113 protein-coding genes, 4 pseudogenes and 2 riboswitches (1 of these 119 running past the window's edge) are annotated in these 115,343 nt (G+C 38.7%); of the genes and pseudogenes, 88 read left to right on the top strand and 29 right to left on the bottom strand.

All coding sequences use genetic code 11. The features are described from left to right. The 4 genes in view from LM917_RS10965 to LM917_RS10950 are tightly spaced (at most 56 nt apart) and all read left to right on the top strand, a layout consistent with a single transcriptional unit that may run on beyond the window. Positions 1-1,283, top strand: the 3' portion of a protein-coding gene (locus LM917_RS10965; RefSeq protein ID WP_232697549.1) for a BglG family transcription antiterminator. Its footprint begins 787 nt before the window's first position; only the last 1,283 of its 2,070 coding nucleotides appear in the window; its start codon lies off the left edge, out of view; the stop codon is at positions 1,281-1,283. Positions 1,284-1,308: 25 nt separating this feature from the next. Beyond that, positions 1,309-1,590 (top strand): PTS sugar transporter subunit IIB, encoded by a 282-nt coding sequence (locus LM917_RS10960; RefSeq protein WP_232697548.1) that lies wholly within the window; start codon positions 1,309-1,311, stop codon positions 1,588-1,590. Positions 1,591-1,646: 56 nt separating this feature from the next. Then, positions 1,647-3,005, top strand: coding sequence for a PTS ascorbate transporter subunit IIC (ulaA, locus tag LM917_RS10955; protein WP_232697622.1), 1,359 nt, complete (start codon positions 1,647-1,649; stop codon positions 3,003-3,005). Positions 3,006-3,035: 30 nt separating this feature from the next. Then, positions 3,036-3,746, top strand: a complete 711-nt coding sequence (locus tag LM917_RS10950) for a transaldolase (RefSeq protein WP_232697547.1) — start codon at positions 3,036-3,038, stop codon at positions 3,744-3,746. Positions 3,747-3,949: 203 nt separating this feature from the next. On the opposite strand, the gene LM917_RS10945 is transcribed toward LM917_RS10950, so the two are convergent. Continuing rightward, on the bottom strand, positions 3,950-4,498 hold the full coding sequence (locus LM917_RS10945; RefSeq protein ID WP_232697621.1) for a pyridoxamine 5'-phosphate oxidase family protein: 549 nt from the start codon (positions 4,496-4,498) through the stop codon (positions 3,950-3,952). Positions 4,499-4,719: 221 nt separating this feature from the next. Between LM917_RS10945 and pdxR the strand changes: the two genes are divergently transcribed. The 3 genes and pseudogenes from pdxR to LM917_RS10925 all read left to right on the top strand — a co-directional run bounded on the left by pdxR (position 4,720) and on the right by LM917_RS10925 (position 7,315). Continuing rightward, the gene (gene pdxR / locus LM917_RS10940) at positions 4,720-6,150 is read left to right on the top strand and encodes a MocR-like pyridoxine biosynthesis transcription factor PdxR (RefSeq protein ID WP_232697546.1); all 1,431 of its coding nucleotides are present in this window, start codon (positions 4,720-4,722) and stop codon (positions 6,148-6,150) included. A 226-nt stretch (positions 6,151-6,376) separates the two neighbouring features. Further along, positions 6,377-6,574, top strand: a pseudogene (locus LM917_RS10930) (hypothetical protein); the annotation flags it as partial. A gap of 192 nt (positions 6,575-6,766) precedes the next feature. Then, entirely contained in the window at positions 6,767-7,315 is a 549-nt protein-coding gene (locus LM917_RS10925; RefSeq protein WP_232697544.1) for a GNAT family N-acetyltransferase, read from the top strand. A gap of 255 nt (positions 7,316-7,570) precedes the next feature. On the opposite strand, the gene LM917_RS24780 is transcribed toward LM917_RS10925, so the two are convergent. Then, a complete protein-coding gene (locus tag LM917_RS24780) occupies positions 7,571-7,741 on the bottom strand; it encodes a recombinase zinc beta ribbon domain-containing protein (RefSeq protein WP_373688782.1) in 171 nt (56 codons plus the stop codon). Positions 7,742-8,149: 408 nt separating this feature from the next. After that, positions 8,150-8,791, bottom strand: a complete 642-nt coding sequence (locus LM917_RS10915; RefSeq protein WP_232697542.1) for an FMN-dependent NADH-azoreductase — start codon at positions 8,789-8,791, stop codon at positions 8,150-8,152. A gap of 216 nt (positions 8,792-9,007) precedes the next feature. Between LM917_RS10915 and LM917_RS10910 the strand changes: the two genes are divergently transcribed. Further along, on the top strand, positions 9,008-9,514 hold the full coding sequence (locus LM917_RS10910) for an RrF2 family transcriptional regulator (protein WP_232697541.1): 507 nt from the start codon (positions 9,008-9,010) through the stop codon (positions 9,512-9,514). 506 nt (positions 9,515-10,020) lie between these two features. Here LM917_RS10910 and LM917_RS10905 read toward each other — a convergent pair. Together LM917_RS10905 and LM917_RS10900 are read right to left on the bottom strand one after the other, a co-directional pair. Then, complete coding sequence (locus LM917_RS10905) at positions 10,021-10,575, bottom strand: LysR substrate-binding domain-containing protein (RefSeq protein WP_255668217.1); 555 nt, start codon at positions 10,573-10,575, stop codon at positions 10,021-10,023. Between the two features lie 730 nt (positions 10,576-11,305). Beyond that, positions 11,306-12,244 (bottom strand): helix-turn-helix transcriptional regulator, encoded by a 939-nt coding sequence (locus LM917_RS10900; protein ID WP_232697539.1) that lies wholly within the window; start codon positions 12,242-12,244, stop codon positions 11,306-11,308. Between the two features lie 87 nt (positions 12,245-12,331). On the opposite strand from LM917_RS10900, the gene LM917_RS10895 reads away from it, so the two are divergent. The 4 genes from LM917_RS10895 (at position 12,332) to LM917_RS10880 (ending at position 15,591) form a co-directional block, all read left to right on the top strand. Beyond that, on the top strand, positions 12,332-12,781 hold the full coding sequence (locus LM917_RS10895; RefSeq protein WP_232697538.1) for a VOC family protein: 450 nt from the start codon (positions 12,332-12,334) through the stop codon (positions 12,779-12,781). A 503-nt stretch (positions 12,782-13,284) separates the two neighbouring features. Continuing rightward, positions 13,285-13,920 (top strand): copper amine oxidase N-terminal domain-containing protein, encoded by a 636-nt coding sequence (locus LM917_RS10890; RefSeq protein ID WP_232697537.1) that lies wholly within the window; start codon positions 13,285-13,287, stop codon positions 13,918-13,920. A gap of 356 nt (positions 13,921-14,276) precedes the next feature. Beyond that, on the top strand, positions 14,277-15,104 hold the full coding sequence (locus tag LM917_RS10885; protein ID WP_232697536.1) for a GNAT family N-acetyltransferase: 828 nt from the start codon (positions 14,277-14,279) through the stop codon (positions 15,102-15,104). Positions 15,105-15,201: 97 nt separating this feature from the next. After that, on the top strand, positions 15,202-15,591 hold the full coding sequence (locus LM917_RS10880) for an iron chaperone (RefSeq protein WP_232697535.1): 390 nt from the start codon (positions 15,202-15,204) through the stop codon (positions 15,589-15,591). Between the two features lie 140 nt (positions 15,592-15,731). Here LM917_RS10880 and LM917_RS10875 read toward each other — a convergent pair whose 3' ends face one another. Further along, positions 15,732-17,057: an MFS transporter gene (locus tag LM917_RS10875; protein WP_232697534.1), complete on the bottom strand. Its 1,326-nt coding sequence runs from the start codon at positions 17,055-17,057 to the stop codon at positions 15,732-15,734. A 277-nt stretch (positions 17,058-17,334) separates the two neighbouring features. Here LM917_RS10875 and LM917_RS10870 point away from each other — a divergent pair, with 277 nt between their 5' ends. The 9 genes from LM917_RS10870 to LM917_RS10830 all read left to right on the top strand — a co-directional run bounded on the left by LM917_RS10870 (position 17,335) and on the right by LM917_RS10830 (position 25,700). Continuing rightward, positions 17,335-17,868, top strand: coding sequence for an RNA polymerase sigma factor (locus LM917_RS10870; RefSeq protein ID WP_232697533.1), 534 nt, complete (start codon positions 17,335-17,337; stop codon positions 17,866-17,868). Then, positions 17,852-18,952 (top strand): hypothetical protein, encoded by a 1,101-nt coding sequence (locus LM917_RS10865; protein WP_232697532.1) that lies wholly within the window; start codon positions 17,852-17,854, stop codon positions 18,950-18,952. Before LM917_RS10870 ends, LM917_RS10865 begins: the two co-directional genes overlap by 17 nt. A 352-nt stretch (positions 18,953-19,304) precedes the next feature. Then, positions 19,305-19,952, top strand: a complete 648-nt coding sequence (locus LM917_RS10860; RefSeq protein WP_232697531.1) for a response regulator transcription factor — start codon at positions 19,305-19,307, stop codon at positions 19,950-19,952. Between the two features lie 190 nt (positions 19,953-20,142). Beyond that, positions 20,143-21,012, top strand: coding sequence for a hypothetical protein (locus LM917_RS10855; protein ID WP_232697530.1), 870 nt, complete (start codon positions 20,143-20,145; stop codon positions 21,010-21,012). A gap of 211 nt (positions 21,013-21,223) precedes the next feature. Beyond that, positions 21,224-22,621 (top strand): sensor histidine kinase, encoded by a 1,398-nt coding sequence (locus tag LM917_RS10850; protein ID WP_232697529.1) that lies wholly within the window; start codon positions 21,224-21,226, stop codon positions 22,619-22,621. Positions 22,622-22,717: 96 nt separating this feature from the next. Further along, positions 22,718-23,599: an aminoglycoside 6-adenylyltransferase gene (locus tag LM917_RS10845; protein ID WP_232697528.1), complete on the top strand. Its 882-nt coding sequence runs from the start codon at positions 22,718-22,720 to the stop codon at positions 23,597-23,599. 280 nt (positions 23,600-23,879) lie between these two features. Next, complete coding sequence (locus LM917_RS10840) at positions 23,880-24,416, top strand: RNA polymerase sigma factor (RefSeq protein WP_232697527.1); 537 nt, start codon at positions 23,880-23,882, stop codon at positions 24,414-24,416. Next, on the top strand, positions 24,417-25,166 hold the full coding sequence (locus LM917_RS10835) for a hypothetical protein (protein WP_232697526.1): 750 nt from the start codon (positions 24,417-24,419) through the stop codon (positions 25,164-25,166). 105 nt (positions 25,167-25,271) lie between these two features. Further along, the gene (locus LM917_RS10830) at positions 25,272-25,700 is read left to right on the top strand and encodes an NUDIX domain-containing protein (RefSeq protein ID WP_232697525.1); all 429 of its coding nucleotides are present in this window, start codon (positions 25,272-25,274) and stop codon (positions 25,698-25,700) included. A gap of 199 nt (positions 25,701-25,899) precedes the next feature. Here LM917_RS10830 and LM917_RS10825 read toward each other — a convergent pair whose 3' ends face one another. Next, a complete protein-coding gene (locus LM917_RS10825; RefSeq protein ID WP_232697524.1) occupies positions 25,900-26,643 on the bottom strand; it encodes a suppressor of fused domain protein in 744 nt (247 codons plus the stop codon). Between the two features lie 376 nt (positions 26,644-27,019). Between LM917_RS10825 and LM917_RS10820 the strand changes: the two genes are divergently transcribed. The 3 genes from LM917_RS10820 to LM917_RS10810 all read left to right on the top strand — a co-directional run bounded on the left by LM917_RS10820 (position 27,020) and on the right by LM917_RS10810 (position 28,307). Beyond that, entirely contained in the window at positions 27,020-27,346 is a 327-nt protein-coding gene (locus LM917_RS10820; RefSeq protein WP_232697523.1) for a DMT family transporter, read from the top strand. Beyond that, complete coding sequence (locus tag LM917_RS10815; protein ID WP_232697522.1) at positions 27,346-27,660, top strand: DMT family transporter; 315 nt, start codon at positions 27,346-27,348, stop codon at positions 27,658-27,660. Before LM917_RS10820 ends, LM917_RS10815 begins: the two co-directional genes overlap by 1 nt. 302 nt (positions 27,661-27,962) lie before the next feature. Further along, a complete protein-coding gene (locus tag LM917_RS10810) occupies positions 27,963-28,307 on the top strand; it encodes a DUF898 family protein (protein WP_232697521.1) in 345 nt (114 codons plus the stop codon). Positions 28,308-28,673: 366 nt separating this feature from the next. Here LM917_RS10810 and LM917_RS10805 read toward each other — a convergent pair whose 3' ends face one another. From LM917_RS10805 to LM917_RS10795, 3 genes are all read right to left on the bottom strand, one after another. Beyond that, the gene (locus tag LM917_RS10805) at positions 28,674-29,132 is read right to left on the bottom strand and encodes a hypothetical protein (protein WP_232697520.1); all 459 of its coding nucleotides are present in this window, start codon (positions 29,130-29,132) and stop codon (positions 28,674-28,676) included. 237 nt (positions 29,133-29,369) lie between these two features. Next, positions 29,370-30,212 carry an aldo/keto reductase gene (locus LM917_RS10800; RefSeq protein ID WP_232697519.1) on the bottom strand — a complete coding sequence of 281 codons (843 nt, stop codon included), beginning with the start codon at positions 30,210-30,212 and terminating at the stop codon, positions 29,370-29,372. Positions 30,213-30,293: 81 nt separating this feature from the next. Beyond that, the gene (locus tag LM917_RS10795; protein WP_232697518.1) at positions 30,294-31,469 is read right to left on the bottom strand and encodes an MFS transporter; all 1,176 of its coding nucleotides are present in this window, start codon (positions 31,467-31,469) and stop codon (positions 30,294-30,296) included. A 206-nt stretch (positions 31,470-31,675) separates the two neighbouring features. Between LM917_RS10795 and LM917_RS10790 the strand changes: the two genes are divergently transcribed. Continuing rightward, a complete protein-coding gene (locus LM917_RS10790; RefSeq protein WP_232697517.1) occupies positions 31,676-32,047 on the top strand; it encodes a winged helix-turn-helix transcriptional regulator in 372 nt (123 codons plus the stop codon). A gap of 245 nt (positions 32,048-32,292) precedes the next feature. Here LM917_RS10790 and LM917_RS10785 read toward each other — a convergent pair whose 3' ends face one another. Then, positions 32,293-33,483, bottom strand: coding sequence for a coenzyme F420-0:L-glutamate ligase (locus LM917_RS10785; protein WP_232697516.1), 1,191 nt, complete (start codon positions 33,481-33,483; stop codon positions 32,293-32,295). Between the two features lie 120 nt (positions 33,484-33,603). Here LM917_RS10785 and LM917_RS10780 point away from each other — a divergent pair, with 120 nt between their 5' ends. Beyond that, a complete protein-coding gene (locus LM917_RS10780; protein WP_232697515.1) occupies positions 33,604-34,494 on the top strand; it encodes a LysR family transcriptional regulator in 891 nt (296 codons plus the stop codon). Between the two features lie 10 nt (positions 34,495-34,504). Beyond that, on the top strand, positions 34,505-34,681 hold the full coding sequence (locus tag LM917_RS10775) for a hypothetical protein (RefSeq protein ID WP_232697514.1): 177 nt from the start codon (positions 34,505-34,507) through the stop codon (positions 34,679-34,681). A gap of 73 nt (positions 34,682-34,754) precedes the next feature. Here the strand turns inward: LM917_RS10775 and LM917_RS10770 are convergent, their stop codons facing one another. The 4 genes from LM917_RS10770 to LM917_RS10755 all read right to left on the bottom strand — a co-directional run bounded on the left by LM917_RS10770 (position 34,755) and on the right by LM917_RS10755 (position 39,108). Then, positions 34,755-35,852, bottom strand: coding sequence for a C45 family autoproteolytic acyltransferase/hydrolase (locus tag LM917_RS10770; protein WP_232697513.1), 1,098 nt, complete (start codon positions 35,850-35,852; stop codon positions 34,755-34,757). 31 nt (positions 35,853-35,883) lie between these two features. Beyond that, positions 35,884-37,353 (bottom strand): sodium:solute symporter family protein, encoded by a 1,470-nt coding sequence (locus LM917_RS10765; RefSeq protein ID WP_232697512.1) that lies wholly within the window; start codon positions 37,351-37,353, stop codon positions 35,884-35,886. Next, complete coding sequence (locus LM917_RS10760) at positions 37,350-37,550, bottom strand: DUF3311 domain-containing protein (RefSeq protein ID WP_232697511.1); 201 nt, start codon at positions 37,548-37,550, stop codon at positions 37,350-37,352. The genes LM917_RS10765 and LM917_RS10760 overlap by 4 nt, the downstream gene beginning before the upstream one ends. Positions 37,551-37,689: 139 nt before the next feature. Beyond that, positions 37,690-39,108: a sigma-54 interaction domain-containing protein gene (locus LM917_RS10755; protein ID WP_232697510.1), complete on the bottom strand. Its 1,419-nt coding sequence runs from the start codon at positions 39,106-39,108 to the stop codon at positions 37,690-37,692. Between the two features lie 717 nt (positions 39,109-39,825). Here LM917_RS10755 and LM917_RS10750 point away from each other — a divergent pair. The 12 genes and pseudogenes from LM917_RS10750 (at position 39,826) to LM917_RS10695 (ending at position 50,545) form a co-directional block, all read left to right on the top strand. Then, a complete protein-coding gene (locus LM917_RS10750; RefSeq protein WP_232697509.1) occupies positions 39,826-41,328 on the top strand; it encodes a malate:quinone oxidoreductase in 1,503 nt (500 codons plus the stop codon). A 717-nt stretch (positions 41,329-42,045) separates the two neighbouring features. After that, a complete protein-coding gene (locus tag LM917_RS10745; RefSeq protein WP_232697508.1) occupies positions 42,046-42,708 on the top strand; it encodes a TetR/AcrR family transcriptional regulator in 663 nt (220 codons plus the stop codon). After that, entirely contained in the window at positions 42,701-43,999 is a 1,299-nt protein-coding gene (locus LM917_RS10740) for an MFS transporter (RefSeq protein WP_232697620.1), read from the top strand. The genes LM917_RS10745 and LM917_RS10740 overlap by 8 nt, the downstream gene beginning before the upstream one ends. Then, positions 43,984-46,302: an ABC transporter permease gene (locus tag LM917_RS10735; RefSeq protein ID WP_232697507.1), complete on the top strand. Its 2,319-nt coding sequence runs from the start codon at positions 43,984-43,986 to the stop codon at positions 46,300-46,302. Before LM917_RS10740 ends, LM917_RS10735 begins: the two co-directional genes overlap by 16 nt. Positions 46,303-46,305: 3 nt before the next feature. Further along, a complete protein-coding gene (locus LM917_RS10730; RefSeq protein WP_232697506.1) occupies positions 46,306-47,064 on the top strand; it encodes an ABC transporter ATP-binding protein in 759 nt (252 codons plus the stop codon). 151 nt (positions 47,065-47,215) lie between these two features. After that, positions 47,216-47,383, top strand: coding sequence for a hypothetical protein (locus tag LM917_RS10725; RefSeq protein WP_232697505.1), 168 nt, complete (start codon positions 47,216-47,218; stop codon positions 47,381-47,383). Between the two features lie 187 nt (positions 47,384-47,570). After that, positions 47,571-47,813, top strand: a pseudogene (locus LM917_RS10720) (serine hydrolase domain-containing protein); the annotation flags it as partial. Beyond that, positions 47,809-47,910 (top strand): annotated as a pseudogene (locus LM917_RS10715) (Crp/Fnr family transcriptional regulator); the annotation flags it as partial. The pseudogenes LM917_RS10720 and LM917_RS10715, both read left to right, overlap by 5 nt. Positions 47,911-48,277: 367 nt before the next feature. Next, complete coding sequence (locus tag LM917_RS10710) at positions 48,278-48,658, top strand: GntR family transcriptional regulator (protein WP_232697504.1); 381 nt, start codon at positions 48,278-48,280, stop codon at positions 48,656-48,658. Next, entirely contained in the window at positions 48,655-49,506 is an 852-nt protein-coding gene (locus LM917_RS10705) for an ABC transporter ATP-binding protein (protein ID WP_232697503.1), read from the top strand. The genes LM917_RS10710 and LM917_RS10705 overlap by 4 nt, the downstream gene beginning before the upstream one ends. 8 nt (positions 49,507-49,514) lie before the next feature. Then, complete coding sequence (locus LM917_RS10700; RefSeq protein ID WP_232697619.1) at positions 49,515-50,159, top strand: ABC-2 transporter permease; 645 nt, start codon at positions 49,515-49,517, stop codon at positions 50,157-50,159. 224 nt (positions 50,160-50,383) lie between these two features. Then, positions 50,384-50,545: a hypothetical protein gene (locus LM917_RS10695; RefSeq protein ID WP_232697502.1), complete on the top strand. Its 162-nt coding sequence runs from the start codon at positions 50,384-50,386 to the stop codon at positions 50,543-50,545. 206 nt (positions 50,546-50,751) lie between these two features. Here the strand turns inward: LM917_RS10695 and hcp are convergent, their stop codons facing one another. Continuing rightward, positions 50,752-52,347, bottom strand: a complete 1,596-nt coding sequence (gene hcp / locus LM917_RS10690) for a hydroxylamine reductase (protein WP_232697501.1) — start codon at positions 52,345-52,347, stop codon at positions 50,752-50,754. 181 nt (positions 52,348-52,528) lie between these two features. Between hcp and LM917_RS10685 the strand changes: the two genes are divergently transcribed. The 13 genes from LM917_RS10685 to LM917_RS10625 all read left to right on the top strand — a co-directional run bounded on the left by LM917_RS10685 (position 52,529) and on the right by LM917_RS10625 (position 64,473). Then, positions 52,529-53,188: a Crp/Fnr family transcriptional regulator gene (locus tag LM917_RS10685; RefSeq protein WP_232697500.1), complete on the top strand. Its 660-nt coding sequence runs from the start codon at positions 52,529-52,531 to the stop codon at positions 53,186-53,188. A gap of 95 nt (positions 53,189-53,283) precedes the next feature. Continuing rightward, positions 53,284-53,490 carry a hypothetical protein gene (locus LM917_RS10680; protein ID WP_232697499.1) on the top strand — a complete coding sequence of 69 codons (207 nt, stop codon included), beginning with the start codon at positions 53,284-53,286 and terminating at the stop codon, positions 53,488-53,490. Between the two features lie 267 nt (positions 53,491-53,757). Beyond that, on the top strand, positions 53,758-55,434 hold the full coding sequence (locus LM917_RS10675; protein ID WP_232697498.1) for an SWIM zinc finger family protein: 1,677 nt from the start codon (positions 53,758-53,760) through the stop codon (positions 55,432-55,434). Positions 55,435-55,934: 500 nt separating this feature from the next. Beyond that, positions 55,935-56,492 carry a nucleotidyltransferase domain-containing protein gene (locus LM917_RS10670; RefSeq protein ID WP_232697497.1) on the top strand — a complete coding sequence of 186 codons (558 nt, stop codon included), beginning with the start codon at positions 55,935-55,937 and terminating at the stop codon, positions 56,490-56,492. 92 nt (positions 56,493-56,584) lie between these two features. After that, positions 56,585-57,292: a TetR/AcrR family transcriptional regulator gene (locus LM917_RS10665; RefSeq protein WP_232697496.1), complete on the top strand. Its 708-nt coding sequence runs from the start codon at positions 56,585-56,587 to the stop codon at positions 57,290-57,292. Between the two features lie 194 nt (positions 57,293-57,486). After that, the gene (locus LM917_RS10660; RefSeq protein WP_232697495.1) at positions 57,487-57,777 is read left to right on the top strand and encodes a hypothetical protein; all 291 of its coding nucleotides are present in this window, start codon (positions 57,487-57,489) and stop codon (positions 57,775-57,777) included. A 24-nt stretch (positions 57,778-57,801) separates the two neighbouring features. Beyond that, positions 57,802-58,101, top strand: a complete 300-nt coding sequence (locus LM917_RS10655; RefSeq protein ID WP_232697494.1) for a hypothetical protein — start codon at positions 57,802-57,804, stop codon at positions 58,099-58,101. Positions 58,102-58,442: 341 nt separating this feature from the next. Next, a complete protein-coding gene (gene pfkB / locus LM917_RS10650; protein ID WP_232697493.1) occupies positions 58,443-59,357 on the top strand; it encodes a 1-phosphofructokinase in 915 nt (304 codons plus the stop codon). A gap of 26 nt (positions 59,358-59,383) precedes the next feature. Next, on the top strand, positions 59,384-60,814 hold the full coding sequence (locus LM917_RS10645; protein ID WP_232697492.1) for a PTS fructose transporter subunit IIC: 1,431 nt from the start codon (positions 59,384-59,386) through the stop codon (positions 60,812-60,814). Between the two features lie 30 nt (positions 60,815-60,844). Continuing rightward, positions 60,845-61,294: a PTS sugar transporter subunit IIA gene (locus LM917_RS10640; RefSeq protein WP_232697491.1), complete on the top strand. Its 450-nt coding sequence runs from the start codon at positions 60,845-60,847 to the stop codon at positions 61,292-61,294. Between the two features lie 51 nt (positions 61,295-61,345). Continuing rightward, the gene (locus LM917_RS10635; RefSeq protein WP_232697490.1) at positions 61,346-62,197 is read left to right on the top strand and encodes a tagatose bisphosphate family class II aldolase; all 852 of its coding nucleotides are present in this window, start codon (positions 61,346-61,348) and stop codon (positions 62,195-62,197) included. A gap of 329 nt (positions 62,198-62,526) precedes the next feature. After that, positions 62,527-64,140 carry a hypothetical protein gene (locus LM917_RS10630; RefSeq protein ID WP_232697489.1) on the top strand — a complete coding sequence of 538 codons (1,614 nt, stop codon included), beginning with the start codon at positions 62,527-62,529 and terminating at the stop codon, positions 64,138-64,140. 3 nt (positions 64,141-64,143) lie between these two features. Next, positions 64,144-64,473 carry a hypothetical protein gene (locus LM917_RS10625; protein ID WP_232697488.1) on the top strand — a complete coding sequence of 110 codons (330 nt, stop codon included), beginning with the start codon at positions 64,144-64,146 and terminating at the stop codon, positions 64,471-64,473. A 626-nt stretch (positions 64,474-65,099) separates the two neighbouring features. Here LM917_RS10625 and LM917_RS10620 read toward each other — a convergent pair. Further along, the gene (locus tag LM917_RS10620; protein ID WP_232697487.1) at positions 65,100-65,876 is read right to left on the bottom strand and encodes a MurR/RpiR family transcriptional regulator; all 777 of its coding nucleotides are present in this window, start codon (positions 65,874-65,876) and stop codon (positions 65,100-65,102) included. Between the two features lie 231 nt (positions 65,877-66,107). Here LM917_RS10620 and LM917_RS10615 point away from each other — a divergent pair, with 231 nt between their 5' ends. Then, on the top strand, positions 66,108-66,536 hold the full coding sequence (locus LM917_RS10615) for an NUDIX hydrolase (RefSeq protein WP_232697486.1): 429 nt from the start codon (positions 66,108-66,110) through the stop codon (positions 66,534-66,536). Positions 66,537-66,706: 170 nt separating this feature from the next. Here the strand turns inward: LM917_RS10615 and LM917_RS10610 are convergent, their stop codons facing one another. The 3 genes from LM917_RS10610 to LM917_RS10600 are packed head-to-tail and all read right to left on the bottom strand — an operon-like array spanning position 66,707 to position 69,463. Continuing rightward, positions 66,707-67,618 (bottom strand): ABC transporter substrate-binding protein, encoded by a 912-nt coding sequence (locus LM917_RS10610; RefSeq protein WP_232697485.1) that lies wholly within the window; start codon positions 67,616-67,618, stop codon positions 66,707-66,709. 53 nt (positions 67,619-67,671) lie between these two features. Beyond that, positions 67,672-68,331 (bottom strand): ABC transporter permease, encoded by a 660-nt coding sequence (locus LM917_RS10605; RefSeq protein ID WP_232697484.1) that lies wholly within the window; start codon positions 68,329-68,331, stop codon positions 67,672-67,674. Continuing rightward, positions 68,324-69,463: an ABC transporter ATP-binding protein gene (locus tag LM917_RS10600; protein ID WP_232697483.1), complete on the bottom strand. Its 1,140-nt coding sequence runs from the start codon at positions 69,461-69,463 to the stop codon at positions 68,324-68,326. Before LM917_RS10600 ends, LM917_RS10605 begins: the two co-directional genes overlap by 8 nt. A gap of 130 nt (positions 69,464-69,593) precedes the next feature. Further along, positions 69,594-69,736: riboswitch (cyclic di-AMP (ydaO/yuaA leader) on the bottom strand. Between the two features lie 359 nt (positions 69,737-70,095). Between LM917_RS10600 and LM917_RS24405 the strand changes: the two genes are divergently transcribed. The 16 genes and pseudogenes from LM917_RS24405 to LM917_RS10525 all read left to right on the top strand — a co-directional run bounded on the left by LM917_RS24405 (position 70,096) and on the right by LM917_RS10525 (position 87,718). Beyond that, positions 70,096-70,221, top strand: a complete 126-nt coding sequence (locus LM917_RS24405; protein WP_255668196.1) for a hypothetical protein — start codon at positions 70,096-70,098, stop codon at positions 70,219-70,221. A 237-nt stretch (positions 70,222-70,458) separates the two neighbouring features. After that, positions 70,459-70,575 (top strand): annotated as a pseudogene (locus LM917_RS10595) (iron-containing alcohol dehydrogenase); the annotation flags it as partial. 109 nt (positions 70,576-70,684) lie between these two features. Continuing rightward, complete coding sequence (gene dhaK, locus LM917_RS10590; RefSeq protein ID WP_232697482.1) at positions 70,685-72,445, top strand: dihydroxyacetone kinase subunit DhaK; 1,761 nt, start codon at positions 70,685-70,687, stop codon at positions 72,443-72,445. A 179-nt stretch (positions 72,446-72,624) separates the two neighbouring features. Next, positions 72,625-73,335 carry an AAA family ATPase gene (locus LM917_RS10585; RefSeq protein ID WP_232697481.1) on the top strand — a complete coding sequence of 237 codons (711 nt, stop codon included), beginning with the start codon at positions 72,625-72,627 and terminating at the stop codon, positions 73,333-73,335. Positions 73,336-73,458: 123 nt separating this feature from the next. Beyond that, positions 73,459-73,632, top strand: a complete 174-nt coding sequence (locus LM917_RS10580; RefSeq protein ID WP_232697480.1) for a hypothetical protein — start codon at positions 73,459-73,461, stop codon at positions 73,630-73,632. Between the two features lie 76 nt (positions 73,633-73,708). Then, positions 73,709-74,278 (top strand): GNAT family N-acetyltransferase, encoded by a 570-nt coding sequence (locus LM917_RS10575; protein WP_232697479.1) that lies wholly within the window; start codon positions 73,709-73,711, stop codon positions 74,276-74,278. Positions 74,279-74,615: 337 nt separating this feature from the next. Further along, positions 74,616-75,758, top strand: a complete 1,143-nt coding sequence (locus tag LM917_RS10570; RefSeq protein WP_232697478.1) for a response regulator — start codon at positions 74,616-74,618, stop codon at positions 75,756-75,758. A gap of 33 nt (positions 75,759-75,791) precedes the next feature. Further along, complete coding sequence (locus LM917_RS10565; protein WP_232697477.1) at positions 75,792-76,481, top strand: class D sortase; 690 nt, start codon at positions 75,792-75,794, stop codon at positions 76,479-76,481. Positions 76,482-76,701: 220 nt separating this feature from the next. Then, complete coding sequence (locus tag LM917_RS10560) at positions 76,702-81,336, top strand: LPXTG cell wall anchor domain-containing protein (RefSeq protein ID WP_232697476.1); 4,635 nt, start codon at positions 76,702-76,704, stop codon at positions 81,334-81,336. Positions 81,337-81,574: 238 nt separating this feature from the next. Further along, entirely contained in the window at positions 81,575-82,666 is a 1,092-nt protein-coding gene (locus LM917_RS10555) for a threonine aldolase family protein (RefSeq protein WP_232697475.1), read from the top strand. A gap of 278 nt (positions 82,667-82,944) precedes the next feature. Beyond that, the gene (locus LM917_RS10550) at positions 82,945-84,429 is read left to right on the top strand and encodes a GGDEF domain-containing protein (RefSeq protein ID WP_232697474.1); all 1,485 of its coding nucleotides are present in this window, start codon (positions 82,945-82,947) and stop codon (positions 84,427-84,429) included. A 338-nt stretch (positions 84,430-84,767) separates the two neighbouring features. Beyond that, positions 84,768-85,046, top strand: a complete 279-nt coding sequence (locus tag LM917_RS10545; protein WP_232697473.1) for a hypothetical protein — start codon at positions 84,768-84,770, stop codon at positions 85,044-85,046. Between the two features lie 28 nt (positions 85,047-85,074). Beyond that, on the top strand, positions 85,075-85,275 hold the full coding sequence (locus LM917_RS10540; RefSeq protein WP_232697472.1) for a DUF4926 domain-containing protein: 201 nt from the start codon (positions 85,075-85,077) through the stop codon (positions 85,273-85,275). Positions 85,276-85,649: 374 nt separating this feature from the next. After that, the gene (locus LM917_RS10535) at positions 85,650-86,102 is read left to right on the top strand and encodes a DUF6884 domain-containing protein (protein WP_232697471.1); all 453 of its coding nucleotides are present in this window, start codon (positions 85,650-85,652) and stop codon (positions 86,100-86,102) included. Positions 86,103-86,201: 99 nt separating this feature from the next. Then, positions 86,202-87,092: an AraC family transcriptional regulator gene (locus tag LM917_RS10530; RefSeq protein WP_232697470.1), complete on the top strand. Its 891-nt coding sequence runs from the start codon at positions 86,202-86,204 to the stop codon at positions 87,090-87,092. A gap of 140 nt (positions 87,093-87,232) precedes the next feature. Continuing rightward, positions 87,233-87,718, top strand: coding sequence for a DinB family protein (locus LM917_RS10525; protein ID WP_232697469.1), 486 nt, complete (start codon positions 87,233-87,235; stop codon positions 87,716-87,718). Between the two features lie 107 nt (positions 87,719-87,825). On the opposite strand, the gene LM917_RS10520 is transcribed toward LM917_RS10525, so the two are convergent. Together LM917_RS10520 and LM917_RS10515 are read right to left on the bottom strand one after the other, a co-directional pair. Further along, a complete protein-coding gene (locus LM917_RS10520; RefSeq protein ID WP_232697468.1) occupies positions 87,826-88,662 on the bottom strand; it encodes a patatin-like phospholipase family protein in 837 nt (278 codons plus the stop codon). A 181-nt stretch (positions 88,663-88,843) separates the two neighbouring features. Next, positions 88,844-89,059 (bottom strand): hypothetical protein, encoded by a 216-nt coding sequence (locus LM917_RS10515; protein ID WP_232697467.1) that lies wholly within the window; start codon positions 89,057-89,059, stop codon positions 88,844-88,846. A gap of 224 nt (positions 89,060-89,283) precedes the next feature. On the opposite strand from LM917_RS10515, the gene LM917_RS10510 reads away from it, so the two are divergent. Next, positions 89,284-90,159: a radical SAM/SPASM domain-containing protein gene (locus LM917_RS10510; RefSeq protein WP_232697466.1), complete on the top strand. Its 876-nt coding sequence runs from the start codon at positions 89,284-89,286 to the stop codon at positions 90,157-90,159. 137 nt (positions 90,160-90,296) lie between these two features. Here LM917_RS10510 and LM917_RS10505 read toward each other — a convergent pair whose 3' ends face one another. Then, positions 90,297-92,051, bottom strand: coding sequence for a flavocytochrome c (locus LM917_RS10505; RefSeq protein ID WP_232697465.1), 1,755 nt, complete (start codon positions 92,049-92,051; stop codon positions 90,297-90,299). 352 nt (positions 92,052-92,403) lie between these two features. Between LM917_RS10505 and LM917_RS10500 the strand changes: the two genes are divergently transcribed. Then, positions 92,404-92,913, top strand: coding sequence for an ankyrin repeat domain-containing protein (locus tag LM917_RS10500; protein ID WP_232697464.1), 510 nt, complete (start codon positions 92,404-92,406; stop codon positions 92,911-92,913). Between the two features lie 340 nt (positions 92,914-93,253). Continuing rightward, the gene (locus tag LM917_RS10495; protein WP_232697463.1) at positions 93,254-93,676 is read left to right on the top strand and encodes a type II toxin-antitoxin system HicB family antitoxin; all 423 of its coding nucleotides are present in this window, start codon (positions 93,254-93,256) and stop codon (positions 93,674-93,676) included. Between the two features lie 121 nt (positions 93,677-93,797). Here the strand turns inward: LM917_RS10495 and LM917_RS10490 are convergent, their stop codons facing one another. Next, complete coding sequence (locus tag LM917_RS10490) at positions 93,798-94,133, bottom strand: GNAT family N-acetyltransferase (RefSeq protein ID WP_309241946.1); 336 nt, start codon at positions 94,131-94,133, stop codon at positions 93,798-93,800. Positions 94,134-94,559: 426 nt separating this feature from the next. On the opposite strand from LM917_RS10490, the gene LM917_RS10485 reads away from it, so the two are divergent. The 10 genes from LM917_RS10485 to LM917_RS10440 all read left to right on the top strand — a co-directional run bounded on the left by LM917_RS10485 (position 94,560) and on the right by LM917_RS10440 (position 104,754). Further along, positions 94,560-96,929: a diguanylate cyclase domain-containing protein gene (locus LM917_RS10485; protein WP_232697462.1), complete on the top strand. Its 2,370-nt coding sequence runs from the start codon at positions 94,560-94,562 to the stop codon at positions 96,927-96,929. Positions 96,930-97,026: 97 nt separating this feature from the next. Further along, positions 97,027-97,482 carry a GNAT family N-acetyltransferase gene (locus LM917_RS10480; protein WP_232697461.1) on the top strand — a complete coding sequence of 152 codons (456 nt, stop codon included), beginning with the start codon at positions 97,027-97,029 and terminating at the stop codon, positions 97,480-97,482. A 32-nt stretch (positions 97,483-97,514) separates the two neighbouring features. Next, positions 97,515-98,057: a histidine phosphatase family protein gene (locus LM917_RS10475; RefSeq protein WP_232697460.1), complete on the top strand. Its 543-nt coding sequence runs from the start codon at positions 97,515-97,517 to the stop codon at positions 98,055-98,057. Between the two features lie 164 nt (positions 98,058-98,221). After that, positions 98,222-99,379, top strand: coding sequence for a cation:proton antiporter (locus tag LM917_RS10470; protein ID WP_232697459.1), 1,158 nt, complete (start codon positions 98,222-98,224; stop codon positions 99,377-99,379). A 681-nt stretch (positions 99,380-100,060) separates the two neighbouring features. Then, a riboswitch (SAM riboswitch) is annotated at positions 100,061-100,170 on the top strand. Positions 100,171-100,308: 138 nt separating this feature from the next. Continuing rightward, positions 100,309-101,322: a methionine ABC transporter ATP-binding protein gene (locus LM917_RS10465; RefSeq protein WP_232697458.1), complete on the top strand. Its 1,014-nt coding sequence runs from the start codon at positions 100,309-100,311 to the stop codon at positions 101,320-101,322. A 70-nt stretch (positions 101,323-101,392) separates the two neighbouring features. Beyond that, positions 101,393-101,992, top strand: a complete 600-nt coding sequence (locus LM917_RS10460; protein WP_232697618.1) for a methionine ABC transporter permease — start codon at positions 101,393-101,395, stop codon at positions 101,990-101,992. Positions 101,993-102,127: 135 nt separating this feature from the next. After that, positions 102,128-102,976 carry a MetQ/NlpA family ABC transporter substrate-binding protein gene (locus tag LM917_RS10455; RefSeq protein WP_232697457.1) on the top strand — a complete coding sequence of 283 codons (849 nt, stop codon included), beginning with the start codon at positions 102,128-102,130 and terminating at the stop codon, positions 102,974-102,976. Between the two features lie 18 nt (positions 102,977-102,994). Then, positions 102,995-104,107, top strand: coding sequence for an iron-containing alcohol dehydrogenase family protein (locus LM917_RS10450; protein ID WP_232697456.1), 1,113 nt, complete (start codon positions 102,995-102,997; stop codon positions 104,105-104,107). 213 nt (positions 104,108-104,320) lie between these two features. After that, positions 104,321-104,527, top strand: a complete 207-nt coding sequence (locus tag LM917_RS10445) for a helix-turn-helix domain-containing protein (RefSeq protein ID WP_232697455.1) — start codon at positions 104,321-104,323, stop codon at positions 104,525-104,527. 86 nt (positions 104,528-104,613) lie between these two features. Beyond that, on the top strand, positions 104,614-104,754 hold the full coding sequence (locus LM917_RS10440) for a hypothetical protein (protein ID WP_232697454.1): 141 nt from the start codon (positions 104,614-104,616) through the stop codon (positions 104,752-104,754). A gap of 109 nt (positions 104,755-104,863) precedes the next feature. Here the strand turns inward: LM917_RS10440 and LM917_RS10435 are convergent, their stop codons facing one another. The 5 genes from LM917_RS10435 to LM917_RS10415 all read right to left on the bottom strand — a co-directional run bounded on the left by LM917_RS10435 (position 104,864) and on the right by LM917_RS10415 (position 109,350). Further along, complete coding sequence (locus tag LM917_RS10435) at positions 104,864-105,655, bottom strand: ABC transporter permease (protein WP_232697453.1); 792 nt, start codon at positions 105,653-105,655, stop codon at positions 104,864-104,866. A gap of 4 nt (positions 105,656-105,659) precedes the next feature. Then, positions 105,660-106,439, bottom strand: a complete 780-nt coding sequence (locus tag LM917_RS10430; protein WP_232697452.1) for an ABC transporter ATP-binding protein — start codon at positions 106,437-106,439, stop codon at positions 105,660-105,662. Positions 106,440-106,444: 5 nt separating this feature from the next. Continuing rightward, positions 106,445-107,512, bottom strand: a complete 1,068-nt coding sequence (locus LM917_RS10425; protein WP_232697451.1) for an ABC transporter substrate-binding protein — start codon at positions 107,510-107,512, stop codon at positions 106,445-106,447. An 85-nt stretch (positions 107,513-107,597) separates the two neighbouring features. Beyond that, positions 107,598-108,098, bottom strand: coding sequence for a DinB family protein (locus tag LM917_RS10420; protein WP_232697450.1), 501 nt, complete (start codon positions 108,096-108,098; stop codon positions 107,598-107,600). Between the two features lie 70 nt (positions 108,099-108,168). Further along, positions 108,169-109,350, bottom strand: a complete 1,182-nt coding sequence (locus tag LM917_RS10415; protein WP_232697449.1) for a M20 family metallopeptidase — start codon at positions 109,348-109,350, stop codon at positions 108,169-108,171. 311 nt (positions 109,351-109,661) lie between these two features. On the opposite strand from LM917_RS10415, the gene LM917_RS10410 reads away from it, so the two are divergent. From LM917_RS10410 to LM917_RS10385, 6 genes are read left to right on the top strand one after another with little or no spacing between them, the layout of a single operon-like run. Then, positions 109,662-110,987, top strand: a complete 1,326-nt coding sequence (locus tag LM917_RS10410) for an LLM class flavin-dependent oxidoreductase (protein WP_232697448.1) — start codon at positions 109,662-109,664, stop codon at positions 110,985-110,987. 25 nt (positions 110,988-111,012) lie between these two features. Further along, on the top strand, positions 111,013-111,510 hold the full coding sequence (locus tag LM917_RS10405) for a GNAT family N-acetyltransferase (RefSeq protein WP_232697447.1): 498 nt from the start codon (positions 111,013-111,015) through the stop codon (positions 111,508-111,510). Between the two features lie 46 nt (positions 111,511-111,556). Then, positions 111,557-112,375 (top strand): amino acid ABC transporter substrate-binding protein, encoded by an 819-nt coding sequence (locus LM917_RS10400; RefSeq protein WP_232697446.1) that lies wholly within the window; start codon positions 111,557-111,559, stop codon positions 112,373-112,375. Positions 112,376-112,395: 20 nt separating this feature from the next. Further along, a complete protein-coding gene (locus LM917_RS10395; RefSeq protein WP_232697445.1) occupies positions 112,396-113,067 on the top strand; it encodes an amino acid ABC transporter permease in 672 nt (223 codons plus the stop codon). 12 nt (positions 113,068-113,079) lie between these two features. Continuing rightward, entirely contained in the window at positions 113,080-113,832 is a 753-nt protein-coding gene (locus LM917_RS10390) for an amino acid ABC transporter ATP-binding protein (RefSeq protein WP_232697444.1), read from the top strand. 36 nt (positions 113,833-113,868) lie between these two features. Further along, positions 113,869-115,227: an MmgE/PrpD family protein gene (locus tag LM917_RS10385; RefSeq protein ID WP_373688781.1), complete on the top strand. Its 1,359-nt coding sequence runs from the start codon at positions 113,869-113,871 to the stop codon at positions 115,225-115,227. Positions 115,228-115,343 lie beyond the last annotated feature (116 nt).

The raw sequence follows: 115,343 nt of genomic DNA, 5'->3' as shown, positions 1-115,343 counted from the left end.
TTATTGATATGGCCGTACCAGAGGATGAGATTGCATATATAACGATGCAATTATTAGGGCTTAATGTTCGCTATTATGATGACGCAGATTACAACAATAAAGTATTACTTAACTTAACTAATGAGATTATTACAGACTTTGAACAATTGGCTTGTGTCATATTTGTCAATCATAAAAAGGTTAAGGAAGCATTATATGCCCATCTTAAGCCTGCATATTATCGTATGCTATTCAAAATTCCAATCTCTAATCCTTATTTGCACAAAATAAAAGAAGAACATTTTGATCTCTTCATTTTAGTAAGAAAATCATTAGAGAAATTAGAAGAGCTGGTAAAGCATCCTATATCTGAGGATGAAGTGGCGTATATCACGTTGCATTTTGGATCATTTCTTAAGGAGCAAGGTTCGAAAACGATTAAAAGAAAACGTGGCATTATTGTTTGTCCAAATGGTGTTGGAACTTCGTATATGTTGCAGAAACAAATTGAAAAGCTAGTTCCTGAAATAGATCTTATTAAACTCATTTCCTTAAGAGAATATGACTATAGTAAGGAACATGAATTTGATGTAGTGTTTTCAACTGTATTAATCCACACAAATAAGCCATTAATTGTTGTAAATCCGATCCTTTCTGCATTGGATAAAGCCCAAATTATACAAGAAGTAGCATGTGTAATGCACGGAAATAAACAAAAAAATCCAAACATAAATAACCTGTTTCAAGTAATTAAGCTGTTTGCAACTGTTCATGATGAATCCGGTCTATATGAGGCTATCTCTGACGCTCTAACTGGAACAATTGCACATAATATAAGGGGATGTAAGCCGGTGCTTAAAGAGTTACTAACAAAAGAGATGATCCAATTTCATAAGCAAGTAAATCATTGGGAAGAAGCAATAAAATTAGCAGCAAAACCGTTGTTAGAATCACAGGCAATAGAAGAGCAATATATTGATGCAATGATTACTAATGTAAATGAATTAGGACCATACATTGTATTAGCTCCAAAAGTTGCTATTCCGCATGCTCGCCCTGAGCAAGGAGTAAAAAAAGTAGGAATGAGTTTTTTGAGATTAGAAGAAGCTGTTTCTTTCTCTGAAAATGATCCAGATAAATTAGTGAATGTAATTATTGTTTTAGCCGCTATTGATAGTGAAACGCATCTACGTGCGTTAAGTCAATTAACGGAGTTACTTGAAGAAGAAGAGAATATTGAAAAAATGATTGCAACTACAAAAGTGGAGGGGATTTTGCCACTAATTGAAGAGTACAGTAAATAAAAAATCATCTTTGGAGGAAATGAACATGATTACTATCGTAACTGTTTGTGGAAATGGAATCGGGAGCAGCTTAATGTGTAGTTTAAAAGTAAAAGAAATTTGTGATGAAAATGGAATTGTTGCTTCTGTAGAATCTAGCGACTTTAACTCAGCTAAAGGTCGTGGAGTAGATTTGATTGTTACAGTAGATGAACTTGCGAAACAATTTGATAGCAGTCAAAGAGTTGCCGTTATTCGCAGCTATATTAATAAGAAAAAAATTAAAGAAGATGTTCTAGACATTATCAAGGAAATTGCAGCAAAATAATCATTTTTTAAACCTTTCATCTTTAGGAGGCACTCATAGTGGAAATCTTAAATAGTATTTTGGAGTTTCTAAAAGATGTCCTATCGCAACCTGCTTTATTAATTGGTCTAATGTCTTGTTTAGGTTTAGTTTGTTTGAAGAGTCCAGCACATAAGGTTTTAACGGGGACGCTAGGTCCAATTCTTGGATATTTAATGCTTGGTGCTGGAGCGGATTTTATCGTTGCAAACCTTGAACCATTAGGAAAAATGATTGAAGAAGGCTTCAATATTACCGGGGTAGTTCCAAATAATGAAGCTGTTACAGCAACAGCTCAACAAATCCTTGGCGTTGAAACAATGTCGATCTTAGTCCTTGGTTTAGTACTGAATCTAGTAATTGCACGTTTTACTAAGTATAAATACGTATTTTTAACTGGGCATCATAGTTTCTTCATGGCATGTTTATTATCAGCGGTATTAGGTGCATCAGGATTATCAGGTACTGAAATGGTTATCGTAGGTGGTTTCATACTAGGAGCATGGAGTGCCATTTCACCAGCAATTGGTCAAAAATACACATTGAAAGTTACAGATGGTGACGAAGTGGCAATGGGTCACTTTGGAAGCTTAGGTTACTATTTATCAGCTTGGGTTGGAGGAAAAGTTGGTAAGCCTGAAGATAGTACTGAAAAAATCAATATTCCAGAAAAATGGGGATTCTTACGTAATACTACGATTTCAACAGCTATAACCATGATGTTCTTCTACCTAGTGGCAGCCATTGCTGCTGGTTCAGAGTATGTTTCTACATTATCTGGTGGTATGAGTCCATACTTATTTGCTATCATGGCAGCTTTAAAATTTGCAATTGGCGTAGCAATCGTATATTCAGGTGTTCGTATGATTTTAGCAGATTTAATTCCTGCATTCCAAGGTATTGCAACTAAAGTTATTCCATCTGCAGTTCCAGCAGTAGATTGTGCAGTGTTCTTCCCATATGCACAAACAGCTGTAATTATCGGTTTCGTTTCTAGCTTTGTCGGTGGCGTAATCGGCATGTTAATTCTTGGTATTGCTGGAGGAGTATTAATCATTCCTGGTCTAGTCCCTCACTTCTTCTGTGGAGCAACAGCTGGAATATACGGTAATGCAACAGGTGGTCGAAAAGGTGCAATTATTGGTGCATTTGTGAATGGTTTAGCACTAGCTTTCTTACCAGCACTATTACTACCAGTACTAGGATCTTTAGGATTTGCTAATACGACTTTCGGAGATGTCGACTTTGCTGTATTAGGTATTCTATTAGGACAAGCTGGTAACTTTTTCAGCTCAATTGGAATTTATGCAATTGTAGTATTGCTAGTGGTAACTTTAATTATTCCGAATTTCGTGAAAACAAAATCGGTAGCTATTAATAATTACGAAAACGAATAAAACTTAAATATGATAACGAGGTGCTAACGAATGAATAATTTAAATATCAAGATTTACTCAGACGGTGCTGTAATTGAAGATATGATTTATGCATATAATTCTGGTGTAATTAAAGGATTTACAACAAATCCATCTTTAATGAAAAAAGCTGGAATTACAGACTACGAAGCTTTTGCAAAAGAAGCTGTTAAACAAATTCCAGATATGTCCATTTCATTTGAAGTATTTTCAGATGATTTTGAGGTAATGGAGCAAGAAGCACGTAAAATTGCTAGCTGGGGAGAAAATGTTTATATTAAAATTCCAATTACAAATTCACGAGGCGAATCTTCTATTCCATTAATTCAAAAGTTATCTAGTTTAGGATTTTCATTGAATATTACTGCTATATTAACAATGAAACAAGTTCGTGAAACGGTTGATGCTCTATCTCCTGGTACGAAAAATATTGTTTCTGTATTCGCTGGTAGAATGGCAGATACAGGTGTTGATCCAATTCCTTATATGAAAGAATCAGCAGCAATTTGTCATGAAAAAGAGGGAACAGAGCTACTTTGGGCAAGTTCAAGAGAATTGTTTAATATCTTCCAGGCAGATGAGTGCGGATGTGATATTATTACATGTACACCAGCGATCTTATCTAAACTTCCGAATGTAGGAAAAGATTTAGAAGAAATCTCACTAGACACAGTTCAAATGTTTAATAGAGATATTCAATCATTAGGCTACTCAATTTTGTAAATTGATAAAAAAGAGGGAGCAGGATAAAAGCATAGCTTTTGTCTTGCTCCCTTTATTGCTTTTATTAATTTACATATAAGTAAGCATCAAATACTTCCCACCTATGCACCTATGGCTGCCATATCATACGATTGGAGCACAGTCACCACATTTCGGATGCTCTTTCGGCGTGGCTAGGTAAGCCGAGTAACGGTATCTTGTCGTTAAATTTCTCGTCCGCAATTCATGCCCGTTCTATACATTTTTTCTGCTTCAATAGGACTTTCTTTTGCCGTCACATGGTACGGAATTACTCGGTACACTTGAACCGGCCCGCCAAATACAGCCGACCTATACTTGTCCACATGCTGCTTGGGCAAGGGACGGTTATAATAGCCGGGCACATATTTATTGATCATTTCCTGAAGCACATGGGTGGCTTCATCCAAATCTGTGATCGGCTCTGCTTGTCCAAATATCATTACGCTCATATAAGCCGTATCCGTTTTGGCAGGTACCGGATCTGTGATGGTTCCGTATTCCTCACATACCGTAAAACATACTTCTGGATTTTCACTCATGACCTGATTACGTCTTCCATCTCCAGCTCCGTGAAAATAGAGCTTCCCTTCAGTCCATACATAATTAAGCGGTACAACATAGGGCAGGTTCCCATCAACCAACCCAAGATACCCAATTCTCGCTTGGTGAAGGAAACTTTCGATTTTCTCTTGATCCTGGCATTCCCGGATCTTGTAACGAACCGAATCCATTTCAAAATCACTTCTTTCACTCATAAGATATTAATCCCCCCACTCGAAGTGTCTTAACTCCGATACTCTACTAGAGTGCGGCAACGACCATATTGCAAATCTCAGCGTTATTACGGTAGTATAGCAGTGAATGGAGTGTTCATAAACATCCAAAGAAAACGGTTATAAGCAATCCATAATTAATATTTTATGGTTTGAGCTTCTATTTGGGGGTGTGCACGATGTTGAAAGTAAACCGGAATGATAACAGACCGATCTGGAAGCAATTGCTTGATCAAGCGATTCATAATATTACAAGCGGAATCTGGCCCCCAGGAGAATTGCTGATTCCTTCCCGCGAACTTGCTCACCTGGTAGGTGTCTCTCGCTCAACGATACAGATCGTCTATGAGGAATTGCTAAGTCGTGGCTATACGGTTACATCTCGCCGAGGAGGAACGCGAGTTAGTAAATGGAATCAAGTCACTGGTTCAACGAAGGAAATAATAACATATGGCCCCATCCCCCCCTCACTTCCCTTGTTGAACTCGGCGGTCGATCAATTACATGACTGGTTCAGAGGCAAAGAACATCGAGAAGTGGATATTGATTTTAGTCCCCATGAACCTTATTTGGATGGCCAATTTCAAAAGAACTGGCGACAATCGTTTCTCCACGCATCCGCTGCAATGGATTTATCAAGCTGGGCTTACGGTAATCCCTATGGTTTCACACCATTACGTGAGCAAATTCAGCGTTATTTATCACTAGAACGAGGAATCCATATCCAAACAAATCAGATTCTGTTGACTTCAGGAGCTCAGCATAGCATTGACTTAATCGCACAATCGCTTTTATCTGATGGGGACACTGTCTCTGTAGAAGATCCCGGTTTTCCAGCTGCCTGGATGTCGATGAAATATCGGCGTATGAATGTGGTGCCCGTTCCCGTTGATGAGTATGGTCTTGTGGTTGAGCGTATTCATCCACAATCCAAACTGATCTTTGTGACCCCTTCGCACCAGTGCGCGACAGGGGGCGTTATGTCGGAGCCGCGAAGGCAACAATTGCTACATAAGGCCGTTCAAGAACAATTTTGGATCATTGAGGACGATTATGATAGTGAATTTCGATATCGTGGGGAGCCGCTTCCAACACTGATTAGCCAGGAACCTAATAATACCTTGTACCTCATGAGTTTTTCTAAAATGATTGCTCCAGGCATTCGTATTTCGGCAATCGTTGGCTCTGTCGAGGCAATTGCTCAACTAGCCAGGGTACAGGAGCTGACTTACCGTCATCTTCCGATTATGGATCAGCTAACACTAACTCACTTCATCAAGAATGGGCATTTTATGCGCCATATGAGAAGAGTCAGAAATGTGTACAGACGAAGACACGAAGCCATGACAAAGGCTATTATGGCTAGCGGTTTAGGGGAGCGTTTCACACTAAGTGGAGTAGAAACGGGATTGCATATGTTACTTGAAGCTGAAGAGTCATACGACGAAGAAACCGTGACAAAGTTAGCCCTTCAAAAGGGAATACGAGTGTACCCTCTTGGACCCTATTGTTTGGAAAGCAAACGAAAGGGATGGGTGTTGGGTTTTGCAAAAGTAGATGAAGCATCGATTGAGCAGGGGATTCATCGTCTTGCGGAGTTGATCTTATAGGGTCATCTCTGTAAGCAAATTAGTATGATATAATTTGCGGAATTGTGCCGCAAAATGATTGTAGTTTTGAAAACCGACATCAAGCGCTGCTTCCGTGGCATTACGATCCGTATGTTCGAGCAATGGGGGCTTAAATTGCCCCATTCCATTTTGTCAAAAATAAGCATACGACACATGTGGAGAGTGTTGTGTTGATTACAGTGAAATAGATAGCGAAAACCCTTGGTATAGTCTGATTAAAACGAAAAAGTGTCGACGTATTCTTTTTCTAGTTGACCGTAATTCACTCGGTAAACAAACAGAAGATGCATTAATAGATACTAAGATAGAAGGATTATCTTTTGCAGATATATATGATGTGAAGTTATTAGATGATATGACTCCAGAAGTAGCAACTAAAGTTCATATTGCAACCGTACAAGGATGAGTTCCATTACAGAGCGTATTGAACGATTTCATTTGTTATGTTCAGTCTTAAATCCTAGATGGAGCAAACTTATTAATTCCCACAAACTGTTGATTGAAGCAGTCAGATGGAGACTTGGAAATATGACGAGTAATAGTTAGACAGTAAATTTATGCTATAGAGATCATTCAATTTTAAGGAGAAAATCATATGTCAACCATTTATGAAAACCATCTCATTCGTCTTCGTCAAGCAAAAACTGAAGATGCAGCAGAACTCTTTCAATTAACTCAGGATGAAGAAGTTATGAGATATTATGGTACGGGAGCGTATCATTCCATGGATGAAGCTATAGAGGAGATTAATTGGTTTAAGAATCTTTCGACAGAAGGTACGGGATTTAGGTGGGTAATTGCAGATATCAACACGAATCAATATATAGGAGATATCGGTCTATTCCATCTAAATGTCAAACATCGCAGAGTAGAAATCGGTTTTAAGCTAAATAAGGCTTATTGGAACAAAGGCATCATGAGGGAATGTATCAAGGTGACGTTAAATGCTGGCTTTCAGGATCAGGAATATAACCGAATTGAGGCTCTAGTCGATCCTAGAAATATAGGATGTCAAAAGACATTATTAAGCAATGGATTTCAACAGGACGGATTACTAAGAGAATATGAATGGGAGCATGGTCAGTTTGTTGATTTAGGAATGTATTCTATGTTGAAAAAAGATTGGACCAAAGTCAGTTTATAAGACAAGCATCATATCAAGGCTCTCCCGACACGATTGAGATAAGGGAGGGGGATAGATAGATATGAAGCTACGAGTAGCCACTCCTGTTGATGCGAGTGTCCTCACTGATCTCGCCTTCAAGTGAAGCGATTTGCTTTTCAACTCGAAGGCTTATTTTTTTTAAACTCATTTTCAAGTTTTTTAGAGACCTTTTCATTGCTGAGATTGTAGGAAAGTGTCCGAAAGTCTTCCAAGATAGTATTGATCAGGTCAACTTCACGAACGATGGTCAATGCATTTCTTTCTTCCGTTTCTTCCGTTTTTCCCAGGTTTGTTATAGTTACCGCACACATAACCTTTGCTGTTCTTTTTGAAGTGCATTCCACGCCCACAGTCAGCACAGAAAGCGGTGTTGGTAAATAAGTGAACCTCTTGCTGTTGACGGATTCACCGAATTTACTTTTGGCAAGCGTAAGACAGACATCCTGTTGATGTTGTAATGAGTTTTCACCATTTTGTTCCAGTCCTTTTTATGCCACCGGAATATATACTACTTTATTTTTGTTCATTTCAATAACTTCAATATCAATTGTTGATGTGATTTCGAACTTATGTTCCTGATTATACAAAGTGGAGTGTTTTTGTCTACGGGTTATGTGTTCGAGGTTTCGTGATTTAATGCATTAAAGCCTATGGCGTGTATATCGTCAAAAAACAATCAGAAATTTTCAGACTGTCGAGAAAACCCTATTTTCAAAAAATGAAACTGTATAAGGATGTATAAAAAATGAAAGCCGATATTCTTTTTAAGAAAGAATTATCGGCTTTTGTTGTTAAACTAAATTTTCCGTTAGCTTATTTCACTGCTAATTTTGAAGCGGCTTCTTCAGCTTCTTTATATGCTTTTTGTAATACTTCATCTCTGTCCAGTATATCAGTACCTTGCACTCGAAGAATTTGATAATCTTCAATACCAAAAAAATTGAACATCGACTTCAAGTATTTATGCGAATATTCAATTTCGGTATACCAGTCATTATTGGTATAGATTGCCCCACTTCCTTGTATCACAAGCATACTTCTTCCATCTTTAAGAAGACCAACTGATCCCGTTTCTGTATATTTAAAGGTTTCCCTAGGAATCATAATATTATCCATATAATCCTTTAACTTTGATGGCACATTAAAGTTATGCACCGGATAAACAATTACATACTTGTTTGCACTTTTAAATTGTTTTAATATTTCATTCATACGCACTGTTACTTCTTGTTCTTGACTTGTTAGTTCTTGACCTGTTCTTAATTTTCCCCATGCACTTAAAAAAGTTTGATCTAACGTAGGTACTACAACCTCGTGCAAGTTAATTTGTTCAATGACTTCATCATTAGAATGCTTCTCCTTATAAATTTTCATAAAGTAATTAAATACATTTAGACTAGCTGAAGAGGTGGAATCGACTTCTGGATGTGCATTAATGACAAGTAGTTTGCTCATTGGATGTTTTCTCCTTTAAATTTAATTTATTTAATCTTAATTGTCGACAAGATTAATCATCGATTGATATAATAGACAATATAAAGGTTTCATAGCCTTTTGTCAAATTCTATAGACAATATTCTAAAGTTAGTTTTTTGTAATTTACAAAAAAACATTTAATGCTTATAATAATTGTTTTGATAGCCTTTTTATAATGAAAGCAGGTGAGTCTATATGCAGTATAGTGTTATGGTTGAATATGCGTTGCATAGCCTTGTTTATTTAATAGATGTACCCGAAGAGGAAAGTATAGGAATAAAAGACCTTTCAGAATTTCAAGGGCTTTCAGAGACATATCTCTCAAAAGTTTTTGGTAAATTATCAAAGGCTGGTATCGTGAGTTCTACACCTGGTGTAAAGGGTGGTTATAAATTAGCTAAGTCCCCCGAAGAAATCTCTTTTTGGGATGTAATAGAAGCAGTTGAAGGAGTAAAACCTATTTTTCAATGTAAAAATGTATTGAAAAATAATCTTATGTATTTAGATAAAGAATGCTCTTCCTGTACTTCCACCAATTCTTCTTGTATGATTAACTTAACTATGCTTGAGGCAGAAGAATATATGCGTGAGTTTCTTCGTAATAAGACCCTTGCATGGTTAAATGATGAACTTAATCACGTCTTACCTGAAAAATTACGGACAGATAGCCGAGAATACTTTATAAGAAAAAACTCAAACTAACTCATTTTAAAAACGTAATTATTAATATAAACAAAGCCCTGAAAATCCTCTGCAAATTTTCAGGGCTTTATATGTTTATTATCAGTTACCAACCTCGACAGCCTGAAATTTTCAGATTATCGGATAGGAAACATGAATAATTTTATGATTAAAAAAGGGTGGCTGGAGAAGCATCCACAATCAGTAGATCACGAAGCATTAGTAAAAACTTGAAGCCGTAATAATTTTCCAACAATGGGGGAAGAAGCTCGTATGCCTTGCGCATCGAGCTTTTTTCATTTGTTTGGACAAATGTAGTAATGTTGCCGACTTAGGAATCTATAATACATCAAAACGGTACGCAACTTCTAACTTCGTAAGGTGTGTACCACCTTGCTCTGCTTGCCAATATTATCTTGAGTTTCTGATAGCTGTTTTTGTTTTCCACATGTTATTACTGTAAAGAAAGATTATTTTCTATTAGTATCTGCAATTAGGAAGGCTGTAATTGAAAAATATATCATAATTTATAAGCCTTCCTTTTTTACTAAATCTGCAAAAGCTTTGTAAGCATAATTCACGTATTTTTCTTTTCTTCTTATAATGACTGTTTCAATAAATCTATACCGCTCGGGGATAGGGTAAACATGTAAATCTTCATATGAACCTTTTAATACTGATTTAGGTAAAATAGTGGATGTTAATCCGGCTTTTACACTGCTCAAAAGTGTTTCTAAGGAACTAATTTCAATAAAATGGTGGAGAGTTTTCCCTTTATCTATTAACCACTGCTCTAATATCTTTCTGAAAGGACAGCCACGTGGAGAAACTGCCCACCTTTGCTGCATGAAATTTGATGCATCTATTGTCTTACCTGATAATAAAACAATTTCATCCGTAAACAAATGATCCACAACAAAATTATCCGAAGCTGGTAAACCAGTAACAAAGGCAGCATCTAATTCAAAATTTTTCGTTTTTTCCATTAATTCTAAAGGATTACCAGTTTCTAAACTAAGCACTACTTGTTCATATTGTGATTGATAAGTAGCAATAAGATTCATAAAATTTCCACAGGTCATCGTTTCCACAAGACGAGGGATTGACACTCTTACAGATGGGGGGCGTTCTGCTAGTAATTGGGGGGTTAACTGCCTTACAATTAGGAGGAAAACCTAAATCCACCGAATAATCGCTTAGTGTGGAATCGAGTATTAGGAGCATGAAAGCAATTGCAAAGTAATCACAATATCTATATTTTGATATGGTATTGGCCAATAGTTATATAAGTTATAAGATTTACTGCCAAACCTGCAAAGGTATTGGTAGGTAACTAAATGCGCGCTTTTAAGGGACTTCCAATGGTAGTCATGCGATTGGAGGGTCTTTTATGTGCAAAAAAATCTGTACTCGGCTGATGGAGGGGTCGCCACTATACTGTGACGACTGGATATAGCAGCAGAAGTTTTCATCCAACATAATTACAAAAAATTACATAATTTAATGGGTGCCAAGTGTGCCCGTTTTTTATTTGACATCTTTCGGGGAATTTCCCCTTTAGGTGTCTTTTTTATTTTAATTTTCTGCAATTCGTTTTACACCATTCTATTTTGTAGGTCTGCAACAAGTAGTACAGGTTGCCGTTCTCCACCATGTTCTTTCGATTTTATCAACTTACAAAAATCGAAAGGACGGATAGTTTATAAAAGACTACCTCTTAATCTCGATGCTATAGGAATTACAAAAGCTATCAAATCACACAGTACAATAAGTCATCGGCATACACTACAGTATTGTGATCTGCATGCTGATTTATAATTTTTGATAGTGATTTAAGAGATTCTCTACTCTATCTTGGATAATTTGTTTTAATGATTCAGGCTTCACTGATATAACATAATTACCATATCTTATAAAATAATCAGCTATAAAATCTTCTTCTCCTTGATTATAGAATCCTTTAATAACTGTTCTATTACCATTTTCTATTTTCATAGAAGGATAATGTTCTTTATAATAAAGATCCTTTGCTTGTTCGAAAATCTCTACTTCAAAGTCAATACTCTTCTCAGATTGATAAATTTCTAATGAACGACTAACGAGTTCATCTATAGAAAAGTGAGATTTGATTTCCTCTTCTTCTATAAAGGTTATTCTATCGCATCTGAAAACTCTATATTTATTCGTATTTAACTCTATTCCTGTAGCATACCATTGACCAAACTTAGCGGAAATTTTGAAAAATTGAACATGGTAACTTTTTGTCTGATTATTTTTTACAAATTGAATCTTACAGTTGCTCTCATTAAGAATGCTTTTTAGAATTTTATCTAAAAAACGACTAACATTTTGATGCTGATATATTTCAAACTGTAGGACTTTTTTCATTTTGTGAATCTGCTCTATTTGTTTTTTAGAAAGACAGTTTTCAAACTTTTCATTTAGCTTAGTAACACTTAAATGAAATGGTGTTGATTGATAAGATTCTAACGTCAACATTGCAAAGTACAGAGCATACACTTCATCAATCGTAAAAGTAATGGGGGATAACAATCTATTTTTTAAGATGCCATATCGTCCATGTCTGCCATGTTCCGAAAAAATAGGCATACCTAATTGTTCTAATGAACGAATATCACGTAGAGCTGTACTTTTTGAAATATTGTATTTATTCATTAGGTCATTTAAATTAAAGAACTCTCGACTGTTTAAGTATCTTATCATGTCATTTAATCTTTCTGATTTATTCATATTAAATCTCCTCATAAGGGTGTCGTATTTTGATACCTTTATATATTATGATGAGTTCAAGGTCATATATCAAAGGAGATTGATACCATGAGTGCAACATTAGAAATAGCTATTTTCTTATCCATGAACGGAAACGCACAAGAAGCTATAAATTTTTACAAAAACCATTTTAAAGCAGAGGAATTGTTACTTGTTACCTATCAAGACATGGCAAAACGTGACAGTTCTATGCAGCTTACGGATGAAAATAAGAATTATATTTCTCACTCCGTCTTATCCATCGGAAGAGCAAAAGTAATGATAGCGGAAGATACAATGGATATCAGTGAAGAATATACAGTTGGTAATAACACTTCATTATGTATTCAAAGTGCTGACTTAGAAGAAATTGAACATTTTTATAATAGCTTAATTACAGATGATAGAGTGAAAATCATTGTTCCTTTATCTAATAATGTGTTTAGCAAAGCATACGGTATTGTTGAAGACCCGTTCGGTATTCAAATACAATTAATGTTTGATAATAGATTACAATGATGGACAAATAATGCTACTAGAAATAAGACAGGGTAGCTAATAGTAGCTGCCTCTTCAAGCGAGCAGATGCCATTCCTTTAATTTTAGATTTGTACTTCCTGTCATCTCAACACATGTGGAGAGTGCTGCGTTGATTGAAAGGTAAATTAAAAAAGAAGAAATAATTGTATTGCGATAGCTTAAGTCACACATGTGGAGTGCTGTGTGATATTGTACTGAAATATTGAACAAATATTGACCATATTTCAAGTGGTTATTTGTCCTGCTATACGTATTCCGTTCCAAGCATTTTATGAAAATGGGGCTCATAATACTGATTTTCGTGCTGGCTTGAGTAACGATCTGTGTACCCATGCTGAGTAGATCAGGTTTCGTGAAATGCAGGATATCAGGAAAATACAGCCATATTTGCTGATTGCTTTTTCTCATGAATATTCCGTATGCTTTAGGTCAGGCACGTTGTCAATAAACAGATATTCACACTATAAGGAGACAGAAACAATATGAAGAAGATGGGGAAAAAGAGTTTCTTATGCGGCGTATTAGCTACAGCACTGTTTGTATCGGGCATGGCTTATGCTGCCCCAGCCATCAAAGTGATGGTAGACGGGAAAGAAGTAAAAACAGACGCGCAAGCCCAATTAATCAATGGTCGTGTGCTCGTACCAGCACGTGCTTTGGCAGAATCTCTCGGAGGAGAAGTACAGTGGGATCAAAAAAACAAGATCGTGAAAGTAAATAGCAAAGCATCCCCGCAGAATGGAGCAATTACCAGCAAGGATGCCTATGTGATTGAAGATCAAAAGGCTCTGATCAGCCTCCCTTCTGAATGGAAAGATAAGATCAAGGTAGAAAAAAAGGCGAATGAAGTTATTTTTCAATATGTACCGAAAAATAAGGCAGTAAAACCGGAATTTTTCTTCCGCGTGCTCATCCTCGACAAAACTGTGTGGGACAAAGATGAGTATGCAGATACAGGACTCTTTACCGTTTTAGGAATGCAGGATGGAAAGGTGTATGCGTTGCAAACACCAAGTGAAGCACCTTATTTGGAGAAGCCGGAAAGTCCAGAATTTAAAGAAAGCGTCGACATGCTGAATCATCTTAGACAATCCATGCAGTTTATGTTCATCAGATAAATGGAAGAAAAGCGAAAGAATCCTTGAAGATTATCTTCAAGGATTCTTTTGTACAGCGTGTAGACAAAGTACCGTAAAGACGAAGGTCTGCACGCTGGGGATTTAGGGCTTCCTAACGACCCTCAATTACATATTTAGTCTTTGGGAGCAATGCTTGTACTTTGGAACAACGAAGTATGGCTTAATAAGAGTAGAAGACTTTAATGAAGATACAAATAGTCTATGATCCTTTTTATATGATACTAAGCCAATATCCTATATGGTAAAATAAGTATGCTCGTTGTGGTACGGCAAAATTTCAAGAAATTTAGGGGGAGTTTATAAGAGATAGCCTCCCGAAATAGGACGTGATATACATGATACTTATTAACGAAAGAAACGAATGGTTGGCAAATAAAATAGTTAATGTAGACAGTGATATGATGTTTGCAGGAGTTGTTGTCGGTAATAATCCCGGGGAAGTGTGGGTAGATAACAATTTGAATCCGTCATCCGCTATAGTATGGTCTAGTGGATTGGGAAGTTTCAATTTCATGGGGAGTGCTAGAAACACATACTTTAATCAATCAATCGAAATGCTCATTGATAATGAAATTATTCCTTTCTTAAAAAGTAAAGATACAAACAGTTTTGAGTTCTCGGTCGATTCGAAGGACTGGTATCCTACAATATATCAAGTCTTCGGTAACAGAAAGATAGATGAAAGTTTTCAGTATGTTTATAAATCTAATATTAATACAAATGAAATTCTCTTCACAGATATTTTAGAACCCTTTAGGGCTCTGGAGATTGATGAAATATTATTTCTTGAACTGAATAATGGTGAAATAAAAAATGCAGACTTTTTGATAAACTACATTGAACAATATTGGGGGACTTTCAAAAATTATTTAGGAAAGGGCTATGGTTACGTTGCACTCACTGAAAAAAAAGAAATCGTAAGTATAGCAACTTCCTCATTCATGTTTAGTTCCACACACGCAATTGGGGTGGAAACACTTGAAGATTACAAAAGACAAGGATTGTCTAGTTCACTTATGAAATTATTAGTAAAAAAATATAATGAAAACAATATTGCTGCTTGGTGGGATTGCATGGAGAGTAATATCGCTTCTCAAAAAACAGCTGAGAAGGCAGGTTTATTTAAAGCACACAGTTACAAAATAAATTGGTTCAATTTTTAATATATAACAATCAGTTAGAACAAATGTCATTCCAGTATGTTTGAAATATATGGATGAGATACTAAGACTACTAATAAGGTGTATGAAAGGAGAAATCATGGAAGGAAATAAAATCGCGTATGAGTCAATCGATGATTATATTTCACAATTTCCTCCTGAGGTTCAGGCAATACTTGAAACATTAAGAAAAGTTATTAAAGAGTCGGCACCAGACGCAAAGGAGAAGATAAGCTATCAAATGCCTACTTTTGTGCTGTATGGAAATCTAGTGCATTTTGCCGCTTATAAAAATCATATTGGATTTTATCCAGCTCCAAGTGGAATTAATGCATGTAAAGATGAATTAGCTGAATATAAAGGGGCAAAAGGGTCCATACAATTTCCTATAGACAAGCCACTGCCTTATGAATTAATAAACAAAATCGTTCAATTTAGAGTTGCTGAGAATATTGAAAAAGCGAAAGGTAAATTAAAAAAGAAGAAATAATTGTATTGCGTCCTATATTAGAAATGAAGAGTTAACAAGAAAACCTCGTTTTATTGCGAGGTTTTCTTGTTAACTCATGAAATTAACCTTCTAAACGATAGCTGTTTGCCAGAGGGAACGAAGTGTGATCTCCAAAAATCTTATTGCGTCCGTAACGAATCCACATGTACTTCCGCATTTCTACGAGCATAATAATACCAAATGATTCCTAAGCAAACGATATAGTAGAGAATAAATAAGTATAAAGCTGGACTTATACCTCCCAAGTTCTCAATTGTCCAACCAAAAACTTTTGGGATAAAAAACCCACCGAATGCTCCGATGGCAGAGGCAAATCCAATAGCCGCTGGTGATTCAATCGGCCCAAAAATAATCGGAAACATTGTAAAGATGGAACCGTTGGCAATCCCGCCAGTAGCAAATAACACTAAGAAGGAGATAAAAAATCCAAGAAAGCTTTTGGTTCCTTCACTAATGAACAAAATAACACTACATACACCGATAATCATAATACCTACATCTATAAGAGAAACCCGTGCTCCCCCAAATCTATCTGCTAAATATCCGCCGAGGGGTCGCGTTAATGCTCCAAGCAATGGTCCAAGAAACACTAGTTGAAGAGCGTTCATCTCTGGAAATTCTCCCTTTAACAATAAAGGAAAAGCAGCTGAGTAGCCAATAAATGACCCAAACGACATTATATATAAAATCGTAATAAGATACATATGTTTTCGTTGGAATACTTTTAACTGCTCAGACAATTTTGGCTTCTTAAGAGGTAGGTTGTTCATCCCAAATAAGGCTAAAAGCGCAAAGATTACAATTGGAATTACCCATATAAAAGCTCCATTTTGCAACCAAAGTCTAGTCGTTCCGTTCTCATTTACTACAGTTAAAGGACTCCCTCCTAAAGACCCAAACAACGGTATCGTAATAACAAAAGGAATAATAAATTGGGCTACACTTACACCAAGATTTCCTAATCCACCGTTAATACCCAGAGCAGATCCTTGCTTTGCTTTCGGATAAAAAGGGCCAATAGCCGCCATCGATGAAGCAAAGTTTCCTCCTCCAAGTCCGCATAAAGCAGCAAAAATAGCCATTAAAGTATAGGGGGTATCTGGATTTTTTAATGCCCATCCAACTCCAAGCACAGGTACTAGCAGGATAATAGTAGATAAAAAAGTCCAAGCTTTTCCCCCTATATACGTAATGCCGATAGAATAAAAAGGTCTGACCACTGCACCTGTTAATGCAGGAATAGCAGTCAAAGTAAATATTTGATCAGTTGTATATGTAAATCCCGCATCAATTAGGCTTAATGATAATATGGACCATATTTGCCACACACCAAAGGCAATTAATAAATTGGGGATAGAGATCCATAAATTCCGATTAGCAATCTTTTTCCCTTTGCTTTCCCAAAATTCAGGATTGTCAGGATTCCAATAGTTTGTTTCTTTCAAATGACATACCTCCCATTTTTGGTTAGCACAAATATTTTTTGTAGAATGAATGCAATTTATGCATAAAGCAAAGAGATAGAAAAAAAGGCCCCTATACTAGGGGTCCAGCACCCTACACTCTAGACATATTGAGAGTGTGGCATTGCTTACTAAAAAAGAAGTAGGTGGTAACCTGGAAACACCAGCAATAGAAGAGAAGTTGAAAAATTTTTATAATATAAGTGAAAGATTTTCAGAAGCTTCTCCGTCTATACAGTGACAAGGAGGTGGAACACAATTGGATGATTACGCTGGCGCACGTATTGAAGAATGGTTTCTAGCTTACAGTAATGATGTTTATCGCTTTCTCGTCTATTACACGGGACGAACGGATATAGATGATCTTGTACAAGAGACCTTTATTCGTGCTCTAAAGGCCATCCAGCAAACAGAGATTGTAAACCCGAAAACATGGCTGTTTACCATTGCTAGAAATGTAGCCATTGATGAAAAACGTAAAACAAAACTAATAAGCTGGTTGCCAGATATATTCTTGCAGCATCTCGTTTCGCACGACAAAACACCAGAAGAGTCTCTAGAATTAAGTGAGAACAAACGGCTGCTTTATGACATGATCAATCAGTTGAAACGATCTTATAGGGATGTGTTGATATTGCGTGGAATCAAGGGATTATCTAGCAAGGAGACGGCGGAGGTATTGGGATGGAGCGAAGACAAAGTAAATCTCACTTTACATAGGGCGATGAAAGCTGTTCAAAACAAGAGGAATGTTCCTGTTTCGGAGGTGATAAAAGATGCCGTCACAAGATGAACAGATAATCTTGGAAGACTTAAATCGGTTCCCGGAGCAGATCCTTTCTAGGGAACGAAACCAAGTGATAGTAGAGAACATAAGAAAAGAGCGAAGACTGATGCAAAAACTGAAAAAGCGGAGACAATATTTTGGATGGATGGCAAAAGGAATTATCACATGTGTAGCTTTATTTGCTATTATCTGGATAAAGACATTTACCACTTCAGTAGAAACAACAGGAAGTAAACCAGTAGAAACAGGAAGTAAACCTGTATTAGAACAAGACCAAAAGTATTTTACAGCTGCCCAAAAGGAAATAAAAGCGATGGGCATTAACAAGGATTTTCACTTTGAAGAGATTGAGAAAGACCCAGATTACTTTATTGTACGGACAAAAAATCAAGAGTCAGTTGTGACTTTTAAACCTAATACAACAGAGGTTCGTACTGTCTCGGCAACGGTTTCTATCAATGAGTTACCGAATAATTATCAAAAATATATAGAGACTGCACGAGATGCATTTAAAGAAGCTAATCAACATGTGTTTTTTCAAAAAGTCCATTTCTTTAAAGGCTATGAAGAAACAACCTTGTCCTTTTGGTTAGGAGATGATCAGCACGTTAGTATCGATCTGAAAACAAATAAGGTGTCAAATTTCTCTTTATATTACAAGCTGGGTGATGTGGATAAAAAGTATGTATCCATAGCGCAAAGAGCGTTGATGTTACTATCAAATGTATCAAACAATAACAGTTTCTCATTTACCCAAGCAAAGAAATCATCAACCAGCGGAGAAGACATGTGGAGGCTCACCAATGAGCAAGAGAAATATTATGTTGAAATTGGAGCAAAAACAGGTCAAGTATATCGTGTACATTATGTAACGGACCATTATAAAATAAAATCAAAAGATGAAGCCATTTCAGTGACAAAACCGCTTATTAAAAACATATTTGGAATTGATATCACTGGATATAAGGCTGATGGCGGTGAGCATTGGGGAGGCTATGTGCTTACGAGTCAGGGGAAACCAAACATAAGAGTATTTCTTGCTGATTTGGATATTGGTACTATTAGTGGGATCCAGATTGATCGGGATTAAATTAATGAAAGCTACTGACTTGAAATGCAATGTCAGTAGCTTTTTTGTGCTTTTGGTAGTATCCATATTTGAAAGTAACCTTACTTCTCATTGCTTCGTCCGAATTGATGTAATGATTTATGCCAAACAAGAAGCTGGATTGCCACTGTAGTACCAGTAGGAAGGAGCAGGAATGTAACTTACTAAACGAGTGAATATTTTTGATCCGTCATACAGAGAGAGCTGCTGGACTGATTAATAATAGGATATTACAAAACAACCTGCCTCCTCTAATTATCATTGTCACTACCTAAATTGCAGTTTTTACAACTCTATTACAACGACATGCTATGCTATGCAAGAGGTGGTCCTAGTGGCAACAATTTTAATTGTCGAGGATGAAATTCCAATCAATGAATTAATCAAAAGAAACCTACAATCAGTGGGACATACATGTATTTCTGTTTTTGATGGAAGAGCAGCAATTCATGAGTTGGTACAGCATGAAGTAGATCTCGTACTACTAGATGTTATGCTTCCGGAGATTGACGGGTATGAGGTTTTCCAGCAAATTCGAGAGACTCCTACTATTTTTCTGACCGCGCGAAGTAGTTTATCGGATAAGGTGAAGGGCTTGACCCTCGGTGCTGATGATTATCTGGTCAAACCATTTGAGATGCTGGAGTTGCTGGCGCGGGTGGATGCGGTGTTAAGGCGTACCAAGAAGGAAAGCAAGAAGTTTGAGCTGGATGGGGTTAAAATTGATTTTGAGAGCAGACAAGTATTTCTGAATGAATATCTGGTTGAATGTACCCCAAAAGAATTCGATTTGCTAGAGGTGTTGGTCAACAATCGTAATATTGCTCTATCTCGGGACAAGTTGCTAGAGCTTGCTTGGGGCTATGACTATGTGGGGGATACAAGGACAGTAGATGTTCATATTCAAAAACTAAGAAAGAAGCTAGATATGGAATGTAGAATTAAAACGGTCTATAAAATGGGATATCGTTTGGAGGTGTAGAGATGAAATCGTGAACCTTTCTGTTCACGCTCATGCTATTCCTCTTGTTTATTTTCGGTTACATTTTGTTAGCCTAAATAACATCAAGAATAAATTTTACAACTTCATAATCACTTGATGATCATTCTATAATCTGCCAATTTTATACTGCGTAGTGTGATCACAAATAAACTATGAAGGAGAGATTCAGATGAAGGCAAATAGATTGGAAAGGAAAGGCTTTAAGAAAACCATATTGGCGGCTGTAGTGGTCATTGGGGCAAGCACGTTACTGTTCCAGGGATTCATACATGCAGTGACGGCGTCGGAATTCAAAAAAACGGAAACGATCCCTACAAGCTATGCTAATTATACAACCACTTCATCCCAAGCTACACAAAACAGCTTGCCGGGAGGCTACAAAAAAGCAAATTATACGGTCAAAGCAATTGGCTCACAAAAGCTAACTAGCAAGGATATGACAAAAGAAGATGCAGCGGAAATCGGCGCGCAGGCTCTTTGGGAAATATTTGGCCAGAGCATGGAGGGTCAAGTGATTGAAATGGGCTACCAAAAGCCAATCGACGCCCTTCCCCGATCGAAATGGTACGCTGATGTTCACATCAACGACAAGCTTAGTTATTACTTCACAGTGGACTCTGTAACAGGAGAAATATTTTGCATAAACCGTAAAAGATGGTTCGATGAAAAAGCTCCTGACTTTGATGAGGCGCTTAATAAAAACCCGCAAGAATATGTTGCGGTAGCAAAAAAACTGGCAGAGAAATATAATGTTGTTCACAGCCCAGTCAAGTCGGTTGAATACCAAGCCCAGGGTAATGGCCCCAATAATGATCCGAATATGGGCATTCAGATCATGGGCGAAAATGGGGAGATTGCTAATATGTATCTTTCCCGAAAGGATAAGGCGCTGATCGAAATAACATATAATTCGGAAATGAAGTACATCCAAGAATACGGTGCAAAGCTCATGCAGGAGCATCCAGCCCTTAAAACGAACCAAACTAAGGATCTAAAGAGCCCTCAAGCCGCCACAATTTTGGCGGCTTTCCACGATTGAATACGGTCTACGTGATCAAATAAACGCGAATCCGCTTCATTTGCGACAACACCCATTTTACAACTCTATAACAAAACAATTGTAATATGGTTATAAAAAAGAGGTGAATCATTTTGGCAGCCATACACTTGCAAAAGCTGCGGAAAAAATTTTGCGGGAAGTATAGGATAAAAACTTCCTGCGAGTTGGGTTACCGCTTGAAGGCAAGCCTATGAAATACCGCACCTTTTTAACAACCCTTGTGCTTTTTCTGTTCTCCTTCAATCTTGGAATAGTAATCATTTCTGTCACGACGTTTAAAGATACCGTTCATCGTGCAGAAGAAAGAAGCTTGGGCGAACACTATTTCATCACATCTGCGCTACTAAAGGATTTTCATGCAGTGGAAAGCCGAGGAATTGATATTGAGGACTCTTTAGGCTCTCTGCTCCAGCCATACAGTCATCTGTCCGGAGATAAGAAGGTTAGCTTGATGCTTTACAAGGGCAATCAGCTTGTCTATTCCAATCGGAAGGAAATCGTATTGCCGAGCAGTTTTTCGGAACCGCCGGAGGACGGAAATCGTCTGGTTTCAATACAAAAATCAGATGGCCGCACCTATATAATGGTTTCGGGGAAGTTTCCTGCGCCCTATGATTATTATACAATGGCCTATCTTTATGATACGACAGATGCCATCATCGCATGGGAACAAATGAAAAATATGCTGTTATTCGCAGGATTGATTCTTTCCAGTTTGCTTGCTTTCGGTCTTCTTTTATTGCTTAATCGAATATTCAAGCCCCTAGCGCAGATTTCTCAAACCTCCCGCAATATCGCGGCTGGTGCATATGAAACCAGGCTTCCGGTATCCGGTCATGATGAGCTTTCCGAAATGGCACAAAGCTTCAATCATATGGCGGAGGAAATTCAGAGCCAGATACAGCAGCTGGCTACAGCTGCGGAACAGAAACAGCAATTTGTAGATAATTTGGCCCATGAGCTCCGAACACCTCTAACCACCATTTACGGATATGCGGAATATATTCAGAAGGTCGTTCGCACAGAAGAGGATAAGCTATTTGCGACCAATTACATTATGTCTGAGAGCCGTAGACTTCAGAATATCGCTTATCGTTTGCTGGATATGGCAACTCTTCGGGGAAATAAGCTTGAGATGAGCGAGGTTAGTATGGGGGAGCTGGTTCGTGAGGTCGAGCAATCTCTATCCATGAAGGCAGCAGAACAAAATATTCAGATTACCTATGAGTATCGCTTTGACACGTTGTTTTGCGATGCTGACCTTATGCACATACTGCTCATTAATTTGATCGATAATGCGATGAAAGCATGTGATCGGGACGGAGTCATCAAGCTGATCGCTAGTCTAGAGAATGGACATAAGGTGATATTTGTTCAGGATAACGGTAAGGGAATGACGCAGGATCATCTCGTTCGGATTACAGAGGCATTCTATCGAGTAGATTCTTCTCGCAGTCGCTCTGGTGGCGGAGCGGGATTAGGCTTAACGCTTTGCAAGCAGATTGCAGTTAATCATGGGGCAGAGCTGAGCTTTTCATCTGAGCTGGGTAGAGGTACAACAGCCAAACTAACTTTTTCAAGTTACTAACTAGGTATACCCATCAAAGGAGAATCTGCAAGTAAAAATATCCTAATTGTGCTATGTTATGTTTGGCATATTTGAAGTTATTGGGGGGAACTGAATGTGAGAAGCGAGAAAGAAATGTTTGATTTGATAGTAGGAGTAGCTAAACAGGATGAGCGAATTCGTGCGGTGTATATGAACGGCTCGCGTACCAATCCTCATGCTCCCACGGACATTTTTCAGGATTATGATATTGTTTATGTGGTAACAGAAACAACCTCATTTATTACTGATGAAAAATGGACAAACATTTTTGGTGAACTGCTTATGATACAAGAACCTGATAAAAATGACCAATCCATAGGTATAGATATGGATTTTACTCGGTCTTACGGATATTTAATGCTATTTACAGATGGAAATCGTATTGACCTTCACATTGAAACAAAAGAATCAATGATTGAAGGGTACATTAGCGATAAATTGACACTTCCATTATTGGATAAGGACAACTGCTTACCAAGCATTCCTGGCCCTACAGATATTGACTATCATGTAAAAAAGCCTACCGAACCATTATTCATGAGTTGTTGCAATGAATTTTGGTGGTGTTTGCAAAATGTCGCAAAAGGAATTTGGCGTGATGAATTGCCGTATGCCAAGCAAATGTTTGAATACGTTGTTAGAGAGCAATTGGATGAGATGATTTCTTGGTGGGTCGGCATAAAATATGATTTTCAAATCTCCACAGGAAAAATGGGCAAATATTTTAAAAGGTATCTTCCTGAGTCTTATTGGGATATGTACAAGGCAACCTATTCGGACAGCAATTATGATAATATGTGGAATTCAGTATTCACAGCCTGTGAATTATTTAGGGCTCTAGCCAAAGATGTCGCTGAGTATTTTCGGTATACATATGAAGTCAAGGATGACACTAACATGACTAATTATCTTAAGGATGTTAGGGAATTGCCTGTTGATGCAAAAGGAATATATTGAATGTTATTGAGCAAAAAATGCCATTCCTTCGGTTAAAGTTTTATACTCCCTGTCACCTTATCACATGTGGAGAGTGTGGCTTTTCTGGTGAGGAATATTTGAAAAATAGCCTTTTACCAATATTACGAAACTAAGAAGCATAAACGCGAAAGCGCTTATGCTTCTTAGTTTTTGATAGTAGAAAAGTGATAGAGTTTTATGGTGGAGAATTTGAAAAACCGAACTGTTTTTCATTCTCAAGTGTATATAGGGTGAAACAAAAAAGAGAGGAGGTACTCGAGTGAATGAGAATACTGTAAATAGAAGTATTGAGGGAATATTCAATAAACATTCTTCCTTAGTGTATAGAACTGCTTACTTCCTAACAAAATCAAAATCTATGGCTGATGACATAACACAAGAAACATTTATTCGTATGATAAAAAAGTTTCATTTGTATGATCCCACAAAGCCAATTGAACCGTGGATTTATAGAATAACAATAAACATAACTAGAAATATGATACGTAAACAAAAATTATTAAATCTTGTTGGCTTTACTTCAAATTTCTCTGAAGAAGAGGTTGAAACTAAGATATTGAAGAATGAGCGGAAAGATGAACTGTGGAGCGTAATAAATCTGTTACCACACAAAAGCAAAGAAGTCATCATCCTTCATTTTTATTCGGAATTAACGCTTGAGGAAGTCGCCAATTCTTTAGAAATTCCTCTAGGTACTTGTAAATCTAGGCTTAATTACGCATTAACAAAATTAAGAAAAAGTATTTCTGAAAAAGATTTTTTTCAAATTGAACAAAAATTAAAGGAGGACGTTTAAATGAAAGAAAACTCAAATGGCTCAGAAATAAAGCGTACGTTTCAAAGGAATTTAGATGGATTACATCCATCTGTTACTTTTCAAGATATTTCGGATAAAGCAAATAATAAAAAGCATAGAACAAGTTATAAAAAGCCACTTGTTTCAATGGCACTCGTTTCTGTACTAGCATTTGTATTATTACTGTCTCCTCCGGTTAATGCATTATTTGAGGGATTATTTGAATACACTAAATTTGAAAAAACTAAAAATAATGAAGAGATTAATGTAGGTTGGTCATGGGGAGTAGCCGGGTACGGTACGGAAAACTATAGTTCACTAGAAACAATGGAAAGAACTTATAATATGAAAATCCCTTTCCCTCAACAATTACTAATAGAGGAAAAGAGTACAGAAGAGAAAGAATATAGAGTAAATATAGATGAAGAAGGTAAATTCTATGCTTATAATTATAACCTTCAAACTAAAGAAAGAAATTATACAGTAATCGCAACTAATACTGTTGAAGAAAAGCCAAAATTTACGGCAGAGACAAGAGATGGTACTGCAATAGATAAAGAAGTTATTATTAATGGTGAACCTGCAAGGTTGTTAGGTATACACGATATGAACGGCTACTATGTTTACATTGAGAAGAATAATTGGAAAATGATTGTTTCTACATTTAATCGTACTAGTGATGAGGAAAGCAAGTTTAGTGAAGTTTTAGAAGAAGAGGTTATTAAGATTGTTGAAACGATTAATTGGTAGCTACAGCCTATATTGAGAAAGGTAACCTTTGCAACTTTTATCCATTATCGATAAATAGTTCAAGAAGTGTATGCCTTTGCTGATAAGAAAGGAAATGGATGAATCATGATAACTCAAAATACTGTACTCCCCCGTTTGGGCATAGGGGCAGTTATTTTTAACGAGCAAAATGAAATTTTATTGGTACTGAGAAACAGGAATCCAGAAAGAGATACGTGGAGCATTCCCGGGGGCAAGATTGACCCCTACGAAAATCTCGAGGATTGTGTCATTAGAGAAATTAAAGAAGAGGTGAATCTCGAGGTTGAGGTAAAGGGTTTACTTTGCATGGCGGAAACGATTCGACCTGAGAGTGAGGAACACTGGGTCTCAGCCATATATGAAGTGAACGTAAAGAGTGGAGAAGCTTGCAATATGGAGCCAGACGGGGCAATTGCAGATATGAAATGGTTTAGCCTTGATCAACTGCCTACGAACCTAGCGTGTTTCACTTTGCCTGCTATCGATCATTTGCTGAACCGAAGCAACCGCTAACTAACAGCCCTTTCATGTGGAGAGTGTGACTTTGCTTACATTGAAGTAAATGGAAAAAGGGGCTGTCCCAATAGCCAAGAAAATGTTTGAAGGACAGCCTCTTTTTGTTTTGTGGATTATATGGAATCAGGGAATTGACTACATTATGACCACTACAATATTAAATAATAGAATCTCCTATTCCTGATAGTTAACGTAACTACTTGCAAGTATTTCTTCTATTCGGATTTAAAACCAGCACATCATTTCCTAACTCTGATAATTTCTCCATCAGTGCATCCATTCCATGCTCTAATTTATAATCCATTTCCTCTTTATACAAAGGGAGTAAGAAATAGGCATTTATCTTATTACCATCCTTTGTTGTAATTTCACTGAGCTCCTCTTTTAACTGGAATATTACCACTCCATTTAAACCAGTTCCGTTTGCATATGGTTCATAGTCCTGGTAATTGGGAACGGTATGTCCATATCCCAACCAGGTATTATACTGGTGAGGAAAACGAGCCATCTGCTTCATCAGCCCGATAGGCCAATAATTATTTTCATCCTTTACCGATTCTTGTGTCAATTCCCAAGAAGCCGGAAGAAACATCATAACTTCCGCTCTATCGAATTTTTCGTCAAGATTCTCTAGCACCTCATCTGGTATAGTCATTGGTAAGTCACTCATACCGTTTGTATATAAGACCCAAAATGGCTCTTCTTCTGTAGGTTCCATAATATTCACATCAATATGTATGGTATCTGATACAATCTCATGAAAAACACTGCTTTCTCTTCCTGGAAATACTGTTTCAAAATGTTCAACGATTTCTTCTACATATTCCATTGGAGCTGGCGGTGCATAACTAGCTGTTTCTTCATATTTGTAAATTGTAGTGCCGTCTTTTGACTTTTCTCCGTTGTTATTACCACCGAATATCTTTTTAAAAAAACTCATCTAAAATCCTCTCCTTGGTCATTATTTGTTTTTTTACAAAATTACTCTGTTATCTTCCTGCGTTTTTTCATCCTGCATTGAAGGCTATAGAAGCGATTTTTGTTCCATTCTTTCTTTAACCTATGTATTTCATTTGTATATATTAATATGAAGATTATGAAACTATTGTAAGGGATTGTTAAATGGATTTATATGACCATATTTTGACCACACACTTATATTTAATTAAATATTTCATAAGATAGCAAGTAAAATCAGGAATCCCAAATAAGATACGTGAAGCATTCCTGTGAGAAAAGTAGACACCACTACGAAACACTATAGATTGGCACCTCCTAAAAATAGAAGAGGAAAATAAAGAAAAGGGGAGCGAGTCATGAGTGAAACGAAGGCTTGGATATATGTGATTATAGCAGGATTACTAGAAGTGGTGTGGGCAAGCGGATTTAAATATGAAGAGGTTCCTACCTTTCTTGTCATCATTTCATTGCTGACCAGCTTTGATTTAATTATTAAAGCAACTAAAGTTTTACCGATAGGCACGGTGTACGCAGTCTTTGCCGGAATGGGGACAATTGGAACAACTGTGGTAGAAATCATTTTTTCCGGTGGTATTGTCAGTCCATTAAGAATCGCATTCATTTTGTTACTGCTAGCTTGTATCGTTGGATTGAAGTTGTCGGCTAAAGGAAGTGAAAACTAATGGATTGGATGTTTCTTATATTAGCTGGGTTATTTGAAGTCATAGGTGTTATTGGAATTAAGAGAACCGCTGAAAAAAATAACTGGATAAATAATATTATTTTATTAGCAGGTTTTATGATTAGCTTCCAGCTACTCATACGTGCAATGGAAACAATTCCTCTATCTACTGCTTATGCTGTTTGGACAGGAATTGGAACTATCGGTGCTGCGCTTGTAGGGATGGTTTTCTTTAAAGAATCAAGGAGCTGGATTCGAATTTTGTGCATACTAGGCGTTATTTTTTCTGTCGTGGGGTTAAAGTTGGTTAATTAAGTAAGGAGATGATATATCAAATGTCAGACCGCAAATACCATACTGAAGATCAACTAGATGTCGTGTAATCTAATTTCATACTTTTGTTTTACAACGAAAAGGCGCTATCCTCGTAAAGGGATTAGCGTTTTATTTTATTAAAGACCTGTGAATTGCACGTGGCAAGTGGACAGGAACCTGTAAATAGTAATAAAAGCCCCTTATAGGTATAATGGACTGTATTATTGATAAATGTTTTAATAATTGGAAGGAACATAGTACCACTATCAGGAAAATATAACTATATAGAAGGGGGTGATAAAATGCAGCAAGTAGTAAATGTAAACTATAATGTAGAGACTTCAAAAGGACAATCTTATTTTGATGGTGGTTTACTGCAATACATAGGATGGAATATATTAGGTTTTATTGTAACTGTTTGTACTTTTGGAATATGCTTCCCATGGGCACTTTGCATGGTTTTTAAATGGAAGGTAGAGCATACTGTAATTGAAGGGAAAAGACTTCAATTTTCAGGAACAGCAATGGGACTGTTTGGTAATTGGATTAAGTGGTGGCTATTATGTATTGTTACTTTTGGTATTTATTCGTTCTGGTTATTTATTGCACTTGAGAAATGGAAAACAAAACATACATCTTTTCAATAAATGAAGAAAAGCCTTCTAATTAGTTAAAGTGCACCCCTTATAGTAGACATTGGAAAAATCTCTTGAGAATTCGGATTCTATTGAAGGGGTGCATTTTGAAAAATTAATCATTGTTTTACCATGAATTCGAAGGATTTGTTGAGAATGTAAAATAACCACATAATGAATGTTTATTGTAATTCCATTGCCTTCATTTCTATGATTAATTTCATTTGCAATCTCTACCATTCCTATAATCTTGATAGTAGCGTTTGGTAATGAACTTTGTGCAAAAGAAAGATCGCCGTTTCAAAAAAGGAACTATCGATTCCTGATAGTTTAAATATGAAAAAGATGACTAAATGATGTGTTTGTTATCTTCCTTTTTTATATCGGTAAGACAATCAGCAACAGCGAAAAAATAAGAATCGCCTTTGATAAAAACTCCACCTGACGATGACCGTCATTTTGTTCCTTACTTCCTACTACGGTAGCCCCACTAATGTTCAGACGATTTTTTAATTGTTTATCGATCGCAAACTTTCTAATGAATGCCAACACTATCAATATGTTTAAACAGATGTGCCAATATTCAAAGGAAAGACCGCTGATTAGTCGAACCAGGTCAACAATCGTTACTAGTAAGGCTGCGATAAAAGCAAAACGATTATATCTATTCCAAGCGTTGATTGAAATCTCCTCAATCGCGGAAACCAATTTGGGGTCGGAACGCATCGACAATTTTTCGATCAACAGTGGGCGAACTCCCGCAGCCATGATAATACCTCCTCCAAAAATGATAGTTAAAGCAAGGTTCTCAATAGCAAGTAAGAATAGGTTTAACATGATTATCGTCTCCTTTAGTAGTTTCGGGTTGGTTGACCAACCAAATTTCATTTAAAAGAAATACTCCTCATTCAGGAGTATTCAAAAATGACCTAACCATTTCCCAAAGAACGGCATATGTACGATCTAAATCAAAGTCTGGATTCGTTGGAAAAACCTTCTTAAAATATTCTGTTAGAACATTAAAAAGAGACGCTGTCTTATAAAAGGGAAGCGTCTCTTTTGATGGTCTAAATTCTAAAAATCAAAGTTGTCAGGATCAGGTCCTACTCGATGGTTTTGATTTAGTTGTTCAATTCGCTGCATTTCTTCTTTAGTTAGCTCAAAATCAAATACATTGGAGTTCTCAACAATTCGATGTTCTTTCGTAGATTTTGGAATAGTTACAACACCATTTTGTAAATCCCATCGAATAATTATTTGAGCAATAGTTTTGTTATACGTATTAGCTATTTCTTGTAGAATTGGGTTATCTAATAGCTGACCGTGCATTAGAGGTGACCAAGCTTCTAACTGAATTTCATGTTTATGACAAAAGGCTTGAACTTCTTTCTGAGTTAAACGTGGATGGTATTCTACCTGATTTATCATTGGTTTGATTTCTGCATCTTTCATTAAGTCTACAAGATGATGAACTTGGAAGTTACTTACCCCAATAGCTTTTACTTTTCCTTCTTTATAAAGAGTTTCTAATGCTCGCCATGCATCTTTGTATTTACCCTCAACAGGCCAGTGAATTAGATATGAATCTAAGTAATCAAGACCAAGTTTCTTTAAGCTAGTTTCATAAGCTGCAATCGTTGATTCGTAACCTAAATCAGAATTCCAAACTTTTGATGTGACAAATAGTTCTTCTCTAGAAATGCCAACTTCATCTAATCCTTCGCGGATAGCTTGGCCAACTCCTTCTTCATTTTCATAAATTGCAGCTGTATCAATACTGCGATACCCATGTTTAATTGCAAATTTTACAGCGTTAACTAATTCAGGGCCTTCTTCAACTTTAAATACTCCAATACCAAGCCAAGGCATTTTGACTCCATTATGCAAAGTGGTAGTATTTTTTAAGTTTCTAATCATTATAAATAAACCTCCAATTGTTGTAATAAATATAAAGTCATTCTAAATTTGTTTGTTTTTTAGTCATTCACCTCCTTTAATTTATCTTTTTTCAAGAATTCTACTCCAACCTGTAAGCATTGCGGCTATAAGGACCATAAGCGCTCCTACCCAAGTGGTATGAATTAGTCCAATAGATTCTGTGATAACACCACCTAAATAGGATCCAATTGCAATTCCAGCGTTAAACGCAGCAATATTAATTGCTGAAGCCACATCTACCGCCGTTGGTACAAAACGCTCCGCTAACATGACTACATATACTTGTAACCCTGGCACATTCATAAAAGCCATTAGCCCCATCAAGAAAATTGTAATTAATCCTGCTATTTTAAATGGTGCTGTGAACATTAAGATAAATAGTACAACTGCTTGTACGAAAAACATATAAAATAATGCCTTAATTGGATTTTGATTAGATAGTTTTCCACCTACCATGTTACCAATCGCAATGGCGATACCGTAAATAAGCAGAATCACTGCAACGGTTCCTTCAGTAAATCCTGTTACATTCTGCAGTAGTGGTAATAAATAAGTAAAGACAACGAATGTTCCTCCATAGCCAAAAGCTGTAATGATAAATATTAGCAATAAGCGGCCATTTGTGACTAATTTGAACTGATCTCGCAGCGTTGTACGATTCCCTTTTTGAAGATCAGATGGAACGAGGATACTATTTGCAATTAGTGCAATGACGCCGACAGCCACAATGACGATAAAAGCAAATCTCCAGCCGAACTGTTGACCAATGAATGTTCCGAATGGGACACCTGTAACCGTAGCTATCGTAAGTCCTGTAAACATAATTGATATCGCACTAGCACGTCGATTTTCGGGCACTAAATTAGTCGCAATGGTAGACCCTATTGACATGAAAATTCCATGTGAAAAGGCAGAAATCACACGGGCCGCAAGTAAAACACCGATACTTGTAGCACAAGCAGAAATACTATTTCCTATAATAAAAATAACCATGATCCAAAGTAATAACGTTTTACGCGACATCCTGGAAGTAATAGAAGTTAGGATTGGTGCCCCAAATGTTACTCCTAAAGCATATAATGAAACAGTTAAGCCGGCTGTTGTAACAGATATTTGTAAATCTTCAGCTATTAGAGGTAATAGCCCTACACTAATAAATTCTGTAGTTCCAATAGCAAATGCACTCACCGCTAATGCAAACAGCGCTAATGTGCTTCTATTTTTATTTAAATACATTTTTTTCCTCCTATAATTATTGTGGGTTTGTAATATTTAACTTGATTAAAATAAACTGTATAAAATAAATAAATATGATAAATTTCAACCGGCAAATGTTATTATGATATATATATAACTTAAAAAGAAGTACGCACTTCAAAGTGATATAGGTACTTGTAGGTACTATAGGAACTTTTTTGTACCTATTAAAGGAGGAAAATAAAATGAAGAAGAAAAAATACAATATATCAGTAGAGGCAACTCTAGAAGTTATTGGAGGAAAATGGAAATGTGTTATTCTATGCCATCTAACGTACGGAAAGAAAAGAACAAGTGAATTGAAACGACTTATGCCAGAAATTACCCAGAAGATGTTAACTCAACAATTACGTGAATTAGAGGCTGATGGAGTAATTAGTAGAATTGTTTATAATCAAATTCCTCCTAAAGTGGAATATGAGTTAAGTGAATATGGATGGAGCTTACAAAGTATATTAGATTCTCTTTGTGCTTGGGGAGAAAAACATATTACCAAAGTATATGGTAATAAATTTGATGTTCTAGAAGAAAATATTTTAAATGAACGTCTAAAATAGAGTAAGATCCCGATTATACCTCATTTAAATACGATACGCAGAATCGTATTACAAATAGTGGTAAAGTAAAAATTTGAAATTACGGTGAATCGAGATCAGTTAGTAAATAATTTTTATTATGAAAGATGCGGCAAAGAAGGTCCAAACGATTTTGGCGTAACCTGAACGTATAGCAAAAAAATAAGCAATGCTAGTAAAAGCTAGCATTGCTTATTTTTTATATATACTCATCTAATCAATCAATATTATTTTGTATAGTTATCAAAATAACCTTGTATAAAGATAACAGGCGTACCTTTATCTCCGCTTCCTGAAGTTAAATCGGATAGAGAACCTATAAGATCAGTAAGTTTTCTAGGTGTAGTACCTTGTGCTTCCATCGATCCTACAAGATCAGAATCTTTATTGTTAATGTACTGAGATATCGCTTGTTTAAGTTCTTCGCCTCTTAAATCTGCAAAGTTATTATCAGCAAGATATTTTAATTTTACTTCATTAGGTGTACCATCAAGTCCTGATGTGTAAGCTGGTGATACAACTGGATCAGCAAGTTCCCATATTTTACCTACTGGATCTTTGAATGCTCCATCTCCATAAATCATGACTTCAACATCTTTGCCAGTTTTTTCTTTGAGCAAATGTTGTATTTTATCAACGATAGGTTGGCAATTACGTGGGAAAAGTTTAACACTGTTTTCTGTTGATTTATTTGATCCCAATAGGCCGTAAGCTTCATTACATCCACTGCCATCAATAGACTCTGATAATATGTTATCGAGGCTATAGATTTTAACTCCACCATTTGCTTTTAATATTCTCTTCGTTCTGAATCTTGTATGTATATCACAAGTCAGAACATTTTTTGTATAATCTAAAATGGTCTTTGGATTATTTGAGAATATAACTTCGCATTCAACACCGTATTCTTCAACTAACGATTTATAATAATCAATATAATCAACACCAGTAAAAGTATGTTTATTATATCCAAAATGATCACGGAATTGTTGTTCTGTTAAAACATCTGTCCAAGGATTAACTCCTTTTTCATCAAGCATATCTAGATCCACTAAGTGATTACCAACTTCGTCAGATGGATAGCTAAGCATTAGAACAATTTTTTTAGCGCCTTTTGCAATACCGCGGAGACAGATTGCAAAACGATTACGACTTAAGATAGGGAATATTACTCCAACAGTATCTTCTCCAAATTTTGAACTAACATCTTTAGCGATATGATCGATCGTAGCATAATTACCTTGAGCACGAGCAACTATAGACTCTGTTACAGTAACGATGTCTTTATCATTAATTGTAAAGCCTTCAATTTCTGAAGCTTTTAGCACACTATCTACAACGATTTCCTCTATGTTGTCCCCTTGATTTATGATTGGACAACGAAGACCTCTAACAACGGTTCCAACTACTCTTTCCAATATAATCGCTCCTTATAAGGACTAAAGTTTATACAAATTACTTACCTACTTGTAATATACATCGGTTGAATGATATAAGTAAAATTAATATATCAAATGGTAGGTATAAGGGGTGCTTATGTGATAAGTAAATTAGATTTATATAAAGTATTTTGTAAGGTAGGAAAAAGTGAAAGTTTTTCTAAGGCAGCCAAAGATCTTTATATGACACAACCAGCTGTTAGTCAGGCGATCATGCAATTAGAAAGAGAATTAGATGTACGTCTTTTTAATAGAACACCTAAAGGGGTATCTTTAACAGATGAAGGCAGTCTTCTATTTGAATATGTAAATTCGGCAATTAATTTAATTGATGTTGGGGAAGAAAAGATTTTAGAATTTAAGAATTTAACCACAGGGGAATTAAAGATAGGTGTAGGAGATACGATTTCTAGATATTTTCTACTTCCATATCTGGAGATTTTCCATAATAAATATCCGAATATCAAGTTTAAGATTGTTAATGGTACAACATTAGAGCTCTGTTCTATATTAAAATCAGGAGAGGTTGATATTGCTATTTGTAATTTACCTCTTGATGATTCTACATTAGAACTAAGACCATGTATTGATATCCATGATATTTTTGTTTGTGGGGAGAAATATAAGAATATATTATCTAAACCATTAAGCCTTGATGAAGTAGTAAAACTGCCATTAATATTACTTGAAACGAATTCAAATTCCAGAAGGTATGTAGAGGATTATATGATATCTAGAGGTATACAGATTTCGCCAGAATTTGAATTAGGCTCACATGACTTATTATTGGAGTTTGCTAAAATAAATTTAGGAATAGCATGTGTGACTAAAGAATTTTCCCAAGAGTATTTAAATAAAGGATTATTATATGAAGTACAATTAAATGAAGAAATACCAAAGAGAAATGTAGGAGTATGTTTTTTAAAAAGTGTGTCTCTATCACCAGCTTCAACAAAATTTGTTGAGATATTAGAAAATAAACAGGTGTAATAGATGTAAAATGCATAAGCTGGCTTATGTCACATCAGCCGAAAGCAAAACTGGTATGGTAGATACCTTGCATCTATATGATGCGGATCTGAGAAAAGAAAAGACCATTCGCTTGCAATCCTATGATTCCACTGTGATTGGCGTAACAGCAGATGGGAAATGGTTATTTGTACAAGGCAGGGAGTAAGCAAACCCCCTCTTCGCGGAACGTTTCTCCGAGGGGGTTCTATTAGTAGCCAACTGTTCTGTTCAAATGCGTGTTAGTCGCCCTCTGTAAACCCGTACAATTTGTAGGGATTTTCACACGGCTGGCCGGCTGCCAATTCAAACGTACCTTGGGACAGATTCATAATAATCGAGAAAACTGTACTGGAGATGAGTGGTCGGCCAAGATCAGGCGCAAGCGTTTCCCCATGCCTGCATATACCGTCCGGACTTCCTCCGTGATCGCGGAAAATCTGCTTGAAGGCATCTGTATCAATAGTATTCCCATATCGAGCCAATTGTTTGCTGGCACGCCCCTGGCGCAGATGCGTATCGGGTGAGAGGATTCGTGCCGTATCCTGAATCGTTATCGTACGTGGCCCGATAAAGTGATTGGCGTGAACAAGCCAACCATCATTAGGGTAGAGGATATCGTAATTTGTAGGTGTCGATTCGACATCCAGTACTTCTCCTTCCCTATGGGCGATCAGGTAATTGGCAGAAGTCCCTCGCTGCAGGCGGGCAACCTGACCAACCGCTTGTGGCAGCGTGTTGCTGTTGAGAATTCCCCGCAAGACGATGTGAATCGGTACGCCGATAACCCGCTCTGTCGTTCCAAGGAAATTCAGGCAGACGCCGATCCCGGCACTGTTCATGCCGATTTTCCCCACGATTCCTGCTTCCGTGACCATCAGGATGGTCGGACGTGGAGCTTGGTCGATTTCCAGAACGATCATCCCCGGTTTCACCTGATTGTTCCAGTCCCAGTTTTGGCCGAGCAGCATTTCCTGGTTTTTCGTCATTTCAGGTACGGCAGCCATACTGGTGCATCCGTCTGACGGCACGTCGGTTTCGGCTAGATTGGTGATGATTTCGCTGCGGGCATTGAGTGTGATTAGATCGAGCAGGTCTTGCCCTGAACCTTCACTAATCCCTTTGATTTCCTCCAGAATTTCGGCGTCATAGCGTTCGATCCAGGGGATGTACTGAACAGAATAGGCGCGAGCAGCTTCCCATTTTACATGTGCCATTTCCCAAAACAGTGCTTTGTACGTCTCGATATTATGGTTGATCTGTTGTTTGGCCAGTTGACCGAGTTGCTTCCCGCGTTCAAAGGCGGGGCCACTCACACGAACATGCTGAAACGATTTCATGATAACCTCCACTGAAGTCTATATTCTAATATTACTGTGGTGACAATGATTTGTTTGTAGCAGCGTTTTTGGCTGTAAGCAAGCTGATGAGCAAAGTCACAAGCACATTCACGAAGAGCGCGATAAATCCGCTGTTCATATCCTTAACCGTTTGTGGGAACGAGGGAAAAAGCGAACTGATCGTGGTTCCGGAAATCGTCAAGTAAACAACGGTTGCGACACCAACGACGATTCCACAGATTGCTCCGTATTTGTTGATCCTGTTGTTGGGCAGCAGACTGAATAACAGCGAAGGGAAAAGCTGAGTAATCAGACTGAATGACATTAGCAACAAGGCGTACAAGGCATTACCGCCATTGATGGCAAAGTAAAGGGAGATAAACGCAATAACCGGTACGGTCAGCTTTGCCGCCTTAACGATTTGTGTCTCGTTGTTTGATTTGAATACCGGCTGATAAATGTTTTTCGCGAATAAAGTCCCGATGGTCAGCAGGATGACAGATGTAGGCACAAGCGCGGTCAATAGGCCTACCCCGCCGATTACGCCGATAAACCACGGGTCAAAAGTCTGAATGGAAAGCCGTAACAAGGCCAAGTCCCCATTCGCTCCCTTGAGACCAGGAACTTGCAGGATCGCCGTATAACCGACGAAAAAGACGAACATCAGGAGCAGAGTGTACAACGGCATTATCATCGTATTGCGGCGGAACACTTTTTCGCTCTTGGCCGACAACGCTGCCGCAAAAAGTCCAGGCTGCATGTAAAAACCGACGGCTGTCAACAAAACGGTAGAAATCACCCACCCAAGGCTCTGTCCCTTGTCGGGAAAGGTTAAATGAGCTGGTTTTGCCGCCTGAACAGCTTCAAACATTGGCTCAATCCCCCCGTAGTAGTGATAAGGCAAATAGATGCCCAGAAACACGACAACGGCCACAATCGTGATGTCCTTGATAATAGCTGTCCAGGCAGCTCCGTGAATGCCAGAAATCATGACATAGACGGTAACGGCAATGGTCCCGATCCACACAGCCAACGTGGGTGAAATCATTCCAAAGGAAGTTTCCGAAACGATAATGCCCAGACCTTTCAATTGCAGAACGACCACGGGAACTGACGCGATGATTCCGACGATGGAGACCAGCATGCCAAGCGACGAACTATTATACTTGGTGCTAAAAAAGTCGGAAATCGAGACAATCCCGTGCTCTTTGGCATACCGCCAAATAGGGGGGAGCAGATAATACGAAAAGACATAGGCCAATGTCATGTAGGCAAGCACGTAATAAGCAGGGGAGCCGACCTGATAAATCATCCCGCTACCGCCAAGGAAAGTGAAGGTCGTAAAAAATTCACCGGCCAGCAAAAGAAAGACGAAAACGGTTCCAAATCCCCGGCCCCCAACAGCCCATTGCTCAAGATTCATTTTTTTGCCCATACCGGACCGAATCGCGAGAAAGATAGCCGCGAGCAAAAATGTAAACATGATAAGCAAACTGATCATTCAACCCCCTCCTCTCGATTAGCCGGATCAATGTAATTGATGATGGCCATGATAATGGAAGTCAGTATGACCCAAAGCACGATCCAAAAGAGTAAAAATGGCAGGCCCAGCACAAACGCATTGACTTTATTGGCAAAAGGAAGCCCACCTAGCATTCCGATAAAAGGAATTAGACCCAATACATGCACGAGTTTCAAGAATTGCCCTCCTCACATACTTCTTTTTTTGTTTTTCTCTCCTCTCATGACCCTTAATGCAAAAAAAATGCCAATGAAGAAAATGCCGCAAAATGGCGACACTGTCAGTGGCATTTGACAAAAACGATCCAAAAATAAATCAATTTAAATAATAGCGATCCATTTGTTGATCAATTTTGAATTTTGCATCAAATTTCTTCATTCTTCGTACAAACGAAGGTTGGCTCATCTGTAAGGCCCGGGCGGCTTTCCGTGTTGATTTGTGTAGGGCCAGAGCTCGTTTCATTCCTTGATATTCGTACAGCTCCAGCTCTTCTTGAAATGTTTTGGGGATGATTTTTCCCAGGTTGCCAAACACCTCACGCGGCAGGTGCTCAGGGAGGATTTCACCGTTGGCACAGGTGATCGCCATACGCTCCATTACATTGATCAGCTCCCGGATATTGCCGGGCCAATCATGTTGGCAAATCACTTGGATTGCTTCTTGGGTGATTTGTATTTGGATCGCATGCTTCTCTTGATAACGATGCAGAAAATGTTCAATAAAGAAGGGTATCTCTTCTTTTCGCTCACGTAATGGAGGGATCAGGATGGGGTAGACCTGAAGCCGGTAGTACAAGTCTTTGCGAAATGTTTTTTGCTCGACCATCGCTTCAAGTTCCTGATTGGTTGCAGCGATGATGCGCACATTGGAGTGGATCGTCTTGACACCGCCTACTCTGCGGAATTCTTGTTCTTCCAGTACACGCAGCAATTTTACTTGTAAATCAAGCGGCATATCGCCAATCTCGTCCAAAAACAGCGTGCCTTTGTCAGCCAGTTCAAAAAAACCTGCTTTGCCTTCCTTGCTCGCACCCGTGAATGCACCCGGCTCATAGCCAAAGAATTCGCTTTCCATCAAGGAAGAGGGAATCGCGCCACAATTTACTTTGATAAATGCGCCTTTTGCCTGTTTGCTATTGCGATGGATGAATTTGGCGATCACTTCCTTGCCGACCCCCGATTCACCGCGCAGCATTACAGGTGAACCAACAGAAGCTACTTTTCTAGCCTCCTCCCTTACATCGAGCATGACTTTGCTATGGACAACCAATTCACTTTCATTGGCCTGCTGCTGTTTCAAGTTTTTAATTTCTTCCAGATAATTCTGATTTATTTGCTCCATCTTGTTTAGATGCTGCTTTAACTGGCTTAATTCTGTCATGTCACGCACGCAGTTGACTACGAATTCGATTTCTTGCTGCTCATTAAACATGGGCATTCCCGTCGTCATTAATTCCTTGTAACTATTTTTCATGTTCGCTCTTTGTATGATCGTAACTGGCCGTTTTTCTTCCAGCACGCGTAAGGTACTCGATTGGTTGTTATACAGTTTCATTCCGACAGTACTGCGAATATCTTTTCCGACCAATTCTTCTGCTGTGGTTTCGGTTATGCGCAGGTATGCTTTGTTAACTTTCAAAATTATTCCGTTTCGATCAGTGATGATCACGCCGTCGTAAAAGAGATCCAGGAGACTGTCCAGTTCTTTTTGCATAAACATATCGATAAAGGGCAAAGGGGTCACTTCCTTTATGATGACTTGTTGCCCATAGTATAGCATAGTAAAAAAATCAAAGATGAGCCTGATGTTCTGAGGATGGTCAAGTTCTCGCAACCGAGGATTTCGAAAGTGGGAGGAGGGGGCTAAAGGAACTGATCTGTCGGTGTCTAGAGGAAATGTGAAGTGGTATCTATCCTCTGCTGCGAGCAATTAGTTGTAATAGGAAGTTGATATTGCTTGTGTTTGAGTGGCAGTGGGGAACGAAGAATGCTCGTCTTTCGGAGTTTACGCAGGATCACAACGATAACTATTGATTCACTTAGAGTAGAGAAGGGTTTTCTCTTCAGGGATTTATGAGTGAGGACGAACGGAAATCCTTATTTTAGCCTATCATTAGGTACGGGGAACCGTACCACAAATAACGGCGAAAATTAGAGGGTGTCGGTTCACTGGTAACGGCAAACCAAAGCCTTACCCCTTGCAAGAAACTGGGTTAAGGCCCTGGTTTTTATGTGTTCCTAGTGCCTTGTGAACGGATTCTCACTTTTTTACCAGCTTTAAATAGTTTATAATCATTAGATAATAGTATATATTTTAATCTATAAATAATTACTATATTATGGTGATAATTGATACAGAAAAGGTATGTTCCTAGGTGCGCCTTGCTTTTTGTAACACCTAAGCATGAGCACCTACTCTTTTTTGTAAATATAGGGAATGAGGAAGGTTTTAATGAGCAACATACAAAAAAAATCAGACGTTATCTTAATTGGTGCCGGAGTCATGAGCGCGACTTTGGGATCATTACTGAAAGAGTTAGCACCGGAATGGGAAATCAAAGTGTTTGAGAAACTCGCAAATGCAGGAGAAGAAAGCTCTAACGAATGGAATAATGCAGGTACGGGCCATTCTGCACTGTGCGAGCTTAACTATACATCCGAAAAATCAGACGGATCTGTAGATATTAGCAAAGCTATAAAAATTAATGAACAGTTTCAGCTTTCAAGACAGTTTTGGTCTTATCTTGTAAACAGCAATCTGATTCGTAATCCGCAGGACTTTATCATGCCAATACCTCATATGAGTTTAGTACAAGGGGAAAAAAATGTAACGTTTTTGAAAGAACGTTTTGAAGCAATGTCAAACAATCCCTTGTTTCAAGGAATAGAATTTTCCGATGACCCTGAAAAACTGAAGGAATGGATTCCGCTTATCGTGGAAGGCCGTACATCGAATGAACCGATAGCGGCAACAAAAATCGACTCTGGAACGGATGTCAACTTTGGGGCATTAACACGTATCTTGTTTGACCACTTAAAGAGTAAAAACGTCGAGATAAACTACAAGCATAGTGTTAAGGATATTAAACGTACTAGCGACGGCTCGTGGGAAGTGAAAGTGCATGATATCGATAGCGGTAAAATCGAATACCATACTGCAAAATTCGTCTTTATCGGCGGTGGGGGCGGAAGTCTGCCTTTACTACAAAAAACCGGTATTCCTGAGTCAAAACATATTGGAGGATTCCCGGTAAGCGGACTATTTATGGTATGTAACAATCCGGAAGTTGTAGAGCAGCATCATGCAAAAGTATACGGTAAAGCTAAGGTTGGTGCTCCTCCAATGTCTGTTCCGCATCTTGATACAAGATATATCGACAACAAAAAAACATTGCTGTTTGGACCGTTTGCCGGCTTCTCACCAAAGTTTTTAAAAACTGGTTCAAATTTTGATTTGATAAGTTCCGTAAAACCGAATAATGTCTTCACCATGTTAGCGGCAGGCGTAAAAGAGATGTCATTGACAAAATACCTGATCCAGCAAGTTATGTTATCGAATGAAAAGCGCATGGAAGAAATACGCGAGTTTATTCCGAACGCCAAAAGTGAGGATTGGGATATAGTGGTAGCGGGCCAACGTGTGCAAGTTATCAAAGATACTGAGGCCGGTGGTAAAGGAACACTTCAATTTGGTACGGAAGTTGTTAGTGCCGCTGATGGTTCGGTAGCTGCATTGCTCGGCGCTTCTCCGGGTGCTTCTACTGCCATTCACGTTATGCTTGAGGTATTAGAAAAATGCTTCCCACAACATATGAAAGAGTGGGAACCGAAAATAAAAGAAATGATTCCTTCTTATGGCGTGTCTCTAGTGGAAAACCCAGAGCTTTTCCAAGAAATTCTTACTTCAACAGCGCAGACGCTTGGTCTAAGCGAAAAAGAACCGGTCCATAGTTAATTCTTTGGATGTAGAAACAAAGGTAATTAGTGAAAAAGTTTAAGCAACATTTTTCATCAATGGACAATTGTTTCTATGATGAAGAGATTAAAGAATTGAGTAAATAATAGAATACCATTGAAAATAACACATAGAACCTTTGATCTATCTTTGGATTGAAGGTTCTTTTTTTGAAATTCGCAGTTAGAGAGGCTACGGTGAACCGTACCATAAGTGATGGTAAACAGGATCAGGCAGGAAATTGTATTAGGTATTACTTATATTAACAAGATGTTACTATATAGAGAGAACATCTAAACATATGGTGAATACAGGAATTGAATGTAGAATATATAGATCAGTTATTTGGTGTGCCTTCAATTAATAAATCTTTGTCTGAAAAGGCATCTCTTAATATGTACATTCAATGATTATGCATCGATGATGATTTAAAAAGCGACAATTGAGTCGCTTTTTTGTTGACAACATAAAAGTCTAAAGAGGAAGCTGGATCTACTAATGCTAAATATTGATGAAAAGCCTTCAAGAAGCATTAGCACATGATTACTAAAAACCTACACGTTTTGATCAACCTTTTTTCAAAATGTGTGGGTTTCTTCTATTATAAAATCAACATTTGCAGAACCTTTTTAATCAAACTTTATTCCAAACCAACAGTATGCTAATATAATAGTATAAAATCGACAGGCAGTCGGTCTATTGATAGGAGTTGTAAAAATGAGAGTTATAAAAAAAGCCGAGGAGCGCAGGAACGAAATACTTGACGCGGCTGATGAGCTTTTCGGTCAGAAGGGCTTTGATGGCACAAGTACAAACGATATTCTCGAAAAGGTCGGAATTGCGCGGGGAACGCTGTATTATCACTTCAAGTCGAAGGAGGATATTATGGACGCACTGATTGAGCGGTATACTGTCCTCCTTTTAGGAGCGGCGAAGGAAATTGCCGCAGACAAGAGCATACCCATAAATGAGCGTATTATCCGCGCTGTAATGGCACTGAACATAAGTGGCGGAAACGGCAAGGAAATTATTGAGCATATACACAAGCCTCAGAACGCGCTTATGCATCAGAAAATACAAAAGGTCATAATCAACGGCGTTCCACCGATACTGACGGAAATAATCCGCGAGGGCATTGAGCAAGGACTATTCAGTACGCCGTATCCGTATGAATGCATGGAAATGGTTGTGGCATATACGAATACCGTTTTTGATGATGATATGGTTACTATGACGAATGAAGAGCTTGCTTCACGTATACAGGCGCTTGTATTCAACGTAGAAAGGCTGCTCGGTGTCGAAAGCGGAAGTCTTATGTACATGATGAAGATGTTTGACAGCGGAAATGGAGGTAGAGGAAATGGAAACAGCAATGAATAATTCGGGAAAATCCTTCAGAAAATTTCTTCTGCTGTGGTCAGGACAGCTTATTTCAGCGATAGGAAGCGGGCTTACTTCGTTCGGGCTTGGGGTTTATGTTTTTGAGCAGACGGGAAAGGCATCGGCAATGGCACTTGTAATCTTACTTGCGTTTATGCCGTCGCTTCTTTTAAGTCCCGTGGCAGGAGTGCTTGTGGATCGCTATGACCGCAGGCTTCTAATGGTGCTGGGCGACAGTCTTTCTGCGATAGGACTTATATTCATTTTGATTTGTATGCTTAGCGGAGAAGCGCAGCTATGGCAGATTTGCGTGGGAGTTACAATAAGCTCGTTTTTTTCATCGCTGCTTGATCCCGCATACAAGGCTACGGTTACGGATTTGCTTACCGAGGAGGAGTACACAAGGGCAAGTGGTTTTGTTCAGGTTGCAGGCTCGGCAAAATATCTGATTTCTCCCATAATTGCGGGATTTTTGCTCACTGTTTCGGATATAAAGCTGTTGCTTGTAATCGACATCTGTACATTTTTTGTAACGGTTATTTCAACTCTTGCTGTACGTAAAGGTCTTGTTTCAAAGAAATACGAACAGGCAAAATCGTTTATCCGGGAATTCAAAGACGGCTGGGGTGCCATTTCTGAAAACAGGGGCGTGCTTGTTCTTGTGATAATGTCATCGGTAATGACTTTTTTCCTTGGCTTCATACAAACACTTTCCATGCCGATGATACTTGCTTTTTCAGACAGTGCCGTAGTAGGGACACTTGAAACAATTGTGGCTACTGGAATGCTTGTATCAAGTGTGATTATAGGAATTCTTCCGATAAAAAAAGGCTTTATGAAAATTCTTTCTATTTCGCTGTTTTGTGAAGGAATATTTATGGCGGTATTCGGACTTCGCGAAAATATTGTACTTCTCTGTATTTCGGGATTTCTCTTTTTTGCAATGATGCCATTTGCAAACACAACCCTGGATTTTCTTGTTCGTACCAACATTGATAATTCTGTTCAGGGCAGAGCATGGTCACTTATAGGGTTACTTTCACAGCTTGGATTTGTTGCCGCTTATGCGCTTTCGGGTGTGCTTGCGGATTATGTGTTCACTCCTTTGTTAGTTGACGGCGGAGTGCTTGCTGACAGTGTGGGAAAGATCATCGGCACGGGTAGTGGCAGAGGAATGGGATTACTCATTATTATCGCTGGAATTTTGTTATGTGTTACTTCAGTAATTCTGTACAACTTGAAATCGGTTAAAAAGCTTGAAAACAGAGGTGACTTATGTATTACAGAATAATCCGTAATGACATTTCAAAAAGCAAACTGATGGCGCTGACAACAACGATATTTATCGCTTTTGCGGCTATGCTTGTTTCTCTCTCGGCGATACTTGTCGTAAATCTTTCGGGTGCGATAGATACACTCATGAAGCAGGCGAAAACTCCGCATTTTATGCAGATGCATTCGGGTGATATTGATACAGTACGGCTTGCTGATTTCGCGGATCAGAACAGCAATGTCGATGAATTTCAGGTGCTTGAATTTCTCAATGTTGACGGCGCGCAGATTGTAATTGACGGAAACTCGCTTGCGGACAATGTTCAGGACAACGGCTTCAGCACACAGAGCGAAAAATTTGATTATCTCCTTGATCTTGACGGAAACGTTATAAATGTATCCGATGGGGAGATTTATGTTCCGGTAGGTTATATGAAGGACGGCACTGCAAAAGTCGGTGACAAGGTTGTGATAGACGGAAAGAAATTTACCGTTGCGGGATTTCTCCGCGATTCACAGATGAATTCGTTGCTTGCCTCGTCAAAGAGGTTTCTTGTGAGCGAAAATGATTATGCGGCAATAAAGGATTTCGGAAGCACGGAATATCTGATTGAGTTCAGATTAAAGGACTTGTCTGCAATTGGCGCATTCGAAACTGCTTACACCTCCGCAGGACTTGAAGCAAACGGACCGACAATTACATATCCGCTTTTCAAAATGCTTAATGCCATTTCCGATGGGCTGATGATTGCGGTCATCCTTCTTGTAAGTGCGCTTGTCGTTGCAATCGCATTTATGTGCATACGCTTTACGCTCCTTGCGAAAATCGAAGACGACTACCGCGAAATAGGTGTTATGAAAGCAATAGGGCTACGTGTTTCCGACATAAAAAAGATTTATCATGCGAAATACGCGGTGATGGCGGCAGTTGGTTGTACTCTCGGATTTGCACTTTCATTTGTGTTCAGAGGCATGCTCCTTGAAAATATACGGCTTTATATGGGGGAAAGTGAAAATTCTTCTTTCGCTTTATTTTTCGGAATGATTGGTATATTGTTTGTATTCCTTGCAATTATTGCCTATGTAAGCAAAGTGCTGAAACGCTTTCGAAAAATATCAGCCGCGGAAGCAATACGCTTTGGCACTTCACAGGAAAAATCTGCGGGCGCAAAACATTTTTGCCTGAGCGGAAACAGGCTGCTTAACACGAATATTTTTCTGGGCGTAAAAGATGTTCTTGCAAGAAAAAGTCTTTACGCCACAATGCTTGCGGTGCTTGTGATTTCGACATTTATCATAATCGTTCCACAGAATCTGTACAACACTATTTCCTCAAAAAGCTTCATCACATATATGGGGATAGGAAGTAGTGATATGCGCATTGACATTCAGCAGACCGACAATATTTCTAAAAAAGCAGCGGAAATTGTAAAGACGCTGGAGCGCGACCGATCTATATCTAAATATGCTGTGCTTACGACCAAAACATTCAAAGCAAAGACGGAGCACGGATCGGAGGAAGGCATAAAAATTGAGCTTGGCGACCATTCGATATTCCCAGTAGAATATTCCGAAGGCAGAGCACCCGTCGCAGAAGACGAAATTGCGCTTTCAGCTATTAACGCTGATGAGCTGGGCAAAAAGGTCGGCGATGTCATTACGCTGGTGATTGAGGGGAAGGAGAAAAATCTCACGGTATGCGGAACTTATTCCGACATTACTAACGGTGGCAAAACCGCAAAGGCTGTTTTCTCCGACAATTCGGCGGATATTATGTGGTGCGTTATTTACGCGGAGCTTTCGGATAAATCTCTTGTCAAAGGAAAGACTTCGGAATATGCGGACAGGTTCAATTTTGCAAAGATTTCGGGTATTGATGAATATATTACACAGACATTCGGCTCGACAATAAGCTCCATCGGAAAGGCCTCCTATGTAGCAATTGTCGTTGCGCTGATTATAACGGTATTGGTTACACTTTTGTTTATGAAAATGCTTGTCGCAAAGGACAGATACTCAATTGCCGTAATGAAATCGTTAGGATTTACAAACTCGGATATTACAATACAGTATATTTCGCGTTCGGTATTTGTTCTGATTGTAGGAATTGTTCTTGGGATGCTTCTAGCAAACACTCTCGGAGGGGTACTTGCGAGCGCGGTTATCTCATCGTTTGGAGCGTCGTCGTTTACGTTTGTTGTTAATCCACTTTCTGCGTATCTATTATATCCATTGATGATGATATGCTCAGTGCTTATCGCAACAATTATCGGCACATCGAGCGCGGGACAAATAAAAATATCTGAAAATATGAAGGAGTAAATTATGAAGAAGATTATTATCGGTGAAAATATAGTAAAATCTTTCAGAGTAGGCAATGAAAAGCACAATGTTCTCGATGGCGTGTCCGTTGAAATAAATGAGGGAGAGTTCGTTTCGGTTATGGGACCTTCGGGATCAGGAAAATCGACACTGATGAATGCGATGAGTGGAATGGACGGCATTGACGGCGGAAAGGTTTCTTTTGACGGCAGGGATCTATCAGCACTTAGTGAAAAGGAGCTTGCCGACATACGCAGAACAAAAATAGGTTTTGTTTTTCAGCAGCCGACTTTGCTTAAAAACCTGAACATTCTCGATAACATCATTCTTCCTTCAATGCGGGATAACAGAAAAAGCGCTGCGAAGATTACCGAAAAAGCAAGAGCGCTTATGAAAAAGGTTGGTATTGCGGAACTGGAAAAGCGTGATATTACCCAGGTTTCGGGAGGACAGCTTCAGCGTGCGGGAATATGCCGCGCACTTATTAGCAATCCTGAAATTATCTTCGGTGACGAGCCGACTGGCGCGCTTAACTCAAAATCCGCACAGGAAATGATGGACATAATTTCCGAAATTAACACAGAAGGTACTGCGGTTATGCTTGTAACTCACGACGCAAAGATTGCAGCTAGGACTGAGCGTATTATGTTTATGTGCGACGGAAAAATCGTGAGCGAAATGCGGTTTAAGAAATTCAGTGGCACAGATATTGATGACAGGATGAAAAAAGTCACGGCAAAAATGCGGGAAATAGGAATATAATATGTTGTTTCACCATCACATTTTTTACTGAGCCCTTTTGGTAGACACTAATATATTTATCAAAAATGCTTGATAAACATAGATGGCTTACTCTAACTTAAACTTTGAGGTGGAGTGAGCCTTTTTTCATGCAGAAAAGCAAAGGAGGAGAATGATAATAACAAAACGTGTACAGGCAGTTGAGGAAAAAATGGGAATGATTGCTCTAGCACAAACAATTGATTCATCACAGCCCCCCTACTGGGGGACCACTCACGCGCGACCAGCACCCATAAGGCAAGCTGCTCCTTGTTTTTTACTAATAGAGAGAATTGCCTAACTAAAGAAGCACCAATATTTTTGCAGTTGACTTTGCCATATGTAACTGACCCCAATCAAGCCACCGTTCCTGAGGGTATTGTTACCGAGGTGTATTTTCCTGTAAAGAAAAAATAGTAGTAAGACCTGACATTTTCCTTAACGCTCGTTAAAAAAAACAAAAAACGTCTTTTAGGGAGGTATCTATAATGCAAAGAGACTACTGGCCAACTACAGAATGGCAAGCCGTCAACCCGGCAACCTTGAGAATGGACTCTGAAAAGCTTTCAGAGCTTGAACCTATGATAAAATCCGAGTACAGCAATATAAACGGTATTGTTGTTGTGAGAAATGGATATATAGCTTATGAAAGATATTATAATGGCTATGGCCCGGATGATACGCACCATGTGGCATCTGTAACGAAAAGTATAATATCTGCCCTCATTGGAAGAAAATCTGGGTGAGGTACAAGATGAATTGGCATCATTTATCGCTTCTGCACCTGAAGAACGCTATAAAGCATTATTACGAAAAAGACCTCATGTAGCCCCATAACGGAGAACCTTATAACAAGTGATGGTACACACATTTTAAGAAGGAACTAATACTAGATAGTAGCTATATCAGCAGATTAAGATGATGATTGGGAAAAATAACAAATTATTTAGTGGACATATGGTTCAGTTTAAATGACAGGTCTCAAAAGAAATGTTTGAATATTGTTCGTTAGGAAAGTAATATTTTGAGGTTCAACTCTATATGAATACTATGAGAAATGCTCAGGACGGCACAATCCTGGGCATTTTGTATTTAGCATGCTTTCTATTCACTTTGATAGGTAAGATTATTTGACATCAATGTGATTGTTGTGTATTCTGTGTATGTTGATGATACACAGTTGTGGGGAGGCAAAATGAAAATTATTATTTCCAACGTGTCCGATTTGCCTATTTATCAGCAGATCAAAAACCAAATAAAGGATGGAATCTTACGTGGTGAATTAGAAGAAGGGGAGATACTTCCATCAATACGTGTATTGGCAAATGATCTGCGTGTGAGTGTTCTCACTACCCGAAGAGTATACGACGAACTAGAATCGGAAGGCTTTATTACAACTAAAGCGGGTAAAGGATCATTTGTGGCCAAAGAAAACCTTGAGCTTCTGCTAGAATCGAAACGGCATATGGTGGAAGTCAAACTATCTGAGGCCTGGAATACTGCTCGCTCGCTTGGAATTAGCAAAAACGAATTGTATGCCATGATGGATTTACTTTTTGAGGAGGGTGAGGAATGAAACCTATTTTAGAGGTAAAAGGATTGAAAAAAGACTTAGGTACCTTCGCCTTGAAGGACATTAGCTTTTCCTTGCTCGAGGGTTGCATTACTGGATTTATTGGTGTCAACGGTGCTGGTAAAACGACTACGATTAAATCGATTCTCGGATTAATTTTAAAGGACGCCGGTGAGATTGCATTTTATGGTAAAGATATTCAATTAATTGAACGAGAATTCAAGAATCGTATTGGTATCGTATTAGATGATGGCTATTTTTATGAAGATCTAACTTTGCTAGAAATGAAAAACATTATTGCTCCGGCGTATTCCAATTGGGACGAAGCGGTCTTTAAAAAGCATATGGAGCATTTTGGACTACCATTTAATCAGCAAATCAGCACTTTGTCCAAAGGTATGCGTATGAAGTATGCTATAGCATTGGCAATCTCCCATCATCCGGACTTATTGATAATGGACGAACCGACAAGTGGACTAGATCCTCAAGTTAGAATGGAGTTAATGGATATCTTACTTAATTTCATAAAGCAAGATGGAAAAAGTGTTTTCTTTTCATCCCATATTACCTCCGACTTGGACAAAGTTGCAGACATGCTGATTTTAATTGATAAAGGCGGAATCATATTAAGTGAAGAAAAAGATATTCTGTTGGACAGACACGGCTTAGTTAAAGGGGATACAAAAGAAATAAATGAACATACTAGGGGGTTGTTTTTATCTCTCCATGAAACCGAATATGGCTTTTCTGGTTTGACTGACAATAAAACTGTTGTTCGCCAACAGATGGGGAATGTGCTAATCGAAAGACCAACCATTGAAGACGTAATGCTGAGCTATATTAGGAGGTAATAAAGGTGATGTATCATCTTGTAAAAAAGGATTTCCTTCTCGCAAAAAAGTATTGGTTTATTATGTTAATCGCCGCATTTGTGTTGCCGATCTTTATCAATATTAAAGTCGATTTTATGCCTAGAGGTTTTCTCGCTTTTTTTCTAAGCACTCTCTTTATTCAGTATTTGCTGTTCAACTCAGTGTCAATGATTGAGTATAAATATAAAGGTCACGCGCTTCTTTGCGCAACCCCCTATACGAGAAGGGCAATGGTAAGAGCAAAATATTTATTTATCCTAGCGATTTTTGTAGGATGCTATATTTCATATTGCCTTTTAGCCATATTTATTCCGACTAAGATAGAGATGCTGAGTTTGTCGGATGTAGGAGTGTCAATCCTTATAGTGGCTGTTATTTTCGGGATTATTATTCCTGTTCAATATCGCTTCGGTTATGAAAAATCCAAGTATATATTTATGTTTATTATTTTTTTATTTCCATTTGTATTCCCTATGATGATCGAATCAATGCAAGCACATCAAATCGGACTTCAGGACTTGCTTCCTTTTTCGCAAATCGTTCAAGATTTTTTTCTTGGTATACTGGCTCTTTTAATTTCTTGGATGTCGATGGGGTTATCTACTAGGATATATTCTAAGCAGAATTTGTGATGAACGGACTGAACTTTTGCAACAGAGCAGTTACTATCTTCTCAGCTGTGGGTCAAGTGTTCTAAGTGAGAAGTACTAAATAAAACAGTAATGATGAACTGTAAAAATGAATCGCTCAATCATGATTTAGATGGGATAATTGTAATCGATCAATCGACGTACTTGCATGATGAAAATGTGTTTTAGAAATCGACTTTATTAAGTATAACAAGGGGAATTGTTGAATGAATATAAAGCAGAAAAAAATTGCCTACTATTTTTTAGGAACAATTCTTGCGGTGACCGCTTTGAGTCAGGGCATGAAAGGAAATTATTTATTAGCTGTCTTTCCTTGTATTGGTTCAATTTCTTTTTTTGTACATGCTATCAGGATGGGAAAACAATAAAAAGGTATTTACAATAAGGCTAGTTACGTACGATGGATCTTTTCACAAGTAATGCAAAGAGCGGAGAGCCTTATCATAAATAATAGATAAACATCGTTTAGATAAAACTGAAAGCGAGCTTATTTTCTGTAATGCTTACTGAATGGTCACTAAATACTCAGATACATAATAGGAGGGGAGCCCAACAAGGAGCTCCCCCCTCTTTCTTATGATAGTATCCGCTTCAAATCCTCTTCAGGAGTCGAAATCGGAGTCAAATTATAATTATCCACCAGCACTTTAAGTACGTTTGGCGAAATAAAGGCTGGAAGTGACGGGCCGATATAAATGTTTTTGATTCCAAGGTCTAGCAGCGAAAGCAGGATGCTCACGGCCTTCTGCTCGTACCACGACAATATCAGTGTCAGAGGTAAATCATTCACACCGCACTCGAAAGCCTCTGCAAGAGCGACTGCCACTTGGATGGCACTGAATGCGTCGTTGCATTGACCCATGTCCATCAATCGTGGCAAGCCGCCAATCGTACCTAGATCAAGATCATTGAATCGATATTTACCGCAGGCAAGTGTAAGGATAACCGAATCTTTCGGTGCTTTCTGCACAAACTCGGTATAATAGTTGCGTCCAGGTCTTGCTCCGTCACAGCCGCCGACTAGGAAGAAATGCTTGATATCGCCACTACGTACCGCCTCAATCACCTGATCAGCTACACTCAATACCGTTCCATGTCCAAAGCCTGTTGTAACCTGTGTACCGCCATTTATTCCTGTCATCACAGTGTCTTCTGCATAACCGCCTAACTCCAGCGCCTTATTGATCACGGGGGTGAAGTCTTTCTCCTCATCAATATGCACCATGCCAGGATACGCTACTACTTCAGTCGTATAAACTCGATCGCGATAGCTGTCTTTCACAGGCATCAGACAGTTCGTAGTGAATAATACTGGTGCAGGAATGTTTGCAAATTCCTTCTGCTGGTTTTGCCATGCGGTACCGAAATTGCCTTTCAGGTGAGGATAAGCTTTCAGCTTCGGATATGCGTGGCAAGGCAGCATCTCGCCATGTGTATAGATATTAATCCCTTTATCTTTGGTCTGCTCAAGGAGAAGATGGAGATCACGTAAATCATGTCCTGTAATGACGATGAACGGACCTTTCTCAATGGTCAGTGGAACAGTAGTCGGCTGTGGAATACCGTAGGTTTCGGTGTTTGCTTTATCCAATAACTCCATGCACTTGAGGTTGATTCTTCCTGTTTCCAGTACGATCGGAAGCAGCTTATCCATGTCCCATTCCTCGCCAACTGCACGCATACCCTTGTAGAAGAAGGCGTTTACTTCTTCATCAATATAGTCCAGCACTAGCGCATGAAAAGCATATGCTGCAATACCGCGAAGACCAAATAGAATCAGAGACTTGAGTGAACGGATATCCTCATTGTCCACCCAGAGCTTGTTCATATCGTAGTCTTCACTACAGTTGCTTGGAGCAGTGCTGCTGCCATACTGTGAAATCAGCTTGGCTTTTGCTGTGTGTACAGCTTCGATATGCCTTTGCACCGCATCGTTGTCAAAATTAACATTTGTGATAGTGGTGAACAAGCCTTCGATCATAACGCGATGAGTGAATAGATCAAGCTCATACTCATGACCATCTGCTGCGCGAGCAAGGCCAATCAGTGCACCTGTCAGATCATCCTGCAAAAGCGCAGTATCCTCCTTTTTACCGCATACACCCTGGATACCAGTACAAGCCTCATACTTTGCAGTTTGTTCACATTGAAAACAAAACATGTTCGACATCTTGAACTCCTCCTCTTTATATTGTTTGTATCTATTTTTCAAAATCTGTCCATCGGTTGAGATCACATTTGTCCTCATTAATTCTGATAATTTGTCTGATCTTCTTCATACAGCTTTTCTGAGTGCATTGTACTATACTGAAATCAGAGGTTCTGTTGTTTTTCCAACGGAGGTGAAAGGAATGGAAGAATATTTTTCGTTGTTTCATAAGATTCCTTTATTTAAAGGATTTAAAGAATCGGAAATGGAGTCGGTGCTCTCCTGCTTACATGCACGCAAAAGGAGCTATCAAAAGAATGAGATCATTCTGCTGGCAGGCGAAGCGGTTACCCATATTGGGATTGTATTGTCCGGAAAGGTTCAAATTTTTCGAGAGGACATAAAGGGGAATGGCACGATCATGACTAGTCTAGAAGCAGGCAGTCTTTTTGCCGAAACGTTCGCCTTTGCCAACATACGTACAATCCCGGTAACGGTATCTGCTGCAACAGAGAGCGTCATTCTTTTTATCGATTTTAGTCGAATTGTGAGCAACTGTTCCAACGCTTGTGTATTCCACGTTCAGCTGATTCAAAATATGCTATCCATTTTAGCTCAAAAGAACATCATGCTGAATCAAAAGATCGAGCATCTTTCCAAACGTAGCACAAGGGATAAGCTATTGTCCTATCTCTCAGAACAAGCCGTCCTGCATAGAACGAGTGAATTTGTCATTCCTTATAACCGTCAGGAGCTGGCGAACTATCTTTGCGTAGATCGGAGCGCAATGTCAAATGAATTGTGCAAGCTGCGTGATGAAGGCATTCTAAGCTTCAACAAAAATCTGTTTAGACTGCTGTAAGTACAAACCTTGAAATTAACTAAAATAGATAAAAGGAAGACTATTCACATACAGAATTAATTGTATTAGTAATATAAAAAATTAGGAGACTGTAAATGCAAAAGAAAGGAGGTGCGATGATGGAAAAGGTACAATTACTTCAAAACTCAATAAAGCAATATGGATTAAATCCTAACCAACTAGTATTTGAGAAAGAACTCCACTCTACTAGTTGGCATGGAGATTTACATTTCAAAATCCATGTGGATAATAAATCGTATTCAGCAAGACTTATTACTTTCACTATTCAAGGCCATCTATAGCTGAACTACTCCTATTCTTATTTCGAAGGTAATAAATATGATTCTTCCTCTTACCAATGAACGGCAAAATCACGCGTTACAATCCGTCAATTCCGGTTTTTCCTTAGTTGCTATCCACTTCAAAATAAAATAAGATGGTGCCATTATCAATAAGTCTATTTACGTGGTAATTTGCATTGGTATCCTTGATAGTCATAAAGATTGTATTAGAAATCTGAATTGGAGAGAATGAAATTCTGATTACAGGTTTTGCTAGGGGGCTAATTGATGAACATAAATAATTTTAGCGATCACACTAATAAAACGATATTTGATAGAGGCTACGACTATTATATGGAGGGAAATATAGTAGAAGTGAACAAGCATGAAGATAACTTATTCACTTTTGTCGTCCAAGGAAGTGAAAAGTACGAGGTTGTAGTTAAGATAGATGAAGCTGGAAAAATATTATATACAAACTGCGAGTGTCCGTACGATTTTGGTCCTATTTGCAAGCATCAAGTGGCAGCATTTCTTGAATTACGTGATATGTTACTTCATGAAGTTCAGTGTCAAACTATGATAAAAGTAAGGAGCACTCAACCTGAAATAACTGAGGTGTTACTCAATCTCTCCAAGGAAGAGTTGATCAGTATTATTGTAGATATAACCCAAAAGGATAGAGTCTTAGAAAAAAAGTTGCTTGTAAGATATTCAGAAATTGATGGATCAAATGAAATAGAAAAATGCAAAAAATGGATCGATTCAATTGTAAGAAAATATAAAGGAAGAGAAGGCTTTATCAGTCTTGGCAATGCATTTTCATTTGCAAATGAAATGGAAAAAGTACTGCTAAATGTAAGGAGAACAAGAGATCTCTTTGTTTCATTAGAACTTGCTTTTTTAGTACTGGAAGAAGCGATTGAAGCTTTTCAATACGCTGACGATTCAAATGGTGATATAGGAATGATAGTAAATGAAACACTGGAATTAATAGGAGAAACGGCATCGATAGCTAATAACGAAAAAGATATTCATATCAAACATAGAGTGTTTAATAGGCTACTGGAAAAAAGCGATAGCAGGATTTTTGACGGATGGCAGGATTTTCAAATTGAATTACTCAACATGTGCGTACAATTTACAGTTAGTGAAGTGCTAAGACATACTTTAATACAGAAAATAGAGTATTTGATCAATCAAAATTCTAAAAATGAATATGGGAGATACGGCACTGAAAGGATGCTTCTGATTTTATTTACGATGATTAGTAAATATGGAACAAGCGAAGAAGCAGAAGAGTTTTTACATGTTAATTGGAAATATAATGCTATCAGAGAAATAGCTATAGATAGATACATGGAAGAGAAAAACTATCAAAAAGTAATAGGAGTGGCTTTAGAAGGAGAAAAACTAGACAGCAAATATCCGGGGCTTGTTTCAAAATGGAAGAGGTTAAGGTATGCAGCCTATAAAGAGCTTTCACTAAAAGAAGAACAAGAAAAATTGGCAAAGGAATTATTACTTGAAGGTTATTTTGAATATTACAAGGAACTGAAGGGATTAGTTACAAATGATGAAAATGAATTCTATGCTAATTTAAAGCAAGAGTTGAAAAAGCATAAGGGTTGGCAGATAAAAAGCATATTTTTAAAAATTATTGTAGAGGAAAATGATGTGGATGAACTTATGGATTTCGTAACGGAAAATCCTAGTAGCGTGGAAGAATATGCAGGGCTGTTAGTTGTTAAGTATAGGGAAAAGGTTATAGAGGTATATAAGACACATATTAGGCATGTCGCTAACCAAGCAACAAACAGAAAGCAGTATAAAGAAGTAGGCAAAAAAATAAAAAGGTACAAAAAGATAGCAGGCAAGCAATATCAGGAAGAAATAATAAATGAGTTATGTGAATTATATGTTAGAAGACCAGCCTTTATAGACGAGCTAGGTAAATTAAAATAGAGCGAAGGGAAGCTGATCTAGCTTCTCTTTTGGTGTTTTCCTTCTTGGAAGTATTCTTTTCTATTAGTAGCAGACCCAAGAGTCCATCAGGATTGGTTATACCCTCATTCTATCGAATGGTATGCACAACTTGGAGAATTGACAAGACAGTAAAGACTTGAACAAGGTGGGTTAGGATATGCCGAGATTGAAACGGTGAGAAGTATTGAATACTTGCATGAACCTATTGATGTTATTAGGATGCGCTGCTTTGGTCAGAAACCATCCATACAAGAGTGGGTTACTGAGAAATGCATATCTAAAGTTGCGCGAATATTCGAAGTGAACGCTACAGAAAAAGGCTTACCTACGACATTTGAACGCTATCTAGTTCGTGCTTCGGCCTAATTTCATATTGGATTGAGGGTGTACCAGATTAGCCGTCCAGAACTTTATCCTACTAATTGATAGTATTAATCTATTAATCATGTACTAGTTCAGGTATTTTAGGAGGTTTCCCAATGGAACCATGTACTTCTATTTTTACAATTATGCAGGATTTTGATAAACCTTGGGCAATTGCTGGAGGATGGTCAATAGACCTTTTTCTTGGCAAAACTACAAGAAAGCATGATGACATTGAAATTATTGTGTTTAGAAATGGCCAAAAAAATATTCAAGAATATTTAAGTGGATGGAGCTTTATGAAAGTTGTAAAAGGGAATTTAGAGACTTGGAAAAAAGATGAAAGATTATATTTACCAATACATGAGACGTATGCAGAAAGATTAAATGAAAAGATAGAGATACTGTTAAACGAGTCCGAAGGGAAAAATTGGATATACCGAAGAGATACTAGAATCCATAGAGAATTATCTAAAACTATCTTGAGGACAAAAAGTGGAATTCCCTATCTTAGCCCAGAAATAACTCTACTATTCAAATCAAAAGGGACGAGACTGAAAGACGAAATGGATTTTGAAAATACCTACTCTGAGTTGGGTTTTGAACAGAGTGAGTGGCTTCGGGATTCATTGAAGGTAGTTTATGGTGAACATCCGTGGATTCAGAAACTATAAATAACCTAACGCATACTACCTTGATTAGCTTTTGTCCCTTGAGCTTTCAACAATTTCCCCTAAGCATATTGACAGGGAGCGCAATTATCGTTATGTTAAATACAGACCAACAGTCGGTATTGTTATTTGGAGGTACTATGGGACGTAATAAATATCCGGAACAGACTGTAGAAAAAATCCTTTCCGTTTCCTCAAAACTGTTCGTTGAAAAGGGCTATGACAAAACAAGTGTGCAAGACATTCTCGATGCACTTGGAATATCCAAAGGTGGACTTTATCACCATTTCAAATCGAAAGAAGAAATTTTAGATGCGGTTATACAACGCCATACTCAACATGCAATGGGAATGCTGTATGACTTGATTCAAAATACAGAAGCTAGAAACGTAAAAGAGAAGCTGCAAAAAATCATACTCACTTTCGCTACGGATACAAAAACACATGAGATTAATACTGTACTTAGCTCCCAAATTAAAAATCCTCAGTTTGTTGTAAGTGGAGTTCAAAACAGCGTCAATATAGATGCACCGATCATAGCAAAGCTCATAGAAGAAGGAAATCGCGATGGTTCCTTTCAAACAGATGATCCAGCTTTGTGTGCGGAGGTTTTTTTGCTGCTGTCTAACACTTGGATTAATCCGATCCTCTTTAACCGGGACTCCACTGAAACCGAAAGGCGTTTAAAGTATCTGCAGAAGATGATGAGGTCATTGGGCGTGGATATAGTAACAGACGAACTGATTGCCATATCCATTAACGAATTTGAGCGGATGGGCGGATTTTATCTAGAAAAAGAGTAAAAGCATTCTGCAAAAATGACTGTCTGAGCGGCAGTTTATTTTTTGGGAATAAACAAACCGACAGTCGGTTTCGCAAGTGATTCTTCTATCAAATATGAAAGTTGAGTAAGGCGTTAAACCTTGTGTTTGGCATTTTAAACGTAGGTAAATTGCTCATCAATAATTTTCTTTTATTAAATTACGGAGGGAAAAGGATGGAAAAGTGTAATGCAAAGTTGCTATCCCCAACGAGAAAAATTTCAAAGGATACGTTACAAAAGTCAAATGAGACAATAAAAAAATTAACCCAACCGCCAGAATGGATAAGAATCGGATCGGTAGTCGGAGGTTGTATAGGAGTCGGGTTGCTCATTACCGAAACTGCCGGATTTATTATTGGAAAAATAGTTTGGCCAATTGGAATGGTGACGGTGGGGATTGTAAGTGTGGAAGATCTAGTGTCTGGCATTGTAAGCGTAATAAAAGTGCTCGGCAAGTTAATCTAATTGTAATTAACGGAGGAGAAAAGAATGGAAAAATTAAATGCAAAGTTGCTAGCCGCAACCAAAAGAATTTCAATGGATACGTTGCGCAAGTCGAATGAAATGGTACGCAAGTCGAATGAAAGGGCAGAAAAATTAGCGAATCCGCCCAAGCGGATAGTAAGAATCGGATCAGTAGTCGGAGGATGTATTGGAGCAGGGTTACTCATTATTGGAACTGTCGGTTTCATTTTAGGAAAAACAGTTTGGCCAATTAGTATGGTAACGGTAGGAGTAATAAGCATTGTATCTAATATAATTAATATCATAAGAACAAATGATAAATAAACAGTTCGGAGAATAGCTTGTGGAAGAAAACCACTTTGCGGCTATTATCGATTAAGAAGATGAAGTGCTGATTCGTTTTCCAAAACCTATATCTAACAGACTACTACTTAGCGATGCTTTATCGCAGAGTAGCGGTCTGTTTTTTTCTGTGAAAAACTTCTCGACGTTTTCCATGAAATTGGGATGTGACCGCTTGCGGTCCAACAAAACGGTCATGACCATTTTGTTTTGTAAATCAGAAAGCGTTTACAAATCCTGAAAACATTTACGGAAATTCATATGTAATAATTTAAGTAACAAAGAGATCGCACAGCAAAGAGGCGGTTAAGGAGTTGAGAGTCATGGTTTACACATGTACATTAAACCCAGCAATCGACATGTTTGTAGAGGTTGATTCGCTACAACCAAATATTGTAAATAGATCGAGCATGGAAGATTATCAAGCAAATGGTAAAGCCATTAACATTTCGATCATATTGAAAAGAATGGGGATTCATAATACGGCGCTTGGATTCATTGGTGGTTTTACTGGAAAGTATATAGAAGAAGAATTGCAAAAAATAGGAGTAGATACAGATTTTATTGAGGTTGATGGAATTACTAGAGTGAATACTTTTATTAGTACAAAGGATCATGAATATAAAGTTGTCAATAAAGGACCTGAAATTCCTAAAAAGAAAGTAGATTTGATTCTACAAAAAATAAATGAAATTCCAACAGGCAGTATTTTATTTGTATCAGGAAGCACTCCAAAAGGTGTTCCAGATGAGATTCATCTAGAAATATCAAAGATTGCCAAAAAAAATAAGCTTAAATTAATCCTAGATATTAGCTCAAGAATATTGCTGGATTGTTTAGCTTATCAACCATATTTAATCAAACCAAACCATGAGGAGCTAGCGTTGTTTTTTCACAAAGATACTGTTACGGAAGATGAAATCCTAGAACTTGGGAAAAAGTTGGTAGACATGGGGAGTGAAAATGTTCTTATCTCTATTGGAGGAGAAGGCTCACTATTTTTATCAAAGGACGAGATTATCGGGGTAACTGCGCCAAAAGGAAATGTGGTAAATACCGCTTGTGCAGGTGATTCGCTATTGGCTGCTTTTGTTGGAAGAGTACTAGAAGGAGATTCTAAGGAAGAGGCACTCAAAATTGCTTCGGCGACTGGATCATCTACTGCTTTTTCTGTTGGACTAAGTGATTTATCAGATATTGGGGAATTAATGAAACAAATTCAAATACATCATTATTAAAAAAAAAAAATATAGAGGTGGCAAAAATGAATTCAATTAAAATCATTGCTGCAACGGGTTGTCCTACTGGAATTGCTCACACTTTTATGGCTGCTGAAGCACTCAAAATTGCAGCAGAAAAATTAGGAGTAGAAATAAAAGTAGAGACACATGGCCAAGTAGGGATAGAAAATGCATTAACAAAAGAAGATATTCGCGAAGCAGATGGTGTCATCATCGCAGCGGACAAAGATGTAAACATTGAAAGATTCTTAGGAAAACCATTGCTGGATGTATCTGTAGCAAAAGGAATAAAAGATGCTGAGCATTTAATCCAGTCGATTATTGATGGCAAAGCAACTCCTTATAAAGCTTCTAAAAAAGCAGTTTCCCAAGCAAATGAAGAATTTGAGGGTTCGGCAGGATCAAAAATTGGTAGAGCCATTTATAAACACTTGATGAATGGTGTTTCTCATATGCTTCCTTTTGTTGTTGGCGGCGGGGTATTAATCGCAATTTCCTTCTTGTTCGGTATTTATTCAGCTGATCCAGATCATGAACAATACAATGCTTTTGCAGCGATGTTAAAAGAAATTGGTGGGATTGGCTTCTCGCTAATGGTACCCGTTTTAGCAGCATATATTGGTGATTCCATTGCGAAACGTCCTGGTCTTGTAACTGGTTTTATCGGTGGTAGTATCGCTTTTGCAGGCGGTGCCGGTTTCTTAGGTGGTATTTTAGCCGGTTTCCTAGGTGGTTATGTCATTGTACTTCTTGGAATCTTATTTAGTAAATTACCAAGATCGCTGGAAGGTTTAAAAGCAATTTTCTTATTCCCGGTATTTGGAATATTAATTACAGGTATCATCATGACACTTTGTGTAGAGCCAATGTCAGCAGTAAACGAAGGCATGATGTCATTTTTAGGTAACTTCAAAGATTCAAGCCCTATCATCTTAGGCTTAATTGTAGGTAGTATGTGTGCATTTGATATGGGTGGTCCAGTTAACAAAGCTGCATATGTAACAGGTACGGCACTTTTAGCACAAGGCGATCTTTACTTTATGGCTGGTGTATCTGCAGCATGTATTACACCTCCACTAGTTACAGCATTTGCAACTGTGTTATTCAAAAAAGAATTTAATGAATCAGAACGAAATGCAGGTATAGCTAACTTCATTTTAGGATCAACGCACATTACAGAAGGTGCAATTCCGTTCGCTGCGAAACAGCCACTTGTCGTTATTCCTATATTAATGGTGGCATCATCCATCTCGGCTATCATGACTTACATGTTTAAAGTTCAAGTTCCAGCACCACATGGAGGATTTTTGGTACTACCTGTTGTAACGGGTGCAATGCAGTGGGTACTTTCTATCCTAGTTGGTTCTATCATTGGTGGGGTGGCCTATGGACTCTATAAAAAAAGAACGAATCAAAAACAAAGTGCTATGACGAATGAAACGATAACATCCTAAAATAGATTGTCTGAAAAAGGGGTAATAATCATGAATTCTATTTTACATGCGAATCATATTTGTTTGCATAATCATTCCACAACGCAGTCAGAAGTGTTTCAAAAAATAGCAGAAATGGCAGTGGCAAATAACATTGCAACATCAATAGAAGAAGTGATTAAAGGTTTAGAGAACCGTGAAAAAGAAAGCACGACTGGCTTTATGGATGGGTTTGCTATTCCACATACAAAGTCTAAGGCCATTAAAAAACCAGGTATAGTCATCATTTCTTTGGCAAACGGAGTGGAATGGAATTCACTGGATGGCCTTCCTACTAAATTCGTTATCTCACTATTAATTCCTGAAGATGAGGGCGGAACAACTCACTTAACTCTACTATCTTCTGTTTCTAGAATGTTGATGCATAATGATATTCGTCAAAATCTGTTACAAGCGAAAGATGAAGATTCTATCTTGCATGAGTTAAACCAAGTTATCTAATTCTTTACTAAAAGTGGAAAACGATAAAACAATAGAATTGGAGAGAAAACCATGGGAGTAAATACAAAAGAAATGCTAGTAAAAGCACAGAAAGATGGGTATGCAGTACCTGCCTTTAATATTCATAATCTAGAAACGTTACAAGTCGTAGTCGAAACTGCCGCAGAGTTACGATCTCCTGTAATTATTGCGGGAACACCTAGTACATTTGCTTATGGAGGGCGTGATTATATCCAAGCATTGGTAGATGTGGCAGCAACCCGTTATGATGTTCCCATCGCACTACACTTGGATCATCATGAAGTTCTTGATGACATTAAGGAATCAGTTGTTTTAGGAACAAAATCCGTGATGATCGATGCTTCTCATCATCCATATGAAGAAAATGTTGCAATCGTAAAAGAAGTAGTAGAATACGCCCATGCTCATGGTGCAACAGTTGAAGCAGAGTTAGGTCGTTTAGGTGGACAAGAAGATGATTTGGTTGTAGATGCTGCGGATGCGTATTATACAGATCCAGCCGTTGCAAAAGATTTTGTGGAGAAAACAAACATCGATTCATTAGCCGTTGCGATTGGTACAGCACATGGTATGTATAAATCTGAACCTAAATTAGATATCAATCGTCTAGCTGAAATTAGAAAAGTAGTAGATGTTCCACTTGTCCTACACGGTGCTTCTGGTATTCCTTTTGATACAGTTCGGACATGTATTGAACTCGGTGTTTGCAAAGTGAACATTGCAACCGAATTGAAAAATCCATTCTCGGATGCATTACGTCAATATTTAGTAACTCACGAAGATGCTAATGATCCTCGTAAGTATATGGAACCAGCAAAAGCAGCTATGAAAAAAGTGGTGGCAGAAAAAATTAAGATGTGCATGAGCGATAATCGTTACTAAACTATTTTAGGTCAAATAAAAGAGATGGTCTCCCAAACATTCCGTTGCGATGTTTGGGACCATCTCTTTTTTAATGGCTAAGAAAGTATAACGTTCTTAGCCTGCATAGTCACAACTAAGGCTTTGCCTGTAATGCTAAGGTTATCTTACTATGCCGGATCGAATATAATTTTTTGGGGCATAAGTTCCTGTTAGTGAAACAGGAAAAAAGTGCTAACAATGAAGATGCATGTATGGTAGAATCTCCTCTTGTTTCCCCTCTTCTTTTGTTAAAAGATGGAATTAGAACGTTTTTTGCAGTACCACGTGGAACGAGGAGTGTAGAAGTTATGACGAGGATATTAGTGCGCCCGGAACTTCTTCATAAGATGGGAAAGGATTTTGACCTGGCGGCAGAGGAGATCAGAGAGATTGAGCACAGGTTAAATGCATTACTACAACAGTTAAGTTGGGAGATCCTTCAGAAGACGCGGGTTGAGGAATTTTGGAATGGTATTAGCGTTCATATTACCAAGACCAGCTATCACTTAGGAGAAATGTCCCAATTTGCGCATAAGAAGGCAGAAGAATTTGCACAGTTAGATCGGGAAGAGAAAGAGAAAGAGAAAGAGAAAGAATTTTTATTAGCAAGAGATGCTGTGAGGAAACCGGATGATGAAACCATTCAGACGTTGATCAAGAAAATTGATGGAAGAAGAACTGAAATAGCTAGTGCTCCAACAGAGAAGGCTCCAGTGGAAGAACCAAGTGGCTGGGAAGTAGCGGGCGCATTTTTTAAGGGTGCGGGAAATGCAGTAGCGGATACAGTAACTGATACGTGGGATGGAGCCGTCAATCTAGTTACCAACCCAATAGAAACCCTTGGGAATATGGCAGAAAACGTAGAAGAAATGGTTGTAGATACAGTGGAATTTGGAGAGGAGCTAATTAATGACCCAGAATCGACTGTCAACAGCATCGTGGAAGGACAAAAAGAGAAATGGAATGCATTTATGGCATTACCTGCGGATAAACAAGCGGAGGTGCTTGGAGGAGCCTCAGTAGGCGTCGGTTCTCTGCTTGTTGGTGGTGCATTTTCCAAAGGAATTATGTTTGGGAAGGCTGGTAAGATTTATAAGGCTGATAAGGCTGAAAATAACGTACCAGATAAAAGTTCAGAACCATCTGATAAAAAAACTTCTCCATCTATAGGGACTGTGACTGGAAATGGTGTCATGGCTCAGGCTATACGAAAATATGTGGTGGTAGATTTCCATGAGTTCCGTACTGTCATAACAGAAGCTAACAAAGTACGCCGGTTAATGATAGCTGAACTGAACAAGAAGATGGAAAACATGATTAATAACTTGCAGTTATTTCCATATAAATTGGTACCTGATGGAGCGCCTGAATCGACGGTTATTGGAAAAGGTGACGGAGATAAGAAAGGTGGGTTCTTCAGCCTCTTTACTAGAGGTAGTGAAAATAGTAGCCATGGAGGGGAGGAAGGGCGTAAGATTGATGAGGAGATGGGTGAAATTCCTAAGATTAATAGTGCTAAAGAAGTTGAAATTGTAAACAAAAGAGGAGAATCTCTTGGAGAATTAGATGAGGTTGATTTAGAGAATAAGATTTTTTATGAGGATAAATCCGCCCAGGGTCTCAATAAGGTTAATCCTAAAACAGGGTTACCTGCGCAAACTCCACAACAATTTGCAGATAAACAGATATTGACCAAAACGAGAAATCGAATTAATGCTTTAGAAAATGCAACTTCTACACGGGCAACAAAGAATGGCTCTTCGGAAATACCTAACCTAGAGGATATTAAGGATATCCGAGAATTTGTTTTCAGATTAGATGGAGATACATCCGAACTAAGGCAGGCAGTTGAAAATAGTCTAAATCAGTTGAGGAAAGAATTTCCCGATTATAAGTTTAATGCAATCTTTGGAGGTAAATAGATTATGGCTATCAGTGCATTAATTCTTGACCCACAAAATGATTACGAAAGGAACTTTTTTATTCCAGTTGCCACAGAATCGTTTTTTAAAGAGTGCTGGCTACCTGCGATTGAATCATTAGGGTTACAATGGACAGACCTCTTTCCAACAGGTGTTGATGTAGAAGAGGAGGATGTACCGTATATCATAGAGGAACTAATTCTGATAAAAGAATGGGCGGCTAAAAATTTGAATGAGGAACAAAAAGATAAAATATTTGAAAGGATAATAGGACTTCAAGATAAACTACCACAGGCATTTCAGCGTAAAGACGCAGTTGTTTTTATAGGGTAGTTGGTTGGTTGTATTCATTTACAGTTTGGTGGGGCTACCCTGTGCCGAATAAACCTATCATTCATCCAATAACCCATATAACCCATGTAATACCCGAATAAAAATTTCTCCAATTCAATCGTACGCACATCAATGCTTGAAATTTATATCCTCAATAACGCTATTCTGTTACATTGAACAGGTTGATTATGGTCAAATACTACCATGATTGACCTGTTTATTATTATGTGCGTTTTCTTGCATTTTTTATGATGAATCGTAATTGTGCATTAGGCTATTACGATAGGGCGAATGAAGTATATCGAGAAAACTTCTGAAATCCATTTTCAACAAAATGGACGGATACCGTGATGTTTAGGGTGCCAAAAGATAACTGATCATTTTGCGGTACCACGTGGAGTGGGGAGTGTAGAAGTTATGACGAGGATATTGGTGCGCCCGGAACTTCTTCATAAGTTGGGACTGGATTTTGACCTGGCGGCAGATCGTAAATTGAAGAAGCAGCTAGCAATCCAACCATTCCGTTGATTTGCTAGTCTTATTTTTGTTCCCTATGTAGGAACGAAAACTACTTACCTGCTTCTTCCGATTCTTTCCCTGCATGAAAAGCTGAAAGTTTGCTTGTACTAAGTAGTTCGAATAATATAGGCGTCTAGCAAGATACGTGCGATAACCTCGAGGGGTAGACGAGATCTTACTTCATAGTCTGGTAAAAATGAAAGAGTACTTTTAAAACCATGTAAGGTTAGCTCGGAAAGTTGGGCGAGAGAAGATTTCGCATTAGCAGTAATTGTAATAGTACTAACTTGTTTAATTTTTAAGTTTTTACAAGCCTCCACTAATTCAGCTGTTTCTCCGCTCAACGAGATAAAAATAGCTAATTCTTTATTTTGTAATCTCTTTGAGAGTAAACGAATAATATTAGGATCCGTATGGTTCTCGCAATTTTTTCCTGTAATTTGTAATTTCACAGTCATTTCTGTTGCAGGCATTTCTGAAAAGCCACGAGAGAAAATATAAATCTTTTCTGCAGCATACATTTTTTGTATCGCATCTTCAATTGTTCCAATGTTTAACATCGAAATGGTATTCATAACTTCTATTTCATTTTTCTTAATGGCTTGCTTAATTTTCGAGTCAATTTGCTGAATACTATCAGAATAAATGGCTGAATGTAACTGATCTTTAATGTCATATTTGAAGGAAGTATAACCATCAAACCCAATCTTTTTCATTAAACGAACAATAGTCGCAGTTGAAACGCTTGCTTCTTCGCTTAATTTCACAATAGACATAGTAGGAATACTTTCGAGGTGATTATGTAAGTAGTCTAATAAATATCGTTCCGATTCACTTAGGGATTGGTAGGTTTCAGCTGGTATATTTAGAAAAATATTACTCATATTTATTAATTCCTCTCAAAGTATTAACTTTACGATCATTTTATCAGTAAGCGATATAAAATGGTTCCCTCTATTTGAAGAGAGTTTTGTCTAATTATGAAAAAACAATACATTTACTTTTTTATTTTCAACCCGAATATGTTTACAATTATAGATGGTGCTGCGGAGTTAGTATAGCGTCATGGACGCATTAAAGTTAATTTCTTAGATGAACGGTCAAGGGGTGAAATCATGTTCATAGTTAACGTCGAAGGTGCTGTCTGCAAAGATGATAAATGGCTCATGATAACAAGGAGTGCTAAGGAAGAACACGCAGGTGGGACTTTATCTCTTGTAGGTGGGAAAGTGGACATTGAGGGGAATTCGATCGAAGTCTTGGAGAGAACAGTTAAACGAGAGATTTATGAAGAAGTGGGCATTGAGGTAAAAGATGCTGTTACGTATATCTATAGTACTTCTTTTATGTTGGATGCTGGACGTCATGTAATAAATGTTGTTTTCTTATGTGAATATGATAGCGGAACAGCATACAGTAAGAGTCCAGATGAGGTTGAAACGGTACATTGGATGACTTATGACGAGATAATCAATCATCCTAAAGCTCCCCCATGGACAAAAGAGAGTGTAAAAAGGGCGGAGAATACTCGTCGGAATGACTGACATTCAATTTGAGTAGCGGGGTTCACATTGCGTATACATGAAGTAGCTAAAGGCTCTTTGTATCCGCCCTCACTTTCATCCGACGTCTAAAGTAGTGGGACGAAGGTGAGGGAAATACGATAAGGTTTAATTGGAACGTTCGTTACTATTCAATAAGGCTTATGTTTTTTCTATGGTGAAATTAACCCTTTCTCTTTAAGCCAATCAGTAGCTACGACTTTTGGTTTTTGTTTGTCTACTTCAACTTTTGCATTTAGTGCTGCCATTTCTTTATCATTAATTGTTCCTGCTAGTTTATTAAGCACCTCTTTAATTTCAGGATGTTTTTCCAGTGTTTCAGCGCGAACTAATGGAGCAGCATAATACGGAGGGAAGAAACCAAGGTCATCTTCAAGAGTGACTAGATTATGTTTCACCAACTGACCATCTGTAGAATAGGCATCAATTACTTGAACTTCCCCTCCATTAATTGCTGTATATTTAAGACCAGTATTCATAGCTTTTGTATCTTTGAAAGTGAATCCATATGCTTGTTCCAAACCTTTCTTACCATCAGGACGCTCCAAAAATTCTTGGGTCGTACCAAGGGTAAGAGAACTAGCATGTGCTTTCAAATCGGATATCTTTTTTAAATTGTATTTTTCTGCAGTCTCTTTAGTTATAGTGATGGCATAGGTGTTATTAAAACCAATAGGTTCCAGCCATTCTAATTGATACTCTTTTTGAAAATCTGTTTTCACAACATCATATACAGTTTGTGGATCTGTTGCAGCTTTCTTACCTAAAATGTTGACATATCCGGTACCTGTATATTCAACATACATATCAGCACTTCCGGTTTTCACTGCATTAAAACATACGTCAGTTCCGCCTAAAAAGGTCTTTGTTTCAACTTGTAAATCAGTGTTTTGCTCAATCATTACAGTTAACAAGTTTGCTAACACATCTTGTTCAGAAAAATCCTTTCCTACAACAGTAACTATATTAGAAGCATTTGAAGTGGGTAATGAGCATCCGCTTAATAAAGTCCCCACAAACAATATACTTATCATTCCAGCTTTTACTATCCAACTCGAACTCACAAAAATCCTCTCCCTATTCAACTCATTTTTATTTCGAACATGCGTGCTTCTGTTTATGAATGGCTTTTACGTTTAGAAATACGAAGTCCTTTTGGGGTCACACTCCAATCGACCCAAGCAAGAAAAATGTCAAAAAGAATAGCAAGCATGGCAGCAGGAATAGCTCCAGCAAGAATAATTCCGGTATCAACCATTGCAATTCCTCGTAAAATCAAATCTCCAAGTCCCCCTGCTCCGATGAATGCAGCAAGTGTAGCAACTCCTATTGTCATAACAGTAGCTGTTCGGATGCCTGCAAAAATAATGGAACGAGCCAAGGGTAGTTCAACCATGACCAACATTTGATACTTTGTCATTCCCATTCCACGTGCAGCTTCAAGCAATGATTTATCAACATTTACAATTCCAGTATAGGTGTTACGCATGATAGGGAGTAAGGCGTATATGACCATGGCTATAATGGCAGGTAAGGAACCAATTCCAAAGAAAGGAATCATAAAGCCAAGAAGAGCAAGACTTGGAATTGTTTGGAATATTGAAACAACTCCTAATATCGGACCAGATAAGGTGCGGTACCTAGTAAGAAATATTCCAATGGGAACGGCAATAATGATTGACCAAACTATGGCAGCCACAGATAGTAAGATATGTTGCCAGGTTGCATGTACGATATCTGGCCAGCGATCTACAATTACCATTATTAGTTCATTCATTGCTATCCTTCCTTTCCAAGTAAGGTTTTGTCAGCGTGTCGATTAAGCTGGCACGAGTAAGTAAGCCGGCTAGTTTACCATCTGAACTAATTACTGGCACATATCCATAATGAGTTTCTTGAATGATTGGGATCGCGTCGGATAAAGGTGTCCCCGTTAAAATAGTAACCGCGTTATTTTGCAGAATATTTTGCATAATAAGGTTTTCATCTTGATAGCGGTTATAAATATCGTTACTGTCAATTAATCCAAGATATTTTTTTTCTGAGTCCACGATGATTAATCCAGTTACCCGCTTCCGATGCATGAGTTTTAAGGCTTCTGCTAACCCTTTTTTGGGTGAAATAGTTACTGGATTTTGTATCATAACATCATCAACGATATGGGATAGGTGAGAAGATAACCGTTTTTCACCGATAAATTCGCGTACGAAATCATTTACAGGTCGTCTTAGTAGTTGATCAGGTGTTCCTTGTTGAATTATTTTTCCGTTCTGCATAATAATAATGTGGTCCGCAATTTTTAACGCTTCGTCCATGTCATGGGTAACGAAAACAATCGTTTTATTTAATTCTTGATTTATGCGTATCAACTCGTCTTGTAATTGTTCCCGTGTAATGGGATCAAGAGCAGAAAAGGGTTCATCCATCAAGATAATAGGGGGATCACTCATCAATGCACGAGCGACTCCAACGCGTTGTTGCTGTCCTCCTGACAACTCTGCAGGGTACCTATTGCGATATATTTTTGGATCGAGTCCAACCATTTGTAACATTTGGTCAACTTTAGTTTGGTCAAAGGAGGACTTTCCATTTTTTAATCGAGGTACAAGTGCAACATTTTCTGCGATGGTCATATGTGGAAAAATTCCAACGTGTTGAATGACATAACCTATTCCTCTCCGTAACTCAACAGGGTCCATTTCTTTTGTATTTTTATCGTTAACAAATATATTTCCGCTTGAAGGTTTATGAAGTAAATTAATCATTTTTAACAAGGTAGTTTTTCCACAACCAGAAGGACCAACCAATACTACAATCTTCCCCTTAGGGATTTCAAGATAAAGATCTAAGATAACATCTGTTTGATCAAACTTCTTGCAAACTTTGCTGAATCTAATCGCATTTTCCATTCATACGCATCCCTTCCTTATTTTTCATTTTGAATAATAAAAAAGACCCCGAAAAAGGGGTCAAATAAAAAGATAAAGACCCTAAAAATAGGGTCCTTGAAACTAACTGTTTAAAGTTACATGTAAACAGAAGACCCATCTAAAGCTGACGAGGTTAGCTGACGGACTCGGGAAAGATGGTTCCCTACAAATCTTAAAGAAATTGATTCGCCCCTAAAAATTGGTTCCCCCGCATTCCAATTGATTAGATTGGAATTTAAGCGATTGCTATTTAAATGATAAAAATTTTTCGTTAGAAAAAGAATAAAATAGATATGAATAATAGTTGTAATATCATAAGTCTAGTTAAAACTATCATACATGAAAAAAACAAAATATCAAATTATTATTATAAATTCAATCAATTTCAGTATTGCTTTTTCCAAAAAAGCATATACTGCACCTGCTGTTACATGTTAATTTTTTTGGGAAATTAGCGGTAAAAACCTCGAGGATTATATTTTGGTGTTGTTTTCAGTCAAGCTAAAGGCAACCCACTGGAATTTGAGGAAATGACCGACATTCAATTTGAGCAGTGGGGTAGTTAACTCGCAACCCTTCACACCTTGTCCAAAACTTATGAGCCGGTTGCAATGAAGCGCAGAAGTTGGCATGATATTTTGGAAACAATCGATACTACATTGCAACGATACCCTATGGTAATAAACAACGATCCACTGGCTCTTGCCTGGTGGATCGTTGTTTTTGATTGTTGGTAATGCATCTCGTGGTTTATCATTTTTAAGCACTTTAGTCATGTGGAGTGCTGTTCTCAGAAAAGGAATTCAGTAATTATGCTTGATACAAATGCATGATGTGCTAATGGGGGTTTCTATTGGCCAAAAATCAACACCTACCATACATAGACCTTATTTTAATAGTAACCTCGATTAAAAGGTTATGTAAAATGGAGAGTTGTGAAGTGCAGGAGCGAATAAAGTTTGCTTTTCTTCAGTTCTCGGGATGAAGTAAAAAGGTTGTAACAACTTGCCACTGAAAATGATTGTTCTTGTACAATAGGCTTAGGTGGTGGAAAAGCGTTTGATACCGCTAAATGTGTCGCAGAGGGCGAGAAGAAAGCAATTCATTACATGCCTTTCTCGGTGAGTGAAGAAGATGTAATCGCAGCTATTATCGTAGCAGACCAAATCGGGAAAGAATATAAGGGAAAGGGTGAATAAGTTGAAGAAGATTATAAATAATCCAGAGACGTTAGTAAGAGAAATGTGCAACGGAATCGTTCTCGCACATCCAAAATTGGAGTTCAACAGTAAATATAAGATAGTGAAGAAAAGAGAACTTAATCAAGATAAAGTAACACTTATCAGTGGTGGAGGAAGCGGACATGAACCAGCACATGCCGGATTTGTCGGGAAAGGTATGTTAGATGTTGCGGTCTGCGGAGACGTTTTTGCTTCTCCCTCCCAAATTCAGATCTACCAGGCGATAAAAGCCTTCGCTAGTAAAAAAGGTACATTATTGATCATCAAAAATTACAGTGGAGATATCATGAATTTTAAAAATGCAGCACATCTTGCAAGTGAGGATGGATTACTTGTCGATTATGTCAAAGTCGATGATGATATTGCTGTAGAAGACAGTCTTTATACTGTCGGAAGAAGGGGAGTTGCGGGAACCGTATTGGTTCATAAAATTGCCGGTGCAGCCGCTGAAGAGGGAAAACAATTAAGTGAAGTAAAGGAAATTGCCCAAAAAGCAATAGATCATACCAGAAGCATTGGTTTTGCACTTACATCTTGTACGGTTCCAGCTAAGGGAACACCTACATTTGAACTGAATGAGGATGAAATCGAATATGGCGTAGGTATTCATGGTGAGCCTGGGATTCGCAGAGAAAAGAACGTATCCGCCAATGAACTGGCAAAGAAAATGGTAACAGATTTGTTGAATGATTTTAAAAAAAGCGGCCGTTCTCAACAAGAGATCGCCCTTTTGATAAACGGTTTTGGAGGAACGCCTCTACAAGAACTATATCTGTTAGCAAATGCTGTTGTTCAAGAAATTAAGGACAGAAATATATCCATCTTTAAAGTTTTTGTGGGCAACTATATGACAAGCATAGATATGGAAGGGGCTTCTGTATCGATTATTCAATTGGATCAACAGTTGAAGCATTATGTAGAGGCAAATTGTGATACCCCTGCTCTTCAAGTTACTGGAGCATTCAGCCCGCTGCATTTTGAAGAAACACCAGTGGATTCGCAAGAGAATCAAGAAGTATCTTATCAATGTGAAACGGACAAGAAGTATGCAAAGATTGATAACAATACTTTCTTCTTACATAATTTGATATATCTACTTGATAAAATGAGTGAAGTTATCATTGAGAATGAAGTTGCTTTTTGTGAACTGGATTCTCATGCAGGCGATGGTGACTTTGGTATGAGCGTGGCAAAAGGCTTCAAGCAACTGAAACGCGAATGGAAAGAAATAATTGAAAACGACACAGCAAGTGTAGGCGATTTCCTTCATGCGTGCTCGTTGATCATCATGGAGCATTGCGGAGGTGCTTCTGGACCGATTTGGGGTTCGGCATTCCGAGCGGCAAGTAAATTTGCCAAAGACAAAACCGATTTGTCCATCGATGATTTTGCTGGAATGATGAAAGCCGTTGTAAAAGGAATCCAAGATACAGGAGAAAGATCCTTTGGAAGAGGAGCCGTTGTCGGAGATAAAACTTTGATTGACGCTCTTGCCCCATACTCTGATTCTTGGGAGCAAAGTGCTAAAGAGGGTGACGATATCAAGACAGCAGCTGTCAAAGCTGCACATGCTGCGGTACAAGGAGCAAAAAATACAGAATCCATTGTCGCAAGAATGGGAAGAGCAGGCACTGTTGGAGAAAGAAGTTTGGGCTATCCAGATGCCGGAGCCTTTGCATTGGGCAAAATTTTCACGGAATTATCTCTGGTCTTAGAATAAATTGAATTTGGGAAAAGAGGGGCGATAACCCCCTCTTTTTCTTGTGGAATTTCCTTGCCTCAATTGATAGACAATTGTGTTTTAGACGAAAGGAAGGTTTGAAAAATTCCCAAAGAAAGGATATCTTAGTATAAGTTAGTAACTAAATTATGGAAAAAATATCTTTGGAGTTGAGTTCATTGTATTTACGAGGTCTTGAGATTCTGAGAAGTGAAAGCAAGAATTCAGATGAATTTCCCTTTTCCATTCCTGTCGTAAAAAATTTAGATAGCATTTCGTTTCGAACAAACGTCACTTTTTTTGTTGGGGAAAACGGGTCGGGAAAATCGACAATTCTTGAAGCAATTGCCTACCAATGCGGCTTTAATACGGCTGGAGGAGGAAAAAATAATTTCTATGAGGTAGATTCTTCTCATTCCGCTCTGGGGGAGAATATTCGGCTTTCATGGATGCCCAAAATCACGAATGGCTTTTTTCTGAGGGCGGAGACATTCTATCATTTTGCATCTCATCTGGACACATTACCAGGAAGCCTAAAATACTATGGCGGTCGTTCTTTGCATCAACAATCGCATGGGGAAGCGTTTCTCTCTCTTTTTAATCATCGCTTTGGGAAAAAAGCAATATACTTATTGGACGAACCGGAAGCTGCTCTTTCACCTGCAAGGCAATTGGCATTGATGCGAGTCATTAAACAGCTAGAAAGCGATGCTCAGTTTATCATTGCTACACATTCACCTATCTTACTTGGTTATCAGGACGCACAAATTTTGAACTTCGATGCTCAAGCAATTGAGGAAATTCAGTATGAGGATACGTTGCATTACATCATTACCAAACGTTTTCTGGAAGACAGAAAAAGAGTTTTCAATGATTTATTTGATGAGTAACTGATACTTTCAGGGGATCGAGGTGGACATGGATTCAGACTTATCTTCAACTGCCAGAGGCATAAAGATATACGTTTATGTGAAAAATATGGAATATGATAGTTTTAGAAAGGTGTGTATCCAATGGAAATGCCTCTGAAAGCTGATGAAGTAATTAGCCGTATCAAACAGCTACATACAAACGGAATCTCGATTAGCAAAAAACAAGTGAAGCAAAACGATCCTGATTTGATGAGAAGTGCCTTGTTTTATTTTCCAAGTTGGGAGCATGCATTGAAAAATGCAGAGATTTTGTAAGAATAAAAAAACCCAAAAGCTGAGTAGATAGCAGGAGCGTGAGTCCTGCATAAAGAAGATATGGATTGGTGATGACATGAACATAAGTGTGATTTTTGAGCAGTTCCCTATACTGCGATCAGATCATTTGATTCTGAAGAAAATTGAAGATAGCAACCTTGAGGAATTGTATGAGATATATAGTAATAACAAAGTTTTTGAATACTGTGGAATCATACCCAAGCATAAAAAAGATATCGTAAAAACCATGATCAGACATTATGAGAGGGACTTTAATAAGAAGTCGAGAGTCAAATGGGGGATATTCGCTGCTAACGAAAGCGATAGGTTGGTTGGAATAATTGAAGCCTTTGATATCGTTCAAAAGTTAAACATGGTTACGATCGGCTACTTTTTAGCGGAATCGTATTGGGGGAAAGGAATTTCTACTGAAGCGGTTAAAATACTGGTAGATTTTTTATTTATGGATGTCAACGTTAACAGAGTACAGGCTGAAGTGATGCCTGCCAATGAGATTTCTAAAAAGGTTTTATTGAAGAACGGCTTCATCAAGGAAGGGACGTTAAGACAAGCAACATTTTGGTCAAGCAAAGGGATTATTGATGTAGAAATATACAGCATTTTAAAAGAAGATTATGTGAGTTGAGTAAGAAAGTGTACGAGAGTCTTTGCCGATGAGGGATAAATAAAATCAGCGGTTGTATAAGGAAACTTAATAACAGGATTGATCAACAAGGAGAGACTGAGGTCTTTCTTTTTTTGACGGATAAACTTCAGAGGATTACTTCTTTTGTAAAATTTTGTTAGGAAACAAACAGAACCAATAGCTTGAAAAAACCAGCTGGTTTTCTCTCCAAAACAGGATAAAAACGATCTTCAAAATTCCTAGTAATTAATAGCATAACAATATTCGATATTATTCAGAAAAGTATGATAAACTATAGTTATTTTGTGGGAATCAGTTCTATTGAGGAGTGAAAGCTTTGAAAGCAATCATTGTAGATGATGAGCGACTTGCTCTGAGAATGATGGAGAAGCTTTTGTCAGAACAAACAGGAACTGCAGATAATCTTGAAGTGGTAGGTACTTTCCAAGATCCATATAAAGCTTTGAAAGCAGTACAACAAGAAACGATTGACCTGGCTTTTTTGGATATTGAGATGCCAGGGATTGATGGATTCGAATTAGCTGAACAATTAGTACATATTCAACCCCATCTCCAAATTATTTTCGTTACAGCTTATAGGGATTATGCTGTGAAGGCATTTGAATTAAATGCACTCGACTATTTGTTAAAACCGGTAAATCATCAAAGATTGGCTATGACACTGCAACGAGTTGAGGAATCTACACAAAAACATGCAGTGAACAATATTGACGCTTCTCATACGCAAGCAACTCTATGTTGTTTGCAGAACATGCATTATCTTGATACATCTGGACATATGCAGACCTTTCCGTGGAGGACATTAAAAGCACCGGAGTTGTTTGCTTATCTGGTATATTTTCGAGATAAAACGGTGACAAAGGAAACGCTAATTGATTTATTGTGGTCAGAATATGACACAAAGCGGTCAACCACACAATTATACACAGCAATCTATCAGATCCGTAAAATATTGAAAGAATCTGGCCTCGACTTGAAGATCAAATACCAGGATGAAGGGTATCGGTTGGTGTGGGGAGAGGTTAAGCTGGATGTTGAAGAATGGGAAAATAGTGTGCGTCAGGCCCCTCCTGTAACATCGGAGACACTAGAAGAACACTTGTTGATTATGGAACGATATACGGGAGATTTTTTGCTAGAACATCGATATTGGTGGGCGGAGCATGAGCAGGAGCGCATTCGTTTGATTTGGTTGAAATATGTTAAGGAGATCGCGGAATATTACACTTCGCTTGGTAAATATACAGAAGCTATCTCACTGTATCAAAAGATTCGAGAAACATTACCTTATCTGGAAGATGGCTATTTTGGCTTAATGAACATCTATGCAGCACTGAATCACCCGTTAGAAGTGATAAAACAGTTCGAACTTATTTCGATCAAGTGTAAAGAGGAGCTGGATGTGACTCCTAGTAAGGAAATAACAGATTGGTATTATCAATGGAAAAGCAGTCAGTAGTACAGTAATTCAAAAGGTAGGAATGATCCTCTTATGAAACGAAAAGTCGTGTCTGTACTGCTTATAGTAGTAGGACTTTTTATCATTGGTTATCCGAAACTCTCAGAAATCTATTATGATTATAAGCAGCAAGAGCTTGTGAAGGAATGGCAAACAAGTTTCACTATTATTCAAAACGTAAATGATACTTCGCAATCGAATAGTGAGATTGAGATTGAGAAAAATGCTCTAGCTGGAGTTACTAGCGAAAAAGCTGTTGATCAAGAGCGGAAGTCGATGTCTGATTTCAGTGGCTATGAAAACATGGAAGGAATCTTGAGGATTGATGAAATCGACTTACAGCTACCCATTCTTCATGGTGCGACTGACCATAATATGAAAACCACAGTAGCTAGTATTGAAAATACAGGGAAAGCCGGTGAAGTGGGGAATTATGCGATTGCTGGGCATCGGAACTATACATATGGTAGGAACTTTAATAGGCTGGATGAAATGAAAATGGGAGATACAATAGAGGTTGATAACGGTGAACAGCAATTTGAATATATTGTTACAGAAAAATTATATGTAAAGCCGGAGGACGTGTGGGTATTGAAGGGGAATGGTGAAAATAAAGAAATCACCTTGGTTACTTGTCATCCGATGGAAAACCCTACTCACCGCCTCATCATTAAAGGAAAAATACTGGACTCAGAAGCTGCTCAATCGCCTGAAAGGGGATGAGCAGTTTTTTTTATATATTCAGAAAATGTTCAACGCACTCTTGTATATTCAATCTGTCTTACTTATCATGCCAACTTTGTTGAGAAAATCTAATTACTTTTTACACAACTTGCCTAGAAGAAAACGGGTCGTAAGGAGGGAATGTTGTAATCAAGCTATAGGCATTCATTTCAAGCTTTTTAATAGAGAAAAATGAAATTATGAGAGGAAAGAGATAAAAATGAAGGGACTTAGAAAAACACTATCCCTTATCTTAGTTGTAGGGTTATTGTTTAATCTCATGTTGCCTTCGTCAATTGCTAGTGCTAATGACGAACTGGTTGATTCAGTACTCCCAATTCAGGAGGAGATTGTCGATCCGATTGAAAGTGATGAGGACGGTACTCAATCAGACATAGGTGACACAACAGAGATAATTAAAGAAAATCTGATTACCAACGTGGTCATGAAGGATAAGGATGGAAATCTAATTAGTGAAGTCCGTCCAGACCAGGGTTCACGTGTCCAAGTAGACTTTGAATGGACTCTTCCTGCTGGTCATGGGTATAAAGCTGGCGCGACATTCACTTTCGACCTTCCAGACAAGTTTAAGGTAGACCAACTTTTGGAAGATGATCTGGATGGTGAAGTTGGAACGTATGAAGTAACTCCAGATGGCCAAGTTACCTTTACCTTTAATGAAGAGATTAATGATGATGCAGAGTTAACGGGTTACTTCTATGTATGGAGAGAATTTGAAGAGAAAAAGTTTTCAGGTAGTACAAAACAAGAGATTATTTTTGATTTTGAAGGCGATCAGATAACGATTCCTGTTCATTTCAAAAATAAAGATAACAGTGAGATAGGTAAAACAGGAAATCCTAATAAAGCATATAATCCTAGTGAAATCAGCTGGGCGGTTGATTTTAACAAAGGTGAAGAAGCAATTAAAGATGCAGTTTTTACAGATGCATTCCAGCCAAAAGATGGACTGGAAATCGATATGGATTCGATTAAAGTTACGGAGTTAGAGGTTCAACTAGACGGAGATGTAATCGAAAAGAGAGAGCTTACTCCAGGTACAGATTACCAAATAAATCCAACTGATGACGGATTTGAACTTACTCTTGGGGATATAACGAGTGCCTACAGAGTGGAATATACAACCAAGATTGTCCAAAAAACGAATGAAACATACTCCAATAATGCAACAGTCTCAGGAAGTAATCTTCCCACTCCACAAGAGGATTCAGCTAGCGTAGAAGTAAAATACAGTCAACCACTTGATAAAACATCGCCAGCATATGATCCTGCTACCCAAACGATTACTTGGGCGATTCAGTACAATTATAACGAACAGATGATTGGAAAAGCTGATGCGAAGCTGGAGGATACTTTTGACACCAGTCACCAAAAGTTAGTAGATGGCTCATTCAGCGTATACGAGATGACAATTGATGATAGCGGAAAAGCTAAACAAAAAACTGGAACACCTCTTGTTGAGGGAACGGACTACACAATCACCCCAACCGGTACCGGTTTTACCTTAGAATTTAATAATGATGTTAACGCTGCCTATGAAGTGATTTATAAAACAGAAGCTATAGACCGTATCTTTGATGACAAATACACAGTTACGAATACCGTCAAGATTCCTGGTCATGAAAAAGAAGCAACTCGTGATATTAGACAAGCGATCTTTTGGAAGACTGCTGGAAAAATCGATTTTGATAAAAAAACGATCCCATGGTACCTTACGCTGAATGAAGACCAGAAGACTATGAAAAATGTGGTCATCACAGATGAATTTGCAGATCAAGGATTAACGCTACTTCCAGAAACCTTTAGTATTAGTGGTTTAGAAAAGGATAAGGATTATACCCTGGAAGCTAATCCAGATTATGGACAGGGAATAAAAATCACATTTTTAAAAGATGTTACAACAAAGCACACCATCACTTATAAGACACAATTTGATCCTACATTCTATGATCCATCCGAAATCAAAAAGGTGACTTATAAGAATAAAGCTACACTTAACTGGGACGGGGCTCCTGAACCGATTACCAGATCAGCTACGGTTAACACGGACGGTTATACAAAGGATAACGGTAATAAAACGGGCTCATATGATGCTACAAAGAAAGAAATCACCTGGACAATCGATGTGAACTATAATCTTCATAAGCTGAACCAAGCTATCGTTCGGGATTTCTATACTGGTGAGCAAATATTTGATCCTGATTCCGTTACTGTAGAGCATTTAATCCTTACAGGCGATAATGAGGGAGTAAAGGTTGGAGCAATTGTTCCAAAAGAGGAATATTCTGTTGAAACGAAGCTTGAAGACGGTAAAAACGGTTTTGAATTGAAGTTTCTAAAACCAATTAACTCCGCGTATCGCATTACCTATAAGACAAGCCTCAATGGTAAAGCTGTTGAAAAAGTATATAGTAACCATGCGACATTAATCGATAATGATAATTCTACCAAAGTATTTGAAAAAGGGGCTACTGTTTCCCCTAAACACGGTGGAGAGTTTGTTAAAAAGACAGGTAAGCAAGGAACAGGGGTAGACAAAGAGTTTGCATACTGGAATGTAAACATTAACTTTAGTCAATCTCATATAAAAGGTGCTGTATTAACGGACACGTTATCAGCGAATCAATTTTTGCTACCTGATTCCTTCAAGCTATATCATACGAAAGTAGCGGAAAATGGTGATTTAACCAAAGGTGATTTAGTCGATAAAGCAGAATATACGTTAGACATTACAGGTAATACGTTTACGCTGACTTTTAAACAAGATATTGAGACTGCATATATCTTAGAGTATCAATCGTTTATTAATGCGGAAGACGGCGAGAAAATTAATAACGATGCTAAATTGAAAGGTCTTTCCACTATAGAGGTCGATGGTTCGGAAGGCAGTAGTGTCATCGTCAGCCTTTCTGGAGCAGGTGGCGGAGCGGCTAAAGGTAAGGGAAACATTAAAGTCGTAAAAGTTGATGCAGATACGAACGTACCGTTGGCGGGGGCTATATTCGGACTCTATGATAAGACAGGCCAAACCTTGCTGAAAAAACTAGTGACCGATGACAATGGTGAAGCTGTATTCGAAAACTATAAATATAACGAGTACGTGTTAAAAGAACTTTCAGCTCCATCAGGCTATTTAATCTCTAGTGAATATTTGGATGGTAAAAAAATTACATTCAATGATAAATCACCAGAAATTAAGGTTTCAAATGCAAAAGGTATTTGGGATTTAGAATTAACCAAGGTTGATTTTGGCGAGGTAACGAAGGTATTGATGGGTGCTATCTTCAAACTTCAGTTCGAAGATGGAGGAACATTTAAAGATGTAGAGGGGCAGACTGTAATAGAGACGAATGTAGATGGTAAAATTTTTCTCTCTAATCTAAAGCCTGGTAATTATCAACTAATAGAAACCAAGGCACCTAAAGGATATAAGCTGGATTCCACTCCGATTCCATTTACGATTGATTCGGATCAAACAACACAAAAGTCTATAACTGTTACGAACAAAATTAATGTGGGTTCAGTCGAACTGAAAAAGACAGATGCTCATAATGGAAAACCTCTTGCAGGTGCAGAGTTTGAACTAAGAGATGCGAAAGGTAACGTAATCCAAAGCGGATTAACAACTGATCAGAACGGTATAATACTGGTCGAAAATCTGAAGGCTGGAAACTATCAATTCGTAGAAACGAAGGCACCAGCAGGGTATGTCCTCAAGAAGGTTCCGTTGAAGTTTGAAATTGTTGAAGAAGGAAAGCTAGAAGTTAAATTTACCAACCAGTTACCTGGTTCTCAAGGTCCTGAGGGTTCTGTCGAATTGAAAAAGACAGATGCTGATAGTGGAAAACCTCTTGCAGGTGCAGAATTCGAATTAAGAGATGCGAAAGGTAACGTAATCCAAAGCGGATTAACAACTGATCAGGACGGTATCATACTGGTCAATAAACTGAAGCCTGGAAGCTATCAATTTGTAGAGACGAAGGCACCAGCGGGGTATGTCCTCTCGAAGGATCCGTTGACGTTTGAATTAAAGGAGAAAGAACAACTAGAAGTTGAATTTACCAATCAGTTGCTTCCTGGACCTGAAACAGGATCAGTAAAGCTGACAAAGATTGAAAAGAATCATCCAGATAACAAGCTTGCTGGAGCCAAATTCAGTATTTTAGACGCTAATAAGAAACCTGTTACAGACAAAGCAGGTAAGGAATTGGCAAATCTAAGTACGGATAAAAACGGGGAACTTCTTGTTTTAGACCTCAAACCAGGAACGTACTATTTTGAGGAAACCTCAGCACCAAGTGGTTATGAAGTTATGACAAAGTTAACAAAGTTTGAAGTTGTCGGTGGACAAGAGACAACAGTAACTATAGAAAACTCTCGTGTACCTGCAACTGGCGGGGGAGGAGACGATGATGATGACGATGATGATGATGATGATTCGGACAAGCCAGATGATCGAGACCCGAAAGACCCGAAAGATCCAAAAGATCCAAAAGATCCGACAGATCCGACAAATCCGGTAGATCCAACAAACCCAACAAATCCAACTAATCCGGTAGATCCAGTTAATCCAAATACACCAGTACCACCTGCAAACGGTTCAGGTGAAGTCACAGATAATAACGGTGTAAAAGGGGCTACTGGAAATAAAGGCAATACAAATGGGGATCAAAAGGTAGCAACGAAGAATGTGAAAGCAGAAGAAAACTCACGTTCTAATGTGCTTCCTAAGACAGGAGAAGAGAGCCATCTTCCTCTTCAACTGGCTGGACTTGGCTTTATTCTGACTGGTTTAGCCTTGTTGGTCATTAGAAAGAAACAAATGCATAACTAATAAAGACATAACGAATAGTAACTAGCCTGCTGATGGTCTCAGCAGGCTATTCTATTTAATAACGATTTGGATACTGTAGCTTCCTTTTATTTGTTGTTAGTAGCAACATTATTCCGAAAACAACTATAATTTCCGTCTAGATAGTCCAGTTATTCATAAGTATTTGGTAGTGGGGAGTGATATACTTTTCTTAGATAAGAAATGTTGAGGGAATTAGCTGAAGGGAGCAATAAACAACATGAGCGGAAAAAATCTATTACAAGAAGCATGTAATCAAACAACCTATCAACTTGCGGGACATGGTAAGCGTAACATGGAAGTATTAAAAGAAGCATTCCAACAGATTGATGGGAATTTGGAAAGTGATATGTATGGATCGGGTAAGGTAATAGAAGATTTTCAAGAGAAGATGGCAAAATATTTGGGCAAGGAAACGGCCGTATTTTTCCCTAGTGGGACGATGGCACAGCAGATTGCCGTACGGATTTGGTGTGATGAAAAGGGGCTAAAAAAGGTTGCCTATCATCCTCTCAGTCATCTAGAGATTCACGAGGAAGATGGATTAAAGGAATTGCATCATATCGAGTCTGTCTTGCTCGCTGATACGAAGAGATGTGTCCAACTGGAAGATGTCCTGATCCTGGAAGAAGATGTAGCTTGTGTATTGTTAGAATTACCTCAGCGTGAAATTGGTGGACAATTACCAGATTACAACGATCTTGAAGCCATTTCTACCTACTGCCGTGAAAAAGGAATCAAGTTACATCTGGATGGTGCTAGGCTTTTTGAAATACTTCCTTATTATCAAAAATCAGCAGTCGAAATCTGTAAGCTGTTTGATAGTATTTATCTTTCTTTTTACAAAGGGATAGGTGGGATTGCGGGGGCTATTTTAGCAGGAGATGAAGCTTTTATAGCTGAATCCAAGGTATGGAAAAGACGTCATGGAGGAGACCTGATTAGTCTATATCCTTATATCATCAGTGCGGATTATTATTTCGAACAGCGTCTAGATAAGATGGAGAAATACTATGAAGAAGCAAAAGAACTGGCGGGGTTCTTTAATGCGTGTCATGCGATTTCAACAAGACCAGTTGAACCTGTATCTAACATGTTTCATGTGCATATTGATATGCCAAAAGAGAAGCTGGAAAAGATACTACTCGCTATTTATGAGGAAACGGGAATTGGGATCATCCACTATTTACGAGAAACGAGCGAAATAACCTGCTATTTTGAAATAAGTATCGGTGATCGATATGCGAACATCCCGAAAGAAGAGCTACGTGATGTATTTCAACTGCTTGATGAGAGAATGAAAAAGATGTAAAGCATTGCCTGAAAAAAGCCTGTAAAGAAAGAATTCATCAATTGCCTGCTTCAATCAACGTGGGCAGATCAGATGAATCTTTCCGTTGAAAGGCTTTTTTATATTTTAATATATAAATTTCACAATTTTTAAATTTTTTTGTAAAGATTTTTTTGATATCTTGTCGAAGAAAGAGTTATCATGTAAATATGTGGTATATTACTTTGTAACATAGAATTATTTTGGCTATCCTTTCCTACTATTCTTTTCCATTGATTTGACATCAGGATAGCAGCGAGGTGCAAAAGTTGAAATTTCATTTTGGAATTAAATTAACAATAACGATGATTGTTTTTGCTGTCGTTATTTCTTTTACAATTGCAACGAGTGACCACCTGCGACTTAAGAATCAAGCAGTTAGTAATAAAATGGATCATGTGAAGCAAGATGAAATGATGGTTACGTATGCTCTAGACACGATAGAGAAAGCATACACAGTTTTTGGTGATAATATCGCGGTTCAAATGAAAGAAAATTCCGTTTTTTTATTGGATTTATATGAGAAAACTCCTAATTTTGATGAGTGGGATTTTGCTGCACTGAAACAATTGATGCCAGTAGATATTTATATCATTAATAGTGAAAATGTGATTACGCATAGCAGTCTCGAGAATGATGTCGGGATGGATTTTTCGAAATGTTGCCAAAAGCTAGCCAAGACTCTGGATGAAAGAAGAGAATCAGAGGAATTTTTTCATGACGGGATTGATATTGAACAGAGCACGGGTGTAATTAAAAAGTATAGTTACATGCCAACAGCTGACAAAAAGTATATCATTCAGTTGGGATATTCACTTCAAGATGGTGATATCTTTCGTAAATTTAATTTCTTGGATACAATTGACGAGCTAGTACAAAAGAATCCTTCCCTTAATGAAATAAATGTGCTGAATATCGGCGGTATTCCTATTGGGCAGCCTGCTAATCAACCTGATCAAAAGCTGTCTGAAGAACGAAGAAAAGCATTTGATCAGACGCTAAAAACAGGGAAAACGACTGAATTTAGAGGAATATGGAATAACGAACCTGCCATTTACCACTATGTTCATTACATTTCAGAGTATGACGAAGGGACTACCAAAGACAAGGTTTTGGAAATTATTTATAATGACAAGGATTTGCAATCGATCCTTAGTAAGAACAAAAAAACATTTATTATTCAGCTGATTTTTATTTCAGTTATCACGGTCTTCTTATCTTTTATTATCTCTAAATGGGTATCTAGACCGATGCATCTTGCGTTTCATGACAGTCTTACTGGGTTGAAGAACAGGGCAGCGTTTGATGAGTTATTGCAGACTACCATCGCTAAAGAAAAAGGGATAACAGCATTATTGATGATTGATCTCGATAATTTTAAACTAGTCAATGACTATTTAGGACATGACAAAGGGGATCATCTGTTAAAATGTGTGGCTCAGTGTATTTGCTCAGTTGCCCGCAAAAACGATATCACTATCAGGCTGGGCGGTGATGAATTTGTCTTACTAATGCCCGGTACTAGTAAAGAAGAGGTTGAGTTAACCGCAAATTTGATCATAAAAACAATTGTTGAGTCAACCTCACAAGAAATCCAGCTTGAAGGTGAAAAGGTAACTGTAAGTATTGGAATCTCACTTTTTCCAGTGCATGGTGATGATCCGGAGTCCTTATGCAAGAAGGCGGATATGGCCCTATATGTCTCGAAGGAAAAAGGGAAGAATCAGTATACGTTTTCTGAGTGATTGTATATGCCAGTAAAAATAATGTTGAGTGTCGAAAAGTCCTTGGATGAAATTAGGCACTCTTCTCTTTTGTGACAATAATGTTGACCATTTATTCTCAGCCAACCTAGAAAGAGTTAATAATATTCCACTGTTACGCGGCGATCGCTTCCAGTACTAATCCGGAGAGCGATCGCCTTTTTTTCCTACGACTAAATACCTTTTTCTTATGAATAATAGCTAAAAAAACTGGATTAAGGAAAGTTGAAATAGTTGGGTATTTTTGGGATTCTAGTTTATAGAGCCTTACATCATGCTGCTACTCCAGATTGAAGGACGCTTGGGATGAAGGAAAAGCGATGCTGCTTGGAGGAACTCATGCTCTGCTTCAAGATATCAGCTGGGGGTTCACGGATGAAGTAGGAATAACAGGAGTTGCTCCAGAAGGACAAGAAATGTTGTATTATTACACCAATACAGGTATGCATGGTGTGATTACTGCTGCAAGTCTCCGAGGTATGCAATCTTCGATAGAAGCAGCCAAAACCTCTGCTATTTCTTCGGTATCAGGATCGGGTGTTGCAGGATTAGCTGCTGGCATGGCGATATTAAGCCGGGTTCAGATACACCAGAAATGACAACAATATATGTAAAGTAGGTGACTCAATGAGTCTTAATGAACTTGATACCGTCGTAATACTAAATGATTACCCAAGTGAAGAACTAAAAAAGGGTGACATTGGGGTAATAGTCTCAGTGCATACAAATCCGAACGAAGCTTATGAAATTGAATTTGTAGATGATAAGGGTATGACCAAATCTATGATGGTACTTCTTCCCGATGAAATTAAGAAGTATAGGGACTAACTACATTCTATTTAGGGGATACCCAGTTTGGAGTACATTAATTAATCAACCAATAACAAACATAATCCATTGTAATACCTCTACAAAGATTTCTTCAATTCGCTTATACGCACAGAAATGTTTGAAATTTTAATCTGAATAACGCTCTACCGTTACATTTAACAGGTCAATTATGGTCAGACACCACCATGTTGACCTGTTTTTTATAACTTAAGCTCTTACAATTTCATTATTAATGTATCTCCTTCTAACAAGACTGGCAATAAGGTTAAGTGCTTTACATGTCTTATAATAGAAGGTGAAGCTGTAAATCACCTTAAAAGAATCATAGAAGTTTTAATGATCATAAGAAACCGAGAAGGAGATAACCGAAAATGAAACGTCTTTGTATCATTCCGTGTGGGGCAAAGAAAGTCTGGGACAAGCATCCTGATAATGGCGCTACCATAGCTAAGAATGTTTACATCGGTACCTTTGGGAAAGCATGCCAAGCATATGCTACTCAATTTTTTGATGAGTGGCTCATCTTATCTGCCAAACATGGTTTTCTCGCTCCTACTGACATTGTGTATGAAAATTATGACGTATCTTTTTCCTCTAAAAGCGCAGAAATCATTAGCCTGGATACATTGAAAGAACAGGTACATATGAAAGGACTAGACCAATATCGAGAGATTGTAGTGCTAGGAGGTAAGAAATACCGTAAAGTCGTGGAGCAACTTTTTGATAGTCATGTTTTACGGTATCCACTCAGCAATTGTAAAGGTATTGGATATATGGTTCAGAAATTACATCTTGCGGTGCAAAATGACAGAGAGATTGACTAGGTATACTTATGGATAAGAATATACCCTACATAAGTGTGCACGAAATGTCGGATGGGTACATTCAATTCCTGCTAATTTATTAATAAAGGAGGTCATATAATGGATTTGCTTACAAACATGAATGGAGCGATAAAGTATATTGAAGAAAACCTTACTAACGATATTGACTTTAAAGAAGTAGCAAGGCTGGCTCTCTGCTCCGAATATCATTTTAAAAGAATGTTTTCCTTCCTTGCAGGTATTTCACTATCGGAATACATCCGTCGTAGACGTCTTACTCTTGCAGCATTTGAGCTTAAAGATAGCCATGTAAAGATCATTGATATTGCAATGAAATACGGGTATAACTCACCCGATTCTTTTACACGAGCTTTTCAAAATTTACATGGCATAACGCCTTCAGAAGCCAGAAATAATGGCCATTCACTTAAAGCTTATCCACGAATGACCTTCCTGTTATCAATTAAAGGAGGAAGTGAAATGAACTATCGGATTGAAGAAAAAAAGGCATTTCGCATCATTGGTATTAAGAAAAGAGTTCCGATTATTTTCAACGGTGTTAATCCGGAGATTGCTTCTATGTGGGAAAGTTTAGATGGTGAAACGATCAATAAACTTAAAATACTTTCTAATGTGAAACCAATGGGACTGCTTAGTGCATCCACGAACTTTTCCGAAGGTAGGATGGAGGAAAAAGGGGAGCTTGATCACTATATTGGCGTGGCAACAACTAAGGAGTGTCCAGATAACCTAACACAGCTTAAAGTTCCTGCCTCGACATGGGCTGTATTCGAAGCAATCGGACCATTTCCTGATACGTTGCAAGATGTGTGGGGACGCATTTATTCTGAGTGGTTTCCATCCTCAAACTATGAGCAAATAGAAGGTCCAGAAATCCTGTGGAATGAGGATAAAGATGTAACCTCACCAACTTTCAAAAGTGAAATATGGATTCCGATCAGAACAAATACAAGAGATTTGAACACCTAAGAATATCTGTCCACCATATCAGATAACATCTGCTTTATACGGTCCACCAATTCTTGCCCCTATTATAAGCTACAATGAGAAAACAAGCCTATAACAATTACGATAATGATTCAAAAAATGAAGAAATGGAGTGAATGTACATGCAGGCTGTAAACGAAATCAAGGATTTATTGCTAGAAGAACTGGAACATATTGTGAAGACAACGTCTAATCTAATCAGAAAGATATCACCGGAAGACTGGGATTATAAATTAGCAGATAATATGAGATCGCTACTAGAATTAACTCATCATCTTGTAAGTGTTCCGGGAGTTGATCTACTGATACTACAAGAAAAAAACGAAGAAGAAATTCGTGAGCGGGAGGCGGATATTTCTGCTGATCTCGATAAGGAGAAATTAATTGCCTGGATGACCTCAGGAATGGAGGAAGTGAGGAAGTACATGAAAGGACTGTCAGATGAAGAGTTCCTCCACAAGAAAACCAAACCGTTCTATCTGGAGCATGGTTCCGTCCAAGCAAAATGGCTGATTGAGATTGTCACTCATATGGAGCACCACCGTGCGCAGCTTTTTACTTATATGAAGGCAAAAGGTTATGAGATCAACATGTTTGATTTATATTAGGCATTACAGTAACACAAATTTCTCCTTCCAAACTCCCGATAGATACGGGGATGACAATGGGGCATGGACATATATCCATGTCCTATTGTCATGTAGAGTAGCTACAACTAGGCAAATAAATGACGAATCTTCTCCATGTTTTCCATAGCTAAATCATAGCCCTGCTGACAGGTATCCGCCAGTTTATGAACGTCCTTTTCAAAGCTATCGAGATCTTCGTTCGGGCGGATGATAACAGCGTTTCCTTCTTTTTCTAATTGTTCGCAGAACTGTACGGTTTCATTATATTTTTCATGTCTGGTCAGCAAGATTTCTTCCAAGTTGGGGAATTTATGCCGAAGAAGCTTACCTACGGCCGCATTCTGTTTGCTGAATGGTTTCACATATCCCTTTGGCTGAGTCAAAATGATGAGATGCTTTTCATTGCCATCTGCAATTGCTTTTCGGATAGGAATGGGATCTGACAAGCCTCCGTCGTAGTACATATTATGATTCATTTCAATGGAAGGGAAAAATAAAGGTATTGCACAGGTAGCACGTAGCATTGTCCATTTTTCATCAAGATTCATACCGTTCATATATTCAGGTAAACCAGTGTGAGCATTGGTAACACCAACGAGAAGCTGTCCCTTATAGCTGGTGAACGTTTCATGGTCGAAAGGAACTAGCTTGTCAGGAATCTCTCCAAAAACGAAATCAAGTCCGAAAATGCTGCGACTACGCAAAAAATTGCGATATCCAAGATAACGTTTATCGTTACGGTATTTTTCCAATACCTCTAAGTTTCTTCGCTTCTGCTTGGATATGTAGGAGAAACCATTACTGATCCCAGCAGATACACCAATACAATACGGAAACATGATATCCTGTTCCAGTAGCGCATCCATCGCTCCAGCGCTGAAAATAGAACGAAGTGATCCACCTTCCAAAATCAAGCTGGGCATACTTTCTTCCTCCTAACATGTTGTTTAGTAGAATTGGATTTTTTCGAGAATGTTAGCTAGATGATTATATTTAGTATTGTAGGACTGAATGGACCAATTGTCATGTAGTCATAAGAAGGAATTTTATTCAATAAAAAAATATAGAAATAATTGGTTCATCTTATTTCTAGGCTATATTTCGTTATTTCACTTCAACTTCAATTGCCTTTTCAGGAAGTTCCTGATAGAAATCTAATTTTTCCTTTCCTTGTATTGTTGCTGTTAAATAGGGGATTAATGTTAAATTTTTTGGTTTTTCCTCCATCGGTAGCCCACCATATTGTTCAATGATGTAGACTAATGCTTGCTCATTCTTCAGCTTTACTTGCTGTACTACATTTTGCTCGTCTATTTTCATTTGGGGCACTCCTTCCCAGTTGTTTAGGTACCTTACCCTTTATTACGACATAAATCTTGAATTTCTATCACAACGAGAAAATTAGTAACCTGTAAGCTTAATCAAATCTAGCCGTATACCAATAAACCACAGCTACCTGACCATGCTCTGATATGGTAAGATGAGTGTACTTTTGAGAAAAACTCGTTATAGAAATTAAGAACAGCTGGAATGGGGATCAAATCTTGAAAACTTTCAAAAAAATTTATATAGAAATTACCAGTGTGTGTAATTTAGCATGCAGTTTTTGTCCACAGACGGAACGTAAAGCTAATTTTATCAATCTGGATGCTTTCACTGCCATTCTCGATCAAATCAAGCCGTACACAAAATATATTTATTTACACGTAAAAGGCGAGCCACTGCTACATCCCAAAATTGATCAGCTTCTGGATATAGCTCACTCCAAAGGCTTTAAGGTGAATATCACAACGAATGGAACCTTGATTAAAAAGAATATGCATAAATTGCTAGGGAAACCGGCTCTTAGACAAATGAACTTTTCCCTTCATAGCTTTGACGGACATGAGGGATCTGAGAATAGAGAAGAGTATTTAACTAACATTTTTACTTTTGTACGCCAGGCTGTGGAACACAACGTCCTCTTTTCGTTTCGCTTATGGAATTTGAATAAGGATAATATAACGAATATGGAGAAGAAACGTAATCGGGTAACGTTAGGGCTTTTGGAGAAAGAGTTTAATCTGGATTACAAAATTGAGGAAAAAGTGGTACCAGGCAGTGGTGTGAAAATAGCAGAGCGAATCTATTTAAATCAGGATCATGAATTTGTATGGCCTAGTTTGCAAGCACCAGAAGACGATGGAAAAGGCTTTTGTCATGCTCTTCGTAGCCAAGCTGCAATTCTGGTAGATGGGACAGTTGTTCCCTGCTGTCTGGACGGGGAAGGGGTAATTAATTTAGGTAATGTAAATACCACGCCTTTCTCAGACATTGTAGATGGCGAAAGAGCGAATAATATTGTAGAAGGATTTTCCAGAAGAGAAGCAGTTGAGGAATTGTGCAGGAAGTGTGGATATAGACAGAGATTTGGTTCGTAAAGTAAGCGATTTTGTAAAGAGTAGTCTACTGAATTAATCAGGGGTCTATTTTCTAATGGTCACTGAAAGACATGTACTGCCTCAAAAAAAATAAAGTCACGGCACCCACTAATAGTAGGTGCCGTGGTCAATTACACTTATTTCCCCATGGCAGATTGACCTGCAATTCTACCGAAGACAACAGTGTCAGCCATTGCATTTCCGCCCACTCGGTTCGTACCGTGAATTCCGCCAGTTACTTCGCCAGCAGCATAGAGACCTTCAATTGGCTTGCCAGCTGTATTGATAACTTTGGCTTGAGTGTCAATTTTAATACCACCCATGGTATGGTGAATGGTTGGCACTAAGTTTACTGCATAGAAAGGAGCCTTTGTGATTTTTTTCTCAAGTTTTGCCTTGTTAAAGTCTAGGTCTTTTCCACCGTCAACAAGTGTGTTGTAACGGTCTACAGATGTTTTTAACTTTGCAGGATCACAACCGATTGCTTTTGCTAAATCTTCAATTGTGTCTGCTTTGATGATGTTTCCTTTGGTTACATTTTCTTCAGCGCTTTTTGGAGCACTCTCGGAATCGTAGATGGTGTACATCATTTTATCAGGTTGCTCAAGAATGGAGTTGGCAACAACGTCACGTCTGCCTTGCTCGTCAATAAAGCGGTCGCCATCTTTATTTACATAAATAGAGTTTGTTGCATTACCACCGTAGCTAGCGATTAGACCTGATTTAGGGTTACCGCGAGGATGGATTTGAATATATTCCATACCAACTAGTTCTGCACCGATTTTTTTAGCCATTACGATACCATCACCGGTTGCACCGCTATGGTTAGAAGAAATAAGTTTAGGAGCATTGTTAAATTCTGCAACCATCTCTTCATTAGCAGAATAACCACCACTAGCAAGGATTACACCATTTTTACCCTTAACAATATATTGTTGGCCTGTTTCAGTATCTTCAGCTTTTACCCCAACAACTTTGTCATTCTCAATGATAAGTTCAGTTGCTTTTGTATTTAGTAGAATCTCGTTTTTAGAGTCTTCGATTTTTTTCTTTAACGGGTTAATGTAAGTCATTTGAGAGTTTTCTAGTGGATCTCTCGCTCTTTCTTTTAGAGAGCCTGTAACCATGTAGATTTCGTCTTTAAACTGACCGCCTTGCTCAATGATCCAGTTTCTGGCTTCGCCTGCTTTTTGAGTAAGTATTTTTACCAGTGCAGGGTCTGCTTTTTCGTCACCAGATTTAAACGTGTCTTCATAAAATTGCTCGAAAGAATCTTCAATGCCTTGTGCTTTTTGAAGTTCAGGATCGTGAGCGTTAAATGCACCACCAGCACGAACTGTGTTTCCACCAAGTGCAGGCATTTTTTCTAGAACAATGACAGAACCGTTGTTTTCAATGACAGTGGCTGCAGCAGAAAGACCAGCTCCACCGCCCCCGACAACAACAACGTCAACCTCTTTGGAAATCACTTCTCTAGTAGATTTATCTTCTGTAGTAGCGGCTGTTTTGTTTTTGAGAGCTTCTACATCAGCACCAGCTTGAGTCAATGCTTCAGTCACACCTGCAATGATTGCTTTGCTTGATACAGTGGCGCCAGAAACAGTATCAACAGCAAGTGTTTGACCATCGATGATTGCTTTTGGAATTTTTTCGAATGCAGCATCAGAAATACCAGCTGACTCTTTGTGTCCAACAATTTTGATTTCTTTGATTGTAGAGTCATCAACAACGACTTGAAGCTTGATCTTATCATTGTGACCATCTACTTCTACGTCGTATGTGCCTGCTTTGTACAATGCATTTTCATTGACAACGGGAGCAGTCGAGCCACACCCGGCTAACATCGCAATGAACATGAACGCACAAAGCATTACTATTAGTACTTTCCTCATGATGAAAACTCCTTTTCATATGTATTTTTCCTAACGCATCGAATTATAGATTTCATATTTTTGTTTGTCAATTAAGAATATTACTTTTTTAAAATAATAATGATTATTGTGGTATTTCGTAATTAACTGAATTAACATTTTAGGAGATAAATCAGTTTCTAATCCGCTTCCTTGAAGAAGATCCTTTCAATCTCATTCCCTTCCTAAAGGGAACCGAATTTACCTTGTTAAGGGGTTGCGGTATTTTTGTCTAAATTATACAGTTAATGATAGTTATGGCAGTATCGATCAGATAGTGTACAAAAGTAAAACGTAGAAACTACGCTAAAACAAATCAGGGAGGAAAACGTAGATGCAACCGGAACAATTGATTGAAAAACTATTTCAAGCAGCAGAATCAGGTGATTCTTCCAGTCTACAAGAATTAGTAGAGACTCAGCCTGAATTTGCCAATACAGAAAACAAGGATGGTCTTACCCTTCTTGGCTATGCAGCTCATTTTGGTAACGCAGATGCTGTTAAAGTACTGCTGGATCATGGAGCAGATGTTAATGCGATTTCTCATTCCACTATTTCTTTCATTCCATCTAATACGGCATTGCATGCGGCGATTGCTGGGGAGCGGAATTTAGATGTTATCAACTTATTGCTACATAATCAGGCAGATCCAAATATTAGGGATAGTAATGATCAAACCTGCTTACAAGTAGCAGCCTTTCATGTTGATAGTATTGAATTGATTCAGATTTTGATCGATTATGGTGCAGACGTACATGCGAAAAGTGCAACCGGACAAACTGCCTTATCTATCGCCTTGGAACAGGGTAATGAAAAAGTAGTTGCATTATTGAAGGAATATTGAAAAAATATATAATCTAGAAAAAAAGATAGAGCTGACAGATTAACCGCTGTTGCTCTATCTTTTTTTCTATGATGGACATGAGAGAAGGGAGTCACAAATGACAATGATCAACGGTGCATTGGGGAGTGTTACGTACAAAAATGGGAAAGGGAAGGTTTCGATTACCTTTGGGTAAGCTATGAACATCAGTATAAATAATGTTCATAAAATCAATCATTTATTGATACTTCAACAAATTTTTTCCGTAGTAAAATTAAATTGTAAAACAAAATAAACGCTGTATGAAATGTAGTGTCATCATTTTTTCTTTCGTACAATCAATTTAGAATGGAGGGCTTTTATGCTACCAGAAAGCTATTCTTTCATTGCGGTTTTATCATATGCTGAGGATGGCATCTTGATTGAGTACCCTGATTTACCTGGCTGTTTCTCGAGTGTTAAAACTACAGAAGAGGCCCTCGCCACCAGTAAGGAAGTTTTGGGACCTTATTTGTACGTGATGGAAATGGATAAAGATGATATACCGATTCCCTCTTCAATAACTGAGCTTACACTTGAGGAAAATCAGGTTCCATTGCTTGTTACCGTCTATATGGATGCAGTAAGGGAAAAAATGAATAGCAAATTTGTTAAGGCATCAGTATGTATTCCAGATTGGTTATACACGACTGCTGAACGAGAAGGAATTAATTTATCAAGAGTGTTACAAAATGCACTGATTGAACAATTACACATCGTGCATCATAACGATTCAAAAGAATAGGGTTTTTCGGTAATCATGTCAGGATTATAACGTAGGAAAATGCGCTCCATCAGCAGATGGTGAGTGCATTTTTTTTTGATTTTAATAAAGGACTTTTCTCATTCTCTAGCTAGGCAGGACCTTAAAAGGTTTTGAATAATTTTTTCCTCATCTTGTAATTAACCATAACTACTCCCCGACGTTCTACAGATTGAGCTTGAATGAGTTGAAAACCATGATGCTCAAAGAAAGGCTTAGCAGTAATACTCGCGTCTGTATTCATTTCATCCAGAGCTAAACGTAATGCCTCAGCTTCTAGCTTGTTTATTAGGGAGGAAGCTACTCCTTGACCCTGATAGCTTTTGTGAACATAAAGTCGGTCTACATAACCTGTGTGGGTCAGGTCACCAAATCCAATGATCTGATCGTTTCTTTCAACTACATACGTGATGTTGGTATGAAAAGACTCATTCCAGATTTCTTTCTTTTTTCTTATTTCATTGAATGGAGCCTAGGCCATTACTTGTTCAGCAGAATAATCTCGTGCATTGATCGTATGTACTGTCTCAAAAAACAAAGTAAGGATTTGATCAATATCTGCGCTGCTATATTTTCTAATGTGCATATATTCACTCCCTAAAGCTTTATTGTAAGTTAATAAGAGGTGATTAGGCATAAAGTTCTATATAAGACGCTTTGTTTCTGTAACGCAGTGCCGCTGTAATTGATATTTTATGTATTTATTAATTTGTCAATAGTTATTTAGTACCTATTATTATTGTTCGTTATAATTAATATATATATATGAAATAGTGAGAATAGTATCTATCCACTCAAAATGATAAATGTATTTTACTACAGTCAACTAATGAACGTAAGTATAGAAGATTTGGGGAGATCATTTATGACAGTAATTACTGGGCAAGCCATCGAATTAGCTAAGAATTTTACCTATACCTATTTGGTGAAACGTGATTTTGATAAGGTTCTACAAATGATGGATTCACATATTACCTGGATTGGAACTGGTATTAAGGAAATATGTAGAAATTATTCAGATGCCATTAGGCTATTGGAGGCAGAGAAATCCGGGTTTTATGGCCATTTTGTCATTTTAGAAGAGTGGTATGATGTCATCCCGATAACGGATGAAAGCTGTATTGTGTTTGGAATATTGCATGTAAAAGAGGATTCAGAAAATGTAATTGTAATGGATATGCACATCAGATTCTCGTTGGTATGTACCTTGAGAAAAGGCATTATGAAAATTCGACATCTACATTTTTCTATTCCTAATGTTGCTCAGGGAGAAGATGAATTTTTCCCTAGAAATGTTTCAAATCAAGGCAATGAAATATTTAAAAAGGTGATCAGAGAAAAGACGGAAGAGCTGGAAAGATTGAATGAGAAGTTTCTTGAGAGTGAAAAAAGATATAAATTTGCGTTGGAAGCAACAAACGATGTGGTCTTTGAGATAGATCTCACTAGTGAGAAGGTAATTGTTGATGAACAAAAATTTACAAATTTATATCAAGTTCCATTTAACAGTAGATATTGGAAGGCTGTATTTACGCTAGGCATGACGATCGTTCATCCAGAGGATAGAGAAAATTTCATGCAGTTATTAAATCTTGAACATATGAAACAATCTATTCAGGAAGGGAACGAAGTCCTAACCTTAGACTACCGTATTAAGAATATAGAGCATGGATATATTTGGGTACGTGCTACTATGGTTCCGATTAAAGATTCCACAGGAATGTGTACGAAGTTAATTGGTAGCATCAAAAATATAAATGAAAAAAAGAAAAAAGATCTGGAAATGCAAAAGCTTTCTCAAAAGGATGGTCTCACAGGCTTAACGAATAAGATGCACACCGAAATGGCGATTAACGAATATATCAATAGAAGTGACACAGACAAGAAGGGTGCACTTATGATCATTGATCTAGACAACTTTAAGGCAGTTAATGATAACCTGGGCCATTTGTTTGGGGATGCGGTACTTACTGATATAGCTGAGAAAATTCAAAAACTTTTCCGCTCTACAGATATTATAGGTAGGATAGGTGGAGACGAGTTTGTTGTTTTCTTGAAAGGTAATAATTCCCCTGAAGTAATTACCAAAAGTGCAGATAAACTGATGGATGAGTTCAGACGTACGTACGCTGGTGAAAAGCGAAATTACAAGATTTCAGGCAGTGTAGGAATTGCATTGTATCCAGAACATGGAGAGAGTTATACAGAGCTTTTTAGAAATGCGGATAGCGCATTGTATTTCGCAAAAAAACAAGGAAAAGATTCCTACTGTATGTTTCATGCGGGGCTAAAAGATGCGCATTATATCGAAGAGGTAAAGAATCTGAGTATACAACAGGACGGACATCAAAAATCGTTTAAGGAAAACATTATTGAATATATATTTAAAATACTGAATGAGACAAAAGATATTTATAAGGCTATTCATTTGATATTAGAAATAACGGGTCGTCATTATAACGTTAGTCGCGTCTATGTATTTGAAAATACCGAGAATAATCTGGATTGCAACAATACCTTTGAATGGTGTAAGGAAGGTATTTCATCCGTAAAAGAAAGCATGCAAAATATATGTAACAGTCAACTTAGGGATTATTCAGCTAACTTTAACGAAAGCGGGATATTTTATTGTAGCGATATTACATCTTTACCGAAACATTTACATGAAATCGCGGAACCTCAAGGAGTACAATCCCTTTTACAGTGTGAAGTGATTCATGATGGTATGTTCAAAGGATTCGTAGGTTTTGATGACTGTACAGGAGCACGGATGTGGACCAAGGAAGAGATAAATTCACTTACCTGTATAGCTGAAATCCTGGATACATTCTTGCTGAAAAAACGTGCACAGGACAGGGCGATCCAGTCTTTTCAAATCTCACAGTCTATTTTGGACAATTTAAATAGCTGGGCATATGTAATTAACAAAAACACGTATGAGTTATTATTCATCAATAAAAAAACGCCAGATCTCGTTTCAGGCTCTATGGTGGGGAAATTATGCTATGAAGTATTTTTTGATGGAAGAGAAGCACCTTGTGAGCAGTGTCCGATGCAGGAATTGGAGAAGAGTAATAAGAACAATTATACGGTAGAACTGTATAATCATGTCTATAACATGTGGACGAGTACGACGGCATCGTGGATAAAATGGAACGATAATTCAGAGGTATGTTTATTATGCTCCAATGATATTACCAAATATAAAGAGATAGAGAAGAAATTGATAGAGTAGCAAAAGGATATCGCAGCATAATCTACTTGAAGGATTTTTCGTATTTGTTGAAGAATTCCCATGTGTTTGAAATAGCAAGAAATATGGGAGGTCCTTTATGATACGTATGGCTACTCATGATGATATCGAACAACTCATTGAAATGAGATGGAATTTCACCCTCGAACATAATGATTCTGTGACAGCAGATAAGTGGGAACCTTTTCAAGATGAGTGCCGGGAGTTCCTTCTTCAAGCAATCAACGGAAACAAATGGAGAATCTGGGTAGCTGAGATCGATCATATGGTAGTGTCGCACATTTATGTGGAACTAATAGAAAAGGTCCCAAGGCCCGGGCGAACAACATACCCCTATGGTTTTATGACTAATGTGTATACAAGACCACCTTTTAGAAATAAAGGCATAGGAAGTAACTTGCTTACAGCAGTAAAAGACTGGGCGACAAATAGGAAGCTGGAATTTCTGATCGTGTGGCCAAGTGATGAAAGTGTAGAATTTTATACGAGAAACGACTTTACCCTATCCAAGGAATCAATGGAGTTACATCTCTAACATGGAACCTGAGAGGAGAGAAGCAAAGGTATATGAAAAACATCTATATTGTTCGTCATTGTAAAGCTACAGGACAAGAGGCAGAGGCAAAACTAACTGAATCGGGAATAGAGCAAGCAGAGAAACTAGCTGATTTTCTTCATCATAAAAACATCGATTCAGTTATTTCCAGCCCGTTTGAAAGGGCATATCGAACCATTGAACCCTTTGCTACTCGATCAGGGATAGACATTTTGACCGATGATAGACTTCAAGAAAGAGTTCTAATAGGGGAGAGTCACCCAGATTGGTTGGCGATGCTCCAAAAAACCTTTGAGGATCGAGACCTCTGTTATCAGGGAGGAGAGTCAAGTAATGTAGCCATGAATCGTGCCGCTTCCGTGTTACAGGAAGTATTACATAGCGAATCGCAGAACGTCGTGCTTGTCTCGCATGGCAATTTGATAACCCTGCTTCTTTCACACGTTGATGAGACATATGGATTTAACGAATGGCAGACAATGAGTAATCCTGATGTATACATCATCTCGTATGAGGATAATGGAGCTTCCGTTCAACGGTTGTGGATAGGATAATTTATTTTATCGATAAAATTTTTCCATCTGTGTATGTTCGTTGTGTCGAATAGTGTCATATGCTATACTGGTACATAACAATTAAATTTCTGTAAGAACCGGAGGAGCCTGCCAAAAGCAGGCTCTTTCTGTGTTTTTTTAGGGATTATGAAAGGATGTCATGAGTGGAACTATTACTACAATTGCTTATTATTATCTTGTTTACAAAGCTAGCAGGTGATCTTGCAGTTAAACTTGGTCAGCCATCTGTACTGGGAAAACTTATAATTGGTGTAATTATAGGTCCTGCTGTTTTAGGTTGGATTCATCCGTCTGAGGTTATTAAAGCCTTTAGTGATTTAGGTGTTATCTTCCTGATGTTTTTCGCGGGATTGGAAACCAATCTAAAAGAACTGAACCGAAATCGTAATGCGGCTGTTGTTGTTGCTGGAGGAGGTATTATCCTGCCTATGATTGGCGGGTATATCTGCGGTATATTTATGGGCATGGAACCATCTCATGCGTTATTCCTAGGTCTGTTATTATCTGCAACTTCCGTAAGTATCTCTGTTCAAACATTCAGAGAGCTGGGTCAACTGAGAAGTAAAGAGTGCACCACTGTACTTGGAGCTGCCATTGTTGATGATATTGTTGTTGTCATTGCACTGGCTGTTATGATGAGCTTCCTGACAGCGGATCAGGTAAGCTTGGGTCTGCTTATTGGTAAGAAGGTGCTATTCTTCGTTATTGTTATTTTACTAGGCTGGAAGGTTGTGCCTTGGTTCATGCGCAAGTTTTCCAATCTTAGTATATCAGAATCTGTTATTAGTGCCGGTGTATTTGTATGTCTATTCTTTGCCTTTATCGGAGAATATCTGGGTGTCGCTGGTATTATTGGTGCGTTCGCAGCTGGTATTGCTATTGCACAAACTGATTACCATCACGAGGTTGAAAGAAAGCTGGAGCCGATTGCTTATGCGATATTTGTACCGGTCTTCTTTGTTAGCATTGGGCTTAACCTTTCACTTGAAGGTATTGGTGGAGACATCCTGATTATTGTCATCTTGACAATCGTGGCTGTTCTTACTAAGTTAATCGGTTCTGGTCTTGGTGCCAAGCTAACAGGATTTAATTTCCACTCCTCTGTTGTTATTGGAGCAGGGATGGTATCACGTGGAGAAGTAGCTTTGATTATTGCTGCGATGGGATTGGAATCAGGTCTGTTGAGTCAGGATTATTTCACAATTGCCATCGTCGTTGTTATCATGTCTACAATTATAACTCCGCCACTTCTTAAGATTTTGATGAAAGATTCAAAAGTAACAGAAACGGTAGAAAGTTAAAATAATACGTAAAAAGGCCGATTCCAAACCGGATTCGGCTTTTTTTGACAGATAAGAATTTATAAAAATTTTAATGGACTTTATATGACTACTGAAGTGGGTTGGCAGAAGAAGCACATTTTTTGTCTGTGAACTCGTTAAGGTCCCGTAAGGGAGCTAAAACTGTCCGCTACACAACAAAGAGTGCGGAAAGTGCAAAAGGGTGCGATGCTACGAAGTATCTCATGGATTGCACTTTTTAATCCGCAATCTTTGTTGTATAGCTGGGTCGGACCTTAAATAGTTCTTGACAAAAAATATGCTTCTTCTGCTAAGGGCTTCAGGCGGTTAACAAACTAAAAACAACACCAAAAGCATGAAAAACCAGATTCTCTTTTCACACGGAGCGACTTGGCGAAGCCCGACCCAGCGGAGCATTATTCATCGGGATAAAAAAGCGAACCCCAGCAAGTCTTACAGTGAATACATCGCCCCGAGCTTTCCCGATGAATAGTGCGGAGCGGACAGTCTAACCCCCTGCGGGGCGAAGACTTTTAGCGAAGGGTGAAAAGAGAAGCTGGTTTTCTCCAGTGAAGCAGGATCAAGATAATCCTTAAATAATTACAATGTGAATAAAATTATTAATTGACAAAAGAATCATCTTGCATGTATGATTGTCACAACAAAACTTCATAAACCTGTAGCTTATCAAGAGTGACTGAGGGAATAGGCCCTATGACGTCCGGCAACCTTACCATAGATGGTAAAGGTGCTACTTCCTACAGAATGAATTTCATTCTGGAAGATAAGTCGTTCGCTAATACGAGTGATGCTTCTTTCCTGAATGGAAAGAAGCTTTTTTGATTATATAAGCTAAATAACTAACGAGGTCTTATATCAAAAAACAACATTGATAAGTAGCAGAAAACAATACCACTGGAGTGATAGAGATGATTGAAATCCAAAACCTCGTGAAGGAGTACAAGACAAAGGCGTCCACAATTGTCGGTGTTAATGATGTTTCCTTGACGATTAATAAAGGGGAAATATTTGGAATAATCGGGCGAAGTGGAGCGGGAAAAAGCTCCCTAATCCGTTGTCTTAACTTATTAGAGGAACCTACTTCAGGGAAAATCATTATTGATGGAGTAGATTTAACAAGCTTACGAGGAGAAGAGCTTCGCCAAGCACGTCTGAAGATTGGCATGATCTTTCAACATTTTCACCTAATCAAATCTAAAACGGTGTATGAGAATATCGCATTTGCCCTGAAAGCGAATCGTAAATCAGGAGAAGAAATCAATGCACGAGTAACGGAGCTTCTTGAAATGGTGGGGTTGTCGGACAAGCGCGATGTGTATCCTGCTCAGCTGAGTGGGGGGCAAAAACAACGCGTAGGGATTGCAAGAGCACTGGCAAACGATCCGCATGTACTGCTTTGTGATGAAGCTACTTCGGCTCTTGACCCGGAAACAACACAATCAATTCTTGCTCTATTAAAAAAAATTAACCGAGACCTACGTCTAACGATTGTGCTAATCACGCATGAGATGGAAGTAGTAAAAGATATCTGTGATCGGATGGCAGTGATGCAGAGTGGAGACGTGGTAGAAGAAGGTCACGTATATGAAATCTTTTCAGAGCCGAAGCATCAGATGACAAGGGCATTTATCAGCAGTTTATTTCAATTCGAATTGCCACAGCGTCTCATCGATAACTGTAATGGAACAATTGTCAAAATTCAGTTTGTTGCTCCGCAGGCAGAAGAGGCAGTTATCACAGAGGTTCTGCAAAACTTCCATGTAAAAGGCAACATATTACATGGGAAGATCGAATACATCCAGGATCAACCACTGGGCATCTTGATCCTTGAATTAATCGGGGACATTGCGGAAGTGGACAAAGCTATTCAATACATCCAAGAGAGAACATACAAACTGGAGGTGATTCACAGTGGGCATTGATAACTCAATTATTGACTCCATTTTTCAGCTGATACCTGACCTGAACAAAGCATTCATCGAGACCCTCTACATGGTGGGTATCTCGCTTGTCGTAGCTTTACTAATTGGACTTCCAATCGGAATCGTCTTGTTTATCACAGACAAGGGGCTTTTCCTGGAAAATAAAGTAGTGAAATCTGTACTTGGATTTTTGGTTAACATGGTACGTTCCATTCCATTTATCATTCTGATGGTTGCATTGTTCCCATTAACTGAACTAGTAACGGGTTCGATTATTGGACCAACAGCGGCATCTGTCTCTTTATCTGTCGCTTCGATTCCTTTTTTTGCCCGATTGGTAGAAACGGCGTTGCGAGAAATTGATAAAGGCGTCATCGAAGCAGCGGTTGCTGTAGGTGCTACACCGTGGATGATCATTAAAGACGTACTATTGCCAGAAGCTAAACCAGGTATTATTCAAGGTATTACAATCACGGCAATTAGTCTCGTAGCTTACTCTGCGATGGCTGGTACGATAGGCGGCGGAGGAATTGGTGACCTGGCGATTCGATTCGGCTACTATCGATATGACAATACAGTTATGATTACGACCGTAATTATCCTGATTTGTCTGGTGCAACTCCTACAATATGGCGGAGATTTTATCGCCAAAAAGGTAGACAAGCGTTAATAGAACAAAACGGTCATGACCGTTTTGTTGGACCGCAAGCGGTCACATCCAATTTTATGAAAAACGTCGAGACGTTTTTCATAGATAAAATCACATATAAAAAACACAAACTTAACACGGGGGAGAAACAAAACCATGAAAAAACTATCAGGCATTCTATCCATTATTTTATCAGTAGGCTTACTAGCTGGTTGCGGCAGTGCAGGTACTAACTCAAGTGCGCCTGCAGCAGGTGGAGACACTAAAACAGAAGAGATCAAAGAATTGAAAATCGGTGCAACTGCTGGTCCATACAGCGACATGGTAACAAAGGCAATTAAACCAATCATGGAAAAACAAGGATACAAAATCGAAGTAATTGAGTTCAGTGATTATGTTCAACCAAACCGTGCATTAGCAAACGGTGATTTACAGGCAAACCTGTTCCAACACAAGATTTATCTGGACAACTTTGCGAAAGAAAACAAATTGGAATTAACCGACCTGATCTCAGTACCAACAGCTCCAATGGGTCTATACTCCAAAAAATTCAAATCTCTTGATGAAATTGCAGATGGAAGTACAGTAGCAGTTGCTAACGACCCAACCAACCTTGCTCGTACACTAGGTGTATTAGAAGATGCTGGTCTCATTAAAGTAAAAGAAGGTATTGACCCACTACGTGTATCCGAAAAAGATGTGCAAGATAATCCGAAAAACCTGAAATTGCAGCCAATCGAAGCAGGACAATTGCCTCGTGCTGTAGATAGCGTCGATATTTCGCTTGTTCCAGGAAACTTCGCACTAGCTGCCAAAATGAATCTGCTAGATGCTCTTCAATTGGAAGATATGCATGATGACTATCGTAACCGTGTAGTTGTAAATACAAGCGAGGTTGAGAAACAATTCGTGAAGGATTTGAAAGCAGCAGTTGAATCTGATGAATTCGAAAAAATTATTGATGAGCAGTTCCAAGGCTTCGGAAAACCAGCTTGGATGAAATAATGATAGGAAGTGACAGCTATGAGTCAGCAAATAATCGTGAGAGGTGCTCCTGCCCTGTACCGTTGTGAATCAGGCATCTTACAAAAGTTAGACGCCTTGCTTGCACCATATGCAATCAAAAGAGTGCTTGTTGTGCACGGGCAACGCTCCTTACAGGCAGCTGAAGGTTTTTTTGCTAAAGAGACCACTCTTACTTTAATCCACTTTCTCTATCGTGGAGAATGTACGTTAGAAGAAGCAAGCAGAATTGCCAAGACTGCTCAAGAGGAACAAGCTGATGTGATTCTTGGAGTAGGTGGAGGCAAGGTACTTGATTTGGTTAAGGCAGCAGGGAACGAAGCCAATCTGGAAACTATTCTCGTCCCAACGCTAGCCTCCAATTGTGCGGCGTGGACACCACTTAGCGTGTTTTATGATGAACATGGCACTTTTACCCACTACCATGTATTCCCGAAAAGCACATTGATGGTATTGGTAGAGCCAGAGCTGTTGTTGCAGGCTCCTGTTGAGTATTTGCGAGCAGGAATTGCGGATACACTAGCTAAATGGTATGAGGGAGATGCCCTTATTCGTAAGGTAGTGAATCCATCTCTTGCTATTCAGATTGCTCATCATTCTGCCAAACTATGTGAATCGGTCCTGCTCAAGTATGGAGAAGAGAGTATTCTGGATGCACGTAATGGTCAGCTTACAGATGCATTTATACAGGTAGCAGAAACGATCTTTATGGCTGGTGGCATGGTTGGTGGCTTTGGGGATCAACTAGGACGAATTGCTGGAGCACATTCTGTTCATAACGGACTTACTGTCGCAGAGGCAACCCATAGCCTGCTACATGGTGATAAAGTGGCGTATGGAATTCTTGTTCAACTGGTGTTAGAGAAGAATGTGCAGGAAGTGAAGAGGTTGTTGCCTTACTATCAAAAGATGGAGCTTCCTTATTGCTTACAAGATCTGGGGCTGTCAGGTGAAGATCGCGAGACGTTACAAAAAATAGCTATGGCAACTACTCATCCGAATGAGTCTATTCATTTAATGGGTGGAGGGTTTACTGCCGAAAATGTGTACGAGGCAATGCTAGAGTTAGAGAACGTGGATAGAGAAAAAGCAGTTTCTGCGACGTTAAACTAATTAATTGTCACAAGACGTTTTTCAATTGTTACTTTAAATAAAGAAATGATCAGGGAGGAAATTTCTTCCCTGATTTTTTTGAATTGGAGATTAAGGTTATTCAATTAATAACTATAAATGAATAGAACGCATGACTGTTAATAAATACATTCAAAAACAAATATTGTAAAATAAATTAACTGTAATATTGTTTTGTAGAGGAAGGGAATTATAATGGAAATTAGTCTAACCTTTACAACATTGGGGGAACTATTAAAAGAAAAAAGAATAGCTTCAGGTGTCAGCCTTTCCGAATTATCTAGAAAGACTGGAGTAAGCAAAGGAGTTATTTCAAAAATAGAAAATGGGGAGACGAAACGTCCAGAACTTAATACTCTTAAACCACTAATAGAATTTATAGGTGTATCTTTTGAAGAATAATTGATTATTGTCCTGAATTCGAAGAGAGAGCTCCTGTTTTAAAAGATTTTTAATTTGGGTGCAGAAACTCTTCGGGGGTGTATCATATGAAAAAGAGATGTATGGCATTTTTGGCAGTTCCGGTTCTAGTATGTTCACTTTTTGCCGTGCCCATGATTTATAATGCAGATGCAAATAGTGTAGTAGTAGCTAATGTCGATACGGATCGAGATGATCCAAAAAGTTAGTAAAAAATATTAAATTATTACCATCAAAAAAGCAGATGCGTTCGAGAGCTCCTAGTAAGAATCTCGTATGGCATCTGCTTTTTACTTTGATTATAAAACGATGACATGGCTACTTCCAAGGCACTAGCTTGCGTTCAATCCACTGAAGTGTTTTGTTAAACAATAATCCCAATAGAGAGAGCACAAGTACGCCAACCATCAACTTATTCGTAATCATCAGGTTACCATAATGTAGCACCATTGATCCGATTCCTTCCTGTGCAGCAATCATTTCTGCGGCAACCAAGAGTAAGAGAGAAGTACCAGCTGATAGCTTCAATCCAGCAAAAATCATAGGCAATGAACCTGGAAGGATAACCTTGCGAATTACATTAAAATGATTAGAACCAAATGTTACAGCTGCTTTAATGAGCATAGGATCAACGTTTTTAACCCCGGAGAACGTATTGATTACCACAGGGAAAAAGACACCCAGAGCGATAATAACGACTTTTGGCAGTTCTCCAATTCCCAACCATAGAATGATGAGTGGTAACAGGGCGATTTTTGGAATCGGATAGATGGAATATACAATCGGAGAAAAAATGGCATCAGCCCATCTGGAGAAACCTAGAGCTAACCCAACGATAATCCCGATAGTCGCCCCGATTGCGTAACCACCCAGTATTCTATATAGGCTGGCAAACAGATTGCTAAACAGCTCACCACTTACAGTCATCTCCCAGCCTGCCATCACAATAGCAGAAGGAGCGGGCAAGAACAGCGGAGGAACAATTTCTAATTGACATACAACCTCCCAGATGGCAATCAAAACGGAAATACCCAGTACAGAAGCATAGGCAGGGATTTTTTGTTCTAAAAAGGCTACACGGTTTGTAATAACTTGTCTTTGCTGGCTCATACCCTTACCCCTCCTTCAATGCGTCTTGGGCATCTTGTCGAATCAATTGCCAGATCTGATCAGCATATTGTTCAAATTGTACGCGATATTCATCTTTATCCCGACCGATTTTCGGTAGATCAATATGTATGATCTCCTTAATCTGACCAGGATGACGCGAGAGAACAATAACACGGTCAGCCAGATAAACAGCTTCCTGGATGTTATGCGTAACATATAAGGTGCTTAGCTTGGTACGATTCCAGATAGTCAACAGCTCTTCTTGCATCAGTGTACGTGTCTGGGCATCCAATGCAGAGAAAGGCTCATCCATTAGTAACAGGTCAGGCTCAATGGCAAGCGCACGGGCGATCCCTGCGCGTTGTTTCATACCACCAGATAGTTGTTTCGGGTAGGAATTTTCGAAGCCAGTTAAGCCAACCATGTCGATGTAATGCTTTCCTTTATCCTGTTGTTCTTGTTTCGAAATACCTTGCTCTTCTAATCCAAATATGACGTTTTCATAGACCGTTCTCCATGGAAAGAGAGCAATTTCTTGAAAAACAATACCTAGGCTTGGCTTTTTATCGCTCGCAGCCATTCCTTCAAAATAGACAGAACCGCTCGTAGGGGACATCAATCCACCCACAATGTTTAGTAGGGTGGATTTTCCGCATCCGCTCGGCCCAACCAATACCACGAACTCCTGCTCTTCAATGGAAAAATTGATGTTCGTCAGGGCAGTTACCTCATGTTTTTTGGTATCAACAAACGTTTTGCCGACATTTTCGATGACGATTCTCATAGATGTCACTTCCCTAGTTTTTGCAAAGCATCTTCTAACATTTGCGTATTTACGATTTCTTTTACATCAATTGGTTTGTCGATTAGTTTTTCTTTTGCATACCAATCTACTTGTGTTTGGATATCTGATTCTAGCAATTTGCCGTCACGATCGATATAAGGCAATCCTTTTTTGATCAGTTCCTTGTCTTGTTCGATATATTTCGCAATGATTTCTATTACTTCATCATAGTTTTCACCTGGCACAACTTGTCCGTCCTTTTTAGTCAGAACAGCATCATAGTAGTAGCGAGTAGATTTAGCATATGCTTTCAGGAAGCGCTCAGCTACATCTTTATTTTCAGCGAATGTAGGAGAGAAGAAGATACCAGATGTCTGGTATTCGAATTCATCACCGATTTGAGCGATTGGTTTACCATAGCCTTCGTTTACCACTAGTGAAATATTAGGTTCATTTAAAAGAACGCTATCCACCTGGTTACTTTTCAAGGCTTCCATTAAACCTTTGATACTATTAAGAGGAACAAGATCTACATCTTTTAAGCTCAAACCGTATTTTTCAAGCAATTTACCTGCCATGTAGTGGTAGGTAGAACCAGTTTGAGTGATACCAATTTTCTTGCCCTTTAACTCTTCAACGCTTTTAATTGGTGAATCGTTAGGGACTAATAAAGCAGAGGAAGAATAGCCTTGCTGTTCCCTTCCTTTGTCAGCGACTACAACCAGTTTTTGACCGCCTGCAATCATATTGTACATGCTTGCTGTAATTCCGGTTGCCCCTACATCAACACTGCCTGCTGCAGTAGCAACAGAAATTGGTTGTGCAGCTTCAAACCATTGCGGTTTCAAATCAATATTTTCTTCTTTAAAAAATCCTTTTTCAATACCGATAAATAATGGCGCTGTACTAGTCAATTTGAGCATGCCCACTTGGACTGTCTCCATTTTTTGTTCAGCAGGTGTTCCTGTTCCTTGACCTTGTCCAGCGGATGATCCTTCATTGGAGCTGCCGCAACCGGTAAGAGCCAAGGCTGTTGCTAATAGACCAGCGATGATAGCAGATGCCTTTCTCACGTGATGTTCCTCCATTTTCTCCTGATTTTTCTGTTTATACTTCTGGTATTATATTATGACAAAATAACACAAAAATCGATCTTCCTCAATGCCTCCAACTTAATAAATGTTTATTTTCTGATTGGAGGATTTTAGTTATATACATAATTTGTCCCGTGTGGTACGAGCAGTGGGCTGTTGTATGATAAACCAAATCTAGTAATGAGCGTGAGAATGAAGCGATCCCCGCATCTGGAGGGTAGCTGATAAACACCTCGCGCATTAAATCGTCTTCTGTCAGATTGGTAAATACGTCACGGGTTTGACCACGCACCTCCATTAGATACACAAGTAACTCTTCACGGGTGCGACCACCCTCTGCCAAAAACTCTGCTGAGCGTTCCCGAATAAAAGGTTTCCCTCCAATACCGCTTACCATATTTTGATATTCATTGCCTGCAAGATGAAGACATAGGTTACCCACACTATTTGTTTGATCGCGTACCTTTTTCCAGAGCATATCCCGAGGAAGCGTGTTTAATGCTATCTGAATACGATCAAGTTCAGTATCTAACAGGTTTAGGGTCTGAAGGTAAAATGGATGCATGATTTCTCCTGCCTTTCTACTAGGATAGTGACTAACGAGATTGTAAGAACATGAAAGGAGGCTCCCTATATTAAGGCGTCCCCTTTTCCAAATAATCTAAGGCAGTGGAAAGTAAGATCTTTGCACTGATTAACATAGATTTTTCATCAATATCAAATTTGGAATGATGATGAGGATAGACTGCGCCAGAATCTACACTGCCAGCGCCTGTGAAAAAGAACGTGCCAGGAACTTTTTGCAGGTAATAGGCAAAATCTTCCCCACCCATAATGGGAGCTATTTCTTTAACGTTCTCTATGCCAATCAGAGGTATCGCATTTTGTACCAGCAGCTCAGTCTCATCCTGATGGTTAGAGAGAGCAGGATAACCTTTTCCATAGCGGAAAGTGTAAGTGGCATCAGCACCATCACAAACAGATTTGATCACTTTCTCCATTTGGGAGATGATCTGTTCCTGAACACTCTCTTCTAAGGTACGTACCGTTCCAGAAATCTTCGCAGTTTCAGGAATTACATTAAAGGCAGTACCAGCATGAAAGGTAGCTACTGTTAACACAGCAGGTTTCAATGGATCTATCCGTCTGCTGACGATCTGTTGTAACTGTTGTACCAGAGAAGTCCCGATTGCAACTGGATCAATGGTTTCATGAGGAACAGCTCCGTGCCCGCCTTTTCCGATAATTTCAATCTCAAACATATCTGCGGCAGCCATAATCGGACCACTGCGATACCCGATCTCCCCAATAGGAATCATGGACCAGACATGGGTGCCAAAGATAGCATCTACGCCATCCAGACAGCCGTCCTCAATCATTGGTTTTGCGCCACCTGGGGCAATCTCTTCCGCGAATTGATGAATCAGGACTACATTCCCCGGAATGTTGTGTTTATTTTCTGAAAGAACTTTGGCTATTGCTAACAAAATCGTAGTATGGGCATCATGACCGCATGCATGCATAACACCAGGAACTTTAGATTTATAGGGAACGTCTTTCTCATCCTGTATAGGTAGCGCATCAAAGTCAGCTCGAATGGCAACCGTTTTCCCAGGCTTCTCCCCACGGATTAATCCGACAACGCCTCTTCCGCCAACTTCTGTGTTTACTTCTACTCCCAATTTGCGCAAATATTCTGCGATGGTAGTTGGTGTTTGTACTTCTTCAAAGGACAGCTCGGGATACTGGTGAAAATATCTCCGTAACTCAATCATCTCAGGGTAGATCTCTTCTAATCTTGCCAGTAAGTGTTCCATCGGAAGCCTCCCGTATCAATACTATTTTGTACGTATTACTTTATAGGAGGGAAATAAGCTTTTCAATAACAAAAAATTTATAACTCTTATTAATAGTGAGAATTGATAGATTAATTTTGCTAAAAAAAGTTTTTACTTTCATAATGTTTAAAAATAATGTTGAAATTATTTTTATGTGGTGATATATTCAATAACAATCTCTAGGAGATTTATTTTTTTACTTATATATCCGAGTAAGCTTATAGGTTTTGTTTAATATGATCATTTCCAACAAAGAATGATGTTGAGATTATGAAGGGGTGTAAGAGGTAATGGGGACAGAGAAGAAACACATAAGAATCGGAGTTTTTCTTGCGGGTACTGGGCATCATGTAGCGTCATGGAGACATCCTCAAGCAGTAGCCGATGGAAGCATCAATCTCTCCTATTTAAAAAAACTGGCACAGACTGCAGAGAGAGGAAAGTTGGATATGCTGTTTTTGGCAGACAGTCTGTCGATTAACCATGATTCTCATCCCAATGTGCTAGCTCGCTTTGAGCCATTCACGTTACTCGCATCATTGGCAGAGGTTACCTCTAAAATCGGGTTGGTTGCGACGGCATCCACCACGTATAGTGAACCCTTTCATATTGCCAGGCAGTTTGCTTCACTCGACCATATCAGTAACGGTCGGGCAGCATGGAATGTTGTCACGTCATCTATAGAATCGACGGCTGGTAATTTTAATGGCGATCAGCATTTGGAGCATGGATTACGTTATCAACGTGCAGAAGAGTTTGTCGAGGTTGTAAAAGGATTATGGGACTCCTGGGAAGATGATGCCCTTATTCGGGATAAAGAATTAGGTTCATTTTTTGATCCTGCCAAATTGCATGAGCTTCAACATCAAGGAAGTCACTTTTCTGTGCGGGGCCCATTAAACATAGCAAGGCCACCACAAGGGCATCCCGTCATCATTCAGGCAGGATCATCAGAACCAGGCCAACACCTTGCTGCCCGAACTGCAGAAGTCATCTTCACCGCACAAAATAATCTGGCAGATGCCCAAAGCTTTTATCAAAGTGTAAAAAGTAAGGTGGTTTCTTACGGGCGTTCTCCAGATGATGTCAGCATTATGCCAGGAATTTTCCCGATTCTGGGTGAGACAGAGGAAGAAGCGCACCACAAATATAGTCAACTACAGGACTTAATAATTCCTTCAGTCGGGCTAAGCATCCTTTCCAGCTATCTGGGAGATATTGATCTGACTCCATATCCGTTGGATGAACCGTTTCCAGACATTCTTATTCCAGAAACAAATAGCGTAAAAAGTCGCTATCAATTGATTCTTGATTTGGCGAAACGGGAAAACCTGACTATCCGGGAATTGTATAAAAATATTGCAGGTTCGAGAGGTCACCACATTTTCATCGGAACAGCTGAGCAGCTAGCTGATAAGATGCAGGAATGGTTGATGCAAGGTGGAGCAGACGGCTTTAATCTTATGCCGCCACTATTACCTGAGGGAATTGATGTGTTTGTAGATCAGGTTATCCCGATTCTGCAAGAGCGAGGATTGTTTAGAACTGAATATGAAGGAACTACACTACGAGAGCATTTAGGATTACAGAGACCGGTGAACCGTTATGCAATATAACAGTTGATAACATGAGGTGAACAAGATGACGATAATGTATCGGCTTGCAACAATTGATGATGCAGAAGAGATACAGGAATTGACATGGCAAGCATATGAACCGATTCGAAACCTGGGGATAAATTTTGCAGCAGCGACAGCGGATATTGAACTCGTACAAAAAAATATTTCGAACAATCTCTGTTATGTTCTGGAGGAAGACGACCAAATACTTGCAACACTTTCTATACGTATGCCATGGGGAGAACAACCGGGACCTTATCCATTGCCTCATATCTGGTGGTTCGCAGTACACCCAAAGAGCAGCAAACAAGGAGTAGGTTCGCTACTTCTAACATGGGTGGAGGAAACGGTGATTCGGGATATGTTCAAAGCACCTGCTGTAACACTGGGAACTACAGATAAGCATCCCTGGTTAGCAGAAATGTATGAACGAAAGGGTTACATACGAGCAGGAGAAAAAGATTCAGGAAGAGGTCATACAACTGTATTTCTTCGTAAAGAACTGCGTGTGAAGTCGTAGGAAGTAATGGGTTATGAACGACATATACAAAATAGGAGAGAAAACCATGAAAAAACAAAAAGGATTACTTTCGATATTACTGGGAGCCTCTCTCTTGCTATTATCAGCATGCGGAAGCGGTAATGAGTCGAATGTGGGACAAGGATCTGAAGCAGAGGAAAAGGTACTGCGTATAGGAGCTACAGGTCAAAGCTATCCATTTGCCTATAAAGAGGGAGAAAAACTACAAGGTTTTGATGTTGAGGTAGTAGAGGCAGTTGCAAATAAAATTGGCTATAAAGTGGAATGGCATCTAGCAGATTTCAGCGGTGTCATGGGACTGCTTGAAACAGGCAGGATCGATACCGTCTCCAATCAGGTGGCTATGACAGAACAGCGAAAAGAAAAGTTCAATTTCTCACAGACCTACGCCTATGCAGGTACTCAAATCATTGTGAAAGACGATAACACTGTTATTCATTCTGTTAAGGATCTAAAAGGTAAGACAGTAGCGGCTGTGCTCGGGTCCAATCATGCGAAAAACTTAGAAAAACAGGACCCTAACAAGGAAATAACCATTCGTACCTACGAATCGCAAGAAGGAACATTAAATGATGTTGCTTATGGTCGGGTGGATGCCTATGTGAACGGCCGTAGCGTATTATTGGCACAAATTGAGAAAACGGGCTTGCCTCTCAAATTGGCTGGCGATCCAATCAGCTATGAAGAAGTAGCATTTCCATTCCGAAAAGATGAAAAGAATGACAAAATACGAGCTGAATTCGATAAAGCGTTAACGGAATTGCGTGAAGATGGAACGCTAAAAAAATTATCTGAAAAATACTTTAAAGCGGATGTAACGGTTAAATTGCCAAATCAACCGTAATAGAGGCGGTGTGATGTAATATGAATTTTGATGGTCTATACATGCTAGAAGTGCTTCCAACCTTGCTAAAATACTTGCCATTAACACTTTTGATGGCATTCGTCTCCATGTTTTTTGCGATTATTATGGGGCTCTTTCTGGCTCTAATCACGAAGAACCAGGTACCTGTCTTACATCAGCTAGCCAAGGTATATATCTCATTTTTTCGAGCTACACCGACTTTAGTCCAACTGTTTATTATTTACTATGGCTTGCCGCAAGTGATCCCGTCCTTTAGCGTTCTGAATGCTCTGACAGCAGCCATTATTGGACTTAGCTTTAAAAACTCGGCCTATCTGGCAGAGATTTTCCGGGCTGCCTTACATTCCGTTGATCACGGTCAATTAGAAGCGTGTCTGGCTGTAGGAATGACCAAGTCACAGGCTTATCGCAGGATTATCCTTCCGCAAGCAACGAGAAATGCTATCCCTGCTACCGGCAATACTTTTATCGGTCTGATTAAGGAGACATCACTTGCCTTTACGCTAGGGGTTGCCGAGCTGTTTGCACAGGGAAAAATGATGGCATCCTCCTCGCTCAAATATTTAGAGACCTATTTGGCAGTTGCGATTGTATATTGGGGAATAACCATTCTATATAGCCTCGTTCAGGAATGGATGGAAAACAAACTGAGCAAGCCATATAGAAATTAATGAGGGATTATGATGATAAAAGTAACCAATTTGCACAAAACATTTAACGATCTTGTTGTGTTACAGGGAATCGATATCGAAGTGAAGCGTGGAGAGGTAGTTGCCATTATCGGTCCTTCTGGATCAGGTAAATCAACCTTGTTACGGTGCCTTAATTTTTTGGAAATACCAGATCAAGGCGTTATAGAAATTGGGGAAGTAACCATAGATGCTAAGCAGTATACGCAAAAAGAAGTGCATCAACTGCGTCAACAGACGGCGATGGTTTTCCAAAACTACAATTTGTTCAAAAACAAAACGGCTCTGCAAAATATCACGGAATCCCTACTTATCACGAAAAAAATGAAGCAAGGTGAAGCTAACCAGACTGGCGAGGCATTGCTTGAGCAAGTAGGCCTATCGGAAAAAGCAGGTAGCTATCCCATTACCTTGTCAGGGGGACAGCAGCAACGTGTGGCAATCGCCCGCGCTCTTGCTGTTTCGCCTCATGCAATTCTACTGGATGAGCCTACATCAGCACTTGATCCGGAGTTGGTTGCAGAGGTTTTGCAAGTAATCAAGGCAATTGCAGAAAAGAAAACAACAATGGTGATTGTGACGCACGAAATGGCTTTTGCCCGTCAAGTAGCAGATAAGGTGATATTTATGGCAGATGGGAAAATTGTGGAACAGGGAGCGCCAGCGGACATATTTGATCGTCCGAGTAACGAGCGTACCAAGCGCTTTCTACAACAATTCAGCGCTCCCGAGAGCGTGATTTCTTGATCAGGGGAAAGGGAGGAAAACATGATCGATTCAACCATTGGTGAAAAGAAACTGACTCACGAACTTGCTCGGCTCGTCCTCTCCTCGCAACCTGAGAAGGATCAAGCCGTCATGGATGCCGCCCGGGCTGGAGTGATTGACTTTCTCGCCACAAGTTTTGCTGCCCGAGATGATGAGGGTGTAGGGAAGCTGTGGAAGATCATAGAGTCGGAGGGTGGACATCAAGTAGTTCCCATAATCGGTCAGAAGAGAAAAGCAAGCTTTCTTCAGGCTGCACTCTTGCATGGTTTCATCGGTCATGCGCTGGATTATGATGATGTCCATTCAGATGTTCGGGGTCATCCGAGCACAGTGATTTTGCCAGCATTGCTTTCGGTAGCGGCTACAAGCGGGCTAAGTGGAGAAAGATTTCTCGCTTCCTATATAGTAGGTGTGGAGGTTATGGCACGACTGGGCTTAGCCATTGGTGCAGAGCACTACAATAAGGGATGGCATAATACAGCTACATTGGGTACTATTGCAGCAGGTGTCGCAGCAAGCTATGCAGAAGGTCATTCCATAGAACAGATCAAAAAGGTAATCGGTTTTGCGGCGACACAAGCAAGCGGTCTACGTGTTCAATTTGGAACGGAAACCAAGCCCCTTCATGCAGGGATCGCTGCCCAGGCGGGACTTCTTGCCGTAAGTTTAGCAGAAGTGAATTTTGGCGGGACAGCGTATGCGCTTGATGGTAAGACGGGTTTTTTCAGCGTATATGGCGATCTGCACCAAGCAGAACGCGCACTACTACTGGATTGGGGGAACCCATGGAAGTTCGCAGATCCTGGGCTCTGGTTCAAAATATATCCTTTCTGCTCAGCGGCCCATCACGCTGCCGATGCGGCAAGAAGTCTGATGACTCATCATGACATTTTGGCAAATGAGATTGAGCAGGTCCAGATTATTTTCCCTCCCAAAGGTGATTCTGCTCTAGTGGTACATCAGCCACAGACCGGTGAACAAGGACGTTTTTCTGTGGAATATGTAGTGGCGCTTGCCCTGAATGGCTATACGTTAACGCTGAATAACTTTACGGCTGCTCCAATTAGTGAGGAGATTAACGCATTTTTGCCACGCATTTATCGTAAATATGATGAAAAGATTGAGCCTGTTCCTCACGCGATACCAAAAGGGCGATTTACTATTGTTGAAGTTGAAATGAAAGACGGATATGTATATAGAAAAAGAGTGGATCGTCCTAGGGGAGCACCAGGTAATACGCTGTCACAAGAAGACATCCACCAAAAGCTTGAGGCTACAGTGGCTTTCGAGCAAGGGAGGGCAAGCGAACTGATTAAGGTAGTTAGCAAGCTAAAGAGTGAAGAGGATATGAAGCAGTTGCTTACCTTATTATAAGAGAAATAGGAATGGTACTATTGTAAATAGTAAATAAATGAGAAAAAAGGCGAGGGGCTCCCCGCCTTTTTTTCATTATGTGCGCCCAGCATGGGCGTTATCTATAGGGTTCAAGT

Origin of the sequence: Brevibacillus daliensis, from assembly GCF_021245735.1 — a bacterium.
Taxonomy (GTDB): Bacteria; Bacillota; Bacilli; order Brevibacillales; family Brevibacillaceae; genus Brevibacillus_B; species Brevibacillus_B daliensis.
This window is presented reverse-complemented; position numbering and strand designations above follow the sequence as displayed.

Bases quoted from the DNA above. Each gene is read 5' to 3' on its own strand.
- LM917_RS10960 (WP_232697548.1), top strand. From the start codon at position 1,309: ATGATTACTATCGTAACTGTTTGTGGAAATGGAATCGGGAGCAGCTTA.
- LM917_RS10950 (WP_232697547.1), top strand. From the start codon at position 3,036: ATGAATAATTTAAATATCAAGATTTACTCAGACGGTGCTGTAATTGAA.
- LM917_RS10945 (WP_232697621.1), bottom strand. From the start codon at position 4,498: ATGGATTCGGTTCGTTACAAGATCCGGGAATGCCAGGATCAAGAGAAA.
- pdxR (WP_232697546.1), top strand. From the start codon at position 4,720: ATGTTGAAAGTAAACCGGAATGATAACAGACCGATCTGGAAGCAATTG.
- LM917_RS10925 (WP_232697544.1), top strand. From the start codon at position 6,767: ATGTCAACCATTTATGAAAACCATCTCATTCGTCTTCGTCAAGCAAAA.
- LM917_RS10915 (WP_232697542.1), bottom strand. From the start codon at position 8,791: ATGAGCAAACTACTTGTCATTAATGCACATCCAGAAGTCGATTCCACC.
- LM917_RS10910 (WP_232697541.1), top strand. From the start codon at position 9,008: ATGCAGTATAGTGTTATGGTTGAATATGCGTTGCATAGCCTTGTTTAT.
- LM917_RS10905 (WP_255668217.1), bottom strand. From the start codon at position 10,575: ATGACCTGTGGAAATTTTATGAATCTTATTGCTACTTATCAATCACAA.
- LM917_RS10900 (WP_232697539.1), bottom strand. From the start codon at position 12,244: ATGAATAAATCAGAAAGATTAAATGACATGATAAGATACTTAAACAGT.
- LM917_RS10895 (WP_232697538.1), top strand. From the start codon at position 12,332: ATGAGTGCAACATTAGAAATAGCTATTTTCTTATCCATGAACGGAAAC.
- LM917_RS10890 (WP_232697537.1), top strand. From the start codon at position 13,285: ATGAAGAAGATGGGGAAAAAGAGTTTCTTATGCGGCGTATTAGCTACA.
- LM917_RS10885 (WP_232697536.1), top strand. From the start codon at position 14,277: ATGATACTTATTAACGAAAGAAACGAATGGTTGGCAAATAAAATAGTT.
- LM917_RS10880 (WP_232697535.1), top strand. From the start codon at position 15,202: ATGGAAGGAAATAAAATCGCGTATGAGTCAATCGATGATTATATTTCA.
- LM917_RS10865 (WP_232697532.1), top strand. From the start codon at position 17,852: ATGCCGTCACAAGATGAACAGATAATCTTGGAAGACTTAAATCGGTTC.
- LM917_RS10855 (WP_232697530.1), top strand. From the start codon at position 20,143: ATGAAGGCAAATAGATTGGAAAGGAAAGGCTTTAAGAAAACCATATTG.
- LM917_RS10850 (WP_232697529.1), top strand. From the start codon at position 21,224: ATGAAATACCGCACCTTTTTAACAACCCTTGTGCTTTTTCTGTTCTCC.
- LM917_RS10835 (WP_232697526.1), top strand. From the start codon at position 24,417: ATGAAAGAAAACTCAAATGGCTCAGAAATAAAGCGTACGTTTCAAAGG.
- LM917_RS10830 (WP_232697525.1), top strand. From the start codon at position 25,272: ATGATAACTCAAAATACTGTACTCCCCCGTTTGGGCATAGGGGCAGTT.
- LM917_RS10825 (WP_232697524.1), bottom strand. From the start codon at position 26,643: ATGAGTTTTTTTAAAAAGATATTCGGTGGTAATAACAACGGAGAAAAG.
- LM917_RS10820 (WP_232697523.1), top strand. From the start codon at position 27,020: ATGAGTGAAACGAAGGCTTGGATATATGTGATTATAGCAGGATTACTA.
- LM917_RS10815 (WP_232697522.1), top strand. From the start codon at position 27,346: ATGGATTGGATGTTTCTTATATTAGCTGGGTTATTTGAAGTCATAGGT.
- LM917_RS10810 (WP_232697521.1), top strand. From the start codon at position 27,963: ATGCAGCAAGTAGTAAATGTAAACTATAATGTAGAGACTTCAAAAGGA.
- LM917_RS10805 (WP_232697520.1), bottom strand. From the start codon at position 29,132: ATGTTAAACCTATTCTTACTTGCTATTGAGAACCTTGCTTTAACTATC.
- LM917_RS10800 (WP_232697519.1), bottom strand. From the start codon at position 30,212: ATGATTAGAAACTTAAAAAATACTACCACTTTGCATAATGGAGTCAAA.
- LM917_RS10795 (WP_232697518.1), bottom strand. From the start codon at position 31,469: ATGTATTTAAATAAAAATAGAAGCACATTAGCGCTGTTTGCATTAGCG.
- LM917_RS10790 (WP_232697517.1), top strand. From the start codon at position 31,676: ATGAAGAAGAAAAAATACAATATATCAGTAGAGGCAACTCTAGAAGTT.
- LM917_RS10775 (WP_232697514.1), top strand. From the start codon at position 34,505: ATGCATAAGCTGGCTTATGTCACATCAGCCGAAAGCAAAACTGGTATG.
- LM917_RS10770 (WP_232697513.1), bottom strand. From the start codon at position 35,852: ATGAAATCGTTTCAGCATGTTCGTGTGAGTGGCCCCGCCTTTGAACGC.
- LM917_RS10765 (WP_232697512.1), bottom strand. From the start codon at position 37,353: ATGATCAGTTTGCTTATCATGTTTACATTTTTGCTCGCGGCTATCTTT.
- LM917_RS10750 (WP_232697509.1), top strand. From the start codon at position 39,826: ATGAGCAACATACAAAAAAAATCAGACGTTATCTTAATTGGTGCCGGA.
- LM917_RS10745 (WP_232697508.1), top strand. From the start codon at position 42,046: ATGAGAGTTATAAAAAAAGCCGAGGAGCGCAGGAACGAAATACTTGAC.
- LM917_RS10740 (WP_232697620.1), top strand. From the start codon at position 42,701: ATGAATAATTCGGGAAAATCCTTCAGAAAATTTCTTCTGCTGTGGTCA.
- LM917_RS10735 (WP_232697507.1), top strand. From the start codon at position 43,984: ATGTATTACAGAATAATCCGTAATGACATTTCAAAAAGCAAACTGATG.
- LM917_RS10730 (WP_232697506.1), top strand. From the start codon at position 46,306: ATGAAGAAGATTATTATCGGTGAAAATATAGTAAAATCTTTCAGAGTA.
- LM917_RS10725 (WP_232697505.1), top strand. From the start codon at position 47,216: ATGATAATAACAAAACGTGTACAGGCAGTTGAGGAAAAAATGGGAATG.
- LM917_RS10710 (WP_232697504.1), top strand. From the start codon at position 48,278: ATGAAAATTATTATTTCCAACGTGTCCGATTTGCCTATTTATCAGCAG.
- LM917_RS10705 (WP_232697503.1), top strand. From the start codon at position 48,655: ATGAAACCTATTTTAGAGGTAAAAGGATTGAAAAAAGACTTAGGTACC.
- LM917_RS10700 (WP_232697619.1), top strand. From the start codon at position 49,515: ATGTATCATCTTGTAAAAAAGGATTTCCTTCTCGCAAAAAAGTATTGG.
- LM917_RS10695 (WP_232697502.1), top strand. From the start codon at position 50,384: ATGAATATAAAGCAGAAAAAAATTGCCTACTATTTTTTAGGAACAATT.
- hcp (WP_232697501.1), bottom strand. From the start codon at position 52,347: ATGTCGAACATGTTTTGTTTTCAATGTGAACAAACTGCAAAGTATGAG.
- LM917_RS10685 (WP_232697500.1), top strand. From the start codon at position 52,529: ATGGAAGAATATTTTTCGTTGTTTCATAAGATTCCTTTATTTAAAGGA.
- LM917_RS10680 (WP_232697499.1), top strand. From the start codon at position 53,284: ATGCAAAAGAAAGGAGGTGCGATGATGGAAAAGGTACAATTACTTCAA.
- LM917_RS10675 (WP_232697498.1), top strand. From the start codon at position 53,758: ATGAACATAAATAATTTTAGCGATCACACTAATAAAACGATATTTGAT.
- LM917_RS10670 (WP_232697497.1), top strand. From the start codon at position 55,935: ATGGAACCATGTACTTCTATTTTTACAATTATGCAGGATTTTGATAAA.
- LM917_RS10665 (WP_232697496.1), top strand. From the start codon at position 56,585: ATGTTAAATACAGACCAACAGTCGGTATTGTTATTTGGAGGTACTATG.
- LM917_RS10660 (WP_232697495.1), top strand. From the start codon at position 57,487: ATGGAAAAGTGTAATGCAAAGTTGCTATCCCCAACGAGAAAAATTTCA.
- LM917_RS10655 (WP_232697494.1), top strand. From the start codon at position 57,802: ATGGAAAAATTAAATGCAAAGTTGCTAGCCGCAACCAAAAGAATTTCA.
- pfkB (WP_232697493.1), top strand. From the start codon at position 58,443: ATGGTTTACACATGTACATTAAACCCAGCAATCGACATGTTTGTAGAG.
- LM917_RS10645 (WP_232697492.1), top strand. From the start codon at position 59,384: ATGAATTCAATTAAAATCATTGCTGCAACGGGTTGTCCTACTGGAATT.
- LM917_RS10640 (WP_232697491.1), top strand. From the start codon at position 60,845: ATGAATTCTATTTTACATGCGAATCATATTTGTTTGCATAATCATTCC.
- LM917_RS10635 (WP_232697490.1), top strand. From the start codon at position 61,346: ATGGGAGTAAATACAAAAGAAATGCTAGTAAAAGCACAGAAAGATGGG.
- LM917_RS10630 (WP_232697489.1), top strand. From the start codon at position 62,527: ATGACGAGGATATTAGTGCGCCCGGAACTTCTTCATAAGATGGGAAAG.
- LM917_RS10625 (WP_232697488.1), top strand. From the start codon at position 64,144: ATGGCTATCAGTGCATTAATTCTTGACCCACAAAATGATTACGAAAGG.
- LM917_RS10620 (WP_232697487.1), bottom strand. From the start codon at position 65,876: ATGAGTAATATTTTTCTAAATATACCAGCTGAAACCTACCAATCCCTA.
- LM917_RS10615 (WP_232697486.1), top strand. From the start codon at position 66,108: ATGTTCATAGTTAACGTCGAAGGTGCTGTCTGCAAAGATGATAAATGG.
- LM917_RS10605 (WP_232697484.1), bottom strand. From the start codon at position 68,331: ATGAATGAACTAATAATGGTAATTGTAGATCGCTGGCCAGATATCGTA.
- LM917_RS10600 (WP_232697483.1), bottom strand. From the start codon at position 69,463: ATGGAAAATGCGATTAGATTCAGCAAAGTTTGCAAGAAGTTTGATCAA.
- LM917_RS24405 (WP_255668196.1), top strand. From the start codon at position 70,096: ATGAAGCGCAGAAGTTGGCATGATATTTTGGAAACAATCGATACTACA.
- LM917_RS10580 (WP_232697480.1), top strand. From the start codon at position 73,459: ATGGAAATGCCTCTGAAAGCTGATGAAGTAATTAGCCGTATCAAACAG.
- LM917_RS10575 (WP_232697479.1), top strand. From the start codon at position 73,709: ATGAACATAAGTGTGATTTTTGAGCAGTTCCCTATACTGCGATCAGAT.
- LM917_RS10565 (WP_232697477.1), top strand. From the start codon at position 75,792: ATGAAACGAAAAGTCGTGTCTGTACTGCTTATAGTAGTAGGACTTTTT.
- LM917_RS10560 (WP_232697476.1), top strand. From the start codon at position 76,702: ATGAAGGGACTTAGAAAAACACTATCCCTTATCTTAGTTGTAGGGTTA.
- LM917_RS10555 (WP_232697475.1), top strand. From the start codon at position 81,575: ATGAGCGGAAAAAATCTATTACAAGAAGCATGTAATCAAACAACCTAT.
- LM917_RS10545 (WP_232697473.1), top strand. From the start codon at position 84,768: ATGCTGCTTGGAGGAACTCATGCTCTGCTTCAAGATATCAGCTGGGGG.
- LM917_RS10540 (WP_232697472.1), top strand. From the start codon at position 85,075: ATGAGTCTTAATGAACTTGATACCGTCGTAATACTAAATGATTACCCA.
- LM917_RS10535 (WP_232697471.1), top strand. From the start codon at position 85,650: ATGAAACGTCTTTGTATCATTCCGTGTGGGGCAAAGAAAGTCTGGGAC.
- LM917_RS10530 (WP_232697470.1), top strand. From the start codon at position 86,202: ATGGATTTGCTTACAAACATGAATGGAGCGATAAAGTATATTGAAGAA.
- LM917_RS10525 (WP_232697469.1), top strand. From the start codon at position 87,233: ATGCAGGCTGTAAACGAAATCAAGGATTTATTGCTAGAAGAACTGGAA.
- LM917_RS10520 (WP_232697468.1), bottom strand. From the start codon at position 88,662: ATGCCCAGCTTGATTTTGGAAGGTGGATCACTTCGTTCTATTTTCAGC.
- LM917_RS10515 (WP_232697467.1), bottom strand. From the start codon at position 89,059: ATGAAAATAGACGAGCAAAATGTAGTACAGCAAGTAAAGCTGAAGAAT.
- LM917_RS10505 (WP_232697465.1), bottom strand. From the start codon at position 92,051: ATGAGGAAAGTACTAATAGTAATGCTTTGTGCGTTCATGTTCATTGCG.
- LM917_RS10500 (WP_232697464.1), top strand. From the start codon at position 92,404: ATGCAACCGGAACAATTGATTGAAAAACTATTTCAAGCAGCAGAATCA.
- LM917_RS10495 (WP_232697463.1), top strand. From the start codon at position 93,254: ATGCTACCAGAAAGCTATTCTTTCATTGCGGTTTTATCATATGCTGAG.
- LM917_RS10485 (WP_232697462.1), top strand. From the start codon at position 94,560: ATGACAGTAATTACTGGGCAAGCCATCGAATTAGCTAAGAATTTTACC.
- LM917_RS10480 (WP_232697461.1), top strand. From the start codon at position 97,027: ATGATACGTATGGCTACTCATGATGATATCGAACAACTCATTGAAATG.
- LM917_RS10475 (WP_232697460.1), top strand. From the start codon at position 97,515: ATGAAAAACATCTATATTGTTCGTCATTGTAAAGCTACAGGACAAGAG.
- LM917_RS10465 (WP_232697458.1), top strand. From the start codon at position 100,309: ATGATTGAAATCCAAAACCTCGTGAAGGAGTACAAGACAAAGGCGTCC.
- LM917_RS10460 (WP_232697618.1), top strand. From the start codon at position 101,393: ATGGTGGGTATCTCGCTTGTCGTAGCTTTACTAATTGGACTTCCAATC.
- LM917_RS10455 (WP_232697457.1), top strand. From the start codon at position 102,128: ATGAAAAAACTATCAGGCATTCTATCCATTATTTTATCAGTAGGCTTA.
- LM917_RS10450 (WP_232697456.1), top strand. From the start codon at position 102,995: ATGAGTCAGCAAATAATCGTGAGAGGTGCTCCTGCCCTGTACCGTTGT.
- LM917_RS10445 (WP_232697455.1), top strand. From the start codon at position 104,321: ATGGAAATTAGTCTAACCTTTACAACATTGGGGGAACTATTAAAAGAA.
- LM917_RS10440 (WP_232697454.1), top strand. From the start codon at position 104,614: ATGAAAAAGAGATGTATGGCATTTTTGGCAGTTCCGGTTCTAGTATGT.
- LM917_RS10435 (WP_232697453.1), bottom strand. From the start codon at position 105,655: ATGAGCCAGCAAAGACAAGTTATTACAAACCGTGTAGCCTTTTTAGAA.
- LM917_RS10430 (WP_232697452.1), bottom strand. From the start codon at position 106,439: ATGAGAATCGTCATCGAAAATGTCGGCAAAACGTTTGTTGATACCAAA.
- LM917_RS10420 (WP_232697450.1), bottom strand. From the start codon at position 108,098: ATGCATCCATTTTACCTTCAGACCCTAAACCTGTTAGATACTGAACTT.
- LM917_RS10415 (WP_232697449.1), bottom strand. From the start codon at position 109,350: ATGGAACACTTACTGGCAAGATTAGAAGAGATCTACCCTGAGATGATT.
- LM917_RS10410 (WP_232697448.1), top strand. From the start codon at position 109,662: ATGGGGACAGAGAAGAAACACATAAGAATCGGAGTTTTTCTTGCGGGT.
- LM917_RS10405 (WP_232697447.1), top strand. From the start codon at position 111,013: ATGACGATAATGTATCGGCTTGCAACAATTGATGATGCAGAAGAGATA.
- LM917_RS10400 (WP_232697446.1), top strand. From the start codon at position 111,557: ATGAAAAAACAAAAAGGATTACTTTCGATATTACTGGGAGCCTCTCTC.
- LM917_RS10395 (WP_232697445.1), top strand. From the start codon at position 112,396: ATGAATTTTGATGGTCTATACATGCTAGAAGTGCTTCCAACCTTGCTA.
- LM917_RS10390 (WP_232697444.1), top strand. From the start codon at position 113,080: ATGATAAAAGTAACCAATTTGCACAAAACATTTAACGATCTTGTTGTG.